Origin of the sequence: Paeniglutamicibacter gangotriensis Lz1y (genome assembly GCF_000348945.1) — a bacterium.
In the GTDB taxonomy this organism is placed as follows: Bacteria; Actinomycetota; Actinomycetes; order Actinomycetales; family Micrococcaceae; genus Paeniglutamicibacter; species Paeniglutamicibacter gangotriensis.
In genome coordinates, this window is the sequence record NZ_AOCK01000006.1 from 1 (window position 1) to 113,003 (window position 113,003).

Consider the following 113,003-nt stretch of genomic DNA (forward strand, 5'->3'; position numbering starts at 1 on the left):
CTGATGCTAATGAACCGCGACAGCTCTTTTCGCGGTGGGTGAAGCGCAGAGCCATCGAAGCAGCCGGCTGGTTGCTGATCGTCGCGGGTGGGGCCGCTCTTGTCCTTCCGGGCCCTGGCTTGTTGTGCTTGGTGGGCGGTCTCGCGCTCCTGTCACTGCGCTATGCGTGGGCCAAGCGTCTGCTCCGCCCGGTGAGAGCAAGGGCCTTTCTGCTGGCTTCCAAGGGTGTGCAGACGTGGCCACGGATTGTCTCCAGCATGCTGGGCGGGTTGGTCTTGGTAGGAATCGGAATTGTTTGGGGCGTGGGCAGCCCGGTGCCGAGATGGTGGCCGTTGGAAGCTCGCTGGTGGTTGCCTGGCGGGTGGGGAACCGGTATCACGCTCATCGCATCGGGCGGTTTCGCGTGGGGAATGATCGTCTACAGTTTTCGTCGATTCCGTGGACATCCCATAACAGCCCCAGACAACGCCTCCCTGGCGTCCGAAGACAGACCCCTCACCCCGGTTCCGTCTCGCTAAGCTTCGATCCACCGATAATTTTGAGCGGTGGATCGAGGCTTAGGGGTCGCCCCCGTATTGGGGACCTTGAGCTCCTCGCAGTAGTCGCGGGCGATCCTGGCGACGGCGGCGAGGTTAGCTCGAGGTATCGAGGGGAAGAGATGGTGCTCGACCTGGTAGTTCAGATCGCCATAAAGGGCGGTGAGCAATGCGTTGCCTCAGGGAGTGCGGGCCATGATGTTGCGGCTGGTCAATACCTGGCGTGAGAAGAAGTCGATGCGTGATTCCTTCGGGATCATCGGCATGCCCTTGTGGATGGGCGCGAAGGCGGCGCCCATGTATAGGCCGAAGACCGCCATTTGCACTCCCAGGAACGCCGCTGCCATGCCGGGGCGGCACCGCTCGCCCGTCGCCTCCCGAGGCGCTCGACTTTGTCTGCCCGGGTAGCGGGCCGAAGGTGGTGAAGTTAGGAGCCAGCGGGAAACTTCTGAACGCGAACCCAATTTGTCCCCTGGTGAACGGTGGAGCTCGGGAATGGCCAAACACTTGTACTACCGCAACGTATGCGTTTAGCTGGCTTCATGGGTGGTTGCCCACGGTATCCACTTGCCCGGGCGGCCTTGCTTCCACTCCCATCACCCCGGCGGTCAGTTGGTGACGCACGCCGCCGGGATGCTGCAGCCCGGGCTGTCCGCGATGAAGGAGATGATCATGGTTGATCGTATTGCCGAGATTTGGGGGAGCCGCACTCCCTACGCCAGAGAAGAGCGGTGGCCGGTCCGGGTGGACCAGGTCCTTGCCGAGGGCGTCCAGGAGTCTGAGGTCCAACGGTGGGTGCAGTCCGCGTGCGTGTTGTGCAGCAACGGCTGCGGCATTGACATCGCAGTGAAGGACGGCTCGATGGTCGGGGTCCGCGGCAGGTCGATGGACATCGTGAACCACGGCCGGCTGGGACCAAAGGGTCTGTTCGCAAGCTGGCAGGGCATGAACCACAAGGACCGTCTCACCAAACCCCTGATCCGCGAGAACGGGGTGCTGGTCGAGTCGGACTGGGACACCGCCATGGAGCGGATCGTCTCGCGCAGCCGCGCCCTACTCGACGAAAAGGGACCCCTGTCCCATGGCTTCTACACCAGTGGACAGCTGTTCCTTGAGGAATACTACGCCCAGGCAATCGTGGGCAAGGCCGGCATTGGAACACCCCATATGGACGGCAATACCCGGCTGTGCACGGCGACGTCGGCTGCGGCGATGAAGGAATCCTTCGGCTCAGACGGCCAACCCGGAAGCTACGTAGATATTGATGAGTGCGATGCCATGTTCCTGTTTGGGCACAATATGGCCGAAACCCAGACCGTGTTGTGGATGCGAGTCCTTGACCGGCTGGCCGGCCCGGACAAGCCCAGGATCGTGTGCGTGGACCCGCGCGATACCGAGGTCGCCCGCCACGCGGAGGTGCACCTGCCCCTTCGGCCCGGTACCAACCTGGCGCTGATGCATGGACTGGTACGCGAGTTGTTTGCCAACCGGTGGATTGATGAGGACTACATCGCCGCGCACACCATGAACGTCGAGGAATTGCGCGCCACCGTGGAACCCTGGACTCCCGAGGCGGTCGCTGAGACCTGCGGGGTCGCCGCGGAGGATGTGCGTCGTGCAGCTGAGATCTTCGGGACCTCGGACCGGGTGCTGTCCACTGTCCTGCAGGGCTTCTACCAGTCCTCCCAGGCCACTGCCGCATCCTGCGCGGTCAACAACATGCACCTGCTCCGTGGCATGATCGGCAAGCCCGGGTGCGGAATCCTGCAGATGAATGGCCAGCCCACCGCGCAGAACAACCGTGAATGCGGGGCCGACGGGGACTTGTCCGGATTCAGGAACTGGGAGAACCCCCAACATGTCCAGGAGCTCGCGGACCTTTGGAATGTTGATGCGGCCATCATCCCGCACTGGGCGCCACCCACCCACGCGATGCAGATCTTCCGCTATATCGAGCAGGGATCCATGGAGTTCCTGTGGGTCTCGGCCACGAACCCGGCGGTGTCCATGCCCGAACTGCCCCGCATCCGCGACATCCTCGCGAGTGAGAGCTTGTTCCTAGTGGTCCAGGACCTGTACCTGACCGAGACCGCGCAGTACGCCGACGTGGTCCTGCCAGCTGCGGGATGGGGGGAGAAAACCGGGACCTTCACCAACGTGAACCGCACCGTGCACCTCTCCGAGCAAGCGGTTGATCCCCCAGGGGAGGCCCGCAGCGACCTGGACACCTTCCTTGACTACTCCCGACGCATGGGGTTCACCCAGCTGGACGGAACACCCCTCTTGGACTGGAAGGGCCCGGAAGATGCATTCACTGCGTGGAAGGAATGCACGCGCGGGCGTCCCTGCGACTACACGGGCATCACCTATGAGAAGCTGCGCGGCGGCAGCGGTGTCCCCTGGCCATGCAACGAGGACCACCCCGACGGCACGGTGCGCCTGTACCGGGACGGTATCTTCCCCACCGATCCAGAGTATTGCGAAACCTACGGCCACGACCTGCTGACCGGCGGAACCGTCGGCCCGGAAACCTACAAGGCCATGGACCCGGGCGGACGGGCAATCTTCAAGACCGCCCCGTACCACCCGGCCCATGAAACCCCGGACGAGGACTACCCCTTTCGCTACACGACCGGACGAACCGTCTACCACTTCCACACGCGTACCAAAACCGGGCGGGCACCGCAGCTCAACGACGCCGCGCCCGCCGCTTGGGTGGAGATCTCCGTCAACGATGCCTCGGATCTTGGCCTCGGCGAAGGTGACATCGTGCGCGTCGAATCCCGCCGCGGCCACATCACCGCTGCGCTGCGGGTCGGTGACATCAGAGACGGCACCCTCTTCGCGCCTTTCCACTACGGCTACTGGGACCAAGGCGGCACCCCCGCCCAGGAGCACCGCGCGGCGAACGAACTGACCATCACCGAATGGGACCCGGTCTCCAAGCAACCCGTGCTGAAGAACGCCGCCGTCCGGATCGAGAAAATCGCCGACGGCACCGGCCCGTCCCTGGCACCGACAACCACGGCATCGCGCCCTGCGACACACAAGCCTGCCGACTCCACGAGCCAGACAGGGCGTGATTCCGGAGAATCCCGAGTGCTCCCGCCAGGTCCCGGACAGCAACCGGCACACGGTCATGGCCGTCGGTCCTCCCGCCGGATACTGCCAACGGCAGGGGGCAGTGCGGCCCAGGCCACGGAAACCATCGCCCCGGTTGAACCCCCCGCCGTCGCCACAAAGGAGGAACGGGCATGAAACTCCCCACCTATCTGGGCCTGCTGGAGAAATCCGAAAGCACACTCGCCGAGTCTTTCCGGCAGGTCGCCCGGGGGCATGGGCATGAACCCGATGTGCACTTCATCTGCCAAACCCTCGCGGCCCAGTGTGATGACCACCAACAGGCACTTAAACCTGTTCTCGACCGGTACGGGGAGGCCGAGGTCGACGATGAGCCGGCCCGACTCCACGCGGACGGGCTCAGCGAAACCAGGTCCGGGCCCCTGGGGCTGCTGCGCGACCTCCAGGACCTCTACCTTCTGGCGAGCCTGGTTGACATCACTTGGACCATGGTCAAGCAAGCGGGCCAAGGCCTGCGCGACAAGGAACTGCTGGATGTAGTGGCGGCCTGTGACGGGCAAACAACAAAGCAGCTGAAGTGGCTGAGCACCCGCATGAAGCAGGCAGCAACCCAGGCCCTCCTCATCGCCAAGTAACCCTCCCACGGCCCCGGGAACCCACTGTTCGAACTGTGCCGGAACAGTTGGCGCGGTGCACCCTGTTCATGGGGCGCCTGACGCCGCGAAAACCACGCCACTTACCGGTGCCATACGCATATGTCCATGACACGACTGTGCTGCATGCCGAACCAACATTTCGGTGGCAGGACTGTTGTGCTCCGGCGCAGGTGCAGGTGTAATGGGTAAGACGTCTAGTGAGGGGATACTTCGTGATGTCAGTGTCGAAACCGCATGTCCTGATACTTGGTGGCGGCTACGTGGGCCTGTATACGGCGTGGGGGTTGCGGAAACGCTCTCGATCGGTGCCGATGCGGATCACGCTGGTCGAACCGAACGCCTACATGACCTATCAGCCGCTGTTGCCGGAGGTGGCCGGCGGGGAAATCGATCCGCGCAACGTGACCGTGCAGTTGTCCCGCGCCCTGCGAGGAGTCCACGTGGTGCGCGGCCGGCTGCAGAACCTGGATTCCGCCGGTAAGAGCGCAACCATTGCCGAGGCCGACGGGGCCACCTCCACGCTCGAGTACGACCATGTGGTGTTCGCGGTGGGATCGATCACCCGGACCTTCCCTACCCCGGGGCTGGAGGAGAATGCCATCGGGTTCAAGACGGTCGAGGAGGCGCTCTTCCTGCGCGACCGGGTCCTGGAGAACATTGCCCGTGCCGCTGCAACCCAGGATCCTGCGGAAAGGGCCAAGGCACTGACCTTCGTGTTCATCGGGGGCGGTTACACCGGGGTTGAGGCAATTGCCGAACTCAGCGACCTGGCGAAGATCGCAATCCGGATGTATCCGCGATTGGACGCATCGGACTTGAACTGGGTGCTGGTGGAGGCGGCGGACAAGGTTGCCGTGGAGGTGGGCCCGGAGCTCTCGGCGTGGACGTTGCGCCATTTGCGCCGCAGGGGCATCGACGTGCGGCTGCAGACCACGCTGAAGTCGTGCATCGACGGAAACGTGGTGCTCAGCGACGGTGCGGAGTTCGCGGCGGATGCAATCGTCTGGACGGCCGGGATGAAACCGAACCCGGTCCTGGATGCCACCGACGTGCCACGCGGACCGAAGGGGCACGTGAACGCCGATGCCCGGCTCAGGGTCATCCGGGAGGACGGCAGCATCGTTGAAGGTGCGTGGGCCGCCGGCGACAACGCGCAGGTGCCCGACCTGACCGCGCAGAAGCAGCCGGCGTACTACCCGCCAAATGCACAGAACGCGGTACGCCAGGCAAAATTGCTCGCGGCAAATATCGCCGCGCAGCTAAACGGCCAAGAACCGGTCGAGTACCGCTACAAGTCGCTGGGCACCTTGGCCAACTACGGCATCGGCCAGGGAGCGGCAGTGGTGCGAGGAATCCCGCTTAAGGGGCTGCCCGCGTGGCTGGTCGCCCGCGCCTATCACGGGGCGGCGATGCCCACGCTGGCGCGCAAGTATCGCGTTTTCGCCGGTTGGGCAGTGAACCTGTTTGCCCCGCGTGATGTGACGTCGATGAGCGCGGCCCGGGAGCCGCGGCGCACGTTTGTTGCCGGGATCCACGCGCAGAAGAAGGCTGAGGAGCCGGAAAAGGGGAAGTGAACCGGGGCGGGAAGCAGCGGGGCATAAACCTCAGTGCTTCCCACCGGAGCCTGCCACGGCAATTTCCGGACAGGGCTTTGCCCAGACCCCGCTTATGCCGCGTTCCAACGTGCTGGTGAACGGCTTTTCCGATTCCGCAGATGCCATGGATCCCGAAGCAAATCGCGGTAATCGCCAGCGGCTTGGACCCCGGATGGAGCCGGTTCAACGCAGTGGCCATGCGGCAAGCACACCGGGAGACGGGAGCTATACCGAAGCTGAAGGCAAGAGGTAGCTTTTGCCGGGGTCATTTATTGGTATACGTACGGTGAGAGGACGGACGTCATGCCCCTGTTTAATCCTGGAAATCACACCATAAATCCTGAGAACGCGAAACTCTATGCGGCCGTCGAGATCGCGTATACCAGCGTCGATTTCGCTGCGGCTGGCCTGTTCATTGCGGGAAGTGTCCTGTTCTTCAATGAATCCACCATGAACGCTGGCACCTGGTGCTTTTTACTGGGGTCGATCTGCTTTGCGCTGAAGCCCACGTTGAGGCTGGGCCGGGAGCTGATGTACGCCAAGCGCGACAAAGTTGACTTGCTCGCCAAGCGTGCGGAGGGCAGCCGCTAAACCATAGGACAAAATTGATCCACGATGCGGGCATGGCGCGGGTTCCCGGTAGGAACTGAGCACGCCTCCGTCGCAGCCCGGCTGCTTTTCGATGGAGCTGTCACAGATGATCCGCCTGGAACGACGGGCGCCCTTGTTGCTCCACTCAGAAAAATCGGAGGCCTGTGCGCCCGTATGGTGTTTTGAAGCAGGCCAAAGAATTTCTGATCCACAAGTCGGTTTACCAGCTTAAGGAAGCCGATCCACACTCGTGGGCTATCCCGCGTCTGACAGGCAGGGCCAAGTCGGCTCTCGTGGAGATCCAGGCCGATGAGTACGGCGGCGGACGGGTCGGCCAGATGCATTCCGAGCTCTTTGCCTGCACTATGGACGGGCTCGGGCTGGACTCCTCATTCGGGGCCTATATCGATGCCGTCCCGGCCATCTCCCTGGCCCCAGTCAACGCGATGTCGTTCTTCGGACTGCATCGCCGCTTCCGGGGCGCGATCGTGGGACACCTCGCGATCTACGAGATGACCTCCTCGATCCCCAACGCGCGCCATGCCCGGGGTTTCCGTCGGCTGGGGTTCGATACCCCGGTGACCGGCTACTTCGACGAGCACGTCGAGGCCGATGCGGTGCATGAGCAGATCGCCGGCCGTGATCTCGCCAGCGGCCTGATCGAGCAAAATCCCGCAATCGCCGCGGACCTATTCTTCGGTGCAGCGGCCGTGTTTTTCCTGGACGCGCTCGTGGGTCGCTGGCAACTGGATGCCTGGGAGAGCGGCGTCTCGTCCCTGCGCCAGAGCGCGTCGGCGGCATGAACGAGGCGAGCCCAACGGAGATCACGGTGTGCCCGCGTGGCCCCCTCGTGGTCAGAGGAAACTTTTCGGGTTCTTGACGCGGAAGGAAACGCCGTTCCTCGCACACGGGAAACGGTCGCTCTGTGCTGCTGCGGGGGATCGGCGATCAAGCCGTGGTGCGACGGGACGCACAAGCTCAATTAGTTCGAGGAAAGCTAAACTTCTATGCATCCGGGCCGAGGGCCTCCATCTACTGCGCCATGCCGAGCTCAACTGCTGCATCGTCCAAGACGGCGCGCTTCATGCTGGTCGCTGTTGGACTGCCGCCGATGTGGAAGATGATGGTGCACGCACTGCGAACTCCGGAACTTTCGACCGAAAGGCCACGGCTGTGATGTTGACTCGTGCCCACTTCGAGCGCGTGGGCTTCGCGGCCCGGATACAGCGCGATTACGGCTCCCCGGTCCTGGTCCATTCGGCCGACGCGTACCGCCCACCCCTACAGGATCTCCACGAAAAGAGCAGATGGTCCTATCCGTCTAGGTACCCGCGCGCCGTTCCCATTTTGGTGCGCATGGCCCTCGCTGGTGCCCTGAACACCAAGGGAATCACGGAGTTCCTTGTTGGGGGCCGGGCCCGCGCAGGAACTACCGGGTCGTCCCGAGGCCATCCATGCTCCCGGACATACCGAGGGGCACTGCGCGTTGTAGTATCCTCGGTGCGACACCGCGATCTCGGGGGACGTGCTGGTGACATTTGACCCATATGCCGGAGTCCTCGGTCCTCAGGTTGTTTCGTCGGCGGCCACGGCCAACACTCACGAGACACTGGCATCCCTCACGGCCCTACATCGTTCTGCCGGGACATGGCGAACCCCATCGGAAGGCCATCAGCCACGCCGTTGAACAAGCCCTAGACCGGCCCGTCACCTGATCCCGCCGCCCGGCAGCCGGGCCCAGGTGGCTGGGAAGGCCCGATTCGATGTTCCGTCGTGTCTTCGCGCTGCTGCGCGCCGGGGCCAAAGCCGAGACGCTGCAAGCTGCGCACCGTCCCGGCAATCCGCCCGTGCCTGCGCTCTGTCCCGGTCACGCGAATCCGTGCCCGTGACCACCGCGGCGGGCGCCGATGGACCGCCAAATACCGATCCCAGCCAGGCCGATCCCCGCTGGTTTCCCATTCGCCCGACGCCGGGTCAATGGTCCAGTCCAGGGAAATTATCGGTGGTCGATGTCAAAAGGGTTGTGCCCGCCGTCTTCTCTTGGTTTGCTTCTTACACATGGCCGGTTCCCAAGCCACGCGGATCCCGGTCCCACGGTTCGAACGGGACTCGTACGTCCTGGCCCGCAGTGATTTGCGTGCCGGAGTCCGCTCCCCGGAATCGTCGAAGCAAGGAAGTTCACTGTCAGGCACCGATGTGAAGGGTGCGGTGCGACGCACACCGACGATCCCGCGGGAAATGCCGCGGGTTCCCCAATTCCAACGAATACAGCCCATCCCGGGCATGGAGCAACTGGAGGTCAAGCAATGAGTGAGAACGATTTCGACGCAGCCCACCCGCCCAAGATCGGGGACAGGGGAATCCGTGTACCGCCGGCAGCGGGAATTCAACCGGATGTGCGAACGCATCCGGGAACTCCGGTGTCTTCTGATCCGATCGAGCCGGACGGCCCCTTCGAGCCGGTCGATGATGCCTATGTCGGCGGCCCGGCCATCCCACCATCAGCAGGTGCGCCCCTTGGCACGGAAAATGCCGCCGAACCGGAATCGGACTCCGGCAAGGGCCAGGAGGCCAAAGAGGAAGCCCGCGAACTGATGCACGAGGGCAAGGACTCGGCGAAGCACCTCGGCGATGCGGCCAAGCAGGAGGCCTCAAACGTCCTCGACGAGGCCAAGGCCCAAAGCGCGAATCTTCTCGAAGAACTCGGGACCGATGTCCGGGCCCAAGCCGCAACGCAACAGGAAAAGATCGCGGTCAACCTGCAGCAGATCAGCGATGAACTCCGCGGCATGTTGGATGCCTCCGAGTCCTCGGGCAGCGCGTCGGCCCTGGTGGAGCAGGCGGCCCGTCACAGCGGCAATGCGGCCGAATGGCTAGGGGCACGGGAACCGGGCGATCTGCTTGATGCTGCCAAGGATTTCGCGCGCCGCCGCCCGGGCGCCTTCCTGGGCATCGCGCTGGGCGCGGGGTTGCTGGCCGGGCGGATCACCCGCAATGCCGGCGACGGTCCTGCACCCACGAAGGACACCTCGGCGCCCAAGCTCCCGGAAGGGGGCGAACCGCGCCCGGCCAGCCCGCTGCCGCCAACTATCAACCAGACCATGGGCTCCGGGGGTGCCGGGGGCACCGGGTCCGATCCGGGAGTCGGATACTACCCCTCGGCGGTGCCGGGGACCGAACAAGGTGACATCCGGCCATGAGCGAGAACCCGAACCCAACAGGTACACACCGCGTCGGGGTCCCGCCGCTTGATGAACACCAGGAGACCGCTTCCGGTTCCTCGCTGGGCGAGCTGTTCGGGGATCTGAGCCAAAACGTCTCGAATCTGGTGAGACAGGAAGCCGAACTCGCCAAGGCAGAACTACGTGAGACCGCCCGCTCGGCTGCCAAGGGTGCCGGACTCTACGGCGGAGCGGGCATCGCCGGGCATTTCGTGCTGCTCTTCCTCTCACTGGCGGCCATGTTCGGGCTGGCCCACTGGGTTGGGCTTGGCTGGTCCGCGCTCATCGTCGCCGGGGTCTGGGCGATCATCGCCGCAGTCATGGCCACGGTGGCCAAGAAGCAGTTCAACTCGGCCAAGGGTCTGCCCAAAACGAAAGAAACCATCAAAGACATCCCACCGACATTCAATCCCAAGGAGGAAACCCCATGAGCAGGAACCCGGAAGAGATCCGCGATGACATCGAACGCACGCGTGGAAACCTGGGAGCCGACGTTGACGCGATCGCGGACAAGGTCAGCCCCTCAAACATCGCCCACCGCCAGGGCGAGAAGATCAAGGGGACGGCGCGCCGGGCAAAGGACGCGGTCATGGGCAGCGTGGAGTCGGCCACCGACGAGGCCGGCGACAAAATCCATGACGCCCCGGACGCCGTAGTTTCAAAAACCCGGGGCAACCCGATGGCCGCGGGCCTGATCGCCTTCGGGGCCGGGCTGCTGCTTTCCTCCCTGGTCCCGGGCAGCGAGAAGGAACGCGAAATGGTCCACACGCTCAAGGACAAGGCCGAACCCCTCGGCAGCGAACTGGGCGACGCGGCCAAAGCCGTCGCTGAGGATCTGAAGGAACCCGCCACCGAGGCCGTCGAAGCGATCAAGGGCTCGGCCCAGGAATCGGCCGAAACCATCAAGTCCGAGGCGAGCGACGAAGCGGATCATCTGCGCGACCAGGGCCGCGATGCCGCGGCCAACGTGTCGGATTCCGGTGGCACGGATCCGCAGGGAGACGGGCCCGGCCCGGTGTACCGTCCCGAAGACCCCGCGGGCCGCTGACGGGAGTGCCGCGAGGCCGGGAGGCAACCTTCCGGCCCCGCGGCATCGCGCCGCCCACCCACCACAAGCATCGGAGAGTAACCATGACAACCTGCGACACCTGCGGAAACAGCTATGAGAACACCTTCACGATCACCCGCGAAGGGCAAACCAAGACCTTCGACAGCTTTGAGTGTGCCGTCCACCTGATGGCCCCCACCTGTTCGCACTGCGGCTGCAGGATCCTGGGCCATGGGGTGCAAAGCGGGACAACAATGTTCTGCTGTGCCCACTGCGCGCGCGAAGCCGGCCACGAACAGGCCTCGGACCGAGCCTGAAGCACCGCGCCGCGGTGCGCAGGCAACGCGGCTCCACATCCAACCCGAATACCCCACGGAGGCATCCATGAAAGCCTTGACTTGGCAGGGAAAACGCAAGATCGAATACACGCAGGTGCCCGACCCGCGCATTGAGGATCCCGGGGACCTGATCATCAAGGTGACCTCCACGGCCATCTGCGGATCCGACCTGCATCTCTATGAGTTGATGGGACCGTACATGCGCGCCGGGGACATCATCGGGCATGAAGCCATGGGCATCGTCGAGGAGATTGGATCTGCGGTGGCCCGCATCAAGGTGGGGGACCGCGTGGTCATCCCTTTCAACATTGCCTGCGGCAGCTGTTGGATGTGCAAGCGCGGGCTGCAGTCGCAATGCGAGAAGACCCAGGTCCGTTCCCGGGACATGGGCGCCGCGCTCTTTGGCTACTCGGAGCTCTACGGCAGCGTTCCCGGGGGACAAGCCGAATACCTGCGCGTTCCGCACGGGGACTATGGCGCCATCGTGGTGGGCGGGGAGCTTCCGGAGCACCGTTACTTGTTCCTCTCCGACATCCTGCCCACCGCCTGGCAGGGCGTCGCCTACGCCGATGTCCCCGACGGCGGAACGCTGGCGGTCTTCGGGCTGGGGCCGGTGGGCCAGCTGGCGGCTCGGATCGGCACGCACCTGGGCCACCGGGTGATCGGCGTGGACCCGGTGCCCGAGCGCCGTGCCATGGCGGCCCGCCACGGCATCGAGACCATGGATTTCGGCAAGCACACCGCGGCGAACCTGCGCGAAGCCACCGGCCGGGGACCCGATGCGGTGCTGGACGCGGTGGGCATGGAAGCACACGGCTCCCCGGGCGCCCACTTGATGCAGCAGGCCACGGGGCTGTTGACGGAGAAGGTGGCTCAGTTCGCCATGGAAAATGTCTCGGCGGACCGCACCGCGGTTTTGCATACGGCAGTGCATTCCGTGCGCCGCGGCGGAACCATCTCGCTCAGCGGGGTGTATTCCGGAGCGGCGACCCCGATGCCGATGCTGGAGATGTTTGACAAACAGATCCAACTGCGCCAGGGACAGTGCAACGTCCGGCACTGGACCGGCCAACTGCTGCCGCTGGCCGAGGACCCGGCCGATCCCTTGGGTCTTGATGACCTGGTGACCCATGCCGTACCACTGGAACGTGGACCGGAGCTCTATGAGACATTCCAGAAAAAGCAGGACGGCTGCATCAAGGTGGTCCTTCAGCCGTAGCCGCATGCGGCAGGAACAGAAAAGAACCGGGGCCCGGGAACAAACACAATCAGGGCCCCGGTCCGCGGGGTGACGCTGGAGCGCGAACGCTTTGCGGTGAACATACTTTTGGGCCTCCCTCGGATGTGGAAGGTCTTGTTGGTGTTGTTCGTGCAGCTGCAGTGGCCGCTGCGGCGTGCACCGACGTTGGAGCCAACGATCCCACTGGAGTCTCCGGGGCCGCTGGCCCGGAAAACGGACAGCCGGCTTCCCGGTCGCTCAGCGTGCGTCGCGCGAGGCAGCCGACGGTCTCGCGCTTGCGGATGCCATCCACGAGTCCATGGGAATCGACAAACAAAGACCGCCGGTCTCTCGGACCCGTGGGGCCACACTGTCACGTGACGAACCTGCCCGAGCTCTCGCGGGTCCAAGGCATGGACCCGCACACGTTCATCGTCCCGCCTCGATTACTCGGCGTCGGTCGGAGCAGCCAGGTGATCGATCTCGCCGGTCAGGGCATCAATCCGATCCAGCGCGGCATTAAGCGCACCGACCGTCGCCCACAAGGAGGGGTGCTGCTGCCTGGTCAGCTCCGGGGTGCCGCCGCCGGAGCTGAGTGCAGCCAAATCGAAACTGACGTTGGTGCGGGCGCCGGTCACCGTGGCCCTAAGGGAGCCGAAAGCCACCACGATATCGGCAACCAGTGCGCGATTGCCGTGAACCGCGAGCCAGGCCAGGGAATCGATGGCGTCAATGGCTCGCATGCCAAGCACGGCCGAAGCCTTGGCCGCTTCGATGGATGCCCGCGATATGGCCGATTCCCGGTCCGGCCCGGGTTCCAGGCGAAAAGCTGCACCAAACGCCCGGGATGCCGATGCGTCTTCGTCCGCCAAGCGAAGGGCATCGGTTCTCAAGACTTGGGCCTGATCCCGAATACGGGACAGCTGCGCACGCGTGTGCTCCTCGGGTTCGGTATAGCCGGCGACCATCGAAGTCAACGAGGCGGCGACGGCCAACATCAGACCCGCCCCGGCACCCCCGCCCGGTGAACCGGTTGACCGGGCCAGGGCCTTGGTCCACTGCTCAACCGTCGAGTTCTGCGTGGTGGCTTCCTCGGTATCGTCCATGACATCAAGTGTGCCGCATATCTTGTGTCTGCGTCCTGCAAAGGTCCGGGCCTGGGCTGCGCCCGGGCGGCGCCGACCGCTGCGCTTGGTACCAGAGGCAGTCCATTGGCCGCTTGCACAGAACGGACTCCCACGTCAGGAAAAGCTGTGTCCTGCGGGTCTTTCGGAACCGAACGCCCTGATCTAGTGTGACCATTATCCCATCATTCCGCAGATGGCTTACAGGCCGGGCAATTACCGGTAATATCTTCCGAGTGCATCTCGATCCTGATGCTGAACGACGTAACTTCATCCGAACGGAGAAAAGTCATGGGATTCATTGGTTGGATTGTACTAGGCCTCATTGCCGGCGCGATTGCGAAAGCGATCAAGCCAGGTGAGCAGGGCGGCGGCTGGATCGCCACCCTGCTGCTCGGCGTGGTTGGCGCAGTTATTGGCGGCTGGATTGGTTCCGCGTTGTTCGACGTGGATATCAGTTCCTTCTGGTCGCTGTCGACGTGGCTGCTGGCCATCGGCGGGTCGTTGATTGTCCTTGTAATTTGGGGATTGTTGACGCGCAAACGGGCATAGTAAATGTGTACAGAACAGGTCCCGCCCTTTCGAGGTCGGGGCCTGCTTCTTTTAGCCAAGGGAAAACCTTGCCGAACGACGAGATTGCGCGTTGACTTTGCGACCCGGCACCACCATTGATCCCCCCGGTTTTCTGGGACCTCTCAGGCTCCATGGTCGATGGCGAGGGTTACGCCCAACGCGGCACGCCTGCGGAATCGTTGCCACCGGACGCCATATCAAATAGCGTAGATATTCCCAGCGGTGGCTCGTACACGGAGAAAACGCTGGGATTGTTCCTGTTTCATCTAGCGAAGGAGGACCCCGATGGGTCTCGATGACAAGATCGGCAACAAAGCGCAGGAAGCCACCGGCAAGGTCAAGGAAGGCGTCGGAGACGCCACTGACAATGAAAAGTTGCAGGCAGAGGGAGCCGGCGACCAGGCCGCAGCCAAAGCCAAGCAGGCAGGCGAGCACCTCAAGGATGCTGCCAAGGATGTAACCGGTCGTTAGGGCCGCCGCAGCGGCGCTAACATGAATTGTTCCCCGTCCACGGGATCCCGGCCATCGGGATTTCGCGGGCGGGGAGCTTTTCCGTTCAGGGAGGATTGGCAGCGCCGTCAACTATGGGAACGGGTGTCCGACGGCATCTCCTGCTAGCCGTTAACACCTGAAAACCATGGATCGGGATACCTGTTTAGGACGAGCTGTTCAGAAGACATCCGGGGGGCAGTTCCGACGAGCATGGCCGCGGCCCAGGAGCTGGGCTGCAAGGGGACGTCGGTGCTCCTTGTAGATGCGAACAACTACCACCAGTTCCAACCGCTGCTCTACCAGGTGGCAGCATCGTAGATCGGGGTTTCGGCAGTGGCCAAGCCGTTGCGTTCGGTGTTCCGCCGCATCAGAAGTGTGCGCGTGCTTACCTCCGAAGTCACTGGCATCGATCCGGAAACACGCTGCGTCACCGCAGCTGACGGCCGCCAGTACCAAGGACGTATCCTGGTCATTGCCGCCGGTGCGGTCCCCAATCTCATTAATACCCCTGGAGCCGAGGCCCACTCCTACCCGATGTACTCCGTAACCGACGCGGTGCGGCTCAGTACGGCCCTGACCCAAAGGCTGGAAACGGCAGAGGGCGAATCCGCTGGCGGCACTGACGTAGTTGTTGTCGGTGGCGGTCCCATGGGGGTGGAGACCGCAGGCGCGCTTGCCGAGAATATCCGGTACATCGTGCCGAAGTATTTCTCACAGGCTCTTGCCGATGGTTGCCGCGTTCACCTCGTGGATATGGTTCCCACAGTGCTGAACGCCTTTTCCCCGAAATCCCAGGCTTACACCAAGGACCGGCTGGGAAAGCTCGGCGTGCAGCTGCACCTGGGCCAGAGCGTGAGCGAGGTCCGTGGCGATGGAGTGACGTTGGCCGACGGCCCCGTCATTCCCGCCCCGATCACCGTGTGGGCCGGAGGCCTGCAGGCTGGGAAGATCATCGCCGAATCCGGTTTGGCGCAGGGCAAGGGCGGACGCATTGACGTCACGGCGGAGCTGAGGGCACCGGGTGTCGAGGGGATCTACGTGTTGGGGGACTCGGCGAACATCCCGGGTTCCAATGGTGGGGTTCTTCCCCAGCTTGGCTCCGTGGCCCAGCAATCGGGCAAATGGGCAGCCCGCAATATCCACGCGGAGCTCAATGGCGGCACGCGGCAGCCTTTCGACTACAGCGACAAGGGCTACATGGCAATGGTTGGCCGCGGGGCCGCGGTGGATGAGCTCGGGCGCAAGCGTCTCCAACTGCAAGGCCCGCTGGCCTTCGTCTCGTGGCTGGGGGTCCACCTGGCATTGCTGCCCGGGTTCCGGCAGAAGATTCGTGCGCTGTCCTCGTGGGCGGCAGGCTACCTTACACACAGCCCGACGCAGGTGTTTGTGGGGAAACCCGACTAGGTCCGGTTGGCTCCCCATGGGGAGCCACTTGGCCGACGGAGGGAAAACGGCTGCGGGGCATGCTCAGCCGCGCAGGCAGCGGTGCCGAAAAGCATGGATGCCGTGCTTGCCCGGTGGTCGAGTTCACGTAATCACTGGTGCCGGGATGGACAGGAACACTTGGACACTTCCCGAGAACTTGCGTTGGTCTTTCCTGCACTTGGCCGATTTCCTCGCGGCATCGATTATCCGGTGCCGCGGGATCGGAGTCTCAGGCGGCAAGCACCGACTGGCCTCCGAGAATTTCGCGGGCGTCGTTAAGCAGCGACGGGTCGATGGCTTCCTTCAGCTTGGCTTCGGGGATCCCGTGGGCACGGGCGGTCTGGATGATGGCCTCCAGCGCGTCGATTCGTTCCTGCAGCAGAATACGGGCCGAGGCCATGTCCTCCGCGGCGGCGCGAACCAGTTCCAAGTCATGCACGTCGAATACCTTTCGTTGGCGTTGACATTCTCTAATTTGAATTGTAATTGCTTGAAATTTTTCGTACAAGAAAAACGACACCGTCTCGGCGAGCGATCCTCGAACCCGGGAACCGGCGTTCCGGCGGATCCAACGCAAACCGACGGCGCCGACGATGCATGGGTTCCTCCCGCTTTCCGTTGCATGTGGGCATTGCCCGCGATTCCGTGACCTTACGCTCTCCTCAAGAACCCTGTCTCCCGAACCACCTGCTGCTTCGGGAGCACCATCCTCTGTTTCGAGAGCGAGTCCGGGGACGTGCCCCTTATTTGGCATTCTTAGTTTCGTCACCATGGTCGGGATCAGTGGCTTCGGCCTCTAGCCGTAGTTCCCGGCCGTCCCGGACGTCCTTGTCCTCCTGCTTCTGCAGCTTGTCGCTGGCCTTGGTGTCGCGCGGGGGAAGCTGAAGGCTTTCCTCCGCCTCGATGCCGGCCTCCAATTCGCGGCCGCGTTCCGCCTCGCTGTCAAAGACGGCGCCGAAGAGCAGCGACAGGTTGGCAATCCAGATCCACAGCAACATCACGATGACCCCGCCGATGGCGCCATAGGTCTTGTTGTAGTTGCCGAAATTCGAGACGTAGAAGAAGAAGCCAAGGGTGGCGATCGCCAGCACGACCAGGGCAATGACGGACCCCGGGCTCAGCCAACGAAATTTGGGTTGCTTGACGTTCGGCGTGCCGTAGTACAACGCGGCGATCAGTGCGATCGCGAAAATCAGCAGGACCGGCCATTTGGCAATGTTCCAAACCAGGACCGCGGTTTCGCCCAGACCAACAACATCACCGAGGGTTCGGGCCAACGGCCCCGAAACGACCATCAGGATGGCCATGACGACGGCAATCAGAAGCAGGACCAGGGTCAGCAGCAGCATCAGCGGCTTCAACTTGTAGAAGGGGCGACCCTCGCGTACATCGTAGATCTGGTTGACCGCGCGGCCGAAGGCACCGACGTAGCCCGACGCACTCCAAAGGGCACCCAGGAGACCGGCGACAAGCGCGAATCCCGCTGACGGCGCACTGGCAAGTTGCTCGATGGGCTGACGCAATGTGTCCGCCACCTCGGGACTCGCGATGCCCTCGACGACCTGCACCATGGTTTGGGTCGTGGACTGGGCCTGCCCCACCACGCCAAGGAGCGACACCAGCGCCAAGAGGGCCGGAAACAGTGAAAGCATGGCGAAATAGGTCAGTGCGGCGGCCAAATCGGTGCACTTCTCGCGGGAAAATTCCTTGATGGAGCGTTTGAAGATGTACTTCCATGAGCTGCCATCCAAATGGGTGGGCCAGTCGGCTTTACGCTCGTCGTCGGGAGCCGGTGCATGTCTCGCCTTTGCGGCCGTCCCTGCGGCAGTTCCGTTTTTGCGGCTGGATTCGTTTCGACTCGACATACCAACACCTCGACTATCGGTTGCTCCATGAATGTTTTCCCGCTCGCCAAAAGTCAAACATGGCTCCGAACGAGGAGCAAGGACTTTGCCGCCTGGTCCCGGCAGTCGATGCACCGCACGTGATTGTGGCGCCCGGACGCTGATTTCTTGCGGCTCGGGCCAAATCCGGGGTTTGTTGCGAGTCATGGCGTGCGCACTGCTTTCAGCTGGCACGTGCCCGATTAGAAGCCCCTCCAGTGTTCAACCTGAGGGCCACTGAACTGCGACGCGGGGCGCCGACTGGTGCGGATCCCATAGAACTGCTCGCACTTGCCGCACCAGCATTCGACGTCCCATGCCTGTGTCAGCGAATCGGTCCCGACCACGGGGCGCACCTGTTCGAAAACCAGGTATTCCGCGGTACAGCATTGTTCGCAGCTCACCTCCGGCACGATCCCCGACGAAGACAGGGATGGTAGCGCAGGTGCTGCCGCGACGGGGGTTCTCGTCTGTGAAAATTTGATCCTTGGAGGTGTTCCTTGGGGTTTCATGAGCCCATTCCTCAGTATGCATCCTATGGGTTTCCCGGGTCTGGAGAAACGAGGGCCCGGATCAATGGTCAGGGCCGTTCACTACCTTGATTATGGACAGGTGAGTTTGCCTCGCACAAGCTTTTTGACATCAGGGGTCGCGCTTCGGTCCCGCTTCGGCCCCGCTGCGGCATCGGTGGGGCGGACCATGGACCCGGGAAACCGAACCGGCCAACGTGAAGAATGCCTCGTGGCCGCCAGCAGCGATCCATCACGTTAGGGAGCACAATATGGCAAGCAAGCAAACGTCGAACATTACGTTCACGGTGCCCGGGTGCTCGCCGTTCGATGGCCAAGAAGTTGCACTGATCCTGCAGTGTTGGCTCTATGCCCTGAACGACCTGCAACTCACCTTGAAGCATGCCCACTGGAACGTGGTGAATCGTGATTTCATTGGCGTCCATGAGATGCTCGATCCCCAGATCGAACTCGTACGGGCGATGATCGACGAGACGGCAGAACGAATAGCCACGATCGGCCTTTCGCCCAACGGACTGCCCGGGGCACTGGTGAAGGAACGGGAATGGGACGACTACTCCATTGAGCGGGCGGGCACCGCGCAGCACCTCGCCGCCCTGGGCCTCGTCTACGACGGGGTTGTCTCCAGTCACCGCGAGGCCATCACCGCGACGGAAAGGCTGGGCTCGGTCACCTAGGACATGCTGATCGGACAGTGCGCCACATTGGAGCTATTCCAGGGGTTCATGCGAGCGCATCTGGAAGACGGTCAAGGCACCTTGGACCACGCCAACGCCCACACCGAGACTGAAGCGGCCAAGAAGACCAACTGGTGCCGCAGCGCGTTGGGGTGCCAGTCGGTGTGCTTGGCATGACCGGTGCATAACCGGCACGCCAACACCGTTTGAACGCAGCTTCAGCCTTCCACGCCTCCGACCTGCGATCCGCGGGGACTCCCGGGGACACGGGCTTTCCCCCCTGTCATGGCTGGGGGGATCCAGTGGCGTGCGGTGGCATCATGTGCTTTCCTGTGAAGCGCCATCCAACAAAAGCGCGAGGACCGCACTATCGGGCTGGCGCTGCCCATCGGCAACCACGCCCCGCTCGAAAAGCTCGATCACCCTCGGGTTCACGTATGAGGCGCGGGCGATGGCGGGGGTGTTGTGGAGCCACTGGGCGGCTTCGCCGACGGCTGCCGTCACCGCTTCCGGCGACGTGGCGCCGGCTCGTAGGGAACGACCGAGCGAGAGTGCGGCCACCACGGTGCCCTGCCAAGTCCGAAAGTCCTTGGCCGTGAATCCCTGGCCGGCCACTGTGCCCAGGTAGGCGTTGACTTCGCTGTCGGTGACAGCATGCCACTGTTTGCGTCGCCCCGAGACGATCGCGTGGCAGATCGCCGGAGCGGAGCGCGGGGTGCGCGGCAACGCCGCGAAATAATCGGCCAACAGCCCGTCGATGAACTCCACGTCCCAGTGGCCGTCGGACTTGCCGCGAAACTGCAGATGGATCCGATCGGCTTCGAGCTCCAAGTGTCGCTTGCGCAGTGTGGTGGCACCGAAGGACCCGTTTTCCTGGGCGTAGGCCGCACCGCCGACACGCAACCCGGCCCTGTCCATCAGGCGCACCGCTGCCGCGAGCGCCCGAGTCCGGCCGTCGGCTTCCTGTTTGAGATCCCGTGTGATAATCCGGCGGACGGTGGGCAGGCGTTGGGCGAAGGCCAGGGAACGGATGAATTTTTCGTGCTCGCGGACCTCGCGCCACCGGGGGTGGTAGATGTATTGCAAGCGTCCGGCCGCATCGATCCCGGTGGCCTGGATGTGGGCATTGGGCGAGGAGGCAATCCACACCTGGTCCCAGGCCGGGGGGATGGCTAGCGAATTGATGCGGGCCAACAGCGGCTCGGAGACGATCTTCCGGCCATTGGCCGAGACATAGCTGAAACCTCGACCGGCAACCCGACGGCGAATGCCTCTGGTCCCGGCCTGAACCCGTTGCAGCCCATCGTCCATCTAAGCTTCCTTTCGGGTCTTGGCACCGGCTGCCTTGGTTGCCGCTTTCTTCTTGGTCGTCGTGGTCTTCTTGGTCGCGCGCTTCTTTTTGGCCGGGGCCTTTTTCCCGGCAGCGGGCTTGGCGGCGGCCGGTTTCTTCGTGCCCTTGGCGGCAATGCTGCGCTTGAGCGCCTCCATCAAATCGATCACGTCCCCGGAGTCCGCCGCATCGGTGTCCGCGTTCCCGTCCTTGCCGAAGGTGTCATCGGTGTCCAAGGCATCGCCTTGTTTGAGCTTTTCCTTGATCAGGGTGCGCAGCTGCACCTGGTATTCGTCCTCGAATTCCTCGGGGGTGAAATCGGTGGTGAATTGCTTAACCAGGGCCGCTGACATCTTCAACTCCTGCGGGCTGATCTTGCTGGTGGTCCGCGCTGCGGCAAAGTCGGCCTCCCGCACCTCGTCGGCCCACAGCATCCCCTGCAGGACCATCACGTCTCCGCGCACCCGCAGGATCCCCAACCGGGTCTTTTGCCGCAAGGCGAATTTCACCACCGCGGTCAATTCCGTTTCCTCGAGGGTCCGGCGCAGCAGGGCGTAGGCCTTGGGCGACTTCGAATCCGGGGCGAGGTAGTAGCTGCGCTCCAGCATGATCGGATCGATCTGGTTGTTGGGGACAAACTGGACGACGTCGATTTCACGGCTCTTCTCCGCCGGGAGCGCTTCCATTTCTTCGTCGCTGAGCACGACGGTGCGTTCCCCGTCGTCGAAGGCCTTGTCGATGCGTTCGTAGGGGATCTTCTTCCCGCATTTCTCGCACTTGCGCTGGTAACGGATCCGCCCGCCGTCCGCGTCGTGCACCTGATGCAGGTCCACATCGTGGTCCTCGGTGGCTCCGTAGGCCTTGACCGGGACATTGACCAGCCCGAACGCGATGGATCCGCTCCATATTGCTCTCATGGACCCAGTCAAGCACTCCGGACCCGGTGTTGGCCAGAAAATGCACGCCGGGCCGGGCACCGATTTGCTTGACGTCGCACGCGTCAATCGGCCGGCTTCAGGTCATCGGTGGCCGGGCCCTCGATGACGGTGCCGGCTGGTGTGAAACGCGATCCGTGCAGCGGACAGTCCCAGGACGCCTCCTCGTCGTTCCAGGTGAGGATGCCACCAAGGTGCGTGCATATCGCCGACACCCGGCAGGTGCGCCCGTCGAGGGTGGATACCGCCACCGGATGCAGGCCCTCGCGCACCACCTTGCCGCGGTTTTCGGCCGAGGTGCCGCCGATGCCACTGTCGGGCGTGGGGGGCTTTTCCTTGGCGGACCGGGCTTCGTCCTCCGGCTCGCCGTGCTGTTTTTCACTGGTGGTGAGTGCGTGCGCCCAGCCGTAGAGCAGGTCCTTGGCCACCGTGGCGTTGAGTTTTCCTGCTTCAGCCAGCGCGGTGGGCCCGGAGACACGGTGTCCGAGCACCTCGGCCCACGGCAACTGCCCTCCCAGGATCGTGGCGGAGAGCCGCAGCGCGGATGCCACGGCGTTGGTCATGCCCCATTTGTTGTATCCGGTGGCCACCAAGATCTTGCCGCCGGAGCGCGGCATCTTTCCGACAAACGGCACCGAGTTGATCGAACGGTAGTCCTGGGCCGACCAGGCATGGGTACGCTCACCGAGCGTGAAGTGCTCTCGGGCCCAGCGCTCGAGGTCGCGGGCGGCTTCCCTCGGCACCCCGGAACCCACCGGGTGGCTGTTGCCGCCCACTAGCAGCACCTCGCGTCCGCGGTGGATGGCGGTGCGCAGGGAACGGGAAGGGGAATCGACGGACAGGTACATGCCGTGCGGAAAGGGCTCCGCGCCGGGGGAAGAAGCATAGGCAGCGGCGTAGGACCGTGACGGTTCCAGCTTCGCAAAGTAGCCGCCGCGGTCCAGTACCGGCGTGCCGGTGGCCAGGATGAGGTGATCGGCGCCGAGTTGTCCCCGCGAGGTAGTGATCTGCAGTGGGGACGAGTTAGTTGAGTCCTTCAGGCGGGTGTCCTCGAAGATCCGCCCACCCCTGCTGCGCAGATCCGCGCACAGCTGCGTGATCACGGCGACGGGATCAAGCTGGATCTGGTCGGGCAGGGTGATGGCACCGGCGACGCTGAAGGGCAGCCCGGTCTGCGGCCCCTCGAGCACGCGCACCTGCAGGCCTGCCTCGTGGCTGATGGAGGCTTCCTGTTCGAGCGAATCCATATGCTTGGCCTCAACTGCGTAAGTGAAAGCATCGCGGGTCTGGTGGGGGACCGAGTGCTCGTCCAGGTATTGGCGCAGCCATGCCTGGCCTTCGCTGTTGCCCTCGACGTAGGCGTGCACGACCTCGGCGGAAAAATTCTTGTGGATCTGTTGCAAGGTGGTGCCTTGCAGGAGGCTGAGCTTGGCGGTGGAGTGCCCGCTGGTCCCGGCTCCCACGAACCGGGAATCGATGACTGCAACGCGCTGCCCTGCCCGGCTGAGCAGCAACGCGGTGACCAGTCCGGTGAGACCTGCGCCTGCCACGACGGTGTCGTAATGTCCGCCGGGTTCGAACGGATCTGTCGGTATTGCCGGTTTGGGATCAAGCCAGATTGATTCCACGGTTTTCTCCTCGGGTGTCTCTAGTGCGGTTCGACGTCATCGGCGGGCCTGGAACCGGCATCGAGGGCCGGATCCCCGGTCCGCTGTTCGGTCGGTTTCTTGTACTGGTTTGTTCCGGTGCGGGAACCGGATCCGAGCCGGGTCAGCAGGTACAGGATGATGCCGATGGCCAACAGGATCCCGCCGCGCAACCAGATTTCGGGTCCCTGCTGCGTCAGCAGCAACACGCAGGAAGCCAGCGCGGCGACGGGAAGGAACGTGGGAGCCCGGAAATGCTCCTGTTCAACATGGTCCTTGCGCAGGACCAGGACCGCGAGATTGGTGCTGATGAAGACGAAAAGTAACAGCAGGACAACTGTCTGGGCCAAGGTGGCCAGGCCTCCGGTGAGCGTCAGGCCCATGGCCACGACGGTGGTGGCGATGATGGCCACCCACGGCGTGCGGCGTCATTGCCTGACCAACCAGTCGTCCAGCGGGCGGGACCACCAAGCCTCGGGGCAGAGGGGATTGACCGAAAGCCCAGGGAGCTCAATGCCGCTTGCGGTATCCATGCTTCCACCGTCGCGGTCTTCTTCCCACCCCTCGGAATACCTGACATACAGGTCGGGGGATGCGCCGACCAGGGCTTCGAGTTCCTCCAGGGCCTGCAGCGTCGGTACGTCCATGGGCTCGTGTCTCACCTCGAAACTGGATGGATCGCAGTGCGCCTACGGCCTACCGGCATTACAGCAGCGGCAGGCTGCGGGCGTGCGCAACGGCAACGGCGATGTTGCCTTGGTGGGTATCGCCGTGGCCCGGAAGGATGGTGTGTGCGCCGGTGTCAGCCAGCAGCGACAACGACCGAAACGCCTCGGCGGTGTCGGCCGTAGCCGCCGCTGCCACGATCCGCGGACCCGTCTTTGCCGTATAGGGATCCAGTGTCACCAGCGCATCTCCGGCAATGACGGTTTTGCGTTCAGCGAAATGCAGGGCGCAGTGCCCCTTCGTGTGGCCCGGGACGTGGATGATCGTGGGCGAACCGGGCAGCGAAGGCGCCGGCCCGGACGCCAGGGACAGAAATCCGGTGACGCCCTTGACGTTCATGGCACCGGCAAATGCCATCCGCGCCAGGATCGGGATGGCCCGCGGGTACTTGAGGGGATAGACCCAGCGGGCCTTCTCATGCGCGTACCTGTAGGGATGTTCCGCGATGTGGGTGTCTTGCGGATGGATCCACAACGGGGTCCCGAATTCGCGTTGCATCCGGGCTGCCATCCCCAAGTGGTCGAAATGGGCGTGGGTCAGCACCAGCGCCTCGGCCCGTTCGAGTCCCAGCCCCAAACCCTGGAGGGCCTTGGTGAGCATGTCCCACATGGACGGCAGGCCGGCATCCACCACCATGAACCGGTCGCTGTCTTGGACGATGTAGCAATTAACGTTGGCGTGGCGCACCAGATGGATGCCCTCGGCCACGTGGTAGCGGATCATGTCTGCCTCCGTTCTTGGTTGTTGCCCCGTGGTCTCGGGAACAGAACCACGACCTGCCCGGGGGAGCACGGGTACCGCGGAGAAGTGTTGCTCCAGGCAAGCGGCGGCAGCTAGCGAAGTCTGGCGTCCGGGCCGCTGCGGTTTGGGCGGGTGAGCAGAAGCCCGAGCGCCACCATGCCGACACCCAAGACCAGGTGCAGCCAGTTATCGGCATTGTTGAGCGGGATGAAGTTCGCGGCGCTGTCATGGTCAATGAGCAGTCCATAGATCCACAGGGCCAAGTAGATGATGCCGCCTGCCACCAGGTAGATCCTTGCCAACCGGATGGCCCGGGCCATCGCCAGTCCGGCGATGCCGAACAGCACGTGGACGGCGTTGTGCAGGTAGGAGACCTGGAAGATGCCCAGCAGCAGCGCGCCCGAATGGTGCCCCGCGCCGGAGAGCTGGTCGTAGTTGGTGGTGACGCCGGGGATGAAGCCCAAGATCCCCACGAGCAGGAAGATCGCACCGACGACCATCGCCGCCTTCTCGATGGAGGTCCTGCGTTCAGTTTGTCCCGTGTTGTGTACTGCCATGAGGTGCTCCTTGCCGATTCGATTCTTCGCGAAACAATGCCGCCGGGGACGTTGCGCCCTGCGGACGTTCGGGTGCCCCGTCCGGATAACCGGGACCTTGCTCCGTATTAACCTCCGAGGACGGTGCGCTCGGTGCCCACTGCCGGGAGATCCGACTGTAGCAATGCCGGCGCCATGGCGGAAGGGATGTGCATGCCACGCCGCAGCGCGCGATGTCGCAGGCCGCGGGCAGGGAAATTTGCTGTGCAGAAGGTTGTCCGCCACGAGTCGTTGGGATAGGTTACCGAACACGGAGCATTTGACGCGCGGCCGGCTCAAGGCCGGCTTCCCACCCCTACCGGAGGTACCTGGTTCATGGACGCTCGGATCACGTTGAAGGTCGATGGCGCACCACGGACACTGACCGTTGACACCCGCACAACACTTTTGGATGCGCTGCGGGACGGACTGGACGTCACCTCGCCGAAAAAAGGCTGCGACCACGGCCAGTGCGGGTCCTGCACGGTGCTGCTCGAGGGCCGCCGCGTCACCTCTTGCCTGCTGCTCGCGGTGGCCGAGGACGGCTCGGAGATCACCACCGCCCAGGGCCTGGGCGGTGATGATGAGTTGCATCCGGTGCAGCAGGCCTTCCTGAAGCATGACGGATTCCAATGCGGATTCTGCACCCCCGGCCAAGTGTGTTCGGCCGTGGGGATGTTTCAAGAAGCCGTTCAGGGGCACCCGAGCCACGTCACCGTCGGTTCCGGTGAGGGCGTGGAGCTGAGCGACGAGGAGATCCGTGAGCGCATGAGCGGGAACCTCTGCAGGTGCGGTGCCTACGTGAACATCGTGGCGGCGATCCGGGAGGTGGCATCGAATACGGTGCCGGGAACCGGGGCGGAATCATGAAACCCTTCGAATACCTCCGGGCTCGGGATGCGGCCGGCGCGGTGGCCGCCGTTACCGGACACCCGGGTGCAAGCTTCCTGGGCGGGGGCACCAACCTCGTGGACCACATGAAGCTCGGAATCACAGCCCCCGACTTGCTCATCGACATCGCCAGGCTCCCGTTGGACGACATCGAGGAGTTGGCCGACGGGAGTGTGCGCATCGGCGCGACGGTACGCAACAGCGATCTGGCGGCGCATCGGCTGATTCGCGAACGCCACCGGGTGCTTTCCGAGGCGCTGCTGGCCGGCGCTTCCGGACAGCTGCGCAATATGGCCACGACCGGTGGCAACCTGCTCCAGCGCACCCGATGCACCTACTTCCAGGATCTTGGCACTCCGTGCAACAAGCGCGAGCCGGGCTCCGGCTGCTCCGCGCTCGAGGGAGTGAACCGAGACCACGCAGTGCTGGGGGCCTCCGCATCCTGCGTGGCGGTCCACCCCTCCGACATGGCCGTGGCCTTGGCGGCGCTTGATGCCCGAGTGGTGGTGCTGGGGCCAGACGGCGAACGCAGCATGCAGCTGACCGAATTCCATCGGCTGCCCGGGGACGCACCCGAACGAGACACGGTGCTTGAGCACGGCGAGCTCATCACGGCTCTCGAGCTCCCGGCGCGGCCCGGCGCCCTCTCGGCCTACCGGAAGGTGCGAGACCGTGCCTCCTATGCCTTTGCGTTGGTGTCGGTCGCCGCGGTCCTCGAGCTCGATCAGGACGGGACGATCCGCGAGGTGCGTCTGGCGTTGGGCGGAGTGGCCCACAAACCCTGGCGTGCCACTCTCGCCGAGTCTCTCCTGCGCGGGACCCAGCCCAGCGAGGAGAACTTCCGCGAGGCCGCGCAGGCGGAACTGCGCTCCGCCTCCGCTCTGCGGGATAACGCCTTCAAGATCCCGATGGCGCGCAACACCATGGTCGCGGTGCTTCGCGACCTGAGCGGAAGGTAAGGCAATGCGCGAGCTTCTTGAATCCAAGGCCATGGGCACCGATCTGCGGCGCCTAGACGGGGTGGAGAAGGTGCGCGGCACCGCGCCCTACGCCTATGACCAACCGGTGGATGACCCCGTCTACCTTTACCCGGTCCAGTCGAGCATCGCCAAGGGAAGTATCAGCCGGATCGACACCGCCGCGGCAGCGTCGATCGATGGCGTCATCGCCGTGCTCACCCACGAGAATGCGCCGCGGCTGGCCGTGGGCGAAGATGCGGAATACGCCGTGCTGCAGGGCCCCGAGGTCGGGTTCCGCGGTCAATTCGTGGGCGCTGTCATTGCCCGGACCCCTCAGGCAGCGCGCCATGCGGCATCCCTGGTCCTCGTTCACTACGAAGCCCAGGAACACGATGTTTTTCTCACCGCGCAGCATCCCGGGCTGTACGCACCGGCCCAAGCCAATGGCGGGATCGCGACGGACACCTCCGTGGGTGACGTTGAGGCCGCGCTGGCGGATGCGGCGGTGGTCATCGATCACAGCTACAGGACCCCGGCGGAACACAACAACCCCATGGAGCCGCACACCACCGTGGCGGTATGGTCCGGCGGGGAATTGACGCTGTACGACTCCACCCAAGGAGTCCACCCGGTGAGGCAGGCCATGGCACCGTTGTTCTCCCTGGAGCCCGGGCAGGTCCACGTCATCGCCCCGCATGTGGGCGGCGGCTTCGGTTCCAAGGGCCTGCCGCACGCCCATGTGGTGCTTGCGGCCCTGGCTGCCAAGTGCAGCAACGGCCGGCCGGTGAAGTTCGCCCTGACCCGCCAGCAGATGTTTGCCCTGGCCGGCTACCGCACGCCCACCATCCAACACGTGCGCCTGGGCGCGACCGTTGACGGCCGGCTGACGGCCATTTCCCAGGAGGCGGTGGCCCAGACTTCCCGGATCAAGGAGTTCGTCGAGCCGACGGCAGAGCCGGCACGGATGATGTATGCGGCAGGCAATCGGCGCACCACGCATCGGGTGGCCGCGTTGGATGTCCCCATCCCCTCATGGATGCGGGCCCCGGGGGGTGTGTCCCGGGATGTTCGGCCCGGAAGTCGCCATGGACGAGCTGGCCGAGGCCTGCGGGCTGGATCCGATCGAGCTGCGGATCCGCAACGAACCGGACACCGATCCCGATTCCGGCAAGCCGTTCTCCAGCCGCCACCTGCTCGAATGCCTCGCCGTCGGCGCCGAGCGCTTCGGTTGGGAGAAGCGTTCGGCGGCGCCGCGCAGCCGGCTCGAGGACCGGTGGCAGGTGGGGCTGGGCGTCGCCGCTGCTACGTATCCGTTCAACCGCATCGCCGAGAACGCCGCGCTGATCGAATTCAATGCCGATTCCACCCACACGGTGCAGATCGGCGCGGCTGACCTCGGCACCGGGACCTGGACCACGCTGACCCAGATCGCCGCCGATGCGCTGGGCTGCGAGGTTCAGGCGGTGCGGCTGGAGATCGGGGACACCTCCCTGCCGGTGGCTTCCGTGGCCGGCGGGTCCTCGGGCACCGCGAGCTGGGGCGCTGCCATCATCGCCGCTGCGGTCGCCTTCCGCGCCGAGCACGGCGATGATCCGGTGCCAGGGGCCCGGACCCGGGCGTCCGCCGCCGCGGACCCGGCCGCAGATCACTACGCGATGCATTCCTTCGGGGCTCAGTTCGCCGAGGTGCAGGTGCATGCCGACACCGGCGAGGTGCGGGTGCCGCGGATGCTGGGGGTGTTTTCCGCCGGCCGGATCATCAACCCCCGCACGGCGCGCTCCCAGTTCATCGGCGGCATGACCATGGGGATCGGCATGGCATTGCACGAGGAAAGCCTGATGGATGAAAGATTCGGCATTTTCACCAACCATGATCTCGCCGGCTACCACATCCCTACCCATGCGGATATCGGCGAGGTGGAGGCGACCTGGCTGGAAGAAACGGACCATCGGGCCGGTCCGCTCGGAGCCCGCGGCATCGGTGAGATCGGTATCACCGGCGCCGCGGCGGCGATCGCCAACGCGACCTACAATGCCACAGGCATCCGGGTCCGCGAGCTACCGCTGACCCCGGACAAGTTCATTTTCTGAGGCCGCCGCGGAGCAACGAGGGGCATCGTCAGTGCATCGACCGTTCCAGGCCCACCACCGTGGTGCCGTGGATGGGGCCGGCAGTCCGGCTCAGGGAGCCGGTGCCGGGGCGTGCGCGCCGTGCGGATATCATTTCCGCAACGATGGACACCGCTACCTCCTGCGGCCCCACGGCACCGAGGTCAAGCCCGATCGGGGAGTGCAGCCGTGCCAATTGCCCCTCATCGATGCCCAGTTCCCGCAGCGACTGGATCCGACGGTCGTGGCTGCGCCGCGACCCCATGGCCCCGATGTAGCCCTCGTGCACGTCAAGGGCAATCTGCAGCACGGGGATGTCGAACTTCTCGTCATGGGTCAGGACGCACAGGGCGCTGCGGGCATCGAGTTGGCCCGCGGCCGCGATCCGTGCGAGGTAGCGGTGGGGTTGCTCGATCACGAGCTCGTCGACCTGGGGAAAGGCCGCCCGGGTGGCGAAGACCGGCCGGGCATCGCAGAGTGTCACTCGGTAGCCCAGGAGCCGGGCGGCGCTGCCAAGTGCAGCGCTGAAGTCGTTTGCCCCGAACATCACCAGCCGCGGGGCAGTCAGCCGGGTTTCCACCAGCAACTGAATCGGACGATCCTCGCAGCCGGTCTTTCCGGGGGCCAGGCGCACCAGCCCCGTCCGCCCCGACCGGAGAAGTGCCGAGACCTGCGCCGCGGCACTGCGGGCCACTGACCGGTCGTCCACCATCGCCAGCAGTTCGTTTCGGAGGTCTTCCGGATCGAATCCCAGCGGATCGTCCACCGCCATGGCACTGACGGTGGTGTTGTCGATCCGGCGGATCAATGCCGCAGCGGGGGCGCGGGCGGCTGCGGTAAAAGAGGCGAAATCCAGCTTGCGCACGTTGTCGGAGGGATAAAACGGCTGGATGAGGACCTCGAGCGTCCCGCCGCATGGAAGCCCGGCGGCGAATGGATCGTCGGGCGAAAACCCGTATTCCTGGCGGCTGGGCAGGGCCGAGGCGATGGCCGCCAGGCAGGCTTCGAAGACTGCTCCTTCGATGCAGCCTCCGGACAGGCTTCCTCTCACTTCACCGGCGGCGGTGACCAGCATCGATGTGCCCACCTGCCGCGCGGTGGAACCTTGGGTGCCGATGATTGTGGCAACGGCGCAGGGTTGCGCGCCTGTCTTATCCGTCAGGCATGAGACAAGTGGTCCAAGAAGATCCAGCATTGGTGCCTCGTGTTCCATGGATGGTCGGTTGTCTTGGCGTGGGTGCCTTTGGTTTCTTGGCTTTTTCGCCGAGTCTTGAAGTATATTCCCTGTGCGCGGGCCGATCCCCTTCGCGACAGAGCAGCACCATGTTGCTGCCTATGGGCGCTTCTTAGCCGGCCGGATAGGGCCGGTCGCTGAGCAGGGCCGCCAGATGGGCGGTGTTCCGTGCGGCGATCCGCGTGGCATTTGCCGTCACTTCCGGGGTTTTGGCGAGGTCCTGGTAGTCGGTGGTGTGCATGGCTTCGCCAACCCAGTAGGTCGATCCCTGGGCAGGGATCGTGTATCCGACTTCCCCGAGACCTTGCGACAGCTCGGCAATGACGTGGTGCGCACCGTCCTCGTTTCCCACAACGGCGACCATGGCCACCTTGTCGAACAGGATCGGTCGGCCCTGGCTGTCGGTCTCGGACAATTCGGCATCGAGGCGTTCCAAGACGCGTTGGGCGAGGCTGGAGGGGTGTCCCACCCAAATCGGCGTGGCCAGGACCAGGATCTGCGCGGCCAGGAGTTTCTCCCGGATGGACGGCCACGCGTCCCCCTCGCCCATGTCCTTCTGGACGCCGGGCATGACATTGTGGTCAACGATGCGCAGCATTTCGCTTTGAACGTGGTGTCCGGCCAGTTCCTTGGCAACTTGCCGGGCCAGCAGGTCGCTGCTGGAGGACTTGGGGGAAGCGGAGAGCGTACATATGAGGATCACTGCGTTCAGCGATGTATCGGTCATGGTTGCATTCTGCCCGGGTTGCAGGCGGAGCACCAGAGTTTGCACGCCGAGGTGCCGGACGGCGACCGGTTCCCCTTCACCACTGCACTGCGCCGGCCCCCTGTTACTCCGGTCCCCGCGGCGGGGCCGCCTCGTGGCCTCGCCGTCCGTGGGTGCGCCGGTCTTCCTTCATGCGGGCCTCATACAGATGCCGGCGGCCGCCGACGAGTTGTTCGCGGATCGTTCTTTCACGGTCCCTGAATTCGGCGTAGTAGCCGTCGTCGTACTCCTCGATGACCTGGAAGGTCCAGCGACCCTCCAGCACGTTTCGCCCCACCAGCGCCGCGTCCAGTTCCTGGGCGATCCGGGTGTGGCCGGCAGCCTTGAAAAGCTCAACTGCATCACCCAAAGCCAGGTCCGCGCGCCCCGTCAAACGGTGGAATCGGTACAAATTCCCCCGGGCTTCCTCAATGACTTCGAGGACTTCGGATAATTTTCCCAAGGCATCAACGGTTTGCTCCGAGGTGCCCTGCGGCACCTCATGTTTCCGTTCTGGTTCTTCTTGTTCCAGGCTCATCTCGTACCCTCCGCCGGTGATGGATGGATTGGTTTCAGCCTATGGCCAGCCGGAAGGAAAGTCAGCCTGTCTCCCGGGATTTGGTTCGATGGTGGAGCTCAGCCTTCGCCGGTCCTTTGCACCGACAGTCGGTCGTTCGGTTCAAAGCGCAGGCTTCGATCACCGCATTATCCTGCCCGAAGGCGGACGCCGGTCAAGGATGACCAGCCGATTCCGAGACCGTGTACCTTCCAGACCACGCGGTGCCGCCGCGGACCCTTTCGCGAATGTGGCTGCAAGCGTCCCCATGCAGTTCCGCGATGTCCACGGCAAGGCCTCTTCGGCACCAACATGGTGCAGCAGGTTGTCCAGGTCCTCCACCGCGCCGGCTCCGACCGGGCGCATTCCGGCCACGGGGAGTCTCACGTGCGCGATTGCGGGCGGGGAAGCAAACAGGCGTGAACCAATGGAGGGTTTTGTTTCCAACGATCTGCAGCCTTGCTGCCAGCACATGTCGGGCCCGCTCAATAAATCCGGCGCCCGTGCGTAGCCCGCACCGGGTCACCGTCGGCAACGCGTGCCGCCGTGCACTGCCGGCTCAGCCGAGCGGGCGTGGGTGTTTGGCCCGCGCCGCGGTGTCGATGCGGACCTTGCGCAGCGGGTCGATCAGGTTCCAAGTGACCACCCCGGCGGTGATCACGATGACCGACACATTCAGGTGCAAGGCCGCATCCGCCCAGCCGTGCCCCACCAACTCGGTGACAAAACGGGGTTCCAGCAGCGTGTTGGTGGCCGCAAGCCAGATCAGTGGCACTGCAACGACCAGTTCCAGGACGGTGTTGACGGCGACGAAGCGCCACGACCAGCCGCCGGCCCGGTAGCGGAAGATCTCCAGCACCGCAGTGGCCAGCAACCCGGCCATCAGCAACGGGATCCACACGGGCCAAAGCTCCGCATTGAGCGTCGGAATGGGTTCTCCATTAGCATCACGGAAGGGCGAGCTGAAGTGCTGCCAGGGCAGGTAGATTATTCCGACCAGTGCCACGAGGACAGCTGCCAAGGTATCGCCCAGGCGAACCCCACCGGGAGGGGTATCAGGTAGTGTCGACGGGTCCCATTTGGCACGTATCTGTTTGGAATCTGGACTGCGCTCGATGATCGCAAAGATGAGGGTGGTCCAGAAGAAGATGTGCAGGGCCACACCCATCACCGCGATGATGCCGCCGCTGATGATTTCGCCCGCGTCGCCGCCGGAAAGGAAGCTGCCCAGCATCACCGCGACGCCGATGACCGGCAGCACCGTGGCGGCCAGGATCTTGAGCAGGCGGATGTAGGTAGGGAAGTGGTCGGGGCCGATGAGGTACAACGGCTTGTTGGAATAGTCCGCCGCCAGGCGCATGGGATCCCCGAGCTCCAGCAGGACCGCGCGCTCGGCATCCTCCGGGGTGCTCCCAGCCGCCAGGCGTGCCTCGGTCAGGTCCTCGATGGCGGCCGCGACTTCGGCCTCCACGTCCGAGCGTTGGGATTCGGGTACGGAGCGGGACACCGCCGTGATGTAACGGCTCGATAGCGTGCTCATGGCAATTCCTTGAGGTGAGGGTTTGATTCTTCAGAACGCAGGGCGTTCAGGGAGGTGGCCAAGTGGTTCCACTCGGCTTCAAGGGTGCCAAGCAGGTTCCGCCCGGCATCGCTGGTTTTATACATCTTGCGGGGGCGGGACTCGGTGGTGTCCCACTCGGCGGCCAACAGCCCTTGCTTTTCCAGGCGGCGCAGCAATGGGTAGAGCGTGTTGGCATCCACGCTCAGCCCTGATTTCTCCAGCACCGCCAAGAGACCGTAACCGTAGCCAGGTGTTTCGAGCGTCGCGAGCGCGGCCATCACCACGGTGCCGCGGCGCAGCTCCTGCTGGTGTCCGGCTAGGACTTCGTCATCGATCATGCTTCACACGATACTGTGTCACACACACTGTTGTCGAGAGCATTGTTGTGATCTTCACGGGCAATGCCGATCGGTGTGCTCAAGGGTGTTCGCCACTGTCGACCATGCTGCGGGGCCGCTGCCGGCGCAGTGCATCGCCGTTCGGGCCGGTGGCATAGGCTTATCGCAGGGATGGCATTGGTGGCAGAAAACGGCCAGTGCCGGATACCTTTTCATCATGGACCGACCAGGAGAGCATCAGTTGAGCGTCGCCGACGAATGGCTCGACAGTGTTGATCCGGAGACCATTCAACGCATGGTCGACGGTAAGCAGCTGCGCAACGGATTTGCTCGCTTCATGCTCAATTACTAGTTCGCGATGGACGAGATCATGACCAAGATCAACATCCTCAAAACCGAGTTCGAGCATCTGCATGACTACAGTCCGATAGAACATGTCAATGCTCGTCTCAAGTCCCCGGAAAGCCTGCTTGAAAAAGCCGCACGTCTTGACCTGCCGCTGAACTTCGAGTCGTTGGCCGAAAACGTGCTCGATGTTGCCGGTGTACGCATTGTCTGCAGTTTCATCTCAGACGCCTACTGGGTTGCCAAGATGATTACCTCGCAGCCGGATATCACGGTGGTGAGGATCAAGGACTACATCGCCAATCCCAAGCCGAACGGATACAAAAGTCTCCACGTCATCGTCAAGGTCCCGATCTTCCTCTCGGAATCAAGGGAGCACGTCCACGTGGAACTGCAGATCCGCACCGTGGCCATGGATTTCTGGGCGAGTCTCGAACACAAGATCTACTACAAGTATGACAAGGCCGTGCCCGCGGCCTTGCTCGCGGAGCTCACGGAGGCCGCCGGCGTTGCCGACCGCCTCGACTTGACCATGGAGCGCATTCACAATGAGGTGCACCCCGGAGCTTCCGGAAGTGCTCATAAGTAGGCTCGCGCGACGATTGGCTTCACTCGCTGGTGAGGAGGGCTCGATCCAACGCCCTCTGGGCGGCGCGATGGTCGATGGACTCGCCGTCGGTCAGAAAACACGAGTTGTTGACAGTTGAGCCCGCGCGGCACTTGCGGAAGCGGCCGGCGTTCTGGCCTCGAGGACGATTGCCGCCCCTCCGTTGCCGCTGCGTTGCTCCGGTGTGGTCTAGGGGATCCTCCGGGCGTCCATGCCGGCGCACTGCATTCGGGGTGTTCGGCCCCGGTGACCGAGGGAACACCTCGCATGGTTGTAGCTTCAAGTAAGGCATGAGATGCTTGAACCAAGAACAAAACTTCCCTCGACCATCACAGGAGCGGCCACCATGAGCACCACCACACAGGATCAACTCTCCGCAGACCTCGCCATGGGCACCGTCATGCTCAAGGTCGGGGACCTGGGCAAGATGAGCGACTACTACCAAAGGGCCCTGGGCCTCGAGGTGCTCTCCGAGGGGCCGACTGGCACCGGCCTGGGCCGCCGGGGCCTAGAACTCGTCCACCTCTCCGACGGTACGGGGCTGAGTCTTCCCGGACGTGGCGAGGCCGGACTCTTCCACACCGCGCTGCTCTTCGATACCCAGTCCGATCTGGCCGCCACGGTCCTCTCTGCCGCCCAGTACGACGGCGCACTGTTCACCGGCAGCTCGGACCACCTGGTCTCCGAGGCTTTCTACTTCAACGACCCAGAGGGCAACGGCATCGAGCTGTACTTCGACCGCCCGCGCGATACCTGGACCTGGAACGGGGACACCGTTGCCATGGACACCATCCACCTGGACCCCAACGACTACCTCAACACGCACGTCAACGAGGCCGCCGTCGCCGGACTGGCTCAGGCCAACGCCGCCATCGGCCACGTGCACCTGCAGGTCGGCGATGTAGACACCGCAGAAAAGTTCTACGTCGACACCCTCGGCTTTGCCAAAACCACCGGCTTCCATGGTCAAGCACTCTTCGTCTCGGCCGGCGGTTACCACCACCACATGGCCATGAACGTGTGGAACTCCCGCGGGGCCGGTCCCCGCAAGGACACTCTGGGACTGGGCGAGGTTGTGATCACCGTGCCGCATGCCGACGAGGTGGGCGCACTGGCCGACCGGCTCAAGGTTGCAGGGGTTGCGAACCACCACACCGGGGCCGAACTGCGCTTCGATGACCCGTGGGCCAACAAGATCCGCGTGTCTGTGGGCTAACACCGAGGGACCACCTTGCAGAGGAGCCGGAGACGACGCTTGTTGATGCGTCATCCCACCCCGACCCGACTGGGTATTCAGGGGCTGCGCGTGGAAAAGGACAGCCATGGAATTGCCAGCCAACGCCAACCCTGTCATCGGGTGGGCCCGGTACCGTCGAACGATGCAATTAAGCCTTCGCGAATTACGCCCCCAGCTGGTCACCGGACGGATCTTTCTGTTGGGCCCAGGGGTCTCCAGCATCGAAAAGACCGGGGCCAGCTACGGGGAGGATGCTCCGATCAAGTTTGTCCCTCAAGCCCGCATGGAGCCTTACGCCACCTACTGGGCCGGAAGCGGCAAGCACCTGGTGAGCATGGGCTCCTTTTCCTACACCCACTCCCGGCTGCCGCTTTCTACCCGGGTGGGGCGCTACACCTCCATCGCCAAGGGCGTGACTGTCATGGGTGCCAGGCACCCCCACGAGTGGGCCTCGACCAGCCCGGTCTTCTACAACAACAAACTCATGATGGATACCTTTCAGCGGGACCTGGGAGTGGAGACCGTCACCCGGCCCTTCAAGTCCGCACCGACCCCGGTGGTGATCGGCCACGACGTCTGGATCGGGGAAAACGTCACCCTGGGCCACGGGATCAGCGTCGGCGACGGGGCAGTTATCGCCTCCAATGCCGTCGTCACCCGTGATGTGCCGCCCTATGCCATGGTCGGAGGGGTGCCGGCCAAAGAGATCCGTCAGCGCTTTGACACGGACACCGTGGAGGCACTGCAGGCCAGCGCCTGGTGGAATTATGCGCCCGGCGCGTTGAGTGCCCTGGATGTCAGCAACCCGGCCGAGTTTGCCAGTGGCGTCAACCAGCTCATCGCGGACAGGGCCATCGAGCCCTACCAGCCCGAAGTACTCACCGGACATGATCTGGCGGCGGTCGGGGTCAGTGCGGGCACGGCCTGACAGATCGATCCCCTGGGCAGTGTCCTCGTTTACCGCCTCGGTGCGAACCCAGAACGAGAAAATAAGTCGCGTTCAGTGCCCGCGCGCTTCCCTGACGACTCAGTCAAACACTGGCGATGCGGCCGGAACCAGCACCTTCACGGCCGCCGGGGCGATGGTGATCCGTGCCGGCAGCGGACCGACCTTTTCCCCGTCGGCATAGATGTTCAGCGGCGTGCTGGCAGAGATCGTGACTTCGGTACCGCGGGTGAATGCAATGTTCTTCTGGCGCAGGTGAGTGCCCCGGTAGGAGCGCAGGAACGTCAGGGCAACACCCAGGATCGAGGCCTTGCCCAGCGAGACCACGTCCAGTAGTCCGTCATCGGCCTTCGCCCGCGGGCAGATATGTAGTCCGGTGCCGTATTGACCCACATTCCCCACGGCAACAAACCACCCGCGAAAACTCTTCCCCACCCCGTTCACGCTCACCGTGAAGCTGACGTTGCGCCACTGGAGGAAGGCCTTCAGTCCGCCGTAGAGGTACACAAAGGGACCCAGGTTCAGGCGCACGTTATTGGCGTACTCGTTCGACACTCCATCGAACCCCACATTGGCGACCCCGAAGTACGCACGCCCATTCACCACGCCCAGATCGGTCTCGCGAACCACCAACTGTGCCAGGTTGGCCACGCTTCTTGCCGGATCCAGGTCCAACCCGAGGCGGCGGATGGTGTCATTGCCCCGGCCTCCGGCCAACGGCAACAAGATGGCCCCCGAATCGGCGGCCCCGGCCGCTGCGGCACCCAGGAACCCGTCGCCGCCGAGCACCGCGATCAGCGAGCCCTCTGCAACTTCGCGTGCCCGTTCGGTGGCCTCGGCGAGGGACTCGGTGATCCTCACCACCGGGTTGAAGCCGGCTGCGTGCAGGGCGGCGGCGGTGTCTTCCCAGAGTTCGAGGCCGCGGCCGCGGCCCGAGGTGGGGTTCACCAGCAGGAGGGCGGACCCGCCCGTGGGGGCGTTCACGAACCGTACCTTTCGGTTGCAGAGCAATGGTCGAACATCCCAAGGATCTCCCCTGCCCGGTTCCTCGCTTTGGCCGCGTCCTCCGGCACCAGCCCGATGCGGGTCCTGCGCTCCAGGAGGTCCTCGAGGCTGGTTGCGCCCTCGGCGCGCAGGCCGAAGAGCAGTTCTGCGCCGGTGATCTGGGTCCCGGCATACAGTGGTGCACTTAGCAGCGGGTGTTCACCGGCCAACCGGTGTACGTCGGCGGCCTCGGTGCCGTATTTGGTCACCAGCCGGGCCGGGGCGTCAATTTTTTCCAGCACGGAGCGGGGAGCTGCACCCACCAGCGCGATCTTCGTCGTTCGGCTGCGTGCCGTGGCACCGATCCGTGCCGCCGCCGCATCCACCGCGTCTTGGGCCATGGCGCGGTAGGTGGTCAGTTTGCCGCCCACCACGGTGATGGGTTTACCTGGAACGTCATGGACCAGGTGGTGCCGGGAGATCTCGGCGCTGGGTGCAGCTGTCTTGGGGTGTTTGGTGCGTACCAGTGGACGCAGCCCGGCAAAGGTCCCCAGCACGTCTTCGCGTGTCAGCGGCACGGCCAGCACCTGGTTCAGGACCTCGAGCAGGAAGTCCACGTCGTGCTCTGGCACCGTGGGCCGATGCCCGTCGGCGTCGCGATCCTCCTCATCGGTGAGCCCGATGTACACCACCGAATCGGGCTGCGGCAGCACAAACACAAAGCGGCCAAAGTGTCCTGGTACCGCCACGGTGTGCGCGGCATGCGGATTGCCCAGCCGTTCGGCGCGCACCACCAGGTGCGTGCCGCGGCTCGGGACCAGATCCAGGTCCTCTTCGAAGTCCGCGGCCCAGACGCCGGTCGCATTCACCACCACACCGGCTCGAATTTCCAGGTCCGCGCCGGTACGCCGATCGGTGGCGTGCACCGAGGTATCGGTCAGTGAGGTGGCCTGCACATCGCGCAGTACATGGGCGCCGAGCCCCGCGGCGGTGCGCAGCACCGAAAGGACGAGCCGGGCGTCGTCAATGATCTGTCCGTCCCAGTACAGCACCCCGCCACGCAGTGTGGCGGTATCCAGGGCCGGGACCATGGCTGCCACGGCCTGACGGGACAGTAATTGAGGTCGGGGCAGGATGCTGCCGGATAAGCCCGTGGCGCAGCGCAACACATCGTAGATCAGCACCCCGGCCGCCGCCGCGATCGTCTGGGTGCGTTTGGCGGTGCTCGTGTCCGGGATGATGAAGCCCAGTGGGTGGATCAGATGTGGGGCGATCGTTTCCATGAGCCGGCGTCGCTCCACTGCCGATTCCCAGGCCAGCGCCACATCGGCCTTGGCCAGGTAGCGCAGGCCGCCGTGGACGAGTTTGGAACTGAAGCCACTGGTGCCCGAGCCGAAGTCGTCGGACTCGATCAGGGCCACCGAAAGTCCGCGACTGATCGCATCCAAGGCCACCCCGGCCCCGGTGATCCCGCCGCCGATCACCGCCACATCCACCTTTCGCGTGCGCAGTTGCTCCAACGATGCGTTCCGGGTGACGTCGTTGATCCAACTGCGGTGCGCGGTGTTCATGCTCCGGTTCCTTGCGGGGTGAGGTGGCGGGTGAGCATTTTTTCCAGCTCGTTCACGGTGGACTCGAAGCCGCCGGTCTTGCCCAGCAGCCTGGCCGAGAGCGCCACACCTTGCAGGGCCAACAATACGGTGGCGGCGGTGGCGCCGGTGGCCTCGACGCTGCCATCGGCCAGGCCCGCGGAGATCAACGAGTCCAGTTCATCCAGGAGCAGTTGTTGGCTGGCGCCGAATCTGTCGGTGATATACGGGATCAAGAATTCTGGGTCGCGTTCGGCAATGGAGGCTAAGAGTTCGGAGGTGGCAAAGACCCGCACGCTAGAGATGGCGAAGTGCACCAGTTGCTCACGGCCGGTTCCGGAGGGGGAAGCGACGCGCACCCCGGTGGCGGCGGTGCGAAATTCTCGGGTCAGGGTAGCCAATACCGCGTTTTCCACCGAGCCCATCCGACGGTAGAAGGTCATGCGTGAAAGCCCCGCGCGTTCGGCGATGTCATTGGCGGTGGTGCGGCGCACTCCGTGCATGATGACGGCGTCCCGGGTGGCCAGTAAGAGCTTCTCGTCTCCGGCGCCGCTGGTACGTTGTGACTTCATGTGTCACACTGTATCTCATGGTGACGCAGAACACAGTGGAGATTCCTCGCTCGGTTTGGTACGGCTGGGGGGACCCCGCCCATGCCACTTCCTTGTCCGCGAACGCCCTGACCTATCTGAGCGCAACCCTGAAACTCGCCTCCGTGAAACCTGTCCACCCGCCGGCGGACATCACCGAGGTCAGAATCGGGGAACCGGTCTTAAACGCCGAGGCGCTGGCGGAACTGCGCGCCGCCTGCGGGACTGAATATGTTTCCACCGAGCGGCTGGACCGCATCGAACACTCCGGCGGCAAAAGCACCGAGGATCTGCTGCGCATCCGGGCCGGAGACGCACTCGGGGCACCTGACGCGGTGATCTTCCCGGCCAGCTCAGAAGAAATCCGCGAGGTCCTGGCCGTGTGCGCGGCGCGCGGCATCGCTGTCACTGCCTTCGGCGGCGGCACCTCGGTGGTCGGGGGAGTCTCCCCGCTGCGCGGCACCTTCGACGCGGCCATCACCCTGGATATGCGCCGCATGAACAAAATGTTGCACCTGGATCCGCGCTCCCGCACCGCCACCTTCGAGGCTGGCCTGCGCGGACCGGGCATCGAAGCGGCCCTGGAGCCGCACGGATTTACCCTGGGCCACTTCCCACAAAGCCACCAAGAAGCCACCCTGGGTGGTTATGTCGCCACACGCTCCGCCGGGCAGGCCTCCACCGGATATGGCCGCTCGGACGACCTGGTGAAATCCGTCCACCTCGAAACCCCGGCCGGACCCTTGGTGGCGGGATCCACGGCACCGGGCACCGCCGCCGGACCCAAACTCCTTGATGTCATCGTCGGCTCCGAGGGAGCCTTCGGTGTGATCACCTCGGCCACGCTCAAGATCGTCCCGGTGCCCACGCACAAGTCCTACGGCTCCTGGTCCTTTGCCTCCTTCACCGCCGGTGCCGAAGCCATCCGCCGACTGCGCCACGAAGGACTATCCGGGGATCTGCCCCACGTCTGCCGACTCAGCGACAGTGACGAGACCGCCTCCACCTTCAAACTCGGTGGCCCCAAGACCGCCGCCCTGGGCAAGTACCTGTCAGTGCGCGGACAAGCAACCCCGGCGCTGGCCCTGTTTCTCTGGGAAGGCGCCACCAAGGAAACCGCGGCACGCAAACGCCGCAGCGCGCGCATTCTACGGGCAGCCGGCGGCATCCCCACCGGCCCGATTCCGGCCCGAGCCTGGGAACACGGACGCTTCTCCGGGCCTTACCTTCGCGATGAGCTGCTCACCCGCGGCGTCTACGTCGAGACTCTGGAAACCTCCGCCACCTGGACCTCACTGGATTCCACCTACCACGCGGTGCGCGAGGCGATCCTGAAATCCTTGGCCGAGCACGGCGGTACCGGGTACGTGCAAAGCCACATCTCGCACATCTACCCTGACGGGGCCTCGCTCTACTTCACCTACCTCGCCGGAGTGGAGTCCGACGGGCTCGCACAGCACGCGCGCGTCAAACAGGCAGCCTCGAAGGCGATCGTCGCCGCCGGGTCCACCATCACCCACCACCACTCCGTGGGCACCGACCACGCACCCTATCTGGGAGCCGAAATCGGTGCCCTGGGCCTCGATGTGCTTCGGGGCATCAAGAACACCCTCGACCCTGCCGGGATCATGAACCCGGGCAAACTCATCCCCGCCGCCATCAAGGAGCAGCCATGAACACCACCATCGACAAGCTCACCGGTTCCACCGTCCTGATCACCGGAGCCGCCATGGGCATGGGCAAGCTCTACGCGCAGCTCGCCGTCAAGGACGGCGCCACCCATGTAGTCCTCTGGGATATCAATGCGGAGCAGCTTCAGGAAACCGCCAACGAGCTGCGCGGATCGGGCAGTGAGATCCACACCCAGGTGGTGGATCTGTCCAGGCTCGAATCCATTGAGGAAGCGGCCGAGGTGCTGCGCGAAGGCATTGGGGCCCCGGATATCCTGATCAACAACGCCGGCATCGTGCGCGGGAAATACTTCTGGGAGCACGACCAGCGCTCCGACATCGCCGCAACGATGAACATCAACACCCTGGCGCTGATGCACATCACCCGCGAATTCTTGCCCTCAATGATCTCCCGTGGGCGCACCTCGCGGATCGTGAACGTCGCCTCGGCCGCCGGGCTGCTGGCCAACCCGAAGATGAGCGTCTACTCCTCCTCCAAGTGGGCGGTCATCGGCTGGTCCGACTCGCTGCGCCTGGAACTGGTCCAGGCCGGACATCAGCACATCAAGGTCACCACCTTCTGCCCTTCCTACATCAAGACCGGCATGTTTGAAGGTGCCCGCGGGCCGCTGCTGACCCCGCTGCTGGAACCTGTCCCGGTGACCGAACGGGTCTGGCGGGCCATGAAGGAAGGGACCCCGATGCTGATGATGCCCTGGACCGTGAAGCTGAGCAGCGCGTTGCGCGGAGTACTTCCGCTGGCCGCGTGGGATGTGGTCGCCGGGCGCGTGTTCGGCGTGTACAAATCCATGGAGCACTTCACCGGAAGGAAGTAGCCGAACACCCGGTATTTGCTGACTGGGCCCTTCATCGCACCAGCACACCGAGATGCCCACCCTGGTGGCCAGAGAATTCGCGCGCATGAGCAAGTGAGACAACACGAACTCTGGTGTGTGGGGGAGTGCCGGGGCCATAATTGGCTGTCAGGCTTTCCGTTGCCGGCGAGGGAAAAGAGATGGGCATCCGGTGTCTTCCATGGAATCCGACTCGCATCTCGCGGCGGCCCCGGGGAGCAATGCCGGGGAGCGTCGACCCGCCGACTGGTACGAGTTGTTCTTCGACTTGGTCTTCGTGGTGGCCATTGCCGTGTCGGCCCACGTGCTCGAGCATGATCCATCGCTAGGTACGGTCGCCGGATTCGTGCTGTTGTTCTTTCCGCTCTGGTGGGCCTGGGTCAACCTGATGATCACCAACAATCTCTATGGCCGGCGCTATGCCGCCATTGGGGTGTTGGTCGTTGTCGCCATGCCCGGCCCGGCGGCGATGGCCGTCGCGGTCGCGGGAGGAATCGCCGACAATGCGTGGCTCTACGTCCTGGGCGCCATCTGGATCCGCATCGTGTTGCTGGTGATGTGGATGACCGCTACCGCCCACGGCGCCATCCGGGTTCCGTTGTGGCGGTCCCTGGGCTACAACCTGGGCACCGCCGCCCTGTAGTTGGCCTCGCTTGCCGTGCCGGCACCCTACCGCTACTGGTTCTGGACGGTAGCAGTGCTGGCGGAGATGTTGCTTTTGGTGCTGCGTTCCGGATTCGCTTATGAGGTCTATGAGCAGGTGTCCATTCCTCATCTGCTCGAGCGGATCGGCCTCTTTGTTGTCATCGTGATCGGAGAAGCGGTGTATCTGGCAGTGACCGGGCTGATTCAACATCCGAATCCGGGAGGAGCCGCGGCGGGGTTGTCGGGCTTTGTGGTCTGCGCGTTCCTGGCTCGGGCCTTCTTTCGCTGGGGAGTGCCGACGGCTGCAGCAGGACTCGGTGACGCGCGCCGCTCGCAGTCCTACGGCGTCATGCGTGATGTGGTGATGTATTTCCCGTTCTTTGTTGTCACCGCGCTGACCTTTGTCGCTGCTGCCCTCGGTACCGCCGTGGCGGATGCGCAGGTGCCACTGGACGTGGCGGCCAGGGCCCTGCTTGCGGTGGGTATCGGTGGCTATTATCTGGCAAACGCACTGATTGCCCTGCGGCTTGGACGCCGCTGGCGGAGGGTATTGCTGGTGCTCGCGTTGGGAATTATGCTTCCGGGTGCGGCCTGTCTGCTCAGTGTCGGAATGCCGGCATGGTCCACCCTTGCCCTGGTGGCCGTGGCGCTGGCTGCCATCGACGGATCGAACGCGTGCTGAACCGCCGCTGGTACGCGAGTTGATTCCCGGACAGGTGCGAAGAACCACCCTTTCTCGTGGTCTTTCGGGGTGCTGCGTGCAAAGGGATTCGGGCCTCTGACCTCCGCTTCCGTAGACAGGCACGCTATCCAACTGAACTATGGGCGCACATGCAGTTATTGGACCAGCCTTAGGCCTGGACCTGATGTGAAAATACGGTGAGTCAGACAACTTCCAGTCCGCACCGTTGAGGTACCTCCTCTGGGCCCCAGCGATCAGAGGCTGTTACTGGCCTTTGTCCCGCCGTCCTTTGGAGGCCGTCGCACACGACTCGACCTTCCGGATGCCCATGCGGACAAATGGCACGTCAGCATCCATGGCAGAACCAGCCCATGGATGGATCTTAGGACCGATTCATCGCACCGGAATCGTAAGTCGAATCTTCTTTCGGGCAAGTCGGAACTAATCTCCAAACTGTCGGTGCGACGTTCTAGCATTGAGGTATGGCAAAGAAGTCATCTCGCAAGGCCGCTTCGACCGGGAAAACCCCGGCCGTTCCCGCCGGTGAGGCGACCTACGCGGAGCTTCTAGCCCGCGGCACAAACATTGACGCCTTAATCGTTGAACATGTTACGGCTCAGGGCCCCGCAGGGCTCCTGGGCTTGGCCGCCGCGGTGAACACCTTCGGCGTCCTAGCCGACACCCACGAAGCAATGGCCGTAGTCCGCGCCTGCGAAGCACTGAAATCTGTCGTCACCGCTATGCAGGCCCAACACGCGATCAGCTACCAAGATTCCCTGATCAGCTACCACCGGGAGCTGGGGGTGCGGGAGAAGAACCCCGGATGGGGCTCCAACGCTGATATTGCTTTGGCCATGCATGTCTCCCGGCACCGCGGAGCGCAAACAGCCAACGAATACCGAATTCTGGTCGAGGATCTTCCCCGGACCATTCAAGGCATGCGCAACGGAGAGGTGACGTGGGAACAGGTGAAGGTGATCATCTCCGGCATTCGCCACCTCAGTGTGGATAGCCGGAGGATGATCGATGAATTGCTCTGGGAAGAGACCCACAATTGCTTCACCGCCGGAACTGCGAAACTTCGTGAGATGGTCACCTACTGGGCGCTGATCTTGGAACCAGCCGTTGAAGAAGACCTCGAGGCGAAAGCCGAAAAGGACCGGCACCTGGATATCTACCAGATCGATAAGTATTCGGTGCGGATCTCCGGCACCGCCCCACTGGAGCAAGGCATCGCGCTCAGGCAGGTGCTCGCCCGCAAGGTCGAAGAAGCCCGGGAGAATCCCGATGATAAACGCAACGCCTCACAGATCGGTATCGACTCGGTGTATGAGGAGATGACTGGGCTGAAGGCCGGTGGCAGTATCCCGGTGCAATTGCTGGTGGTCATGGATCATGCGACGCTCGGCGGCGGGTCCGATAACCCGGTGCTGCTACCGGGTGCCGGATACGTTAGTGCGGCGAAGGGTCGCAGTCTTTTGGCAGGGGATCCCAAGGATCCGGTTCAGGCGTGGTGGAGGCGGCTCTTCGTGGCGCCGACTACCGGGGAATTGGTGGCTATGGATTCTAAATCCCGCCGTTTTGGTGGGAATCTGAAGCGTTTCATTTCTTTCCGCGACCAATATTGCCGCACCCCGTATTGCAATGGGGCGATCCGGGACATGGATCATGTGGTGCAGGTGCGAAAGAACGGGAAGACCACCGCAGCGAACGCAGCAGCCAGGTGCGGCCCATGTAATCAGAACAAGGAAGCACCCGGATGGGTAGAAACGCCGGTACCGGGGGATCGACATAGCTTCAAAATCATCACCCCGAGCGGACATACCCATATTGCGAAGGCACCACCCCTGCTGGGGATCAACACCCCGACGAAGTTGACGCCACCTGTTTCCCGGAGGCCGGGACCTCAACGAAAATAAACCCAGATCCTCCGAAACACCCCTGATATCACGCGAGCACTTTAGCTGAGGCACGCGGCACCACCACCTGCGATATCAGAATGACGAGGGGCTCGACCGTTCTCTTCCATCGTTGAGTCCCTCGGAAGCCCGCATGTACCTAAGCTTTGTGTGGAAAGATCAGGACATTCGCAACCGGTGCTGGGTGGACCATAACTCTGCGCCCGCGGCAGGACCTGCGGCCATTACCCGACGACGCGACTATGGTCTGCCTGGATACTGAACGCTATTTCACGGTTACCGTCGAGTGCGCAGGCGTCCGAAGCTATCTGCTCTCAGCCCTCGAGTGCGTAATCCACCTCGGAGCGCAACGGCCACCGGGTGACTGACTCGAACGGGTCGGTGTCGCGGGGGTGTGCCGCTTCCATCAATTCATGGGCAACATCCAGTACCAAGGCGCCTAGCTGGCCCTCATAGATCATCAGGCTGATGCGCAGCGGCGTGCCATCGGCACTAGTGAAGTCCGCATGCACCGGGAAAGTATAGTTTCGCGGAAGAGTGAGAGCGGCATCTTCCGGAACCACGAAGGACAGCTCGGAGGTGAATTCTCCGTCGTCGCCCCAATATTGTTCCTTGGCCTCAGTGAGTTGCTCGCGCAGGACGCTCGAACCGTATTCGTCGGTGGCCTCAAGCAGGCCAGCCACCAGGTCCCGGACCTCGCTAGTCAGCTCGCGCTCGGGGGCTTCGGCGAATGCGTCTCCGATGATATTGGTTCCGGTCCTGTTCTTGGAAGGCGATTCCATCAGTTCCATGGCGGCAAGCAGGACCCCGGAGCCAATGGCCATCAGCGGGCGGGGGTTCTTGATGCCGCGGCGCACTAGGGATTGATGGATCTTCGCATCGACAACAAAACCGAACTTGGTGCCGGCCATGCTCAATGCGGCCAGGCCGAGTGCCACCGAACCCCGAAATGCCTTTCCCGGGGCAAACCCGTCCCTCGGAGAAGTCGCGAACCAGCCCACAGCAGCGAGGCCCGCGCCGCTGCCAAGGTAGATTCCCGCCAGCGTTCTGGGACGCAGCTTGGCTGGGTCAACCAGCGTCAAGGCTCCGCCTGCCACACCCATCAGGAGCGAATTGCCAAGTCGTGAGCGGAATGTCGGTGAAGCCTTTTCTACGTAATCTGCCATTTGACCAGCGTACAAGCTAACTTCCGACGCAGCGGGTCGACGCACGGCCGTGCTCATAACCAGAGTGCCGTGCCCAAGCCCTTCCTCGCAGCGATCCGTGGGTGCTGCGTCACGGGGCGGCGGCCGAATTTCGCCACTGTGATGACAGCTTCTCTTTCGGTCTGGAAGATCCGTAAACCACCAGCTTGAACAAAAACGACAGTCGCCGACGACACGCCGGCAGCTGCCCGGTTCCACGGTGGTCACGAGATGCACCCCTCGTGTCCCGAGCTACCGGCGGATCGCTTCCTCATCCAAAGAAGACGATGATCAGCAGACCGGATTAGAAGGTCCACGACACATTTTTGAATTGGATGCCAGCTGGGCACAGCCTGAAGCTAAACTGAGCAGCTGATCACTCGTTAGCAAACTTCATGTAGGGGGAATCTCATTGTTCGGGGGAAATGAAGCGACCAGTAGGGCCGCGCAAAGAATGGGCAGAATCGTTGCCGGCGTAGTGGCATTCGGATTTGTTGTCACCGGATGCACGCAGGCGCCGCCACCGTCAACGGACCATGGCGATGGGGCCACCGTCGTCCGGGTCATCGACGGCGATACGATCGTGGCTGACCTCTCGGGGACCGAGACCACGGTGCGGCTGTTGAACATCGATACGCCGGAAACCAAGCACCCGGACAAGCCGGTTGAATGCCTGGGACTTGAGGCCACCGAGTACACCAAGACGCTGTTGGCGCCCGGTGACAAGATCGAGTTGGCCTACGATGTCAGTCGACTAGACCCCTACGGTAGAACACTTGCCGGTGTCTACAAGGAGGGGAGTCTGGTCAACGCGGACATCGCTGCTGCTGGTCTCGGTGTCGCGGTCCTCTTCCAGCCCAACGAACGCTTCTACGCCGAAGTTCTGGCCGCCGAGCAACAAGCGCAAGATGGCAGCAAGGGACTGTTCGGGGCAGATGTCGCGTGCACGATTCCGGCCATGGTTGAGGACGCGATTGCTGGGCTCGAGGAGCTTGAAGAATCCGTGCCGGCCAACGCCGATGCCGTTGGATCGGCGCTGGGCGTCGTTACGGCCGCGATTGTGGCAGGAAAGGCCAAGAGTGCAGCATTACAAGCGCTGGATTCCACTGGAGATGCGGTGCAGGGTGCAGTGTGGGCAGCACGAAAGTCCTCCTATGCCCCGTTGCTCGCCGCGGCCATGAAACGGGCCACCTCAATTGAAGAGGACCTCACGACCAAGCAAGCTGCACTGGCCCAGGCCAAGAAGGAAGCCGACGCTCGGAAACAGGCCGAGGCGAAGGCAGCTGCCGCAAAGCAAGCGAAGGCCGAGGCTGCCGCAAAGGCAAAGGCAAAGGCCAAGGCGGAACGCAAAGCTGTCGCTGCGCGTCAAGAGGCGGCGCGAAAGAAGGCAGCCGAAAAGAAGGCCGTCGAGAGCCGGAGACAGTCGACTCCGAAGCCGACATACCGGCCTCCGGTCCAGAAAGCCAAGCCTCGACCCCAACCAAAATCAAAGTCGAAACCAAGAAGCGGCAGTTCCAAGGACGGTTACACCGGTCCGCGCTGCTACGCGCCCGGTGGCAAGACCTATAAGCCGTGTGGATCAAAGAAGTAGAGACCGTCGGTGGGCGGGGCATCGCTTCCGGTGTCCCGGCACACGGGCGACTTGCGTTAAGGATTGTCGCGGTAGGTTCCCCTCCAGCCCTCGCCATGTCCTCGTCGGGTATTCCTTGCTAGACTCCGCGGCAAGTGGCGGCACGCCGGGTGCCGCCGGAGAAGGAGTTGTGACATGGACGAGCTGCAGCAACAGCTTCCTCCGGATCTTGCCGAACTTGCCGAGCAATTCGCATCCGCTGCCGCTCCATTCGAGTCGGAGCGCGACGAGGACACGGCAGCCGACGGACACGCGGCGATGCTCGAGATCGCGGGTTTCCTGGTGGGCGTTGTCGGACTCTTGGTGTCCCTGATCGGCGTCTACACCTCCGGCACCGAGGCCCGGCGCAAGCGTGTTCCGGACTTCGAGGAACTGCTCGATGCCTTGGTCGCCGGAACCATCACGGCCGAACAGGCAACAGCCGTCTTGGCCCGCTGGAAGCCCGAACTCACCCCGGTGGAAGTGGCCGAGCAACTCGAGAGCGGGAACATCGACCGCTACAAACGTGTCCTGAGTCTGCTGGGCTACCCGCCGGAAGTCGTCGATCAGATCCTGCAGTCGAGCTTCGGGAAGATCGCCGATTTGGCGAAGAACCCCTGAGACCGAGGTTGATTGGCACCATCGCTGCGTTCTTTAGTCGCCGCACGCTCTCGAGTCGGAGGGTGATCTCAAGCGCTCCTTGATGCTGACACGGATTTCCGTTGCAACGTCCGGGATGGTTCACGGCCAGGGTCTCCACGTGGTTGGCGCAACCCTCAGCAAGGGAAAATCCCTTGGCCCGGCGGGTAAGAGGTGCGAGGCAGATGGTGTGGTGGCGTCCATTTCGAACTATCGCCTCGACGCGTAAGTTAGTGGCTGGAAATGCCCCCACTACTGCTTGAGGACATGGAGCCATGAGTACATTTTCAGATCGGAACCGCACCGCACTGATCGTGATCGACGTCCAAAACGATGTTGTAGCCGAGGCCTACCGGCGCGAAGAAACCATCGAAAACATCAGCACTCTGGTGATACGTGCCCGCGCGGCCCGGACACCGGTCATCTGGGTGCAGCATTCCGATGAGGAGCTCGTCAAGGGCAGTCCCGGATGGGAGATCGTTCCGGAGCTGTCGCCGGCGGCGGACGAGCCGAGGATCGAGAAGATCTACGGGGATTCCTTTGAAGCTACCAATCTTGAGCAGACGCTTGCCTCCGCCGGCGTCGGCAAGCTGGTGGTCTCCGGTGCCGAATCGGATGCCTGCATCCGCTCGACCGTCCATGGGGGCTTCACCCGCGGCTACGACGTGACGCTGGTATCTGATGCGCATACCACCAGCGATATGACCGAATGGGGAGCTCCCGCACCCGAGGTCGCCATCTCCCACATCAACCTCTACTGGCAATTCCAAGGTGCGCCACAGCGCACGGCAGCCGTCGTGGCGACAGACTCCGTCGATTTCGGTTCCTGACCTCGGACCTCCCTAGCCCTGGCTGATCCGGGCTGCCCACACCGTGCGACTGCCGCGCATCGCTAGGTCGTTGCGCTTGAACACCGACTGGGGTCCGTCATCGTCCAACAGCATTTCCAGGTCCTGCAGGTCCGCGACGCTCAGCGAGTCTTGGAGCGCGGCGTGCATCCGGGATAGCCACCGGTGCGCGGCACGCGCCACCAGCTTCTGGTCATCATCGATGGCGTAGTCGAAGGTGCGTTGCTCGATCATGGCCATCCCCGCGTTGTGGATCGGACCGGCCCAGTCCGGGTGGGCGTTCCAGCTGGCGCTGTCCGCGGCCTCGTGGCATCGTTCCTCCAGGCCAGGGACGCCGAATCCCAGCTCCCGGGGCAAGTAGCGGGGGAATTTGTCCATCTCCACGACCACCAGCATCCCGTCGGCGGACAGCGTCGTGGCGATGTGCTCGAAGACCCGTGCCGGGTTGCCCATGTGGTGCATGGAGGATGCGGCCCAGACCAGGTCGACGTCCTTGGCTTCGGGCCACGCCTGGTCCAGGTCCACCTGGGCAGTGGAGATACGCGGGCTCAGCCCGTGTTCATCAGCCGTCGCAACTAGCCGCCCAAGCATGAACTCGGACTGGTCGACAGCCAGGACGCTTGCTTCCGGGAAGGTGCGGGCCAGACCGAGTGTGCCGGTGCCCGTTCCGGCGCCCAAGTCCATGATGCTGCGGGGGTTCTGGTGGTGCCCGGCGGTCCACTCAAAGATCTGCCGCAGGTGCTCTTTCAGGAGCAGGGCGTCGAGGTCGAGCATCTGGGCCATGCCCTGCTCATCGGAATGCTGGTGGTCGTTGTGGCTGCCGTGAGCGTGCGGGTGGTGGCCGGGTGAGTGTTCGTGGTGCGTCGTCATGATGCTAGCCTAACCATTGCATGCGCTGGTGGCATACACTCTTGCGTATGACGCAAGAAGATCTTTCCATGGACACCGTGATCCGCCAACGACTCAAGGGTCTGCGACTGGCCAAGGGCTGGTCACTGGATGCGCTGGCCGCCCGCTGCTTCATGAGCCCCTCGACACTGAGCCGCATCGAGACCGGGCATCGCCGCATCGCCCTGGATCAGCTGGTTCCCCTGGCCAAGGCCCTGGGCACCAGCCTGGACCAGCTGGTGGAGCCCACCAGTGATGAGGACGTGGTGATCCGCCCCGAGCCCGAACACCAGGTAGGGCTCAGCGTCTGGATGCTCTCTCGTGAGCATTCGTCCAATGGAACCACGGTGGCCAAGATGCGCATCACCCCCGAACGCACCATGGCTAATCTCGAGCTCAGCGTGCACCCGGGCCGCGAATGGTTCACGGTGCTCTCCGGAACCGTGTCCCTGGTGCTCGGCGAGCGCACCATCCTGGTGGGTGAAGGGCAGGCTGCCGAATTCTCTACGATGGTTCCGCATCGTATTGGCGCCCACGAGGGGCCGGTGGAGATCCTGACGATCATGGACCACGGCGGTGAACGTGCCCACCTGCACCCGGAGCACGCAGCGGACTAGGTTCGATCCTCGGTGCGCGACCGGCTTCCGGAAATCCGGTGCGCCGAGGCGGCGGCTTGCGTGAGCACCTCAAGGGCTTCGGCCAGCACCGGCTGGGAACCGCTGCCCCGGCGCACCACGGTGCGGATATGCCGCGAGGGGGCCGGATCCCCGCGCAGCGGCACCCGGGTGATCGGATACCCGGCCGGAATCCTGGCCAGTCGCGGGATCAGGCACACCCCGAAGCCTGCGGCCACCAGCGCCGCAGCGGTGTCCCATTCGACCGCCTCGTGGGCCACCATCGGGGTGAAGCCAGCCTCGGCACAGGAGTTGAACACCAGTTGGCGGTGTGGACGCCCGGGACGATCAACGATCCATGGTTGGTCCGCGGTTTCCGCCAGCCCCACCGCGGGCCGGGAAGCCAGCGGGTGGCCCCCCGGAACCAGCAGTTCCAACGGGTCATCGAGTAAGAAGTGTTGGTCGAAGCGGCTATCGGCCGTCGGCGGGGTGGCCTCGGTGGAGACGATCACCGCAAGGTCGGCATCGTCGGCCAGCAACAGGTCAAAGCATTCGGAGGGGTCTGCCTCGATGATCCGCACCTCCATCGCCGGGCGACTGGCCCGCAGCGCGGTGACCACCGCGGGCAGCAGGGCCGCGGCGCCGGTGGAAAATCCGCAGATCCGTAGCGAACCGGCGTAGCTGCCGGATTCGGCGGCCAGCAGCCCGCGGATATGTTCCCAGCTGGAGAACAGCGAATCGACGTGGCTGAGCAGGATGCGCGCGGCCGGGGTCAACCGGACCCCGCGGCCCTGCGGGACCAACAGCATCACATCGAGGTCCTCACCAAGGGTGCGCAACTGGTGGGAAACGGCGGAGGGTGTGTAGTGCAGGGCCTTAGCGGTGGCGGTGACAGTCCCGTGGGCAGCAAGCATGCGCAGCACGTGGAGCCTCGGATCGATCATGCAAGAAGATTACACGGTAGCTTGCGAATTCGTTTGCTGGTACTCATCAATGATGCGCGTCACACTTAAGCCAACGGGTCCGAGGGGATCGGGGTACCCGGAGAGCGGAAAGGGCGCCCACATATGAAACTTACGGACCCACTGCTCGAGCCGTTTACGCTGCGACACTTGACGCTGCGCAACCGGATCGTGAGCACCTCCCACGAGCCGGCCTACGCCGAAAACTCGATGCCCACCGACCGCTACCGGGCCTACCATCTGGAACGCGCCAAGGGAGGAGCGGCCCTACTGATGATCGGCGGATCGGCAGTGGTTTCCCCCGACAGCCCGCCGTCCTTCGGGAACCTGCAGCTGCACCGCGAGGAGATCTCCGGCTGGCTGGCCAAGCTCACCGCCGAGGTCCATGAGGCAGGGGCAGCGGTGATGTGCCAAATCACCCACCTGGGACGACGCACCAGCAACTACGCCGGAGAATGGCTCCCGGTCCCGTACCCCTCGGCCATGCGCGAGCCGGCACACCGGGCCTTCCCCAAGGTCGCCGAAGACTGGGATATGTACCGGATCGCCTCCGACTACGCCGCAGCTGCGGTACGCTGCCGGGATGCGGGCATGGACGGGATTGAAATCCAGTCCTACGGGCACTTCATGGACGCCTTCCTGTCCCCGGCCACCAACGACCGCACCGATGCGTGGGGCGGCAGCTTCGAAAAACGTCTGGCCTTCCCACTGCTGGTGATCAATTCGGTGCGCGAGGCCGTGGGCCCGGACTTCATCCTGGGCATCCGGATGTCCATGGACGAGGACAAGGCAGGCGGGCTGGCCGCACCCGAGGCAATGGCAGCACTGCACCGCTACATCGAGGCGGGCATCGACTTCCTCTCCGTGATCAAGGGATCCATCGAATCCGACGCCTCACTGGCCAAGGTCATCCCCTCCATGGGTTCACCTGCAGCCCCGTTCCTGGACTTCGCTGGCTCCATCAAGGCACAGATCGGAATCCCGGTAATGCATGCCTCGAAGATCGCCGACGTGGCCACGGCCCGGCATGCGGTCTCCCACTCTCTGCTGGACCTGGTGGGGATGACCCGGGCACAGATCGCCGACCCCTATCTGGTCGCCAAACTGGCCGCAGGCGCCGAGGAGAGGATCCGTCCCTGCGTGGGAGCCAACTACTGCCTGGATTCCATCTACGCCTCCGGGGATGCCAAATGCATCCACAACCCCTCCACCGGACGGGAACTGAGCCTGCCACAGCTGATCCCGCCCTCCACACAGCCGCCGAAGAAGGCTGTCATCATCGGGGCAGGGCCCGCCGGCCTGGAATGCGCCCGGGTGCTGGGCGAACGCGGGCACCAGGTGGTGCTCTTCGAAGCCGATGACGCCCCCGGCGGACAGGTGCGCATCGCCGCCACCATCCCGCGGAGACGGGACCTGCAAGGCATCATCGACTGGCGGGTCAGCGAGGCACGGCGGGCCGGGGTAGAGATCCGCTACGGGGTCTATGCCGAGGCCGAGACCGTGCTGGCCGAGAACCCCGACGTGGTCCTGGTGGCCACCGGGGGAATGCCCAACCACGACTTCCTACCCGAGGGCGGGGAACTGACCTCCGATGCCTGGGACGTGCTGGGGCACCTGACCCGGATCCCGGACAGCGTGCTGGTCTACGACGACAACGGCGCAGAACCGGGCATGGACGCGGCCGAGAAGCTTGCTGCCGCCGGAGCCCGGGTGGAAATCATCACCCCCGAGCGCATGCTCGCCCCGGATATTGGGGCCATGAATTCCCCCGCCTACCTACGAGCCTTCTCCGAGAACAACGTGGCCATCACTCTGGCGCACCGGCTGCGTTCGGTCGGCCAGGAACCCGATGGCACATTCACCGCCGTGCTCTACAGCGAATACTCCGGCCTTGAGTCCATTCGCACCGTGGACCTGGTCATCACCGAACACGGGACCTTGCCCAATGACGAGCTGTACTTCGACCTCCTGGGGGATTCGACCAATGCAGGGGAGATCGACTATCCGGCACTGCTGGCCGGGAAGGCGCAACCGCAGGGCAAGAATCCCAAGGGTAAGTTCGCGCTCTATCGGGTGGGAGATGCAGTGGCCAGCCGGAACATCCACGCCGCCATCTACGACGCCCTGCGATTATGCCTCCCCATCTGAGCACCACACCCCAGCGGAACACCACCTCACCCAGCCAGGAAAGGACACACCATGACCACAACACCGGTCCATCACCTACCACCGGCGTATGAGCCCACCGCCGAGATCACCGCGCTGATCGCCCGGCGGGTGCCAGGGTTGTGCCTCGAGGCCCCGTTCTACACCAGTGAGGACATGCTCGCGATCGACATCTCCGAGATCTTCGCCAAACACTGGATCTTCGTGGCCACCGACGCCGAAATCCCCGAACCCGGGGACTACCTCACTATCTCGGTGGGCCCGCACTCGGTGATCCTGCTGCGCGATGACGACGAGGAAATCTCCGCGCTGCACAACGTTTGCCGGCACCGCGGGGCCAGGATCCTGAATGACCCATCCGGATCGGTCGGCAACCTGGTCTGCGGCTACCACCACTGGACCTACGGCTCCGACGGGTCCCTGCTGCACGCCGACTCGCAACCGAAGGACTTCGACAAAACCCTCTTCGGGCTGCGGAAGGTCGCGGTGCAATCGGTGGCCGGGCTGATCTTCATCTGCCTCTCCAACGCTCCGCCGGAAGACTTCGCCTCCGTCGCGACGCGCATCGAACCCTACCTCGCACCGCACCAGCTGCGCCGCACCAAGGTCGCCGCCCAGGTGGACCTGGTGGAGGACGGCAACTGGAAGCTGGTGATGGAGAACAACCGGGAGTGCTACCACTGCGACGGACATCCCGAACTCTCCTGCTCACTGTTCCCCACCTACGGGTATGAACCCGACGGACTGCCGCCTCGGCTCCGCCCGGCCTACGACAGGTACCTGGCCGCGGAGGCCGACCTGATCCAACGCTGCATGGAGCATGACCTGCCCTACCAACAGATCCAAGAACTGCGCGGACGCGCCACCGGATTTAGGATCCAACGCGAACCCATGGACGGGGCCGGGGCATCCTTCAGCCCCGACGGAACCCCATTGAGCAGCAAGCTGCTCGGGGAGCTGACGGAGCCCACGCTGGGACGATTGTCCATGCACTGGCAACCCAACGCCTGGTTCCATGTGCTCTCCGATCACGCGGTGACCTTCTCGGTGCTTCCGCTGGCGCCCAACAAAACCCTGCTGCGCACCACCTGGCTGGTCCACGAGGATGCGGTAGAAGGCGAAGACTACGACCTCGAGGATCTGAAGCGGGTCTGGCAACGCACCAACGAGCAGGACCAGACCTTTGTGCGCCGCGCCCAGCTCGGTGTCACCAGTCCCGCCTATATCCCCGGCCCCTACGCACCGAACGAATACCAGGTGGAGGACTTCTGCTCCTGGTACATCGAACGCCTGCGGGTGGGTACCGGCATGGAAGGGGAATCATGACCCAGGAACTGCAGTATCTCAGCCTCGCCGCGGCGGCCCCGCAGCTAGCTTCCGCCCCGGCCGAACCCGCGCCCCGGGTGCTGCGGTGTACCGGCACCCGGGCGGAAACCGCGGCGGTGACAACGTTGATGTTCGAACCCGCCGACGGGCAGTTTTTTGACTGGCTGCCGGGACAGTATCTGACCCTGAGCCTGGACACCGCACACGGGCAGCTCAGCCGCTGCTACACCATCAGCTCCATTCCCGCCGAGGGGCTGGAAATCACCGTCAAGGCACTTTCCGGTGGGCCGGCCTCCAGCTGGCTGCACGATTCGTTGGTCCCGGGTACCGTGGTCGAGGCACACGGTCCCTTGGGTTCCTTCACCCCCGCCGCGCTCGCCGGAGCATTGCCCGGCCCACTACCGAGCTACCTTTTCCTGGCGGCAGGCTCGGGCATCACCCCGCTGAGGTCCATCACCCGGGCACTGCTGGAGTCCGGTGCCCCGATCGATGCGGTGCTGCTCTATAGCGCCCACGATCCAGGGGACGTGATCTTCCACCGCGAGTTGCGCGCCCTCGACGGCGCCGGCGGCCTCCGCGTGGAAACGATCCTGAGCACCGGTTCGGTGCCCACCACCGGGCTCCCGCGTGCACCGGGCCGGCTAGATGCGGCGATGTTGCAGGAGTTGGTGCCCGATGTGCAGCTGCGCGAAATCTTTGCCTGCGGTCCGCCGGAGTACCTCGAGGCGGTGCGCGGGATGCTTGACGCCGCCGGTGTGGACCCTTCGGCACTGCACGTGGAAAGCTTTGATATCGCCGACCATGCCCCGGCCAACACCGTGGCCCAGCCGCTTGAAGCGGCACGAGACAGACAGGTGTTCAGCGTCGAGTTTGTGCGCAGCGGTCGAACCATTGACTGCCCGGATGATACCTTCGTGCTTGATGCTGCCTTGGCCGCCGGGATCCCGGTGCCCTCGTCGTGCGCGCTGGGGATGTGCGGGACCTGTAAGTCGGGTCTGCTGCAGGGCACTGTGGAGATGAACCATGCCGGGGGGATCAGACCCAAGGAAATTGCCGCGGGCAAGATCCTGATCTGTTGCTCCACGCCAACCGGCGACCTGGTCATTGACGCCTAGGCGCCGTCCTGCAGAAAAACCTCGGGCCGCAGCTTCCCGCAAAAAGGGGAAGATGCGGCCCGATCACTAGCGTGCGCGATCTACGGGGGAGTTAGACAGGATTTACCGGCCAGACTCGGCCCGCGGTTCAGGTGTTACTTGGCTTCGTCCTCGGTGATACCGAAGAGCTCGGGGCTATCGGTCATGGTGCGACCAAGCTTCCACTGGTTCCTGAAGAGCCCCACGGGATTCCCGTTCGACCGGTAGACGACATCGATGGCTGCTGCCTTGGCGGTCTGTACCGGATCCGGGCCGTAGAGGTCCCGCGCCATTTCGTAGGGAAGTGCCTCTTCGACGACGGCCGGGGCGTTGAACTCGCGCTTCAGGCGATCCAGGGCCACGTCGAACTGCAAGACGCCGACGGCCGCGAAGATCGGCGTCTGGCTCGTCCCGAAGCCGCGGTAGAGAACCTGGATGGTGCCTTCTTCTTCGAGGTGGGAGATTCCCCGGGCGAAGGCCTTGGAACGGCTGGGATCCAGGCCGCGCACCATGCGAAAGTGCTCGGCGTTGAAGTGCGGCAAACGCGGAAAGGCAACAGCCTCACCGGCGTGTACCGTGTCGCCGATCCGCAATCCGCTGGCGTTGCTGAAGCCCACCACGTCTCCGGGCCAGGATTCATCCGCCGAATCGCGATCCCTGCCGCTCATGTGGTGGGTGTACTTGGAGGAAACGGGCTTACCCGAGGATTCGTTGCGTAGGGTCATTCCCCGTTGGAAGGTCCCGGAGCACACCCGGACAAAGGCAAGTTTGTCGTGGTGCGCCGGGTTCATCCCCGACTGCATCTTGAAGACGAATCCGGAGAAGTCCGAATCCAGTGGGCGCAAGGTGCCCCCCGTATCCGGGCGCGGACCTGGTGCGGGCGCCCGGTTCACCAGGAAATCCAAGAGCGGGGCAACCCCGAAGTTTGATGCCGCGGCAGCGAAAAGCACCGGCGTGGCCCGACCGGCCAAGAATTCTTCCGAATCGAAGTTGCCATTCAGAGAGACGGCAATGTCGCAGTCTTCGCGGGCGGCCTCCCACGCATCTCCGGCGTCCACGGCGGCCTCTTCGGGGCTCATGACATCTGCCTGTGCGAGACTGGCGCCGGCATTCGTGCGAGATAGGCGCGTGTAGTTTCCGCTCTCCGGGTCGTAGAGTCCACGGAAGTCGCCCGCGATGCCCACGGGCCAGTTCAGCGGCACCGGCAGCCGGCCGGTGGCTTCCTGGACCTCATCGAGCAGCTCCAGTGTTTCCTGGCCGGGACGGTCCCACTTATTGAACACGGTGACCACCGGTAACCCGAGTTCCTTGCAGACGGCAAAGAGCTTCAGGGTCTGGGTTTCCATGCCTCGTGAGGAATCGACCAGCATGATGGCGCAATCCACGGCGGTCAGCACCCGGTAGGTGTCCTCGGAGAAGTCGGCGTGCCCCGGGGTGTCAAGTAGGTTGAAAATGACATTTCCGTGTTCGAACCGCAAGGCCGTGGAGCTGATGGAGATCCCGCGTTCGCGTTCCATGGTGCCCCAGTCGGACATGCTCGCATGGCGCCCCTGCTTGCCGTGCGTCACCCCTGCCTCCGTGATGACCCGCGCATGCAATGCCAGAGCCTCGGTCAAGGTCGACTTGCCGGCATCGGGGTGCGCAATGATGGCAAAAGTCCTGCGTCTGCGGGCTTGGTGATGCACATCATTGTCATTGGTGGAAGGAGAGTCGTAATCAGTCAAAATGCCGGGAACCATGCCTACGAGAATACCCTCGTGTGAGGGTTCCACTAAGCCACGAGACCTCGCAGTGAACACCTCGGGCTCGAATCTGTCCAGTGAAAAGACCCGTCGGCGGCCAGGAACATCACCTTTGGGATTCGCGGTCGGCCGAGGACCCAGCTCCTTTCCGACCGATGGTTCCGGCGGAAGAGCAACTCCAACCCAACGGGCGGCAGCTGCACGGGCTGGACAGGGCAGCGAAGGCGCGCCGCTGTTGGGGTAGCAGGGGTTCAGGACGATCAACGCCTCGCAGTGTGGTCCCGCGAGGGTGCGGGTCCTATCCGCTACGGTATTCGCCTCTCTGACCGGGGTGTATCCCTGGGTGAAGGAGCCCATGGACAAATTTTCCTGGACCAGATCCATAGATCAGCTGTTGACGGCCATGGCATCGCATAGTGGTCCAGACGCAATCCAGCAGAAGACATGTGAAGAGACACAGGGTTTGGGTGGTCACAAGGATTTTTGGCCTGCGGCTGAAGTGCTTTTGCACGCCACTGCCGCGGTTCTTCCAGACCCCTTTAGGGTTGTCTTCAGGTGAACCCTAGTAGAGTAAAACCTGTCCCGGAGACTCCCAAGGAGAACATCATGTTGAACCCGCTCGACCTCGGCTCGACCTCATCCACGCAGGTAGGAAACCCCCTGGAGTTGGTACCGCCGAAGCCTGTTGCCGAAGTCACGGTTCATGCTCCGGAAAAGGTCGGCGGCATGATCCTGGTGGATGCAGACGCGCAGCGGAAGCACTCCGAGAACGCCAAAAGTTTTCTTGATGACTTGTTGGATACACCCCTTCAGAGCCCAGATTTTCAAACCAAGTTGGCGCAGTTGACGAAGCTGGGCGAGGGGACGATGCAGCAGGCCAGCGCCTCATCCAACCGCATGCTGAAGAGGCCCGCAGCAGCCCTCGCAGCCACTGGCGCGGACCCTGCATCGCGTACCGGCAACAGCTTGGAGGAACTTCGACAAATCGTCACCGAACTAGATCCCAAGCGTCACGATTTAACCGGTACGAAGCGTTTTCTGAAGTTCCTGCCCGGCGGCAGCGCCGTGCAGCGGTACTTCCTGAAGTACGAGTCGGCCCAGGAGCAGCTTGACGCCATCACCAAGGCGCTCAAGGGTGGGCAGGACGATCTTCGGCTGGACAACGCTGCCATTCAGACCGAACGAGATGCCCTCTGGGCTGCGATGGGGCAGCTGGCGAACTATGCCGTGCTCGCGAGTCATCTGGGTGACGGTTTGGAGAAGCGGATTGACGAGCTGCGCAACAGCGGCAGGGTGGATGAAGCCACGACTCTGGAAGCAGATGCCCTCTTCTACGTCCGACAGCGCCACCAGGACCTATTGACCCAGATGGCAGTGTCCATCCAGGGGTATTTGGCTCTTGATGTGGTCAAGAAGAACAACTCGGAGCTGATCAAGGGTGTGGATCGAGCGCTTGACACCACGCTATCGGCGCTGCGCGTAGCAGTGATCGTTGCGCAAGCCTTGGCTCAGCAAAAGATCGTTCTGGCGCAAATCGATGCCCTCAACTCGACGACGTCGGATTTGATCGTTTCGACCTCGGAGCTTCTGCGTTCCCAAGGGGCAAGCATTCATCAAACTGCTGCCCAAGCCTCGATCGATTCCACCAAGTTGCAGCAAGCCTTCGACAATGTATTCCAGGCCATGGATGAGATCGACAGGTTCAAGACGGAGGCAGCTCAGTCGATGAAACAGACGGTGCAGGTTCTTGAGGGTCAAGTAAGCCGCGCGCGACATCAGCTTGAGCGCAGCCACGCCTCTGACGAGGCCACTACTCACATACGAAAGGCGTAGAAATGTCACGCCTCACTGCAGGAAATATCTTCAGGGTAGTGCTTGCATTCGTTTTTTGGCTTTTCACCGCTTTCTACGTGCTTGTCATCGGGGTAGGTGCCAAGAAAAAGAAGGTGATTTTTGAGGGTTTGCTCTACGCCGCCGTTTTCATTGCTGCCCTTTCCATCTCTGGGGCCAGCGGTGCTTTTGCCGGTATCGGGGTTATGGGCTTGTCGGCCGTGCGTTCATACATGCTTCGCGATCTCTGGCTCCCCAGAAGGATTCGAAAATCACAGCGTCGCGAGACTTTCCAGGCCTACGCACCTACGCCTATTCCCTCCCAGCAGCCCCCGGCGGCCACTTCGGCGGCTGGGTTGTCAGACGATCTGGGGAACACTCTGATTTGGGTGAGCTCACAGGCCAAGGCGAACAAGCGCCGACTTCCGGCTGATACGTACATCACCATCCTGGAAACATGCCAGCTGTTGGACTCGGTCATTGACGCGGAAAACCGGCAACCGTCTGCCGATGCGCGCTTTGAGTATGAACTGGAAGCCGTCGTGAGAGAGTATCTGCCAGCGGTGCTTCAGGGATTCCTGGCCATACCGCCGAGCATGGTGGAAATCCGGCAACCCAACGGGAGAACCCCCAATGAGGAGTTGGCTGAGCAACTTCGCCTCCTCCTCGGACAGGCTGAAACGCTGCACTCCACCCGTCACAGCCAAACGTCTGCGGATCTCTCCACCACGGGCAACTTCCTCAGAGAGCGGTTCGGGCATCACCAGCCAGGCGGATTCGATTTCGGAATCAAGTAGGTAGATCGACGAAGAGTCACTGACCGTCAGGGGCCGGGTTGGGTCCCGGTGTCCCAGCGATGGCTGTGCCACGTGGTGCACGGGGGCAATGAAACCTCTGGGTGGCTCGCGCCGATACTTATCCCGGACCGAGACGTGCTCAACATGCTTCCGGTGCGGCGACCGCCGCAGCCTGATAGGCGGATTCGTCTGGTCTTGGGAAACCTACCAAGGTGTCATGGTTCAGGGGGCTGATGTGCCCGAACGGTGGAAGCTCGTCTTCCCCGCCCCTAGCTGGATTCAGACAGAAAGCTTCTTGGCCTGTCGGCGCCGGCGCATCACCAGATAGGTGGCCAGAGCCACGCACAACAGGTAGATCCCTGCAACCGCGGTCCAGCCTAGCTCGAAGCCACCGGCCGAACCGACCAGGGACCCCATCAGCAGCGGGCCGATGGTGAATCCGCCGAACTGCCCGGCCGTCACCATCCCGGTGGCCATACCTATGGAAGTGGATGGCACGCTGCGCACCACCGCGGCCATCAACACCACCGAGACCCCCAGTGCCGAGGCGCCATGGAAGGCCACCGCCAGCCAGAGCAGGGCAGCAGATTCTGTGGCGCCGGCGGCCAGGAACACTCCGGCACCGGCGAGCGCCATCAGCGCCAGCAGGAGCAGTAGCGGCGCCGCCGCCATACCCTTGGACATCATTCGCCCCCAGCCCACGCGTGCTGCCACGCCGATGGCACCGGCTACGGCTGCTGCCATCCCGCCAAGGAATACCGAGAAGTCCAGTTCACGTACTGCGAAGAGTGAGACGTAGACGTTGGTGGCTTGCACACCCATGCCGTTGATCAAGCCGAAGGCTGCCAACGCGTAGATCAAGAACTTCAGGTTCGTGGGTGGTTCCGTGGCCGACGCCCCGGCCCCGGCCGGGGTGGGGCCCACCGACGACGGAGCCTTGGACAACAGCGGAACGGCACTCAGCACCCGTAGCGACACAACGCCAAGCAGCACCGCGGCCACGGCCCCGACCCCGCTGGCCCCGTGCCATCCGATCCACGCGGCAAGGGCGGGGAAGCCCAAGGATGCCACCAGCTGGCTGACCTGCACCCCCGACTGCTTGATGCCGGTCCAGCCAATGCGCTGCTCCATCGGCACGCGTTCGGCCAGGATCCTGTTGGTCACCCCGTTCGGGAAGGACTGGGCCAGTCCTGCCACACCGGAGGCGACCAAGAGCAGCGGGTAGCCGCCGGGGATCGCGGCGAGCAGCAGGGCCACGGTGGCCAGCGAAAAGACGACTATCAGCAGTCGGCCATCGGGTTGCCGATCGGTGAAGCGACCGAATGCGGCGTTGCCGATGGTCCCGGCACCGAAACAGACGGTGGCCAGCAGCCCGAATTGGGCCTCGGAAATGCCGAGATCGGAAATGACCAGCTCACTGACGGCGCTGAGCCCATAGGTCAGTAGCGGACCGATGCTCACTGCCCCCAGCAAGATGGCCAGCAGGGAATATCCGGGGCGCCCGGCGCGTGCCGTCATCAAGGCGCTCCGCTCATCTCAAGTGCAAGTTTTCGGCGGGATCATCCCGACCAGATATCAGTGTTTCATACGGCCGCGGGGCCCACCAGCAGGCATGACCACCCTTGAATGAGATGTGGCGCGGTTCTGCGCCGGTGCCACCACCAAGGGGCGCGGGCAGTCTTGGCGAGCAAGCCGTTGAAGGAAGATCCGAAGGAAACTGACCCGGTGGTCAGCTCCCCGAAGAGGAGCGCGGTGGGGGTGCCGAGCCTGTTGGCCTCGATCCCGTTGGCGCTAAACGACATGGGTCCGGTGTGGGCAGCCAAGACGCTGCTGCGCATGAACCAGAAGGACGGCTTCGACTGCCCGAGCTGTGCCTGGCCGGACCCGCCGCACCGCGAGACGGCCGAATTTTGTGGGAACGGGGCCAAGGCCGTGTCCTGGGAGGCCGATCCGCTGACGGTGCCCCGCGAATTCTGGGCCGAGAACCCCGTTCCGGAGTTTTGCGCTCCCACGACCAATTCAATACCACCACCTATTCGCTCAACGACAGGTACCGCGGAGTGCACAAGGGCCGCAACGTGCTCTTTGTGAACGCCGCCGACCTCGCCGCACTGGGCCTGGCCGATGGTTCCTACGCGGATGTGCACTCCGTGGCCCCCGACCGGGTGGATCGGGTGCTACGTCGGCTGCGGATCATTTCCTACCCACGGCCGTAGGGTGCACGGCAAGCTATTTTCCCGAAGCAAGAGTGCTGGTTCCCTTGGATGCAACGACCGAAGGGTCCAACACCCCGGTGTCGAAATCCATCATCGTGGCCGTGTCCGTGTCCGTGGCCCTGGCCCTGGCACCAGCCTGAGGCAGGAGCTGGAGGCAGGGAGGGCAGCACAGCGCGAATAACTGCCTGTTGAATACTGCCATCTACGGGGTCATGATGAAACTTGGCTACAAACTTGCCACGGTTGCCGTCGGAGCCCTGCTCACGGCAACCACTCTCACCGCCTGCGGGTCCAGTGATCCGGAGACGACGAGCAGCGATGGATCGGCCGGCCCGGCCGTGGAGATCGGACTGTTGCTCCCCGAAACCAAGACCACCCGTTACGAGCCCTTCGACAGGCCTCTGTTCGAGGCCAAGATGAAGTCGCTGGGCAACTACGACGTCGCCTATTCCAACGCCGCGCAGGACGCCGCCAAGCAGCAGCAACATGCCGAGTCCGCACTCACCAACGGGGTCAAGGTCCTGGTCCTTGGCCCGGTCAACGCCCAATCTGCGTCCAGCATCGTGGCCGGCGCCACGGCGCCGGAGGTCCCGGTGATTTCCTATGACCGGCTGGTGGCCGGAACTCCGGATCTGGCCTACTACATCTCCTTCCACAACGAACAAGTCGGGGTGCTGCAGGCCAACGCCCTGATGGACAAGCTCACCAAGGACGGCACCAAGGATCCTTCGATCCTGATGGTCAACGGCTCGTCCGCCGACGGCAATGCGGTGCTCTTCACGAAGGGCGCCCACTCGGTGTTCGACAAGTCGGAGGTGAAGATCCTGGCCAAATACGACACCCCGGACTGGTCGCCAGATAAGGCGCAGGAATGGGTTGCCGGGCAAGTCACCCAGCACACAGGCCGATCGACGCGGTCTACGCAGCCAATGACGGCACCGCCGGCGGTGCAGTGGCAGCACTAAAGGCAGCCAACGTCGAACCGTGGCCGGTCATCATCGGGCAGGATGCAGAACTCACCGGCATCCAGCGGATCGTGTCCGGGGACCAATTCATGACCATCTACAAGGCCATCAAGACCGAGGCCGAACTGGCAGCAAAGTTCGCCGACCAGCTGGCCAGGGGAGAGAGTCCCACCGACTCCACCGACGTGGATGGGGTCCCGACCAAGCTGTTGACCCCGGTGGTCGTCACCAGGGAGAACATTATGGACACCGTGGTGAAGGACGGTTTCTACACGGTGGAGCAGATCTGTACCGCCGAATACGCCGACGCGTGCGCGGCGGCCGATATCAAGTAGCACCCACGGCCCTTGGCTCCGAGTGCAATTGCTCGCTGCGCTACATGATCACCGGTTCGGTGCTGCTGCTCGCGGTCATCATCGATTCCATGTCGCGTCGCTCGCGCCGGGCCGCGGGATGGGCCTGAGAGTGACAGGTCGGGTGCCGGATGCAGCGGTGCTGCTACTGCTCAGGTACGTCGCTGAAGCCGGGCCGCCAGGTCTTTGATGCGTGCGTGGATGTCGTCGCGCACCAATTCCATGCGCTGCCGGCCCTCGATGCCGCGTAGGGAGGGTTCATCGGTTTCCCAGGTTTCCACCCGGACTCCGTCGATCGCCGGCACCTTGGCCTCGGCGCCCAGAACCACCACAAGTCCGGCGGCCAGCATACTCTGCCGGGTCAGCATTTTGGGCTTCTGAGCGGTGATGTCAACGCCCAGGTCCAGCAGCACCTCGGCCGAGAGTGCATTGATGGCCGTGCCCGGCGTGGTCCCGGCCGAGGTGACGGTGACCCGATTGCCGGTTTCGTGTTTCATCAGACCGGCGGCCATCTGTGACTTCCCGCCGTTCTTGACGCAGACAAAAAGCACTGCTGGCCGGGTGTCGGCCGGCTGGTTCGCATCCACGCTCACACCTTTGGGGCCAGGGTTGCGGCCAGCGCGCCCAAGGCTCCGGGAACCAGCGAGTAATACGCCCAGACACCGCGTTTTTCGCGGTGCAGCAGGCCCGCCTCCACCATGATCTTCAGGTGGTGGGAGACCGTGGGCTGGCCCAGGTTCAGCGGTTCGGACAGGTCGCAGACGCAGGTCTCGGCCTCCGGGGAGGAAGATACGATCGAGAGGATGCGCAGCCGGTTCGGGTCGGCCAGCGCCTTGAATCGCAGGGCGAGGGCCTCGGCCTCACCGGCCAACAAGGACTCTTGTCCGTGGGCGGGGACGCAGCACGGAGCTTCCGATCCCTGGTCGGAAACCGCGGGGGTTTCCTGACGGGTGGGGGTGGCGACCGGTGTGGGCATGTGCCGTGCCTCGCTTTCTTGGGGCTCCCGGAGGGGAGATTGACAATCGTCGATATAGGCAAGGATACTCGATACATCGACACCCGTCGATGCCTAGCCTCCTGGAGTGAACTCGCCGTGACATCTCATGCCCCGCCCGCCGATACCCGGCAGCTGACCGCCAAGCTCTCCACGCTGGACCGCTACCTGGCGATCTGGATCCTGGCGGCCATGGCCCTGGGACTGGCCCTGGGCAGGCTCATTCCCGGACTGGGCGCGGCACTGGACTCCATCCAGATCGCCGGAATCTCGCTACCCATCGCGATGGGCCTGCTGGTGATGATGTACCCGGTACTGGCCAAGGTCCGCTACAACGAGACCGGCAAGGTGCTCAGCGACAAGAAACTCATGATCACCTCGCTGGTGATCAACTGGGTCCTGGCCCCGGCCTTCATGTTCGTTCTGGCCTGGATCTTCCTGGCCGACCTACCCGAATACCGCACCGGACTGATCATCGTCGGGCTCGCCCGCTGTATCGCGATGGTCTTCATCTGGAACGATCTGGCCTGCGGCGACCGCGAAGCAACGGCCGTGCTGGTCGCCATCAACTCCGTCTTCCAGGTCTTCGCCTTCGGCGCCCTGGGCTGGTTCTACCTGCAGGCCCTGCCGTCCTGGCTCGGACTGCCCACCACGAGTGCCGAATTCTCGATTCTCACCATCACGCTCTCCGTCCTGGTGTTCCTGGGTATCCCGCTGATCGCCGGGTACCTCACCCGCACCCTGGGGGAAAAGACCAGGGGACGCGACTGGTACGAGGATAAGTTCCTGCCCAAGATCGGTCCGTGGGCCCTCTACGGGCTGCTGTTCACCATTGTGCTGCTCTTCGCCCTGCAGGGCGATAACATCATTGCCAAGCCGCTGGATGTGGTGAGCATTGCGTTACCGCTGCTGGTCTACTTCCTGGTGACCTTCGGCGCCTCGATGCTCATCGGACGCGCCCTGCGCATGGGCTATGCCCGCACGACCTCCCTGGCCTTCACCGCGGCCAGCAACAACTTCGAGCTGGCCATCGCCGTGGCCATCGCCACCTTCGGGGTCACCAGCGGCCAGGCCCTGGCCGGAGTCGTCGGACCGCTCATCGAGGTCCCGCTGCTCGTGGCCCTGGTCTATGTCGCCCTGTGGTCCCGCAAGTTCTTTCCTTCTATCAACTCCGCAAAGGCCTCCGCATGAGCAGTACATCGAAGCCCTCCGTCCTGTTCGTCTGCGTGCACAACGCCGGACGCTCGCAAATGGCCGCAGCCTTCCTGAGCAACCTGTCCGCCGGGCAGATCGAAGTCCGCTCCGCCGGCTCACAGCCGGCCGACGCCGTGAACCCGGCCGCAGTTGCCGCCATGAACGAGGTAGGCATCGACATGGCGGGTGAAGCCCCCAAGATCCTCACCACCGAAGCGGTGAAGGAATCCGACGTGGTCATCACCATGGGCTGCGGGGACACCTGCCCGATCTTCCCGGGCAAACGCTACGAGGACTGGGTGCTCGAAGACCCCGCCGGACAAGGTATCGAGGCTGTCCGTCCGATCCGCGACGAGATCCGCACCCGCATCGAGGCCCTGATCTCCGAACTGCTGCCCGCAACCACGTAACGCACGCCCCGTCGGATCTCAGGAGCTCAAGAGCATGAACCAGCAGTACCCCGTGATCATCATCGGCGCCGGCCCCATCGGTCTGGCCGCCGCGGCACACCTGATCGAACGTCACCAGGACGTTCGTGTCCTCGAAGCCGGGCCCAGCGCAGGGGCGGCCATCCAAAACTGGGGGCACATCAAGCTCTTCTCCACCTGGAAATACAACATTGACGCCGCCTCCCGCCGGCTGCTGGAAACCCCGACAGGCACCTATCCCGGCGATTGGGTGGCACCTCGGGAAACCCGCCTGCCCACCGGCGCCGAGATGGTCACCAACTACCTTGAACCGCTGGCAGCCCACCCGGCGCTGGCCCCGAACATCAGCTACGGGCACCGCGTCACGCAGATCACCCGCATCCAGGCAGAGGGCAAGAGCGTGGACAAGACCCGCACCCAGGGCCGTGAGGATTCCCTCTTCCTGGTGCGCACACAAACCGCAGCCGGAACCGAGGACCTGCTGGCCCGGGCCGTCATCGACGCCTCCGGAACCTGGGACACCCCCAACCCGGTGGGTCGCTCCGGCATCGAAGCCATCGGCGAAACCGAGGCCCGCGCCTCCGGATTCATCACCTGCCCGTTGCCCGATCCACTGGGAACGGACCGGGAAGCCTTTGCGCGCAAAACGATCCTGGTCCTGGGTGCCGGGCACTCCGCTTCCAACACGCTGATCAGCCTGGGCCGGTTGCGCCAACAACACCCGGACACCACCATCCTCTGGGGTCTGCGCGGGGAAGCGAACCCGGTGAAGCTCTACGGCGGGGGAGCGGCGGATCAGCTGCCGGCCCGAGGCCAACTGGGCACCTCGCTGCGTCGTTTCGTCGAAAACTCCGACATCACCATCGTGGAAAACCTCTCGATCAGCGCCCTGGACATCGGCGAGAAGTTGACGCTGGACTTGGCCGGGGGCCGCAACCTCGTGGTTGACCTCCTGGTTCCTGCCACCGGATTCCGCCCGGACCTGGCCATGCTCTCCGAGCTGCGCCTGGATCTGGATACGATCGTGGAGGCACCCAGCGCGCTGGGCCCGCTGATCGATCCGGAATTCCACAGCTGCGGCACCGTCACCGCCCACGGCGAGTCCGTGCTGGCGCACCCGGAAGCCGACTTCTACATCGTGGGGATGAAGAGCTACGGCCGCGCGCCGACCTTCCTCATGGCCACCGGCTACGAGCAGGTCCGCTCCATCGCCGCGTCCCTGGCCGGGGACCGCGCCGCCGCAGAGAATCTTGAACTTCAACTTCCCGAAACCGGGGTGTGCTCCACCGACCTGGGTGGTTCCTGCGATGCCCCGGCCACCGGGGAACCAGCTGCCGCCTGTGGCACGGAGGAACCCGCAGCCGATTCCTGCTGCGGCACTCCCGTGCCGGTGTCCATCGGATTCGGCACCGGAACGCTGCACGGGTTCACCGAACTGGCCCAGGTCCCGGGCCGGTAACACCCTCCGATGCGGTGCCCGGGCCGGGGTCGCGCTATGGTCGGTAAGGTAAAAAATTCGTAGCTGCGCTCGTGCTGGCACCGGCATGCACGCAGTACACCCAGGAGGAACGCCCCGTGTCAGTTCAGGCGAAGCAGCATCTTCAGCACCGTTTGGCGGCACCGAGAACTGTGCGCCGGTCCGTGGCCATGGCGCTCGGTGCGGGCCTGTTGCTCACCGGGTGCGGGGCCGACTACCCGCTGGGCGAGGCCCAGCGGCAGGCGGCCGAGAACAACACCTCGAAGCTTTCGGGCACCGTCACCGGCGGAGGCTCCAGCGCACAGAACTCCGCGATGAACGCCTGGATCGGCGGATTTGCCACCATGAACCCCAAGGTGCAGGTGCAATACGCCTCGGTTGGTTCCGGGGCCGGGCGTGCCGGTCTGCTGGCCGGTGCCACCACCTTCGCCGGCTCCGATGCTTACCTCAAGGAATCCGAGGTCGCCGATTCGCAGGAAACTTGCGGACCGGCCGGGGCCATCAACATCCCCACCTATATCTCCCCGATTTCCGTCGCGTTCAACCTGCCGGGCATCAAGGAGCTGACCTTTGACGCTCAGACCCTCGCGCAGATCTTCAGCGGCACCATCACCTCCTGGCAAGACCCAGCCATCAAGGCACTGAACCCGGATACCAACATCCCCGATGTCCCGATGACCGCCGTGGCCCGCTCGGATGACTCGGGCACCACGGAGAACTTCACCGACTACCTGCACGCAGCGGCGCCCCAAGACTGGAAGCACGATCCTTCCGGGTCCTGGCCCGGCGGGCTGGGCAGCGAACAGGCTCAGGGCAACTCCGGGGTGGTGACCACCGTGGCCCGCACCCCCGGGGCACTGACCTACGCCGATGACTCACTGGTTGATGAATCGCTGGGCAAGGCCAAGCTGCGCGTGGGCGAAACGGACGTGGCGGTCAGCGGTGAATCGGCGGCCCTCGCCGTGACAGCCTCGCAGCGGGCCCCGGGCCGCGGAGGGCACGATATTGCCTTGGATCTGGACCGCAAGACCACCAAGGCGGGGGCCTACCCGCTGGTGCTGGTCTCTTACTTCATCGTCTGCAGCAGCTACTCCGATCCGAACACCGTGGAACTGATCAAGGCCTTCGGGAACTACATCGTCAGCGACGAGGGCCAACAGGTAGCAGCGGACTCGGCCAAGAGCGCTCCGATGCCCACCGAGCTTGCCGTCGAGGCTGCCGCGGCCATCGAATCGATCACCTTGCGGCACTAGCCCGGCGGTACGGCGCGCGAAAAACGGGAGCGGTGCACCTGGTTTCTAGGTGGACCGCTCCCGTTCCCTAGGCGGAGGTGGCGTCCCTAGGCACTGGTGGCGTCCTGCACCTCGCCGACCAATTCCTCGATGATGTCCTCCAGAAAGAGCACCCCGGTGGTGGAACCCTGCGCATCAAGCACGCGGGCGACGTGGGATCCGCTGCGGCGCATCGCCGCCAGCGCGTCTTCCAGTTCGCTGGAACCCGACACCGAGGCCAGGGGTCGGATCCGCTTGGGCGGGACGGGTGCGGCAAAGGCCTGTGCGGTGGTGAGGTCCATGACGTCCTTCAGATGCAGGTAGCCGGTGGGCTCGCCCGCCTCGTTGATCAGGATGTAGCGGGAAAAGCCGTGCGTGGCCACCGCGCCCTGGATGTCGGCCGGGGTGGAACCCTGGGGCAGCAGCACCATCTGTGAGATCGGCACCTCAACGGCGGCGACCTTCTTGGTGGTGAACTCGAAGGCCTTGCTCAGCGTCCCGCTGGCATCCGAGAGCATGCCGTCGCGGGTCGACTGGTCCACAATGCTTGCCACCTCGTCGAGGGTATAGGCGCTGGTGGCGCCGTCCTTGGGTTCAACCCGGAACAGACGCAGGATGGAGTTAGCGATGCCATTCAGGGTCCAGATCACCGGCTTCACGATGCGGGCCACCATGACCAGCGGCGGGGCCAGGATCAGGGCGGCACGCGTGGGCACCGAGAAGGAGATGTTCTTGGGGACCATTTCGCCGATCACCACGTGCAGGAAGGTGACCAGCAGCAGCGCCGTGATGAAGGCGATGATTCCGATGGCCTCGGCCGAGAGCGTGGTGAGGCCCAGCGGGATCTCCAACAAGTGGTGGATCGCCGGCTCGGAGACGTTCAGGATCACCAGCGAGCACACGGTGATGCCAAGCTGGCTCGTGGCCAGCATCAAGGTGGCATGCTCCATGGCCCACAGCGTGGTCTTGGCTGCCTTGGAGCCTGCCTCGGCCTTCGGCTCGATCTGCGAGCGGCGGGCGGAGATCACGGCGAACTCGGCGCCGACGAAGAAGGCGTTGATGGCCAGCAGCACCACGAGCCAAATGATTCCGGGTAGGTACTCGTTCATCGACTCTGCTCCTGGTTCGGGTTCTGGAAGGTGCGCTCATCGGCGTCCGGCACGGGGTCGGCGGGGGTGAACTTCAGGCGCTCGATGTGCGTGCCCAGGACGCGTTCGACGCGCAGCAACCCCTCGGGCAGGGACACCTCGTCGCCGAGTTCCGGGATGCGGTCCAAGCGGTCGGTGACGAAGCCCGCCAGGGTGTCGTAGTCCTCGCCGTCCGGGACCTTGATCCCGGTGCGGTCCAGCAGCTCGTCGGGGCGCAGGGACGCATCAAAGGTCACCGAGCGTCCGGTCTTTACCACGCCGATGCGGACCTTGTCGTGTTCGTCCTCGAGCTCACCGACGATCTCCTCCACGAGGTCCTCGAGGGTGACGATGCCTGCTGTCCCGCCGTGCTCGTCGGAGACGATGGCGACTTGCAGGCCCTGCTGACGCAGAAGCCCCAGCAGCGATTCGACACCCATGGATTCGGGAATCCGCAACGGCTCATGCATCAAATCCTCGGCACGTACCGTTGCCCGCTGCTCCATGGGCAAGGCAAAGGCCTGTTTGACATGCAGCACGCCCAGGATGTCGTCGCGGTCCCGGCCGGTGACGGGGAAACGCGAGAAGCCGGTCCGGATGGCCAGCGTAATGATGTCCTCGGCACTGTCCTGCGCCTCCACGGCCATCATGCGCACGCGGGGAGTCATCACATCAACGGCACTGTGCTCGGAGAAGCGCAGCGTGCGATGCAGCAGCGTCGCGTGGTCTTGGTCAAGCACGCCTTCCATCGCGGAGCGGCGGACCAGAGAGCTGAGCTCCTCGGCGCTCCGGGCTCCGGAGAGTTCTTCCTTCGGTTCGATGCCGAAGGAGCGGATGATGGCGTTGGCGGTGTTGTTGAACAGCAGGATCACTGGCTTGAAGACGGAGGTGAACAATGCCTGAAAGGGCACCACCACCTTGGCGGTGGCCAGCGGCAGCGCCAGGGCGAAGTTCTTGGGCACCAGTTCGCCAATGATCATCGAGAAGACGGTGGCGATGAAGATGCCCACCACCGCGCCGATGCCCGGGACAATCGATTCCGGCACGCCGGAATCCAACAGCGGACCACGCAGCAGCGAGCTGATGGCCGGTTCGAAGGTGTAGCCGGTCAGCAGGGTGGTGAGGGTGATTCCCAGCTGGGCGCTGGAGAGGTGGGTCGAGGTGATTTTCAGGGCCTTGATGGTGGTTCCAAGGCGCTTTTCGCCGCGCGCTGCACGGGATTCAAGTTCGTGCCGGTCAAGGTTGACCAAGGCGAATTCGGAGGCAACAAATAATCCTGTGCCAACGGTGAGGACAAGACCGATGCCGATCATGATCAATTCATACATTCGGGCGCCCCTCTCCGATGGGTGTCGGAATCATTCCGGCAGATAGGGAGAGGGGCGTGGGCATGTGAGAAGGGGGGTCATCCATAATGCTTACGATTCTAGCTGGCCTGTTGCTTCCCGATGGTGCGCGTGGTGGCCCCCGTCAGCGCGTTTCCGGCCCCTAAGGTCCCCTGCGAGCCCATGACTCTAAGGAAAGCGCACGCAACCATGCCGGTGGCCACACGCACGTCGTTCACAGTGAATTCCCAGTCTGGGTCGAAGCCCCGCAGTAACCTGGCGGCCCGGTGCGGGCGCGACACGGCAACACCATGGCAGCAAGGGGGGCTCGGGTCCTAAGCTCATGACCATGGGCATTGATCTGGAGCACCTGTACCGCGACCTGCACGCCAACCCCGAGCTCTCCTTCCAGGAGCACCGCACCGCTGACATCGTCGCCGGGCACCTGATCGAACTGGGCCTCGATGTTCACCGGGGAATTGGTGGAACGGGCGTAGTCGGGGTGTTGGCCAACGGGACAGGACCCACCGTGCTGCTCCGGGCGGACATGGACGGGCTCCCGGTGCTCGAAGCCACTGGCTTGGACTACGCCAGTACCGTGATCGGCACCGACTCCGAAGGCCATCCCGTCCTGGTCATGCATGCCTGCGGACACGACGTGCACGTCAGCTGCCTGATCGGCGCGGTGGAAAAGTTCGCTGCCGAACCCGGATCATGGTCAGGGACCCTGGTCGCGCTCTTCCAGCCGGCGGAGGAGCACGGTGGCGGTGCCCAAGCCATGGTTGATGACGGGCTCTATGCCCGGGTGCCGACACCGGATGTCGTCTTAGGGCAGCACGTGGCTCCGTTCCCGGCCGGCTGGCTCGGGTTGCGCGCCGGTGTTGCCATGGCCGCTGCCGATTCGCTGAACGTCACCCTATACGGCTCCGGGGGACATGGCTCGCGCCCGGAAACGACCGTGGACCCGGTACTGCTGGCCGCTGCCACCACCATGCGCCTGCAGGGCGTGATCTCGCGGGAGCTGGCCGCCGCCGATCAAGCGGTGCTGACCGTGGGACAAATCCATGCCGGCACCAAGAACAACATCATCGCTTCCCAGGCAACCCTGGGACTGAGCATCAGGACCTTCCATGAATCGGTGCGCGCCAAGGTACTCAGTTCCATCGAACGCGTGGTGCATGGGGAGGCCATGGCTTCGGGCTCACCCATGGATCCGGTGATCACCTTCGACGAACATTTCCCGCTGACCATTAACGACCCCACGGCCACGGCACGGGTCTCTTCGGCGCTGGCCGGACACTTCGGCACCGATCGCATCATTGACCCAGGCGCGGTTGCGGGCAGCGAGGACGTGGGCGTCCTAGCCACGGCGGCCGGTGTTCCGCTGGTGTATTGGTTCTTGGGAGGGGCGGATCCCGCGTTATTCAAGGACTTTGCCGCCACGGGCAGGATGCCGGAGAACATTCCCTCGAACCATTCGCCGCATTTCGCCCCGTGGATCCAACCGACCCTGGGTGTGGGCGTCGATGCCCTGGTGGTTGCTGCCCGTGCGTGGCTGGCCTCATAGCTTCAAGTTCCGGCGGACGGGTCGTCCGTGGAGCCGTCCGCGGATTGCAGCCAAACGTGCAGGAATACAGCGTATGGTGATGCGGTAGGGGTACTTTCCCCTACATTGTGGGAATGCGGCGCATTCCCGGCTAGGACGGCACCATATGTCGAAGTCACCGCGCAAGGCAGAAGACAAGAAACCTTCGAAGTCGATCAAGGAAAAGCGTGCCGAGAAGCGCTCGAAGAGCGCAGGGGAGACCATCATTGACCCTGTGCGTAAGGCTTCGAAGTAAACGCTATGCGCCATGGCTGAGCCAATCGGCCACAGGAATTGCTTATGAAAATGCCTGTTCGTTGAAGGAATCTCCTTCCGCGAACAGGCATTTTTTTATCTTCTCGGCACGGTTGCCGCTATCTGACGCCGGCTCCGCGGTAGACCCGGACCCACGTGTCCGGGGTGACGCCCAGGGCGCGGCGCTGTCCGGCGACCTCAACAGTCAAGGTCACCCGCCACTCCGGGCTGGGCTGAAAGGCCTTGAGCAGAGGGCCATGCAGCGTTTGGGTTCCATCGTTGACCTCGATCACACGGCTGAGGTGCTCGGGTCCTAGGTCCTCGGCGCGCACCATGGATTCACGGCGTGGGCCGGCCGGTCCCCGTGGGGCCCGCACGATCGCGCGGGCCTCGCGCATGGCTTCCGAGCGACGGGCGATACGGGCTTCGCGTTGCGCGGTGGTGCCGCTCAACGACAACGGGCCGGGGGAGAAGCTGGGGATCGCGGTGATGCGGGTGATGGCCTGCGGGTACTTCTTGGTGACCTTGCCCCAGAAGTCCTCCGGTCCCTTGCCCATCAGGATGACGGCACGCAGGTTGGGGACCAGGCGCAACAGCCGGCTCATTGGTTCAAGACCCGCCGTGGTCTCGGCGCCGGTCAGGCGTCCAGACGCGTCCGCGGCACGTTCCCAGGGGTATGCATGCGCCAGCACGACTTCCTTGGTGTCGATTCCCGACTCTTCCAGCAACGTGGCCAAGGCCTCGGCAGCAGCATCGTCGTCCTCGGTGGAGAGGACGAACTCGCCATCTGCGGAGTCCTGGGCCGGGGAGGGCAGCAAGCACAAGATGGTGGCATCGGTGCCGCCGTTCAGGGGCGCGAAGTAGGGAACCGAGCCGGCGTTCTGCGGCCGGGCGTCGCGCAGGTCGTTCACCAGGGAATTGAGCGGTGCAACGTGTTCGGCCCACAACCCCGATTCCTGCGAGTTCCTGAAGTCGGAGTCATTCATCTTGCGGGGCATTAAGTTCTCTCATGAATCTTTCGAATGGTGTCGAGCCATAATCATGGCACGGTCGGGCGCCTAATCGATAGCCCCAAGGCCTTGGGGTAGCAGGTATCACGGGATTGGGGCCAACGAGCGCCGGAATCGTGGCTTGTGGGCGGTTCCCGGCACGAACGAGCCGATGCACGGGTCAGGGTTGGGAACTGGCTTCCTTCAGGCGTGCAGCGATATCCGCCCAGATACGCTTTTGCTCCTGGCGGTCAACGGCCCGCTTGGCTCCCAGCGGGTGCAGCGAGCGGATGATGTGCACCTTCGGGTGCGCTGCCAGCAGTTGGGGCAGTACCGCAGCTGCTGCATCCTGGGCCTTGCGGCCCAGCAGCAACAGCATCCGCAGATCCGTCATCAGCCCCATGACCTCCAACAGAGCCAGGCCGCCCTCGAGTGATTGCTCGGGTGTCATATCCCGCTTGGGATCAACGCGGGGCCACGGGTAGCCGTTCCAGTAGCAAAAGTTGACCGGATCGATGTTGAACTCGGTCATCAGGTGACGTTGGCGGTCCGCAGCCCGGTCGGGATTCCGAATGCACATGAACGTGGTTTCCTCGCCAGGTTCACCGGCGTCATTGAGGACCACGAGCGCCGGGGCATTGATTCCGCCGTGCCAGGGGGCTGCCAGCGGCATGCCGACCCCGCCCTTGGCGGCGCCCAATCGTTCGATGAGGCTGTTCAGTGGGGCCACATGGGGATCGAACCGGTCGGCGAGCTGCTCCTGCCAAAACGGGTCGTCTGGTTGGGCGCGCTTCCAATGATCCGCCAGTGCCACAGCAACCCCTTTGTCTTTGTACCGAATTCCAGGCTTCGTCAACCCGGTGCCGGGTTCGAATCTACCAAGGTGCGCCGGGCGGAACTTCTCTGACACCCGGCGGACCTTGGACAGTGGGACGGTGGATAGCTGCCAGGGTGCGTCGGTGCTAGATCGCCGACCAGCCGCCGTCCGATGGCAGAATGACGCCGTTGAGGTTGGTGCCGTCGTCGCTGAGCAAAAAGGTAATCGAAGCGGCCAGCTCGTTCGCTGCCACGGGAGTGGGAATGATCGTGCCCATGATGGGGCCCAGGACCTGCTGCGCGTGCACCGAATCCATCGGTGCCTCGATGTTGGTGATGGTGGCACCTGGGGCGACGGCATTGAAGCGCAGTCCCGACTTGCCGTACATCACTGCAGAGTTCTTGGTGATGCCGACAACTGCGTGCTTGGAAGCGGTGTAGGCAACGCCCGCGGCAGATCCGCGGATCCCTGCTTCCGAGGTGATGTTCACGACCGAACCGGAGCCGGCTTCGAGCATCACCGGAACCACCGCGCGACTCAGACGCAGGATCGAGTTGACGTTGATATTGAAGACGCGTTCCCAGGTCGAGTCTTCGACCTCGTGGATGGGTTCAAACTTATCCATGATCCCTGCGACGTTGGCCAAGCCGTGAATGGTGCCACCTGCCGCAGCGACGACCTGGGCCACGACGTCTTCGTTGGTGATATCGCCCGCCACGGGAACGAGATCCAGGTCCGGGTGCTCGGCCACCAGGGAATCGAGGCGTTCGACGCTGATGTCTGCGGCAATGACTTTGCCGCCTTCCTTGGCAATACGCAGCGCCGTAGCCTGCCCAATGCCCGATCCGGCGCCCGTGACGATGACGGTCTTGGAGGCAAAGCGGCCGACGGTGAGCTGTTCCTGCCAGCTGTTTTCGGTGTTCATGGAGTTCTCCCTTGTGTCGAAAGCATGTGGTGACACCATCTTATGACACTCTGTGTCATAAAGGAATGGGCCATACTAGGTGCATGTCTCAGAGCCCCCACCAGACTCCTCAGCGCCCCTCGGGACGGCCGGTATCGATAGATCCTGAGGTCGTGGCCCGACGCGCCCTGGAACTCTTTGCCGCCCGCGGCTACGACGCTGTATCCATGGGGGAGATCGCTGTGGAAACGGGCATCGCCCGCAAGAGCCTGTATCGCTATTTTGAAAGCAAGCCCGCACTGGTGTGGGGAGGGCTGCTGGAGGCCGTTGATGTCTCCGGTTCGATGCTGCAAACCGCTGCACTCGACAACTCCGCGATCCTTGAGGGGCTGATGGCTGCCTCGGCTGCGGTGGTGGCCTCACTGCCGGATCTGGAGGTGACCCGCGGCAGATTGCGGCTTATTGCCAACCACCCGGAGCTGATGGCCCACGCACTGAGCATGCTCGAAAGCCAGCGCCGCCGGGTGCATGAGTATTTTCTAGCCAGTGGAATGGAAGCCGAACGGGCCCATTACCTGTCGATCGCGCACGCTTCGGTGAGCTTTGCCGCGTGGCTGCGCTGGTCGCGTGGCGATCAGCCCAGTCCACTGCCGTTCTTGCGCGGTGCGTTGGAAGTGTTGCGGTTTTAGGATCAGGTGCGCTCCCGCGAGGGCATCGTGTCTTGTCCGGGGTGAACGTCAGGTATCCGGTTGGCGAGGCGTCCTTGGACTGTTGATACGGACTCTCGCCTATTGGTGAGCGGGAGGGGCGGCGCGAAGAGCAGTAATGCGGTGTTCAGGCGCGTTGAGGATTGGGCTGCGGAGGGTCTTTCGCGTGGGATCGGACACGGATCAGGCCAAAAGATCCGATCTGTTCGTGCGAGGGGAAAGTATCTGGCACAATAGACAGGTACTCGATTTGAAGTGGCCCCTCTCTCCGCCTTAAGTCCTGTCCTTTTGAAGATCTGCGGTACGGCCCGCCCCACGGGTGCAGAAACAGAACTTCGCACATGTTGAGAAAACAGGAGTGACCACTACCGTGGCCGTTAAAATTCGTCTGAAGCGTTTCGGTAAGATCCGCGCCCCGTACTACCGTATCGTCGTCATGGATGGTCGCGCCAAGCGCGATGGCCGTGCGATTGAAGAAATCGGCAAGTACCACCCCACCGAAGAGCCTTCGTTCATCGAGGTCAAGTCCGAGCGTGCGCAGTACTGGCTCTCCGTCGGCGCACAGCCGACCGAGCAGGTTGCCGCTCTCTTGAAGATCACCGGTGACTGGCAGAAGTTCAAGGGCATCGAAGGCCAGGAAGGCACCTTGCGCGTCAAGGAAGCCAAGCCTGCGTTCGTTGTTCCAGAGAAGGGCTCGGTCATTTTGCCCGAGGCCATCACCAAGAAGGCTGAAAAGCCTGCCGAGGCAGAAGTTGAAGCCGAAGCAACCGAGGCTGAGTAACCAGTGCTCGTTGAGGGACTGGATCACCTGGTTCGTGGCATCGTAGACACCCCCGAAGACGTACAGGTTGCGTTGAAGGGAAACCGTCGCGGTGACACCCTTGAGGTGCGCGTGCACCCCGAGGATCTCGGCCGGGTCATTGGCCGCCAGGGCCGCACCGCCAAGGCGTTGCGTACCGTGGTTGCCGCTCTGGCGGAGGAACCGATCCGCGTTGACGTAGTCGACACGGACCGACGCCGGTAGCCAGCCTCACCACACAATTTTGTGTCACTTTGGTCCCGCGATCCATGATGGATTGCGGGACCAAAGTCGTTAACGGCCAAAGTGCGACGCAACCCTCGCCATATCGGGCGCGGGCAAGGTCCGCACCCCACGTAAGATTGCTAAGAGACTCATGCTCAAAGTGGTAGTCCTTTCCCCACGCGAGCACATCCTGTAACGCCGGTTTGCCCGGCAACCACCGATTTTGTATTCAAGGAGAAAACGCATGCGCCTCCAGGTCGCCCGCATTGGCAAACCCCACGGTATCCGCGGCGAGGTGACCGTCCAGGTGCTCACCGACGCGCCAGAAGACAGGTTTGCCCCCGGAGAGGTCTTCGAGGTCGAGGACGCCACCCTCAAGACGCTCACCGTCGAGGGTGCGCGCTGGAACAAGGAAATTCTGTTGCTGGCCTTCGCAGAGATCCTTGATCGCAATGGCGCCGAAACCATGCGCGGGGCCAAACTGTTCATCGACACCGACGAGGTAGAAGACGACAGTGAGGGCTGGTACGAGCACGAACTCGTAGACCTCGAGGCTCGGGTGGCGGACAAGGTCGTCGGTAAGATCACCGCACTGCGCACCGGCAACGTCCAAGACCTGTTGGTCGTTGAATCCATCGAAGGGGACGAGGTCTATGTCCCGTTCGTGGAAAGCATCGTCCCGGAGGTCAACATCGAGGGCGGCTACATTCTGATGACACCTCCTGAAGGCCTCTTTGAAGTCAACCGCGAGGATGGCGCAGAGGACAACGCAGCGGACAAGGACGCCTAAGGGCCATGCGCATTGATGTTGTCTCCATCTTTCCGGAGTACCTCGCCGCCCTTGACCTGTCGCTGATCGGAAAGGCACGTCGGGATAACCTGCTGGACTTGAACGTCCACGACCTGCGCGACTACACCCATGACCGCCACCGCAAGGTGGATGACACTCCCTATGGCGGCGGCGCCGGCATGGTGATGAAGCCCGAGCCATGGGGCGCGGCCCTGAACCGGATCGCCGCCGAATCCCCGGCCGCAGGCCCCCTGGGAGAGAAGCCGATTTTGATCGTCCCCGCGCCGGCCGGTGCGGTCTTTGACCAGGCCATGGCCTACGAGCTTGCCGAGGCGCAGCACCTGACCTTCGCGTGCGGCCGGTACGAGGGTATAGACGAACGCGTGCTGGAGCACGCGGCCGAATCCTTTGACGTCCGCCCGGTATCGATCGGCGACTACGTGCTTAACGGAGGAGAGGTCGCGGTGCTGGCCATGGTCGAGGCTATCGGCCGGCTGATCCCCGGGGTTATTGGCAACCCCGAGTCCCTCGTTGAGGAGTCCCACTCGGATGGGTTGCTTGAATACCCGGTGTACACCAAGCCCGGTTCCTGGCAGGGGCGAGAGGTTCCCGAGGTTTTGCTCTCGGGCAACCACGCGAAGATCGCCCGATTCCGCCGCAATAAGCAACTTGAACGCACCGCGGCCAGGCGCCCCGACTTGATCGTTGAACTGGATGCCTCCACGCTGAATCGGCACGACCGAGACACGTTGTGGCACAACGGTTTTGCCCTTGTCGAGGGGCGCATCGTGCCCAAGGACCAAATCGCGCCGGAGTAGATCCGACGGAGCAACTGTCGAGGCTTCTCGGTCTTCTCACAGATGTGGGGAAGACCGAGAAGCCTTTCCTTTATATGGCCCGCGCCCGGGATGGGGTCCGGCCCGGCCGGCGGCACTACGCCCTGGCGGGCATCCCGGGCTCGGGCAGGTAGACCTTGCCTCCGGAGGCCAGGAACTCCTGGCTCTTATCGCGCATCCCGCTCACCATGTCCGCGATGGCCGCCTGCGAGTCGGCCGAGCCGTATTCGTCGCGGATGTCCTGGCTGATGCGCATGGAGCAGAACTTCGGTCCGCACATGGAACAGAAATGCGCGGTCTTTGCCGGCTCGGCAGGCAACGTCTCGTCGTGGAAGGACTCGGCGGTGACCGGGTCCAGCGACAGGGCGAACTGGTCGCGCCAGCGGAACTCGAATCTAGCCTTGGACAGCGCGTCGTCGCGCTCGGAAGCACCCGGGTGGCCCTTGGCCAGGTCGGCTGCGTGGGCGGCGATCTTGTAGGTGATCACTCCGGTCTTCACGTCGTCCTTGTTCGGCAGGCCCAGGTGTTCCTTGGGGGTGACGTAGCAGAGCATCGCGGTGCCGTAGCGGGCGATCTCGGTGGCGCCGATGGCGCTGGTGATGTGGTCGTAGCCCGGGGCGATGTCGGTGACCAGCGGGCCGAGCGTGTAGAAGGGTGCGCCATTGCACAGTTCCTGCTGGCGCTCCACGTTCTCGCGCACCAGGTGGAAGGGGATGTGCCCGGGTCCCTCGACCATGACCTGCACGTCGTATTCCCAGGCCCGCGCGGTCAGTTCGGCCAGGGTGTTTAGCTCGGCGAACTGGGCGGCGTCGTTGGCGTCGGCAATGGAACCCGGGCGCAGCCCGTCGCCCAGGGAGAACGCCACGTCGTATTGCGCGAAGATCTCGCACAGCTCGTCGAAGTGCGTGTACAGGAAGTTCTCCTGGTGGTGGGCCAGGCACCAGCCGGCCATGATGGCCCCGCCGCGCGAGACGATCCCGGTCACGCGGTTGGCAGACAGCGGCACGTAGCGCAGCAGCACCCCGGCGTGGATTGTCATATAGTCCACGCCTTGCTCGCACTGTTCGATCACTGTGTCGCGGAAGATTTCCCAGGTCAGCGCGTTGGCCTCGCCGTTGACTTTTTCCAGTGCCTGGTAGATCGGCACGGTGCCGATGGGGACCGGGGCGTTGCGGATCAGCCATTCGCGGGTGGTATGGATGTCATCGCCGGTGGACAAGTCCATCACGGTGTCGGCGCCCCACTGGGTGGCCCACTGCAGCTTGTCGACTTCCTCGGCGATGGAGCTGGTGACCGCCGAGTTGCCGATGTTGGCGTTGATCTTCACCAGGAAGGCCTTGCCGATGATCATCGGCTCGGACTCCGGGTGGTTGATGTTGTTCGGAATGATCGCCCGGCCCGCGGCGACCTCGCTGCGTACCAATTCCACATCGCAGTTCTCGCGCAGCGCCACGAAGCGCATCTCGGGGGTGGTGATTCCGGCCCGGGCGTAGTGCATCTGGGTCACTCGCTTCCCTGCCTCGGCGCGCCGGGGAACCGGCCGGCTGCCCTTCCATTCGGCGGACGCCTGGCCGCGGCGGACCGCGGACTTCCCGTCGTCGAGCAGGTTCCTCTCGCGCCCGGCATAGGTCTGCGTGTCCGCGCGTTCCTCGATCCATGTGCTGCGGAACGCCGGCAGGCCAACGACAGGGTCGCTGCCTGGGCCGGCGGTGCGGTAGACCTGCAGCGGGGCGTTGTCCTTTCCTCCGGGGGATGGCTCCAGCGCGATCTGTGTGACCGGGACCCGGATCCCGGTTCGGTTGTCCTCGATGTAGGCCAGCGAGTGAGATTTCAGGAACTGGGTCTCGGCGGTTTCCGCAGCGTTTGGGACAGGGTTGTGCATTGAAATGGTGTTGCTCAAGGAGTACTCACTTCCTTCGCCGGCATTACCCGGACAGGTTCAACGGTCTCTCGCTGCGTCAGCTCGATCTCAGCCCCTGCAAGGGCCCCCGTGTGGTCGTTAGCGAAACTATCACATGATCCGGTCTCTTGCGGATTGTGACCTTGGGCACCGGCGAGAAGTGCCCGTCGGAGCGGCCCTGCTCCCATGCGATGCCTTCGTGATGAGCACTTGACGTCGAATCCGGCCTTGTTGCCGGTGGTTTCCGGCCCTGTGGGGGTGCCGGGGCTCCGTCTGCGGCGGGATTGCGCCCGGGCCCGGTGCGGTGGTGCGGGGCGGAGGCCGGCAAGCACGGGGGTGGAACCTGTCCGTTCGGGACCGTCGACGGATGCCGAACGTCGCACCATGCCCCGGAGTGTGGCAAAATGGACTCTTGGGTCTACTGGGTTCTGCTCCTGCCGCAGGGGGAACGAACCAACAGTTGGACCAGCCGCCGATCCGCTAACGGGTCGCGGTACCAAGCTTCGGACCATCTCATATTTTTCTCGGCGCACTTGTGCGTCAGGAAAACAATGTGGGTCCGTGTCTAAGATAGGTGACCTGCGGCGTCTATCTAGGAGATGCATTCATGCATATTCTCGACTCAGTCGATGCAGCCTCGCTGCGCAACGATGTTCCCGACTTCCGTGCTGGCGATACCGTCAAGGTCCACGTCAACATCATCGAAGGCAAGAACACCCGTGTCCAGGTATTCCAGGGCTTCGTCCTTGGCCGCCAGGGCCGCGGCGTGGGTGAAACCTTCACCGTTCGCAAGGTCTCCTTCGGCGTCGGCGTGGAGCGTACCTTCCCGGTTCACTCCCCAGTGCTCGACAAGATCGAAGTTGTCTCGCGTGGTGACGTTCGCCGTGCGAAGCTGTTCTACATGCGAGATCGCCACGGCAAGGCCGCGAAGATCCGCGAAAAGCGCGACTTCAAGACTGCCAAGTAGCAAGAAAAGCGAGTTCCCCCGATTCCTGTCGGCCCCCGGGTCGTACGGGGTGGGGGATCCATCGTGGCTCAACCTACTGAATCGGATAACATGTCCGCTTCGACGAAGCGCCGGACCCGTTCGCGGGCCTGGCGCTTTGTCGTTGGTGCTCTTGTGGCGGCGGCGGTGATCACCCTCATCCTCCGTGCCACCGTTATTGACCTCTTCTACATTGGGTCCAGCTCCATGGAGCCCACGTTGAATCCTGGCGAAGGATTACTGGTGAACCGCTTGGCCTATAAGGGGACAGAAATCCAGCGAGGAGACATCGTGGTTTTCGACGGCCGCGGTTCATTCCTTCCCTACCAACGAGCCAACCCCTTGGACTCGATGGCGCGGGCGCTGCGTATAAGCGGAAACGACTCTATATACGTCAAACGCGTCATCGGCGTCGGCGGGGACAGCATCACCTGCTGCGGACCCGAGGGCAAACTCAGCGTCAACGGCAAGCCGTTGGAGGAAGACTATGTCTTCGCCGGCAACAATCCCAGCGATCTTGAATTCACCGTCGAAGTTCCGGCGGATCGGTTATGGGTGATGGGGGACCATCGCTCCATATCGGAAGACTCTCGTTCGCTCCTGGGGGCCCCGGGCGGCGGGATGATCGCACGGGACCGGGTCATCGGGGAGGTCACTGACGTGATCTGGCCCCTGGAATCCAGACGCTCCGCGACAGACGCATCTGACACGCATTGATCATGAGCCCGCCACATACCAGTGGCGGGCTTTTTCATGCCCTCGCAGGAACGCCCAAGAACAGCTCTGAAAGCGCATTGGAGAGCAATTAGGCGCGACGCGGCTCCTCGCTCAGGAGCGGGGCTAGGCTCCATGCGTTTGGAAAAGCCGCCTCCAGCACCATTCGCCAAGCTCACGACCACGTGCCTAATGCTGGAACCGACCATACCTCGGCGCCACAATCGTCATTTGAGAGCGCGGTCGGAAGCCTCAGCTTGCGGGCAGGCACGTGCCACCAGGGATTTGACGAGCCGCGCCTGATACGTACTGCACGCAGGTGCCGGAACTGCGGACCACCGGCGCTGAAAGAGGTGCTCTCGGGAGACCGTGCAATATTTGTCCTGTCCGTCGCCCGAGGTCCTTTTGATAGCGCGGTCAGCTGCTGGGAGGGCGAGTGACTGTTGGCAAGGTGCTGAAGTGGGGGATGGTCCCAGGAACTTTGCTAGTACCGCCGGATGATGGGCCCACCGGGAAGCTCTATCCGGTCTGTGGCGGGACGGCGGCACGTCGCCACAAAATATTGCGTTAGGCACCTGCTACCGATTGCTCCGTCCCAACAGTGGCTTCTGATAATCGACGTCTTGGTATTGACTGATGAGGCTCGTGCCTGCCACGCGTTGGATTGTCGCCTCGGACGAGTGACGCTGTGGACCCGAGTTTTATTTGAGGTTCAAGCAACGCAACTTGTTGTCTGAATACAGTCTGACGCGCATCGCGGCGACCCATAGCGGGGCGCAACAAAACGCCACCGCATACAAACCTTCACGAAGCCTGTGAATTCAGAATAAATTACGTGGGCAGACCTGAAAATTTTGGTTCGGGCGTGTCGCTTCGCGTGAGCAGAATCTCCGCCTCGCCTAACCTCTACATCATGCCGATGCGGTCGCTTATGGTTGACGCGTCAATTTATCCAAAAGGTGGACATGGGCAGGCGCGGGGTTTGTGTACCCATATCTACACAGGTTAGGGTTTCATTTTGGTAACACTCATTGCTCGCGGTAGGCCCAATCGGATGTCCCCAAGACAGACGCGGCGCACACAAAAGCGAGGTACCACACCTTGAATTGGGAGAATCCTATATGCACGATTCATCACGTGCTCTACTAAAGCGGAGCGGAATCGCCGCTGCTGCCACGGCGTTGGTGATCGGGAGCAGCTTCGCGGCTCCCGCGATCGCCACGACCACGGCAAGCCCTGCCCCCGCTGGCACCGAGACTTCGGCGGCTCCGACCACCGGAGCGTCAAAGGACGACAGCAAGGCTGATCTTCCGGCTGGCTTGGAAGACGCTGTAAAGCGCGATCTGGGTATCAGCATCGAAGAGTTCTACAAAAACGGCGAGCTTAGCTCCGTTGTTGAATCACTCTCCACTGAACTAAAGCAGGCCAAGCTTGACGCCGACTTTGTAATTGCTGATAGCAAGATCAAGGTCGAAGTTGCAGCGCCCGCCCTGAAGGCCGTCACCAAGAAGCTTGACGCGCTGACGAAGGACACCAAGGTTGAGCTCGAGATCGTAGCCGCTGAGGCCGCGACATCAACCGAGAAGGTCAAGGCTGAGGATTCCTCAGCCGCCCCTGCTAAGGATGCAAGCGGGGAAGCTAAGGCATCCGCTTCGCCCAAGAGCAAGGACCTGCAGAAGGCCAAAACTCCGAATACTGAAGCCGAGGTCGTCGACACGACGAAGACCAAGGCTAACCCGACCAACGTAGATGCCCTCTTGGATGCCTACGTTGAATCGGTGGATCCCGAGGCTGTTTCGCAGCTGCAGGCAGTCATGAAGGACAGCAGCGGCTCCTTCATCATCCGCACTGGCGGTGTTGCCAAGACTGAGAGCAAGACCAGGAAGAGCTCCCCCTCTGCGGGGGCCACGGATCTACGCTTCGGGGGCAAAATGAGCCCCACTGAATTCGTTGACCAGTTCACCAAGGTCTCCCTCGAAGTTGCTGAAGGTCCGGCCAAGAAGGCCGACGCCAACGACGTGCTCGGTGGCATGGGCTACGGTGCTCAGACCTCGCCCACTAACTACGCGGTTTGCTCAATCGGCTTCAGCGGATTCAACGCCGCCGGTGACGATGCAGCGATTTCTGCCGGCCACTGTTCGCAGGACGGTGACCTCACTGACGTGAAGATCCTCGAGCACAGTGTTCCGGGCAAATTCACCGGTCCGGGTCAAGACTTGGGGACTTTCGGGTTCTCCCAGTTCGGCGGACCCAACAATTCCTCCGTCACTGGACTGGACACGGCCAAGACCGAAGATGACCTAGGAAATGTAGGCACCGACATCTCCGTCATCGACAAGATTAACAAGGATCTCGACCTTAAGGCCCTTGTCTCGGACTGGAAGGCTGCAGATATTCGTGACTCCAGCGTCAAGGTCACTGGCGTTGCACCAGCCGTCGAAGGAACAAAAATCTGCAAGTCGGGCCGCACCACCGGCTGGACCTGTGGAACCGTTGACGAAGTAGGCATCTTCCTGGTCGGTGGCTACAACGGGGCTGATGATGGCCGCGCCGTTCGCGGCTTCGGCATGCCGAACCCGGGATACTCAAAGGCCAACGAAGGCGACTCCGGTGGATCGGTTATTTCCGGTGGCACCGCAGTGGGCGTCACCAGCGCCATCGCCCCTGACGATGGTGGCCGCGCGTACTTCACGGACATCAAGGACGGCCTGAAGCACACCGATGGTTACTCCATCGCAGTGTTCCTGAACGCTCCAGCTGTGGTAACTCCTGCCGAGGGCTCGGATATTGCTGTGGGTCAGACCCTCAACGGAACCGTTTCCGGTGCTCCGAGCGGTTCGACTGTCAAGATCAAGTCTGCCGGCCAGAAGAACATCTCCGCTAAGGTCGCCAACGGAAAGTTCAGCTTCAAGGCACCTGCCGACTTCGGCAAGTACGACTTCACCCTGCAGACGGTCAATGGATTCAACGAATCCACGATCACCAAGGGCTCGTTCAACATCGTCATCGGCGCCCCGGCGATCACCACCCCGAAAACCGGCGCCACGCTCAACGCACCGGTGTCCACCATCTCGGGTACCGGCGTTGCCGGAGCAGTTGTGACCCTTACCGGCGATGCCAGCGGCACCGCTACCGTTGCAGCCGATGGCAAGTGGAGCGTAAAGCTCGACACCGCGCTGTCGTACGGCGAGTACTCAGTCTCCGCCACCCAGGCGAAGGACGGACAGACCTCGAAGGCTGCCAAGAGCTCCTTCAAGATCCAGCTTGCCGCCCCGGCCATCACCACCCCGGCCAACGGTAAGACCTTCACCGGAGTGCAGTCCGAGATCGCCGGTACCGGCGTGGCCGGCGCAACCGTGAAGCTCTCCGGCGCTGTCACCGAAACCGTCAAGGTTGGCGCAGACGGCAAGTGGAGCGTCATCCTGGACGAAGCTCTCTCCTACGGTTCGCACAGCATCACCGCCGTGCAGACCTCGGGCGAGACCACCTCGACCTCGGTGAAGACCGCGTTCAAGGTTATCCCTGCCGCACCGTCGATCGACTCGCCGGAAGACGGCCAGGAGTTCGCGTTCGATAAGGCTCCGAAGACCATCAGTGGCTTCGGCATCAATGGTGCCACCGTCAAGGTGACCATCGGTGATACCGAATTGACTGCAACTGTGGCCGATGGCGCCTGGACCGTTATGGCTCCGAAGGATCTGGAAACCGGCGACCACAAGGTCACCGCCGTGCAGGTCATTGACGAGGTATCCTCGGCACCGGTCTCCATCGACTTCACCATCGCGGCGGAGCCGAAGCCGGAACCGACCGAGAAGCCAACGGCCTCGCCGAAGCCTTCCCAGGCACCGAGCGACTCGCCTGAGCCTTCCAAGGCCCCGGTAGAGCCGCAGGGTAACAACAACAACGACGATGACGATGATGCACCGTTGGCCAACACCGGCCCGAACGCAGCATTGCCGTTCATCGCTACCGGCGGCGTGCTGCTGGTCGCAGGTGGAGCATTCCTGCTCTTCCGGCGCAAGAACATCAAGGGGCACCACGGTGCCTAACCACGTAGTCCTCGGGTAGCCGAGACTCGTGAATGAGCGGGGGGGCCTTCCGTGGAATTGCTTGCAATTCCACGGAAGGCCCCCCGCTTTTCCCAGACAGCACGCAGCAAACAACCTGCCTGGGCCCCTAGACTCAGCCCAGAGAAGAAGGTGGTCAACCCATGAAGAACCCCACAAAGAGCTTGGCAATGGGTAGCGCGGCGTTCGCCGTGGTGCTCCTGCTGTCGGCTTGCGGCACCGAGACCGGTGCCCCGACAGCCACGGATCCGACTCCCAGCACAACCATCAGCGCCGAACCCAACCAGAGCCAGGACCCGGACATGCTCCAACTTAATGAATCCCTCAAAGAAACTCTGGGGGAGAAGTACTCCGAGGCGTGGATCGCCGACAACCGCCTGCACGTCGCAGTGACGGACAAGGCCGCCGAAGAGGTCGTCAACGACGCCGGCGCCATAGGGCACCTAGCCAAGTACTCCGCCCAGGAGCTCGAGGATGCCATCGGCAAGGTCATGGCCTGGCAGCGTGAGCAGGGCGGCGACGTCGCGACCGCCATCCACCGCTACGTTCCCTCGGGCCGCGACGGAACCATCACCCTGGCGGTGGACACCGCCCAGCTCGAGACCATCAAGTCAGGACTGGCGAAAGCCGACGTGACCGGCGGCATCCCGCTGCGCTTCGAGAAATCGGCAGGACCCGCCTCACCGGCAAACAGCTAACCCGCTCAACGTGTGTGGCGCGTCTTTCGACAAGTCAGAGCGCGCCACACACGTGGTGCACGCACCGTGCGACGTAGGCTAATAGTCGAGGGTTCGGCATTTAGTCGCCGCTGCGACGCAATAACGGCCCTCAACTCTAGCTACCAAAGAACCTTGAAAGGGCCTGCACCCACGTGAGCCACGCCAGCGACCCAGCAGCAACACCCAAGCAACCCGGCAGGAAAAGAAACCCCGTATGGGCAGCTATCCGCGAAGTGCTCATCATCGTCGTGGTGGCCCTGATTATCTCGCTGGTCGTGAAAACCTTCTTTTTCCGGGCCTTTTACATCCCCTCGGGTTCCATGGAAGAAACCCTGCAGGTCAACGACCGCATCTTCGCCAACCTCATGGTCCCGGGCCCCTTCGATCTGGATCGCGGCGACGTCGTGGTCTTCCGCGACGAGGAGGCCTGGCTGCCACCCGTGGCCGCCCCGGATTCCAACCCCGTCTCGGAGTTCTTCACCTTCGTCGGGCTGGTCCCCGATCCCTCCAACCAGCACCTGATCAAGCGCATCATCGGCATGCCCGGAGACACCGTGACCTGCTGCTCGCCCGATGGGAACCTGACGGTCAACGGAGTGGACATCCAGGAGCCCTACATCTACCCGGGTGATAACCCTTCCGACATTGAATTCACCAAGACCGTCCCGGAGGGCAAGATCTGGGTCATGGGCGACCACCGCGCGGCATCGGCCGACTCACGCTACCACGAGGACTTACAGGGCGGCTTCGTGGACTTCTCAGCCGTCGAGGGGCGCGCCGCGGTGATCTCCTGGCCGCTGGACCGCCTCGGGTCGATCTCCGGGCACCACGAAGTCTTCGACGACGTCCCCGAACCGGCAGGGGCGTCCAGCAAGTAATGGCAGCACTTCCACCAACTCTGCTCCACGAAAAGGCCCTCGCCGCATACGGAGGACACCGCTTCATTGGTGCAGCCGATGAGGTAGGACGAGGGCCGCTGGCCGGCCCGGTATCGGTGGGCTACGTCGTGATCGACCCGAGCGCCGTAGAGGAACTGCCGCGGGTGCGCGATTCCAAACTGCTCAGTGACACGATCCGCCACGAACTGGTGCCGCTCATCAAATCCTGGGCGACTGCCTGGGGTGTGGGGCACGCCAGCGCCGCGGAAATCGACGCACTGGGCCTGGTTCCGGCCCTGCGTCTGGCCGGGCTGCGCGCCACCAGCGCCGCACACCGGACCCAGATGGCCGACGCGGTGCTGCTCGATGGCAACCTCGACTGGCTCTCGTCCACCGTCCAACCCACGCTGCTTGAATCTGCGATGCCGGGATTCGGGGACCCGCAGGACATCGACGGGTTGCAGATCCCGGTGCAGACCCTGATCAAGGGCGACCTGCTCGCGGTGTCCATCGCGGCGGCCTCGATCCTAGCCAAGGTCGAACGCGACGACCTCATGGATGGGTATGATCGCCAATACCCGGCGTACGGTTGGATGAAGAACAAAGGCTATGGCACCGCCGCACACCGCGCAGGCATCATCGAGCATGGGGCGAGCGAGTACCACCGCAAGACCTGGCAGCTGATACCCAAGGCACCAGGGACCACCCGCAAGGCAAAGGGCGAAGGGAAAACACCATGAGCGCCGAAGACTTGGAAAATTACGAAGCGGAACTCGAACTGCAGCTCTACCGCGAGTACAAAGACGTGGCGAACCTCTTTAATTACGTGGTGGAAACCGAGCGACGATTTTACCTCGCCAACAACGTCGACCTCAAAACCCGCTCGGCCGATGGTGAGGTCTTCTTCGACCTCACGCTCACCGATGCTTGGGTCTGGGACGTCTACCGCACCGGACGCTTCGTTCAATCGGTACGCATCGTCACCTTCAAGGACGTCAACATCGAGGAACTGAACCGCACCGAAGAGCTGACCATCCCCAAGGAGGGGCTGAACTAGCGCCCCCGACTGATCGCTGATCGCAACTTGCTGCCCCGCACGCCCTTCGGTGTGCGGGGCAGCGTCATGCATGGTGGTATCCGGGCATCATTCCTACGGCAGGCTGCGCAGCGATATGCCCGCTCCTTGCCGGGCCGGGTTCGCCCAGACCTGCTGCTGGTCTGATATTCCGCTGTCGTCCGGGTGGAGCGGTCGGCAAAATTGTCACCTTCTGCTGGGAAAAAGTGCAACGCCCCTGACACTCCTATGGTGATACGACATCTAAGCTCGTATCATTGAATTATGACGAGCATGGCATTTGAATCGCAAGTAGACCGGGCTTTGCGCCGTCGCGGCACCCCCATCAGCACTCAGGAATTTCTTGCGGTCCTTGAGGAGGTCTCGAGCATTGCGGTTGAACCACTCACCGCAGGCGAGCAGGACTTCTTGCTGCGAAATACTGATCTGACGGAGGCTGATCTCCCCCCAAGAAGCCTGGTTGCAACCAACCTCAAGGTTCTTGCAGGTCAGGCCAGTTCACGAGCGCGACTTAGGGAAAATTCTCTCAGCACGGCTGAAGTTGCCTCGCTGATTGGTCGAGATCCAGCAAACGTGCGCCGTTCTCGGCTTGAGGGTGCCCTGTATTCGCTAGGCGACGGGGTCCCTGGCCAGAGCCTGAGGTTCCCTTCCTGGCAGTTCGTAGGTGGCGCGCCGTTGCCAGGGCTTCGGATGGTGATCCCTGCTTTTCCTACTCACTTTCACCCTTTGTCCATCGAGCGCTTCATGACCACTGCGAATGATGATTTAGACGGCATGACACCGGTGGAATGGCTTGCCATGGATGGTGCACCAGATGCCGTGGCAAAGCTTGCCGATGAACTGGGTTACGAGTGAGCCCGAATCACCCCAAGAATCCACTGAAACCAAAAGTACCGCTTCACGTAGAACCGAAGCACCTCATCACCTATGGCCAGGCGCTTTGGCGGATTCACACCACTGTCGGAGCGCACCCCACGGCCTGGGATGAGCTAAGGACCTACGGACCGATTTCCCGCTTCCGTTGGGATCCTCAACCTGCGCCCACGCAACTACACCTTGAGGCCGCCGTTTCTTATGCGGCCACGGGATTTGTCACGGCCTTCGCGGAGGTCTTTCAGCATGACCAAGCCATCACTCTTTCGGCTAGCCGCGCATTATCGGGCTGGTATCCCCGCCGGGCACTGACCTTGCTTGATCTGGTTAGTAGCGACTGGGCTGTGCATTACGGAGCATCAGCTTCGCTGCCTCAGGCGACAAGGAATATTTGTTGTAACTGGTCTAACAGCATCTGGGAGGAACTTAGTCGGGGATCAGATACCTTACTCGACGGTCTCTACGTGCCATCCACTACAGTCGGCGATCCCATGGTTGTGCTGTTCCCGCGAGCCAGGGACGCGTTCCCCGCGACCCCCGATTTTTCGCGGTCGCTCAACCACGCCGCGGTAGCGGCCATGGCGATATCCGCTGCAGCTCGGCTTCGATGGGCAATCCGCTAGAGAAGCACCCCGGACTTCCTGCGACTTGCTGAAAAGGTTCGGACCAACACAAGGCCGGGCAGGATCTACGCCGACATCGCCGTGGACGACGTCGTGACAGGGGAACCGCGGCGTGGGCGATCGGGGCCATCGATACGTCCTGCGCTGAATGGACGAGCCTCATGCAGTAGGCTGCGGGGCCGGCGAACGTCACTCTGAACCCGCACACTTGCTCGGCGGCCACGATCGACGGTTTTGATCAGGTACAGAAGAAAGTCGTCGAGGAGGCTGGACTCGTTGACGAGTCGTCGAACAAGAGCTTCATCACCCTGAGGGCGACAGCTACACATTGGAGGAATCCTGCCGGCGTCAGGCTGGCGGTGCGGCGCTGAAGCCACCCTGCAGCTCGGTCCCAGTGCTCGATGCGGAGGCAGCCGCGGACGGGCCGTCCTCGAGCGCCCGAACCGTGGTGGTTGAACGCATGGACATCAAGCCCGGGCTGTACCGTTCCACCCTGGCGAACCTGGACAAATCGGAACGCTTCAACCTCTCCAAGCCCTTGGCGGACCAGAATTACAACCGCAAGCTCGTTACCGACAGGGACGGCAAACGATCTTGGGCCTACGTGGGTGCCTCCAAGATCAGTAACTACCTGGTCAAAAACGGAATCCGCGTCATCTGCGGCGACTAAGCATGAGACCGCAGACACGGACCCTTACCTGTTGGGCCGTGGACTGGGGATTACAACAACGACTACCGGGTGCTCGGGTGCAGCGGATCCCTTCCCTCCGCCGGTCTCCACCGCCAAACAAACGGTGCAAAGCCAGGCATCCGACACGGGCCCGGCCCCGGAAGTCGTACCCGCCGACGCGAGCACCGGGACCACGGTGAAGACCGATGCGCACAAAAACGTGCAGAAAAAGGTCGGGGAGAAGGCTGGCCTGATCGATGAGAAGACCAAAGAGAACTACTTCACCATCGAAGTCACCAACGCCACCTTGGCCTCCGAATGCACCCCTCGGGTCGGCTCGGCACCACTAGCTCCCACGCGCAGCATCTTTCTCATCCTCGACATCAACGCCACCCTGGCCGCCGATGTCGCCGACAAGGTCGGCGGGGACCCGGAAGAGTCGTACATGCCGCTGGTCGCCGAAACCTTCTCCGTGGCCACCGAGCAGGGGACACCTGACCGCAATGTCACCTCGGAAACCGCGTGGGGCTGCTTCGACGATTCGGTGCTCCTGCCACCGGTGGTGAACCCGGGTCAGACCGTGACGGGCAAGCTGGTCCTCGCTGTGGAAGTCACCCAGGGTCGCGTCGCCTACGACCCCCAGGAGAACGGCGGCTGGTCCTGGCCTTACGGGGACTAGGACCAGCCTGCGGCGTGGGAGTGGCGCCCTGTCACGCTTATCCACATGCCTGCCGGATGCCGGCCCCGCGAGGCCCGCTGACCCTGCATTCTTGGAAGTAGCACCCGCGTGTCATGCCGATCGGCGTGGCACGCGGGTGCGGTCGACCAAGGAGTGTGTGCATGAACCACAACCAAGAACTCGGTGCCGCCGGCGAGGAGCTGGCAGCAAACTACCTGCTCGACGCCGGCTATGCGGTGCTGGAACGCAATTGGCGATGCAACCTCGGGGAGCTGGACATTGTGGCCGAAACCAACGGGCAGATCATCGGCGTGGAGGTCAAGACTCGCAGCTCCCTGGGCTTCGGACACCCGGCCGAGGCGGTGAACCCCGCCAAGCTGCGCAGGCTCTCGCTGCTGGTTCGGCGCTGGTGCGTGACGCACCGACGCAATCCACACACCGTGCGCGTGGATGTGCTGGCCATCCTGATGCCCCCGGGGCGCGAACCACGCATCGAACACCTCATCGGAGTCGAATCATGAGCCTGGCCCGGACCCTGGGGATCGGCCTGACGGGACTTGCCGGACAGCTGATCGAGATCGAGGCCGACGTGGGCAACGGCATCCCCGCGTTCATCCTGCTGGGCTTGCCCGACGCGGCGCTAAACGAATCACGCGAACGCATCCGCTCGGCGGCCCGGAATTCCGGCATCCCACTGCCCAACCGCCGGCTGACCCTGAACCTGAGCCCGGCCACCCTGCACAAGCGCGGATCCGGGTTCGACCTCGCCCTCGTCGTGGCGGCGCTGGCCGCAGACAGGTCCATCAGCCCGCCCGCCCATGTCGTCTATCTGGCCGAGCTGGGCCTGGATGGATCACTGCGCCCGGTTCCCGGGGTTCTTCCGGCAGTACTGGCGGCGGTCAGGGCCGGGGTCCGGGACGTGGTGGTGGCCGAGGCCAATCGTGCGGAGGCCGAACTCGTGGCAGGGGCCAGGGTCAGGGCCTACGCGCATTTATCGCAGGTCCTGGGTGATTGCGGTGCCGACCCATTAGTGCTGCGCTACAGAGCGCGGCACGACTCTCCGGCGCGCCGGGACCCCGCTGGGCCCGGAGGGCAGACACCGGGATCCCTGGACCTCACAGACATCGTGGGGCAGGCTCAGGGGCGCTACGCCCTAGAGGTAGCAGCCGCTGGTGGGCACCACCTCCTGTTCAGCGGTCCTCCAGGGGCGGGTAAGACGATGCTGGCCCAGCGACTGCCTGGATTGCTGCCAGATCTGGATGATGCCCAAGCAATTGAAACCACCGCCGTGCACTCGCTGGCCGGCGGCGGGAACCCGATCTCTGCGCTGGTGCGCCGACCGCCTTTTGAAGCCCCGCACCACTCGGCCTCCATGGTCGCGCTGATCGGTGGAGGCAGCGGCATCCCGCGCCCCGGTGCCGCCTCCAGGGCACACCGGGGCGTGCTGTTTCTGGATGAGGCGCCAGAGTTCTCCGCCTCGGCGCTGGACGCGTTGCGCCAGCCACTGGAGTCCGGAGTGCTGACGCTGCACCGGGCGGCGGGCACCGCCAGCTACCCGGCCCGCTTTCAACTGTTGCTGGCCGCCAACCCGTGTCCGTGCGGGCGCAACCTGGGCAAGGGCACCGAATGCACCTGCACGCCCATGGCACGCCGGCGCTACCTCGCCCGGCTCTCGGGCCCGCTGCTGGACCGGATCGACATGCAACTTTTTGTCCCACAGCTTTCCTCCCGGGAACTTGCCAGCCGCGGCAGCGGAGAGTCCTCGGCGGTGGTTGCCGCCAGGGTGGCCGAGGCCCGCGTGCAGGCCCGTGACAGGCTCAAGCGCTGGGGGATTTGCACCAACTCAGAGGTTCCTGGATCGTTGTTGCGCAACGATCTGCGTTTGGTCTCAGCCACCTTGGCCGGGCTCAACAGGGCAGGGGAAGCGTTGCGGCTCAGCGCCCGCGGCCATGACCGGGTGCTACGCATTGCGTGGACGATCGCGGACTTGAACTCCCATGCATGTCCCACCGCCGAGGATGTGGATGTGGCGATCCAGCTGCGCCAACACGGCAAAGGGGACGTTGGCTAGATTTTGATGTTCACTTTCGTATATCTGGGGGAGCGGCGATCCGAAGTGTTCAGAGATACTCACGTGTCCCTGCTGCGGGTCAAGGGTGGCGGGACCACTGTGAGGTACCGCAGGTAGGCTGCTACTGGAAAGCGTCCGACCCTTGCCTCTTGGCTTGCCAGACACCCGCGGTCCACGATGCACATCATGCCGCCGTCGTCTTCAATAATCAACTTGTCGAGTTACCCAAACTGCGGATCCTCTTGGCCGAGCTCCCCGAAACAGAAGGAACAGGAATTTGTCCTGCGCATTGACCGGTAGGTCCGCTATCGCTCGGCAACCGGCACCAGCCCGGGATGCATTCACCATCGGATGATGCCTGCGTCATAGTCGCACGGGTGTGGCAAGTCTGCAGATCAGCCCACCTGCAGTACGAAGGAGAGCATGATATTTCCGGCGACGAGCAGCGCCAAAACGATCAGGCCCACCACAGGAACCGGTCGAAGACGCAGTGGCTCGTAGGCAATGGCGGCCACTTGGCGGTGGAAGATGTTGGCCATCGGGGCGAAGACGAGGATCACAGCCCCAGCAGCCATGACGGCAATCTGTTCCCCAGGTGAAATGTCCATGGGCGTGATGGCTAGGTAAAGGAAACTCAACAGGACCGAAGCGATCATGCCGTACAACCACACGAACAACGACATGGTATTCCGGTCCGCCTGAGAAGCTCCCGCGTGTCGTGCAAGATGCGGAGCGAAAGCACGCGCATTGGCAAACATAAACCTGACCCGGCGCTCGCCGGATGAGGGCTGCGCGCCGGGTCCTACCGGGCGATCGCGAGCCGTGCAGGGGAGAAGACCTTGACCAGTACGGCCAACAGGCCGTCGAGGACCAAGGCCAGTCCGGTGACCAAAACCGCGCCGACCAGCACCTGCCCGTAGTCGTAGACGGCCAGTCCGTCGAAGATGTAGCGACCCAGCCCGCCCAGGTTTACGTAGGCGGCGATGGTGGCGGTGGCGATCACCTGCAAGATGGCCCCGCGCAGTCCGCCCAGTATCAGTGGGAGCGCCAACGGCAATTCGACCTGCAGGATGATGCGTGAGTCTTTCATGCCGATGGCCCGGGCGGCGTCCACCACCTCGGGGTCAACATTGGCTACCCCCGCATAGACCCCGGCCAGGATCGGCGGGATGGCGATCAACACCAACGCCGCCAAGGGCGGCAACAGGCCGATGCCCATCAGGAGCACCAGCAGCGTCATGATGCCCAGCGAGGGCAGCGCGCGCAGCACGTTAGAGGCGGAGACCAAAAAGACCTTGCCCACCCCGGTGTGTCCGATGAAGACACCCAGCGGGAAGGCGATGATGAGCGCTGCGACCACTGCCAGGAATGAGTACCAGAGATGTTCGCCCAACCGTGCCGGGATCCCGGTATCGCCTGCCCAATTCGCGGCATCGGCGAAGTAGGAGAGCATGTCGTTGATCATGAGCCCACCGCCCCGGGTGCCTGCATGGCAGCGGAGGCACCGTTGCCCGAGCCGTTACGCATGGCGCGCGCCCCCGATTCCGAGCCGTTGCGCTGGCGCAGCCACGGGGTCAACAGGTGGGCTGAAACGGCGATGACCCGGTCGAAGACCAGGGCAAGGATGAGGATCATGATGATGCCCGCGAGAATCTGATCCGGGTAGTTGCGTTGGTATCCGGAGGTGAAGAGCTGACCCAGGCCGCCCACGCCGATCACCGCGCCGACCGACACCAACGACACGTTCGTCACCACCGCGACCCGAGTGCCGGCGGCCAGCGGGGCCAGAGCCAGCGGCAGGTCCACGAACAGGCGGCGGCGTGCCGGTGAATAGCCCAGAGCCTCGGCCGCGTTGAGCACTTCGGGGGCCACCGCGTCCAAGGCGTCAAAGACCGTGCGCACCAGCAGCGAGGCCGAGTACAGGGCCAGAGCGATCACCACATTGAGCGGGTCAAGGACCTGGGTGCCGATCAACGAGGGGATCACCACGAACAAAGCGAGTGAGGGGATGGTAAAGACCGCGCTGGCCACCGCGGTGATGATGGCCCGAGCCCGTGGGCGGTTGCCGAAGACCAGGCCCAACCCCAACGCCACCACGAGACCGGCGAGGGTGGGAACCAACGAAAGGTACAAGTGGTCGAGTGTCAGCGACCAGGTTTGTGCGGGGTTTTCCAGTAGCCACTTCATGCGCGGCTCCGCACGCCGTGGCGCAGGTACGGCGCCAGATCCTCCAGGCCCACGTAGGAGCGCGGGACATCGTTCTCGTCCATCAGCAGCACCAGCGAGCACGGCGAGGCTAGTACTGCGTCCAGGGCCGAGCGCACCGAGTCGCCGCGGTGCAACACCGCAGCTCCGGTTTCCTCGCCGTCGGGTCCGCGCCACGTCGCCGTGCGCAACGCCATGTCGAGCTCCAACAGCCAGCCCGGTGCGCCGACGCCCAGCGGGATCAAACCGTCTGAGCCCGGAGAGCCAAGCGACGTGGCGTCCACGTCTTTCAGTGTGGCGAAGGACAAAGTGCGAAATCCGCGGTCCTTGGCCACCAGGGAGTTGACGAAGGAGTTGGCAGGCCGGGTGAGGATCTGCAGCGGGGTGTCATATTGCTGCAGCTGCCCGCCCGGGGCCATCACCGCGATCTTGTCGCCCAAACCCAACGCCTCATCGATATCGTGCGTGACCATCACGATGGTCTTCTTGATCTCCGCCTGCAGGTGGCGAACCTCGGCCTGGAGTTCCTCGCGCACGATCGGATCCACCGCGGAGAATGGCTCGTCCATGAGCAGGATCGGCGGGTCGGCGGCCAAAGCACGGGCCACTCCGACGCGCTGCTGCTGCCCACCGGAAAGCTGGGCCGGATAACGGTTTGCCAGCGCGGCATCCAGCCCCACCCGCTCGAGCGCCTCATGAGCCTTGGCCCGGGCCTGGGACTTGCTCAGTCCCAGCAGGCGCTGGACCGTGGCGACATTGTCCAGCACCGTGCGGTGCGGAAAGAGACCGGCATTCTGCAGCACGTAGCCGATCCCCAGACGCAGGGTGACGGCACGGATCTCGGCGATGTCCTGCCCGTCGATCAGCACCCGTCCCGCGGTGGGTGCCACCATGCGATTGATCATCCGCATCGAGGTGGTCTTGCCGCAACCGCTGGGACCCACCAACACGGTGAAGGACCCGGTAGGGATTTCTAGGTCAAGGTCGGTCACCGCCTTGGTTCCGTCAGGAAAGGTTTTAGACACTGATTCAAAGGTGATCATTGTGGTTCCTGGGGATCCTGTTCATCACGGGCTGGGCAAAAGTTGTGGCAGAAAATGCCGGTTGCGCACCGGCGGGCAAGCCCGCCACCCCAGAATCGAACATGCGTTCTAATATGATTGATTCGGGGGCGGAATCCCGGGCTACTTGCCCAGCAAGTCTTGGTCGGTCAGCCACGTGATGGCTGCCTGCTTTGGCTCGATCTTCGCCTCACCGGAGACTTGCTCGTTGAGCTTGATCAATTCTTCGGTGCTCAACTTCGCGGAAATCGCATCAATGACTTGCTGGGCTCCCTCGTCAACTTTGTCTTTCGCGGCCACGGGAACGACCTGCTGCGCCGGAAAGTTGTTCTTCGGATCCTCGAGCACCACTAGGTCATTGGCCGGAATCGCTGTACTGGTGGTGAAGATGTTCGCGGCGGTGACCTTGCCATCGACCAGCGCCTTCACCGTAGCGGGGCCGCCGCCGTCGGAAATCGGTTCAAACTTGGAAGGCACAAACCCGTAGTTCTTCTCTAGCCCCGGCAGTCCCACGGGCCGGTCCTTGAATTCCGGAGGACCTGCCATGGTCACTTCCGCGTTGTGGGCGGCCAGATCCTCGATGGTCTTCAAGTTCCATTTCTCGGCGGTGGCACGGGTGACAACCACCGCATCCTTGTCCTCTGCCGCGGCCGGGGTGAACATGCTCAGGCCCTTGTCTTCCAAGGCCTTGGGTAAGGCACTGAGAATCGACTCGGGGCTCGAGACGTCCGCCGCGGGATCGATGAATAGCAGTAGGTTGCCGGTGTAGTCGGGGATCAAATCGATCGAACCGTCGGCCAACGCCGGAATGTAGGCCTCGCGGGAACCGATGTTGAACTTCGTCTCCACGGAGTACCCCTTGGCCTTCAATGCCTCGGCATACAGGTTGCCGATGATCTCCGACTCCGGGAAGTTCGCCGAGGACACCATCAGCGTGGTCGATCCGGCCTCGTCTGTGGGGGAAGGCGCCGCGGTGGGGTCTGAACACCCGGAGAGGATCAGCGAGCCTGTAACTACGGAGAATGCTGCAATCAAGGGAAGCTTCAGGAGTCTCATTTACGTGCCTAGTTTCATGTCGGTTGCTGATACCGGCGAAGTTGCCACAAAATCATGTGGCCGTCGGTACTGAAGTTTCCTCCCATCGTTCCCCATAGTCACTTCGACAAGCAACATATATGCCGAACCGTGTATCGGCGTGTCGTACGGCCAACGGGCGCTCCCAAATCCCAGAGACAAGACCGAAGCACTTGCCCGCACAACGGCCTCCCGCCGCTGCCCACCGGCACCGTCCACAACCCGCAGCCCGCACCGACAGCGGGCCGCGGAGAGGCAACACCCTAGGGGAGAGGGGCATGCCCCCCACCATTCCCACTTGCCCTAGCTCCACGGCGCCAATCAAACAGATATGCCAGGCGCAACCAAGGGGGCCGCGAACACCAAGGAAAGGACCCAGACAGCCATGGGTACCTACTCGCCCGAAGCAACTGCACGAGCCGGATTGACGCACATCATCGAACCTAACGACCAAACCGGTGCCGCCCTGGTTCAGATCGCCGGAGCGGTCGAGGCCTACCGGCTCATCCGCGAACACCGCGGAGCAGCCCCTGCCAGTGAACAACAACAGGTAGCAGAGCTCCTCGATGCCCACGGGGCCTCCCGCGCCACCCTGCGCCTGGACGCGGGGCTGGAACGTTGGCGTCCCCGCGCCGCTCTCGCCGACCCCGAGTCAGATCTCAAACTCATGGCCAACCTCGGGGGAGGGATCATCCTGCCCACGGACCCCGAATGGCCAGCAGGCTTCGAAGCCCTCGAGCTGGCATCCCCGTTGGCCCTATGGTTCCGCGGCACCGCGGAGCGCTCCATCCTCCACGAGCCGGCAAACCTTGTCGCCATCGTCGGGTCACGGGACGCCACCGAATACGGGCGCACCATCACCGCCGAACTCGTCCACGACCTGCGCGCCCGGGGAGTCACCATCGTCTCCGGAGGCGCCTACGGCATCGATGCCCAGGCGCACCAAGCAGCGCTCGCCGACGAGCCGACCTCGGCCGCGACAGAGGGCAGCACCCCGCCAGCACCAACCATTGCCGTCATGGCAGGGGGGCTGAACCGTTACTACCCGGTCGGAAACGACGAGCTGCTCAAATCGGTACAGCGCCATGGCCTGCTCATTGCCGAGGTGGCACCCGGGGCCACACCCAGCCGTTGGCGCTTTTTGCAACGCAATAGGTTGATCGCAGCCATCTGCGCCGCAACCATTGTCACCGAAGCCCGCTGGCGCTCGGGGGCACTGAGCACCGCACACCACGCGGCAGAAATGGGCCGCGAGGTCGGGGCCGTCCCCGGTTCGGTCTTCTCTGCCAACTCAGCAGGCTGCCACCGCCTCATCCGCGAAGGTGCGGCAACGCTGATCACCGACGGTGCCGAAGCCATCGAACTGTTCGGCCTCGGAAGCCAGCGGCCAATCCCGGACGCAGGTCAACCGAGCCCCGGGAGCGGTAAGGATCCAGCGCAGGGGCGTGACTACGACGGGCTGGCCATCCCCGACCTCTTGCTGCTCGACGCACTGCCGGTACGCACCGCGCGTACCGTTGACCAACTGGCCATCGTCGCCGGACTGGGCATCGGTTCCATTCTCGGCGGACTCTCCCGCCTCGCTTCCCAAGGCCTGGCCGAACGCACCCCCAACGGCTGGATACGCCGCTTCCCCCAGGGGCGCGAACCCCAACGCGGGGCACCTCACCACGGGTAGGGGGTAACGGAAGCACACCGACCGGCGTGGCAGCATTGCCCGCATGCTCCGCGCGGGAGACAGTAGAGACGTGCCAGATCCAATCCAAGAAAACCCCGACGCAGCATACATCCCGGCCGAACTCAGCCACGCCCGGGACGGCTTCCTGCGCCACATGGCTCTGGAACGCGAACGCAGCGAACACACCTTGCGCGCCTACGCAGGGGACATCGCCAACCTCTACGTCTACGCGATCCCACACGGCGCCACCAACCTCGCGGGGCTCGACCTCAGCCTGTTACGCGGCTGGCTCATGACCCTCCAAGAATCCGGACTCGCCAGAGCCACGCTCGCCAGACGCTCCGCCACCATCCGCAGCTTCCTCGCCTGGGCAGTCCGCGAAGAACTCATCAGCACCAACCCGGCAATCCGCCTCCAATCACCCAAGCGCGAACAACGCCTCCCGCACATCCTGCAAAACAACCAAATCGAACGCATCTTCCAGCCCGCGACCCGCCTACCCGAAACCGCAGATGTCAAGATCAAGGAGCCAACGAAGGAACAGCTCGCGCTCGCCGACCGCAACAAGCTCATCCTCGAGTTGCTCTATGCCACTGCCATTCGTGTGGGGGAGCTGGTTTCGCTGGATATCGGTGACATCGACTTGGACCGGCGGACCTTGCGGGTCATCGGCAAGGGCAACAATGAACGCACGGTCCCGTTCGGACAGCCCGCGCTGAATGCAATCGATGATTGGCTGCGCCGCTCCCGCCCGGTGCTGCGCACCAATGAATCCGGCCATGCGCTACTGCTGGGCCGCAGGGGCAAGCGGCTCGATGCCAGGGCGGCCCGCCAGGTGGTCTCGGACGCCCTGGCGGCGCTGGGGGACACTGCAGCGCGCGGGCCCCACGCGTTGCGCCACAGCGCCGCCACACATCTGCTGGATCGCGGGGCAGACCTGCGTGCCGTGCAAGAGATCCTCGGCCACTCTTCGCTGGCCACCACGCAGCTGTACACCCACGTGTCGGTGGAACGGCTCAAGGATAGCTACCAAAAAGCCCATCCTCGGGCGTAAATATGTATAAACCTAGGTCACTGCAGAAAGTTGTGGTCAAGGACAGCTGGCCGAACGCCGTATAATCGTGCACAATACTAGAGAGGACTTGCTGGACTTCGAATACGGATTGTTGGCGTTGGGGAAGACGTTCCAACAGCACATCGGAGGAAAGCATGTCTAAAGCACTGACCAGGGGCGTACTTTTCGTACACTCAGCCCCTTCAGCGCTGTGCCCGCACATCGAATGGGCGATCGGCTCCGTTGTCGACCGGCGGACGGATCTGCACTGGACCGAGCAGAGCGCTTCTCCCGGCATGTCACGGGCGGAAGTCAACTGGACCGGAAAGCCGGGCACAGGCGCTCTTTTAGCGTCCGCACTTCGCGGTTGGGCGCACCTTCGCTACGAGGTCACCGAGGACGCAAGCCCCGGCGTCGATTCGAGCCGCTGGTCCCATACCCCCGAATTGGGGATTTTCCATGCCACCACCGATGCCGCCGGAAACATCATGGTTTCCGAAGAGCGCATCCGCTGGGCCTACGAAAAGGGTGCTGGCGATCCCGCGATCGTTTACCAAGAACTTTCCATCGCTCTCGGTGAAGCCTGGGACGAGGAGCTCGAACCCTTCCGTTACGCCGCAGAAGGCGCCCCCGTGCGCTGGCTCCATCAAGTGATCTAGGGTCCACGGCCGAACCGGTTCCAGACCCCAAAACAGCAAGATTGGTTGTGCAGTCACCGTCGATGAGTCGACGGTGACTGCACAACCAGTCTTTTTTGCTTCCAGCGGATATCTCTACCAGATATCCTCGGAGCCACGCCCAGTACATGTGTGTATGGGCGTAGAGCCGGATGGTTTGAGAGCTCTCCTCGGGGAGCTTTCATCGTATTAACGCAAATGGCCCGGGATTTCAGTGAAGCCCCGGGCCATTGGCGAAGCGGATACGGATCCGCTCGGTGTCTAGACGCTGCGGATCGCAACCACGGCGTTGTGTCCACCGAAGCCGAACGAGTTGTTCAGCGCGACGATGGACCCTTCGGGCAGCTCTCGAGGGGTGCCGACAACAACATCCAACGGGATCTCCGGATCCTGGTTCTCCAGGTTGATGGTGACCGGTGCCTTGCGGTGGTAGACGGCGAGCACAGCCAGGACCGATTCAACGGCGCCGGAGGCACCGAGCAAGTGGCCCATCTGCGACTTGGTGGCCGAGACGCAGACCTTGTCCAGGTGGGTTCCCAGGGCGGCACGCAGTGCGGTGTACTCGGGCTTGTCGCCCACCGGAGTCGAGGTGGCGTGCGCGTTGACGTGCACGACGTCCTCGGGCTGGATCAGGCCGTCAAACATGGCCGCCTTCAGGGCGCGGGTGGCGCCCAGACCCTCCGGGTCCGGTGCGGTGATGTGGTAGGCGTCGGCGGTTACCGAGGTGCCTGCAAGTTCCGCGTAGATCGTTGCTCCGCGGGCAATGGCGTGCTCTTCGGCTTCGAGGACCAAAGCCCCTGCACCTTCACCCATGACAAATCCGTCACGATCGCGATCGTAGGGACGTGATGCGTGCTCCGGGTCGTCATTGCGCTTGGACAGCGCCTTCATGGCGGCGAAGGAAGCCATCGGCATCGGGTGGATGGCTGCCTCGGCACCGCCGCAGACCACGACGTCGGCCTTGCCCGAACGGATCAGCTCGAGGCCGATATGCATGGCCTCGGTACCCGAGGCACAGGCCGAGACGGGGGTGTGTGCGCCGGCGCGGGCGCCGAGGTCCAAGGAAACCGCAGCAGCAGGGCCGTTGGGCATCAGCATCGGCACGGTCATCGGCAGCACGCGGCGCGGGCCCTTTTCCTTCAAAGTGTCCCAAGCATCCAGCAGTGTCCAGACACCGCCGATGCCGGTGGCGAAGGCAACGGCCAGGCGGTCGTGGTCGACTTCCTCGATGCCCGAATCCTTCCAGGCTTCGCGCGCGGCAACCACGGCGAACTGGGTGGACGGGTCCATGCGCTTCATTTCGATGCGGGAGAGCACCTCGGAAGCGGGGGTGGAGGCCTTGGCGGCAAACTTCACCGGCAGGTTGTAGGTTTCAACCCATTCATCGGGCAGCGTGTGCGCGCCGGAAACACCCTTGAGGGCGTTGGCCCACAGAGTCGGGACGTCCCCGCCGATGGGGGTGGTGGCGCCAAGGCCGGTGATAACAACTTTGCGAGCCATGTTGAAACTCTCTACTGGTTGGGGGGCGAAACGGCTAGCGAAGCTAGCGCGCGATCCAAGCATCGGGTCGCGGTGTGAGTGCGGTTTTCCGGATTGGATCGAAAATCTGGGGATCGGTTACGAAACCGGTAAAGCGGAATTGGCTGGCGGTTGCCGGCGTGCCATCAAGGATGATGGACGAATCGATGTCCCCGCCGTGGACTGGCCAGTCTCCGAACGAAGAACGGACAGTCCACGGCAGTGGCATCAATGGACTGCTTAGGCCTGAGCGCCAGCGATGAAGTTCACTGCATCGGCAACGGTCTTGAGGTTCTTGACCTCTTCGTCCGGGATCTTCACGTCGAACTTCTCTTCGGCGTTGACGACGATGGTCATCATCGAGATGGAGTCGATGTCGAGGTCCTCGGTGAAGGACTTGTCCATTTCAACTGCCTCGGTCTCGAGGCCGGTCTCTTCATTGACGATCTCGGCCAAGCCGGCCAGAATCTCTTCGTTGCTAGCCATGATGGCTCCTTTTCTGTGTTTGCCGGTAACAAGCCCGACGACTATGCAGACCACAGGTGTGGGGTCCGAATGATGGGTTGTATCCCTGGGTGTTAACCCTAGGGCAGGACAACGACCTGTGCGCCAAAGACAAGCCCGGCGCCAAACCCAATTTGCAAAGCAAGACCGCCGGAAAGCTCCGGGTTCTCCTTGAGCATGTTATCCATGGCCATGGGGATCGACGCAGCCGAGGTGTTGCCCGAGGTGGCGATGTCGCGCGCGACAATCACCTTTTCCGGAACCTTCAGCTGCTTGACCATCTCGTCGATGATGCGCATGTTGGCCTGGTGCGGAATGAAGGCAACTAGGTCCTCGGCGGTGATTCCGGCCTTTTCAAGGGCAAGCTTAGCCATTTTGGCCATTTCCCACACAGCCCAGCGGAAGACCGTCTGTCCATCCTGGCGCAGGGTCGGCCACAGCTGTGCCTCGGTGCCTGCCACCAAGGCGGTACCGTCCGGGGAAGACTCGGCCTGCAGAACAGCGTCGCGCAGATCGAGCTGCGAGTGGGTCATGCCAATGGCGTTCCACCGTGAGCCGTCCGAACCCCAGACCGAGGGGGAGATGCCGGGGATATCCGAGGGGCCGACGATCACTGCGCCAGCGCCGTCACCCAGCAGGAAGGAAATGGTGCGTTCGTGGTTGTCGATGACGTCCGAGAGCTTCTCTGCGCCGACGACCAGCACGTACTCGGCCATGCCGGAACGCACCAGGGCGTCGGCCTGGGCCACTCCGTAGCAGTATCCGGCGCAGGCTGCGGAGATGTCGAAGGCAGGTGCCGGGGTTGCCCCGATGCGGTCGGCCAGCGCAGATGCCGCGGACGGGGTGGCGTAAGGGAAGGTCACGGTCGCGACTATGACGGCGCCGATCTGGCTGGCTTCGATCCCGGCGGAGGCCAGTGCCGAACGTGCGGCACCTTCGGCCATGTCCAACAGCGAGGTATCTGCATCGGCGCGGGCACGGGTCACGATGCCGGTGCGCTGCTGGATCCACTCGTCGGAGGAATCGATCCACTGGCAGACATCGTCGTTGGTCACGATGACATCGGGGCGGAAAGACCCAACGCCGTGGATCCGGCTGAATTCACGGCTGGCCGTCTGGTTCATCACTGCAGTCATGTTTACTGTCTTCCTAGGCTTGGGTGTGTTCGAGGACGAAAGCACGGGCCGCCTCGAGATCATCGGGGGACTTCAGGGCCAGCGTCGGGATCCCCTTCAGGCCACGGCGGGCCAAACCGACCAGGGTTCCTGCCGGGGGAAGCTCAATGATGCCGGTGACCCCGCGTGCGGCCAGTTCTTCCATGCACTTGTCCCAGCGGACCGGGCGGGAGACCTGGGCGACCAGTGAGGCGAGGTTTGACGGACCATCGACAACCGCTTGTCCGTCAAAGTTCGACAGCAGCGTGGTGGTCGGGTCATTGGCCTGCAGCGACGAGGACAGTTCCTCGAGCACGTCCACGGCTGGGGCCATGTGCTGGGTGTGGAACGCACCTGCGACCTTTAGGGGAATCACCCGGGCCTTGGCCGGGGGATTGGCTGCGAAGGCCTCGATCTGTTCCAGGGTTCCGGCTGCGACGATCTGGCCGCCGCCGTTGGCGTTGGCCGGGCTCAGTCCAGCGGCGGAGATGGCCGCGTTGACTTCCTCGGGGTCCCCGCCCAACACCGCGGCCATGCCGGTGGGAGTGACGGCCGCAGCCAGGGCCATGGCGTTGGCGCGTTCGCGGACGAAGACCATGGAGTCCTGTTCGCTCAGTGCACCGGCCAGGGCGGTCGCGGTGATCTCGCCGACGGAGTGGCCTGCCAGCACGGTGTTGCCCGGCAGGGTGTCGCCGAACAAGGCGCGGGCAGCGATGAGACCGGCCGCCACGATCAAGGGCTGGGCGACGGCCGTGTCCTTGATGGTCTCTTCGTCCGAGACCGTCCCGTGGGCGGTCAGGTCACGCTCCGTGATGGCCGAAAGTTCGGTGAGATGTTCGGAAACACCCGGAACCTTGAGCCACGGAGAAAGGAATCCGGGGGTCTGGGAGCCCTGTCCAGGGCACACGATTGCTAGCACTACTCCAGCTTTCCAAAGAAGTCCGTCTCAACGGCTGTTTTCGCACACCGACTTGTCGGCATGCTTTTGTATGAATCCTACAAGGAAGACGGGCCCTTGCGCGGCACCGACTGCCGTGTTTCGGGCGCCTTTTCCGATGTTTCGGTATCCAGTCGACCAACCACGAGCGCGGTTTGCAAGACAAACGCTTCCCGCGGAACCAGCGGATCCCAGCCGGTGACGTCGCACACGCGTTTAAGTCTATAACGTACGGTGTTGGCGTGAACGAAGAGCTCGCGGGCCGTCCCTTCCAGGGAATGGCCCAAGGAGAGGTAGCTCGAGAGCGTTTCGATCAGCCCGTTTCCGGCCTTGATCAGGGGATTGTAGATTCCCTGAACCAAGGCATCGCGAGCCTCGGCATCATTGTTCATGACCCGCTCGGGCCACAGGTCATCGGCGTCCACGGGGCGCGGGGCCGAGGGCCACGCCTTGGCGGCGGCAATCGCGGCAAAGGCTGCCTTGGCGCTGTCCGATGCTTCCTTCAAGGTGGGGGCCAACGGGCTGTAGACCACCGGGCCGTCACCAAAGAATGAGGCCAACCGATCCATGCCGGCCCGGTCGGATTCGACCCCGCCGAGCATCAAGATGGCACGTTCACCATGGACACCGACCAGGGAATCGCGGGCGTAGCGGGCCGCGGCGCGGCGCAGTTCGCTCACGAAACCGACCTGTGAGGAGGTCGGGGTGGCACCAATCATCACCAGGATGTTCTCGTGGGACTTCCACCCCACGGCGGCAATCCGCGAGCGGAGCGAGTCCTGGGATTCGCCGCGCATCACCGCATCAACTACCAATGCTTCAAGCCTGGAATCCCAGGCTCCGCGGGTTTCGGCGGCCCGTGCGTACACATCGGCCGCGGCGAAAGCGACCTCCCGTGAATACCGGAGGACTGCTTCGCGCAGTTGGGTGTGTTCGGATTCCGGGGCGATGTCAGGGACCTGGGACTCGACGACTTCCACGATGGTGCGAATCAGTTGCAGCGCCTTTTGGAGGCTGATGGAGCGGGTCAGTTCCGTGGGAGCCGCACCAAAGACGTCGTTGAGCACCCATTGCGGGGACGTGGTGGGCCGTTCATACCAGGAGACGAAGGACGCGATGCCCTTTTGGGCTACCAGTCCCAGCGCCGCACGTTCCTCGGGGCGCAGGCCGCGGTACCAAGGCAACGACTGGTCCAAGTGCTTCAGTGCGACGGTGGAGAGCACGCCCAGGTGCTGTTTGAGTCGTTTGAGGGTCTCCGGACTGGCCTTGGCTTGCCGGAACGGCCGGATCCTCTGTGTCGGATTCGACGTTTGCTCTTCACTCATAGAAAGAGCATACGCATCATCAGTCCGACGAACTATTTTGTATGATTCGCACAACGAAAAATGATGATCTTCGACCGCCGGACAGCTGTGGTCGATGATGCAAGGACGGGTACGACGGTTTTATCCAAGGGGCCAGCGCCTGAGTGGTTCCGTGTTGGGTGTCAACGGTGGTGTCGGTGCCCGCCAGGACGGAGAAGCGAGGCCTAAATGCGTCGATCAAATACCCTCGCGGTGTCCCCGGACGGGCTCCGATGCTCGTCTCCGGGAGCAATAGGCCGGGAACATGACGCCAAGAGCTGGGACAATGGATGGTGTCAGGCTCGCGGGCCCAGGCACCATCCCCCGAGGGGCGGCGCGCAGGTTCGCGCTCCCACCGCCATGGAGGAACCCCCGTTTTCGGGTCCATGGATCGAGCGGGACGACTGTCGGGCAGTGGCGGGCTCGTGCGAGCTCGCTCGCTGACGTCGGGCATGGCCTCTCTTCCACGCGAAGGCAACAACAAATGAATTTCATCGAAGGTCAGACCATCGTCCACCCGCACCACGGGCCCGCCAGGGTCCAATCCATCACCACCCGAACCATCCGGAAGGTCGAGTCCCGCTACCTGATCCTGGAAATCAAGGAGACGAACCTCATCGTGGGGGTGCCCATGGATCAAGCCCAATCCGTTGGTCTGCGTGCGGTCTTCAACCAGGCGGAAGTCGAGCGGCTGTTTGAAGTGTTCCGGGCACCATCCGACCCGGAGGAGGAGCAGTGGGCTCGGCGGACCAAGGACGCGCAGGAGAACCTGCGGACAGGGGACATCTATGCCGCAGCGGCGGTGGTCCGAAACCTGATTCGTCGCCGGAGCCGGAGCCACCTGTCTCCGATGGAGAAATCGATGTTGAAGGAAGCACAAAAGCCGCTGGTCACGGAGATTGGCCTGTCGCTCGGAATTTCGGCGGATCAGGCCGAGACCCTGCTTGAAACGCAGGTCGGCCTCGGCGAGGATCAGCACGAAGACATACCGGAGGTCGATGAGTCCCCGCTGCAGCAGACGGCACCCAGGTGAGTGCCCCAGCCAGGGCCTAATCGCCGGCCGGCACCTGATCGTGAGCCCAAACAGCGGTGGCGCGTATCCCCGTCAAAAGGGGATACGCGCCACCGCTGTTACTCAGGGCTACAAACCGCTACGCGTCTGCTCCTGCGATAGCCGTGGCCTCGGCTGTCACGTCATCGAGCTTGTACTTGGCAAAGGCGGCGGCTGGCGCCGAGGCGTCAACCTCTCCGCGCTTGGCCAGCATCTGCAGCGTGCGAACAACCACCGAGTGCGCGTCGATCTTGAAGAAGCGACGTGCGGCTTCGCGGGTATCGGAGAAACCGAACCCGTCGGCGCCGAGGGTAGCGAACTCGTTGGGCACGAACTGACGGATCTGATCCGGAACGGCCTTCATGTAGTCCGAGACCGCAACAATCGGGCCGGTGGCTCCGGCCAGCTGCTGTGCCACGAACGGGATGCGCGGCTCGGCGGTCGGATCCAGGAACGACTGCTCCTCGCACGCCAGACCATCACGGCGCAACTCGTTCCACGAGGTGACTGACCAGACATCTGCCGACACGCCCCAGTCCTCGGCGAGCATGCGCTGAGCCTCTATGGTCCACGGCACCGCCACGCCGGAAGCGAGCAGCTGGGCACGCGGACCGTCGATGGTGGCCGGGGAGACCTGGTAGATGCCACCCAGGATGCCGGGGACATCGAGGTCTTCTGGCTCCTTGGGCTGCTGGTACGGCTCGTTGTAGATCGTGATGTAGTACATCACGTTCGGGTCCTCGTGCTTGCCGCCGTACATGCGTTCCAGGCCGGCCTTCACGATGTGGCCGATCTCGTACCCGTAAGCCGGGTCGTAGGTGATGACCGCGGGGTTGGTGGAGGCAAGGATCGGGGAGTGGCCGTCAGCGTGCTGCAGGCCCTCTCCGGTCAGCGTGGTGCGCCCGGCAGTGGCACCCATGATGAACCCGCGGGTCATCTGGTCTCCGGCCGCCCAGAACGCGTCGCCGGTGCGCTGGAAACCGAACATCGAGTAGAACACGTAGATCGGGATCAACGGCTCGTCGTGCGTGGAATACGAGGTGCCCGCCGCGGTGAATGCCGCGACGGCGCCGGCCTCATTGATGCCCGGGTGGATCAACTGTCCGGCCGGGGATTCCTTGTAGGCGAGAACCAATTCGCGGTCAACCGAGAGGTAGTTCTGGCCGGCCGGGTTGTAGATCTTCGCGGTCGGGAAGAAGGCATCCATGCCGAAGGTGCGTGATTCATCGGGCACGATCGGAACAACACGCTTGCCGAATTCCTTATCGCGCATCAGATCCTTGAGCAGACGCACGAAGGCCATGGTGGTGGCCGCCTGCTGCTTGCCCGATCCGCGCGAAGCGGTTTCGTAGGCCTTGTCCTCGGGGAGGTGAATCTCCTTGGACTTGTTGCGGCGCGAAGGAACAGATCCGCCCAGCTCGTTGCGACGTTCCATCATGTACTTGTACTCGGCCGAGTCCTGCTCCGGACGGTAGTACGGGGGCATGTACGGGTCGGCTTCGAGCTGCTCGTCGGTGATCGGGATGCGCAAGTGGTCGCGGAAGGCCTTGAGGTCCTCCAGCGTCATCTTCTTCATCTGGTGCGTAGCATTACGCGCCTCGAAGTGGGGGCCCAGGCCGTAGCCCTTGACCGTCTTGGTCAAGATGACCGTGGGCTTGCCCTTGAACTCCGTGGCTGCCTTGTAGGCCGCGTAAACCTTGTGGTAATCGTGGCCGCCACGCTTCAGGTTCCAGATCTGCTCGTCGGTCAGATCCGCAACCATTTCCTTGGTCTGCGGGGACTTGCCGAAGAAGTGCTCGCGGACGAAGGCGCCGTTTTCAGCCTTGTAGGTCTGGTAGTCGCCATCCGGGGTCTGGTTCATGATGTCAACCAGCGAGTTGTCTTCGTCCTTGTCGAGTAGGGCATCCCACTCGCGGCCCCAAACAACCTTGATGACGTTCCAGCCCGCGCCGCGGAAGAATGCCTCGAGTTCCTGCATGATCTTGCCGTTGCCGCGGACCGGTCCATCGAGGCGCTGCAGGTTGCAGTTGACCACGAAGGTGAGGTTGTCCAGCTTCTCATTGGCTGCCAGCTGGAGCAGGCCGCGTGACTCGGGCTCGTCCATTTCGCCGTCGCCCAGGAAAGCCCACACCTGCTGGTCGCTGGTGTCCTTGATGCCGCGGTTCTGCAGGTAGCGGTTCGACTGCGCCTGGTAGATGGCGTTCATCGGACCGATGCCCATGGAAACCGTGGGGAATTCCCAGAAGTCCGGCAACGAGTGCGGGTGCGGGTACGACGGCAGGGCATGACCCTCGCGGGACTTCTCCTGGCGGAACCCATCGAGGTCTTCTTCGCTCAGGCGTCCTTCGAGGAATGCGCGGGCGTACATACCCGGGGAGGCGTGGCCCTGGAAGAAGACCTGGTCACCACCTCCGGAATGCTCCTTGCCGCGGAAGAAGTGGTTGAAGCCCACTTCATACAGGGTTGCGGCACCGGCGTAGGTGGAGATATGTCCACCGACCCCAACACCCGGGCGCTGGCCGCGGTGCACCATGACAGCAGCGTTCCAGCGCATGAAAGCTCGGTAGCGTCGTTCAATCTGCTCGTCACCCGGGAACTCAGGTTCCTGGTCCACCGGAATAGTATTCACATAGTCCGTGGTGGTAACCATGGGGACGCCCACACTCTTAGCGCCTGCGCGCTGTAGCAGTGAACGAACAATGTACTGGGCACGCTCGGTGCCCTGTGTTTCGACCAGATCATCGAAGGACTCGATCCATTCAGCGGTCTCCTCCGGATCCCTGTCGGGCAACTGACTCGTCAGGCCACTACGGATGTGAGAAATATGTTCCTCTACAGCCACGTCCATCTTCTCCTCGTTATGGGGTACAGCGGGGACTGTGCGTTGGGCGCAAATTAGCGCACACAACCCACAGTGGCGTTGCTAGCGCCAAAGGTGTGGCCCGTTCCCCAAGGGTGGTTGGGCGCGGACCGCCGGTTACACTCTAATGCGCATGAGTACCCAAAACGTATCCGGGCCCAACACATGCGACCTTTCGAAGTTACATGGCGAATGTGCTCATAGCCGAATGCGGGTCTATGTTGTCACTATTTCGG

106 protein-coding genes, 6 pseudogenes and 1 riboswitch are annotated in these 113,003 nt (G+C 63.5%); of the genes and pseudogenes, 68 read left to right on the forward strand and 44 right to left on the reverse strand.

The features are described 5' to 3' along the window. The first annotated feature begins 38 nt into the window (after positions 1-38). Positions 39-518 carry a PGPGW domain-containing protein gene (locus tag ADIAG_RS10690; RefSeq protein ID WP_043474695.1) on the forward strand — a complete coding sequence of 160 codons (480 nt, stop codon included), beginning with the start codon at positions 39-41 and terminating at the stop codon, positions 516-518. 53 nt (positions 519-571) lie between these two features. Here ADIAG_RS10690 and ADIAG_RS20895 read toward each other — a convergent pair. Further along, a pseudogene (locus ADIAG_RS20895) lies at positions 572-886 on the reverse strand (fatty acid desaturase); the annotation flags it as partial. 322 nt (positions 887-1,208) lie between these two features. Here ADIAG_RS20895 and ADIAG_RS10700 point away from each other — a divergent pair. The 10 genes and pseudogenes from ADIAG_RS10700 (at position 1,209) to ADIAG_RS10755 (ending at position 12,285) form a co-directional block, all read left to right on the forward strand. Then, positions 1,209-3,794 (forward strand): molybdopterin oxidoreductase family protein, encoded by a 2,586-nt coding sequence (locus ADIAG_RS10700; protein WP_007271374.1) that lies wholly within the window; start codon positions 1,209-1,211, stop codon positions 3,792-3,794. Continuing rightward, entirely contained in the window at positions 3,791-4,252 is a 462-nt protein-coding gene (locus ADIAG_RS10705; protein WP_007271375.1) for a hypothetical protein, read from the forward strand. Before ADIAG_RS10700 ends, ADIAG_RS10705 begins: the two co-directional genes overlap by 4 nt. A 236-nt stretch (positions 4,253-4,488) precedes the next feature. Beyond that, positions 4,489-5,847 (forward strand): NAD(P)/FAD-dependent oxidoreductase, encoded by a 1,359-nt coding sequence (locus tag ADIAG_RS10710; protein ID WP_007271376.1) that lies wholly within the window; start codon positions 4,489-4,491, stop codon positions 5,845-5,847. A 324-nt stretch (positions 5,848-6,171) separates the two neighbouring features. After that, positions 6,172-6,459 (forward strand): YrhK family protein, encoded by a 288-nt coding sequence (locus ADIAG_RS10715; RefSeq protein ID WP_007271377.1) that lies wholly within the window; start codon positions 6,172-6,174, stop codon positions 6,457-6,459. Positions 6,460-6,644: 185 nt separating this feature from the next. After that, a pseudogene (locus tag ADIAG_RS10720) lies at positions 6,645-7,262 on the forward strand (iron-containing redox enzyme family protein); the annotation flags it as partial. A 36-nt stretch (positions 7,263-7,298) separates the two neighbouring features. Beyond that, positions 7,299-7,445: a CDGSH iron-sulfur domain-containing protein gene (locus ADIAG_RS20900; RefSeq protein WP_321162817.1), complete on the forward strand. Its 147-nt coding sequence runs from the start codon at positions 7,299-7,301 to the stop codon at positions 7,443-7,445. Positions 7,446-8,765: 1,320 nt separating this feature from the next. Next, positions 8,766-9,659, forward strand: coding sequence for a hypothetical protein (locus ADIAG_RS20225; RefSeq protein ID WP_007271381.1), 894 nt, complete (start codon positions 8,766-8,768; stop codon positions 9,657-9,659). After that, positions 9,656-10,111: a phage holin family protein gene (locus tag ADIAG_RS10740; protein ID WP_007271382.1), complete on the forward strand. Its 456-nt coding sequence runs from the start codon at positions 9,656-9,658 to the stop codon at positions 10,109-10,111. Before ADIAG_RS20225 ends, ADIAG_RS10740 begins: the two co-directional genes overlap by 4 nt. Next, entirely contained in the window at positions 10,108-10,728 is a 621-nt protein-coding gene (locus ADIAG_RS10745; RefSeq protein WP_007271383.1) for a DUF3618 domain-containing protein, read from the forward strand. The genes ADIAG_RS10740 and ADIAG_RS10745 overlap by 4 nt, the downstream gene beginning before the upstream one ends. Positions 10,729-11,112: 384 nt before the next feature. Further along, on the forward strand, positions 11,113-12,285 hold the full coding sequence (locus ADIAG_RS10755; RefSeq protein ID WP_007271385.1) for a zinc-dependent alcohol dehydrogenase: 1,173 nt from the start codon (positions 11,113-11,115) through the stop codon (positions 12,283-12,285). Positions 12,286-12,731: 446 nt separating this feature from the next. Here ADIAG_RS10755 and ADIAG_RS10760 read toward each other — a convergent pair whose 3' ends face one another. Further along, entirely contained in the window at positions 12,732-13,391 is a 660-nt protein-coding gene (locus ADIAG_RS10760; protein ID WP_007271387.1) for a cyclodeaminase/cyclohydrolase family protein, read from the reverse strand. Positions 13,392-13,700: 309 nt separating this feature from the next. Between ADIAG_RS10760 and ADIAG_RS10765 the strand changes: the two genes are divergently transcribed. From ADIAG_RS10765 to ADIAG_RS10775, 3 genes and pseudogenes are all read left to right on the forward strand, one after another. Continuing rightward, positions 13,701-13,961, forward strand: coding sequence for a GlsB/YeaQ/YmgE family stress response membrane protein (locus ADIAG_RS10765; protein WP_007271388.1), 261 nt, complete (start codon positions 13,701-13,703; stop codon positions 13,959-13,961). A 306-nt stretch (positions 13,962-14,267) separates the two neighbouring features. Next, positions 14,268-14,453 carry a CsbD family protein gene (locus ADIAG_RS10770; protein WP_007271389.1) on the forward strand — a complete coding sequence of 62 codons (186 nt, stop codon included), beginning with the start codon at positions 14,268-14,270 and terminating at the stop codon, positions 14,451-14,453. Between the two features lie 231 nt (positions 14,454-14,684). After that, positions 14,685-15,878 (forward strand): annotated as a pseudogene (locus tag ADIAG_RS10775) (NAD(P)/FAD-dependent oxidoreductase). Positions 15,879-16,128: 250 nt separating this feature from the next. Here the strand turns inward: ADIAG_RS10775 and ADIAG_RS10780 are convergent. Further along, positions 16,129-16,338 carry a hypothetical protein gene (locus ADIAG_RS10780; protein WP_007271391.1) on the reverse strand — a complete coding sequence of 70 codons (210 nt, stop codon included), beginning with the start codon at positions 16,336-16,338 and terminating at the stop codon, positions 16,129-16,131. 304 nt (positions 16,339-16,642) lie between these two features. Continuing rightward, positions 16,643-17,950 (reverse strand): YihY/virulence factor BrkB family protein, encoded by a 1,308-nt coding sequence (locus tag ADIAG_RS10785; protein ID WP_321162818.1) that lies wholly within the window; start codon positions 17,948-17,950, stop codon positions 16,643-16,645. A 613-nt stretch (positions 17,951-18,563) separates the two neighbouring features. On the opposite strand from ADIAG_RS10785, the pseudogene ADIAG_RS10790 reads away from it, so the two are divergent. After that, positions 18,564-19,166: pseudogene (locus ADIAG_RS10790) on the forward strand (Dps family protein). Positions 19,167-19,307: 141 nt separating this feature from the next. Here the strand turns inward: ADIAG_RS10790 and ADIAG_RS10795 are convergent. The 7 genes from ADIAG_RS10795 to ADIAG_RS10825 form a co-directional block, all read right to left on the reverse strand. Further along, on the reverse strand, positions 19,308-20,300 hold the full coding sequence (locus ADIAG_RS10795; RefSeq protein ID WP_007271395.1) for a DNA topoisomerase IB: 993 nt from the start codon (positions 20,298-20,300) through the stop codon (positions 19,308-19,310). Next, positions 20,301-21,236, reverse strand: coding sequence for a non-homologous end joining protein Ku (ku, locus tag ADIAG_RS10800; protein ID WP_007271396.1), 936 nt, complete (start codon positions 21,234-21,236; stop codon positions 20,301-20,303). An 83-nt stretch (positions 21,237-21,319) separates the two neighbouring features. After that, positions 21,320-22,882 (reverse strand): FAD-dependent oxidoreductase, encoded by a 1,563-nt coding sequence (locus ADIAG_RS10805; protein WP_007271397.1) that lies wholly within the window; start codon positions 22,880-22,882, stop codon positions 21,320-21,322. A gap of 20 nt (positions 22,883-22,902) precedes the next feature. Beyond that, the gene (locus ADIAG_RS10810; RefSeq protein WP_007271398.1) at positions 22,903-23,313 is read right to left on the reverse strand and encodes an APC family permease; all 411 of its coding nucleotides are present in this window, start codon (positions 23,311-23,313) and stop codon (positions 22,903-22,905) included. Between the two features lie 15 nt (positions 23,314-23,328). After that, positions 23,329-23,547 (reverse strand): DUF6098 family protein, encoded by a 219-nt coding sequence (locus ADIAG_RS21865; protein WP_007271399.1) that lies wholly within the window; start codon positions 23,545-23,547, stop codon positions 23,329-23,331. Positions 23,548-23,605: 58 nt separating this feature from the next. Beyond that, a complete protein-coding gene (locus tag ADIAG_RS10820) occupies positions 23,606-24,349 on the reverse strand; it encodes an MBL fold metallo-hydrolase (protein ID WP_007271400.1) in 744 nt (247 codons plus the stop codon). Between the two features lie 110 nt (positions 24,350-24,459). Next, complete coding sequence (locus tag ADIAG_RS10825) at positions 24,460-24,924, reverse strand: DUF4383 domain-containing protein (RefSeq protein WP_007271401.1); 465 nt, start codon at positions 24,922-24,924, stop codon at positions 24,460-24,462. Between the two features lie 354 nt (positions 24,925-25,278). Between ADIAG_RS10825 and ADIAG_RS10830 the strand changes: the two genes are divergently transcribed. The 5 genes and pseudogenes from ADIAG_RS10830 to ADIAG_RS22510 all read left to right on the forward strand — a co-directional run bounded on the left by ADIAG_RS10830 (position 25,279) and on the right by ADIAG_RS22510 (position 28,882). Then, positions 25,279-25,812: a 2Fe-2S iron-sulfur cluster-binding protein gene (locus ADIAG_RS10830; RefSeq protein WP_007271402.1), complete on the forward strand. Its 534-nt coding sequence runs from the start codon at positions 25,279-25,281 to the stop codon at positions 25,810-25,812. Next, positions 25,809-26,792, forward strand: a complete 984-nt coding sequence (locus ADIAG_RS10835) for an FAD binding domain-containing protein (RefSeq protein ID WP_007271403.1) — start codon at positions 25,809-25,811, stop codon at positions 26,790-26,792. The genes ADIAG_RS10830 and ADIAG_RS10835 overlap by 4 nt, the downstream gene beginning before the upstream one ends. Positions 26,793-26,823: 31 nt before the next feature. Then, the gene (locus ADIAG_RS22385; RefSeq protein ID WP_321162820.1) at positions 26,824-28,185 is read left to right on the forward strand and encodes a xanthine dehydrogenase family protein molybdopterin-binding subunit; all 1,362 of its coding nucleotides are present in this window, start codon (positions 26,824-26,826) and stop codon (positions 28,183-28,185) included. Further along, positions 28,067-28,309, forward strand: a pseudogene (locus ADIAG_RS22505) (molybdopterin cofactor-binding domain-containing protein); the annotation flags it as partial. The gene ADIAG_RS22385 and the pseudogene ADIAG_RS22505, both read left to right, overlap by 119 nt. Before the next feature lie 138 nt (positions 28,310-28,447). Beyond that, on the forward strand, positions 28,448-28,882 hold the full coding sequence (locus ADIAG_RS22510; RefSeq protein ID WP_235045898.1) for a molybdopterin cofactor-binding domain-containing protein: 435 nt from the start codon (positions 28,448-28,450) through the stop codon (positions 28,880-28,882). Positions 28,883-28,910: 28 nt separating this feature from the next. On the opposite strand, the gene ADIAG_RS10845 is transcribed toward ADIAG_RS22510, so the two are convergent. The 5 genes from ADIAG_RS10845 to ADIAG_RS10865 form a co-directional block, all read right to left on the reverse strand. After that, positions 28,911-30,113 (reverse strand): XdhC family protein, encoded by a 1,203-nt coding sequence (locus ADIAG_RS10845; RefSeq protein ID WP_407636053.1) that lies wholly within the window; start codon positions 30,111-30,113, stop codon positions 28,911-28,913. A gap of 133 nt (positions 30,114-30,246) precedes the next feature. Beyond that, positions 30,247-30,861 carry a flavodoxin family protein gene (locus ADIAG_RS10850; protein WP_007271407.1) on the reverse strand — a complete coding sequence of 205 codons (615 nt, stop codon included), beginning with the start codon at positions 30,859-30,861 and terminating at the stop codon, positions 30,247-30,249. A 103-nt stretch (positions 30,862-30,964) separates the two neighbouring features. Then, entirely contained in the window at positions 30,965-31,417 is a 453-nt protein-coding gene (locus tag ADIAG_RS10855; protein ID WP_007271408.1) for a hypothetical protein, read from the reverse strand. 577 nt (positions 31,418-31,994) lie between these two features. Further along, positions 31,995-32,975 carry a permease prefix domain 1-containing protein gene (locus ADIAG_RS10860; protein WP_007271409.1) on the reverse strand — a complete coding sequence of 327 codons (981 nt, stop codon included), beginning with the start codon at positions 32,973-32,975 and terminating at the stop codon, positions 31,995-31,997. After that, positions 32,972-33,334, reverse strand: coding sequence for a PadR family transcriptional regulator (locus ADIAG_RS10865; protein ID WP_007271410.1), 363 nt, complete (start codon positions 33,332-33,334; stop codon positions 32,972-32,974). Before ADIAG_RS10865 ends, ADIAG_RS10860 begins: the two co-directional genes overlap by 4 nt. Positions 33,335-33,419: 85 nt before the next feature. On the opposite strand from ADIAG_RS10865, the gene ADIAG_RS22140 reads away from it, so the two are divergent. The 4 genes from ADIAG_RS22140 (at position 33,420) to ADIAG_RS22515 (ending at position 36,451) form a co-directional block, all read left to right on the forward strand. Beyond that, positions 33,420-33,686 (forward strand): hypothetical protein, encoded by a 267-nt coding sequence (locus ADIAG_RS22140; protein ID WP_235045891.1) that lies wholly within the window; start codon positions 33,420-33,422, stop codon positions 33,684-33,686. A gap of 18 nt (positions 33,687-33,704) precedes the next feature. Next, the gene (locus ADIAG_RS10870; protein ID WP_007271412.1) at positions 33,705-34,268 is read left to right on the forward strand and encodes a GTP pyrophosphokinase; all 564 of its coding nucleotides are present in this window, start codon (positions 33,705-33,707) and stop codon (positions 34,266-34,268) included. A gap of 364 nt (positions 34,269-34,632) precedes the next feature. Further along, a complete protein-coding gene (locus ADIAG_RS10875; protein ID WP_007271413.1) occupies positions 34,633-35,502 on the forward strand; it encodes a VOC family protein in 870 nt (289 codons plus the stop codon). A gap of 106 nt (positions 35,503-35,608) precedes the next feature. Beyond that, positions 35,609-36,451, forward strand: coding sequence for a CatB-related O-acetyltransferase (locus ADIAG_RS22515; RefSeq protein ID WP_007271414.1), 843 nt, complete (start codon positions 35,609-35,611; stop codon positions 36,449-36,451). A 99-nt stretch (positions 36,452-36,550) separates the two neighbouring features. Here the strand turns inward: ADIAG_RS22515 and ADIAG_RS10885 are convergent, their stop codons facing one another. The 3 genes from ADIAG_RS10885 to ADIAG_RS10895 are packed head-to-tail and all read right to left on the reverse strand — an operon-like array spanning position 36,551 to position 39,614. Next, on the reverse strand, positions 36,551-37,453 hold the full coding sequence (locus tag ADIAG_RS10885) for a diacylglycerol/lipid kinase family protein (RefSeq protein WP_007271415.1): 903 nt from the start codon (positions 37,451-37,453) through the stop codon (positions 36,551-36,553). Further along, complete coding sequence (locus ADIAG_RS10890) at positions 37,450-39,024, reverse strand: glycerol-3-phosphate dehydrogenase/oxidase (RefSeq protein ID WP_007271416.1); 1,575 nt, start codon at positions 39,022-39,024, stop codon at positions 37,450-37,452. Before ADIAG_RS10890 ends, ADIAG_RS10885 begins: the two co-directional genes overlap by 4 nt. Continuing rightward, a complete protein-coding gene (locus tag ADIAG_RS10895) occupies positions 39,021-39,614 on the reverse strand; it encodes a TetR/AcrR family transcriptional regulator (protein ID WP_007271417.1) in 594 nt (197 codons plus the stop codon). The genes ADIAG_RS10890 and ADIAG_RS10895 overlap by 4 nt, the downstream gene beginning before the upstream one ends. Positions 39,615-39,706: 92 nt before the next feature. On the opposite strand from ADIAG_RS10895, the gene ADIAG_RS10900 reads away from it, so the two are divergent. The 4 genes and pseudogenes from ADIAG_RS10900 to ADIAG_RS20230 all read left to right on the forward strand — a co-directional run bounded on the left by ADIAG_RS10900 (position 39,707) and on the right by ADIAG_RS20230 (position 45,402). After that, on the forward strand, positions 39,707-41,308 hold the full coding sequence (locus tag ADIAG_RS10900) for an FAD-binding oxidoreductase (protein ID WP_235045892.1): 1,602 nt from the start codon (positions 39,707-39,709) through the stop codon (positions 41,306-41,308). Further along, the gene (locus tag ADIAG_RS10905) at positions 41,305-42,138 is read left to right on the forward strand and encodes an SDR family oxidoreductase (protein WP_007271419.1); all 834 of its coding nucleotides are present in this window, start codon (positions 41,305-41,307) and stop codon (positions 42,136-42,138) included. Before ADIAG_RS10900 ends, ADIAG_RS10905 begins: the two co-directional genes overlap by 4 nt. A 199-nt stretch (positions 42,139-42,337) precedes the next feature. Continuing rightward, a pseudogene (locus tag ADIAG_RS22150) lies at positions 42,338-43,483 on the forward strand (low temperature requirement protein A). A 482-nt stretch (positions 43,484-43,965) separates the two neighbouring features. Then, positions 43,966-45,402, forward strand: a complete 1,437-nt coding sequence (locus ADIAG_RS20230; RefSeq protein ID WP_007271422.1) for an HNH endonuclease — start codon at positions 43,966-43,968, stop codon at positions 45,400-45,402. Positions 45,403-45,716: 314 nt separating this feature from the next. Here the strand turns inward: ADIAG_RS20230 and ADIAG_RS10925 are convergent, their stop codons facing one another. Then, entirely contained in the window at positions 45,717-46,568 is an 852-nt protein-coding gene (locus tag ADIAG_RS10925; RefSeq protein WP_043474628.1) for a hypothetical protein, read from the reverse strand. Positions 46,569-47,064: 496 nt separating this feature from the next. Between ADIAG_RS10925 and ADIAG_RS20235 the strand changes: the two genes are divergently transcribed. The 3 genes from ADIAG_RS20235 (at position 47,065) to ADIAG_RS10945 (ending at position 49,664) form a co-directional block, all read left to right on the forward strand. After that, positions 47,065-48,177: a thermonuclease family protein gene (locus ADIAG_RS20235; RefSeq protein WP_161623957.1), complete on the forward strand. Its 1,113-nt coding sequence runs from the start codon at positions 47,065-47,067 to the stop codon at positions 48,175-48,177. A gap of 174 nt (positions 48,178-48,351) precedes the next feature. Beyond that, positions 48,352-48,816 (forward strand): hypothetical protein, encoded by a 465-nt coding sequence (locus tag ADIAG_RS10940; protein WP_007271425.1) that lies wholly within the window; start codon positions 48,352-48,354, stop codon positions 48,814-48,816. A 293-nt stretch (positions 48,817-49,109) separates the two neighbouring features. Beyond that, positions 49,110-49,664, forward strand: a complete 555-nt coding sequence (locus tag ADIAG_RS10945; protein ID WP_007271426.1) for a cysteine hydrolase family protein — start codon at positions 49,110-49,112, stop codon at positions 49,662-49,664. A 12-nt stretch (positions 49,665-49,676) separates the two neighbouring features. Here the strand turns inward: ADIAG_RS10945 and ADIAG_RS10950 are convergent, their stop codons facing one another. Beyond that, positions 49,677-50,552, reverse strand: a complete 876-nt coding sequence (locus ADIAG_RS10950; protein ID WP_007271427.1) for a class I SAM-dependent methyltransferase — start codon at positions 50,550-50,552, stop codon at positions 49,677-49,679. A 68-nt stretch (positions 50,553-50,620) separates the two neighbouring features. Between ADIAG_RS10950 and ADIAG_RS10955 the strand changes: the two genes are divergently transcribed. After that, positions 50,621-51,187, forward strand: a complete 567-nt coding sequence (locus ADIAG_RS10955) for a helix-turn-helix domain-containing protein (protein ID WP_007271428.1) — start codon at positions 50,621-50,623, stop codon at positions 51,185-51,187. Here ADIAG_RS10955 and ADIAG_RS10960 read toward each other — a convergent pair. Beyond that, positions 51,184-52,128 carry a LysR family transcriptional regulator gene (locus ADIAG_RS10960; RefSeq protein ID WP_043474634.1) on the reverse strand — a complete coding sequence of 315 codons (945 nt, stop codon included), beginning with the start codon at positions 52,126-52,128 and terminating at the stop codon, positions 51,184-51,186. The genes ADIAG_RS10955 and ADIAG_RS10960 overlap by 4 nt on opposite strands. 123 nt (positions 52,129-52,251) lie before the next feature. Between ADIAG_RS10960 and ADIAG_RS10965 the strand changes: the two genes are divergently transcribed. Genes ADIAG_RS10965 through ADIAG_RS10975 form a run of 3 tightly spaced genes read left to right on the forward strand, consistent with a single transcriptional unit; the run spans position 52,252 to position 56,753 of the window. Further along, positions 52,252-54,294, forward strand: a complete 2,043-nt coding sequence (locus ADIAG_RS10965) for an NADH:flavin oxidoreductase (RefSeq protein WP_007271430.1) — start codon at positions 52,252-52,254, stop codon at positions 54,292-54,294. Between the two features lie 51 nt (positions 54,295-54,345). Then, positions 54,346-55,638, forward strand: a complete 1,293-nt coding sequence (locus ADIAG_RS10970; RefSeq protein WP_007271431.1) for an aromatic ring-hydroxylating oxygenase subunit alpha — start codon at positions 54,346-54,348, stop codon at positions 55,636-55,638. After that, on the forward strand, positions 55,635-56,753 hold the full coding sequence (locus ADIAG_RS10975; RefSeq protein WP_007271432.1) for a flavin reductase family protein: 1,119 nt from the start codon (positions 55,635-55,637) through the stop codon (positions 56,751-56,753). The genes ADIAG_RS10970 and ADIAG_RS10975 overlap by 4 nt, the downstream gene beginning before the upstream one ends. 134 nt (positions 56,754-56,887) lie before the next feature. Here ADIAG_RS10975 and ADIAG_RS10980 read toward each other — a convergent pair whose 3' ends face one another. Next, entirely contained in the window at positions 56,888-58,510 is a 1,623-nt protein-coding gene (locus ADIAG_RS10980) for a peptide chain release factor 3 (RefSeq protein ID WP_043474637.1), read from the reverse strand. Positions 58,511-59,119: 609 nt separating this feature from the next. Here ADIAG_RS10980 and ADIAG_RS10990 point away from each other — a divergent pair. Together ADIAG_RS10990 and ADIAG_RS10995 are read left to right on the forward strand one after the other, a co-directional pair. Then, complete coding sequence (locus ADIAG_RS10990; protein WP_007271434.1) at positions 59,120-60,346, forward strand: toxic anion resistance protein; 1,227 nt, start codon at positions 59,120-59,122, stop codon at positions 60,344-60,346. Positions 60,347-60,348: 2 nt separating this feature from the next. Beyond that, positions 60,349-61,140 carry a hypothetical protein gene (locus ADIAG_RS10995; protein ID WP_007271435.1) on the forward strand — a complete coding sequence of 264 codons (792 nt, stop codon included), beginning with the start codon at positions 60,349-60,351 and terminating at the stop codon, positions 61,138-61,140. 279 nt (positions 61,141-61,419) lie between these two features. Here ADIAG_RS10995 and ADIAG_RS11000 read toward each other — a convergent pair whose 3' ends face one another. Both ADIAG_RS11000 and ADIAG_RS22155 read right to left on the reverse strand, forming a co-directional pair. After that, positions 61,420-62,658, reverse strand: coding sequence for an MFS transporter (locus ADIAG_RS11000; protein WP_007271436.1), 1,239 nt, complete (start codon positions 62,656-62,658; stop codon positions 61,420-61,422). Between the two features lie 65 nt (positions 62,659-62,723). After that, on the reverse strand, positions 62,724-63,152 hold the full coding sequence (locus tag ADIAG_RS22155) for a hypothetical protein (protein WP_043474645.1): 429 nt from the start codon (positions 63,150-63,152) through the stop codon (positions 62,724-62,726). Here ADIAG_RS22155 and ADIAG_RS22660 point away from each other — a divergent pair. From ADIAG_RS22660 to ADIAG_RS22395, 3 genes are all read left to right on the forward strand, one after another. Then, a complete protein-coding gene (locus ADIAG_RS22660; protein WP_407636054.1) occupies positions 63,141-63,356 on the forward strand; it encodes a molybdopterin dinucleotide binding domain-containing protein in 216 nt (71 codons plus the stop codon). The two genes, ADIAG_RS22155 and ADIAG_RS22660, sit on opposite strands and share 12 nt — an antisense overlap. Before the next feature lie 188 nt (positions 63,357-63,544). Then, positions 63,545-64,321: a substrate-binding domain-containing protein gene (locus ADIAG_RS11010; protein WP_268744243.1), complete on the forward strand. Its 777-nt coding sequence runs from the start codon at positions 63,545-63,547 to the stop codon at positions 64,319-64,321. Next, on the forward strand, positions 64,309-64,656 hold the full coding sequence (locus tag ADIAG_RS22395; protein WP_007271440.1) for a substrate-binding domain-containing protein: 348 nt from the start codon (positions 64,309-64,311) through the stop codon (positions 64,654-64,656). The genes ADIAG_RS11010 and ADIAG_RS22395 overlap by 13 nt, the downstream gene beginning before the upstream one ends. Positions 64,657-64,826: 170 nt before the next feature. Here ADIAG_RS22395 and ADIAG_RS11015 read toward each other — a convergent pair whose 3' ends face one another. Together ADIAG_RS11015 and ADIAG_RS11020 are read right to left on the reverse strand one after the other, a co-directional pair. Next, positions 64,827-65,267: an arsenate-mycothiol transferase ArsC gene (locus ADIAG_RS11015; RefSeq protein WP_007271441.1), complete on the reverse strand. Its 441-nt coding sequence runs from the start codon at positions 65,265-65,267 to the stop codon at positions 64,827-64,829. Next, entirely contained in the window at positions 65,264-65,650 is a 387-nt protein-coding gene (locus ADIAG_RS11020) for an ArsR/SmtB family transcription factor (protein WP_007271442.1), read from the reverse strand. Before ADIAG_RS11020 ends, ADIAG_RS11015 begins: the two co-directional genes overlap by 4 nt. 117 nt (positions 65,651-65,767) lie before the next feature. On the opposite strand from ADIAG_RS11020, the gene arsB reads away from it, so the two are divergent. The 4 genes from arsB to pstS all read left to right on the forward strand — a co-directional run bounded on the left by arsB (position 65,768) and on the right by pstS (position 70,020). Continuing rightward, on the forward strand, positions 65,768-66,859 hold the full coding sequence (gene arsB / locus ADIAG_RS11025; RefSeq protein WP_007271443.1) for an ACR3 family arsenite efflux transporter: 1,092 nt from the start codon (positions 65,768-65,770) through the stop codon (positions 66,857-66,859). Continuing rightward, entirely contained in the window at positions 66,856-67,272 is a 417-nt protein-coding gene (locus ADIAG_RS11030) for an arsenate reductase ArsC (RefSeq protein ID WP_007271444.1), read from the forward strand. Before arsB ends, ADIAG_RS11030 begins: the two co-directional genes overlap by 4 nt. Positions 67,273-67,306: 34 nt before the next feature. Continuing rightward, complete coding sequence (locus ADIAG_RS11035; protein ID WP_007271445.1) at positions 67,307-68,749, forward strand: FAD-dependent oxidoreductase; 1,443 nt, start codon at positions 67,307-67,309, stop codon at positions 68,747-68,749. Positions 68,750-68,865: 116 nt separating this feature from the next. Then, positions 68,866-70,020, forward strand: coding sequence for a phosphate ABC transporter substrate-binding protein PstS (gene pstS, locus ADIAG_RS11040; protein WP_007271446.1), 1,155 nt, complete (start codon positions 68,866-68,868; stop codon positions 70,018-70,020). An 86-nt stretch (positions 70,021-70,106) separates the two neighbouring features. On the opposite strand, the gene ADIAG_RS11045 is transcribed toward pstS, so the two are convergent. Both ADIAG_RS11045 and ADIAG_RS11050 read right to left on the reverse strand, forming a co-directional pair. Next, entirely contained in the window at positions 70,107-71,147 is a 1,041-nt protein-coding gene (locus ADIAG_RS11045) for a hemolysin family protein (protein ID WP_007271447.1), read from the reverse strand. Then, entirely contained in the window at positions 71,144-72,493 is a 1,350-nt protein-coding gene (locus tag ADIAG_RS11050; RefSeq protein WP_007271448.1) for a hemolysin family protein, read from the reverse strand. Before ADIAG_RS11050 ends, ADIAG_RS11045 begins: the two co-directional genes overlap by 4 nt. Positions 72,494-72,839: 346 nt before the next feature. Between ADIAG_RS11050 and ADIAG_RS11060 the strand changes: the two genes are divergently transcribed. Together ADIAG_RS11060 and ADIAG_RS22400 are read left to right on the forward strand one after the other, a co-directional pair. After that, positions 72,840-74,057, forward strand: a complete 1,218-nt coding sequence (locus tag ADIAG_RS11060) for an amidohydrolase (RefSeq protein ID WP_043474729.1) — start codon at positions 72,840-72,842, stop codon at positions 74,055-74,057. 145 nt (positions 74,058-74,202) lie between these two features. Further along, complete coding sequence (locus tag ADIAG_RS22400; protein ID WP_007271450.1) at positions 74,203-74,331, forward strand: hypothetical protein; 129 nt, start codon at positions 74,203-74,205, stop codon at positions 74,329-74,331. Positions 74,332-74,449: 118 nt separating this feature from the next. On the opposite strand, the gene ADIAG_RS20240 is transcribed toward ADIAG_RS22400, so the two are convergent. The 3 genes from ADIAG_RS20240 to ADIAG_RS11075 all read right to left on the reverse strand — a co-directional run bounded on the left by ADIAG_RS20240 (position 74,450) and on the right by ADIAG_RS11075 (position 77,061). Next, a complete protein-coding gene (locus tag ADIAG_RS20240; protein ID WP_007271451.1) occupies positions 74,450-75,328 on the reverse strand; it encodes a uracil-DNA glycosylase family protein in 879 nt (292 codons plus the stop codon). Between the two features lie 172 nt (positions 75,329-75,500). Further along, positions 75,501-76,133: a uracil-DNA glycosylase family protein gene (locus ADIAG_RS11070; protein ID WP_007271452.1), complete on the reverse strand. Its 633-nt coding sequence runs from the start codon at positions 76,131-76,133 to the stop codon at positions 75,501-75,503. 148 nt (positions 76,134-76,281) lie between these two features. Continuing rightward, positions 76,282-77,061: an SDR family NAD(P)-dependent oxidoreductase gene (locus ADIAG_RS11075; RefSeq protein WP_007271453.1), complete on the reverse strand. Its 780-nt coding sequence runs from the start codon at positions 77,059-77,061 to the stop codon at positions 76,282-76,284. An 83-nt stretch (positions 77,062-77,144) separates the two neighbouring features. Between ADIAG_RS11075 and ADIAG_RS11080 the strand changes: the two genes are divergently transcribed. From ADIAG_RS11080 to trmD, 5 genes are all read left to right on the forward strand, one after another. After that, the gene (locus ADIAG_RS11080) at positions 77,145-77,729 is read left to right on the forward strand and encodes a TetR family transcriptional regulator (protein ID WP_007271454.1); all 585 of its coding nucleotides are present in this window, start codon (positions 77,145-77,147) and stop codon (positions 77,727-77,729) included. A gap of 388 nt (positions 77,730-78,117) precedes the next feature. Further along, positions 78,118-78,528, forward strand: coding sequence for a 30S ribosomal protein S16 (rpsP, locus tag ADIAG_RS11085; protein ID WP_007271455.1), 411 nt, complete (start codon positions 78,118-78,120; stop codon positions 78,526-78,528). 3 nt (positions 78,529-78,531) lie between these two features. Continuing rightward, on the forward strand, positions 78,532-78,771 hold the full coding sequence (locus tag ADIAG_RS11090) for an RNA-binding protein (protein WP_007271456.1): 240 nt from the start codon (positions 78,532-78,534) through the stop codon (positions 78,769-78,771). Positions 78,772-79,015: 244 nt separating this feature from the next. Continuing rightward, the gene (gene rimM / locus ADIAG_RS11095; RefSeq protein ID WP_007271457.1) at positions 79,016-79,561 is read left to right on the forward strand and encodes a ribosome maturation factor RimM; all 546 of its coding nucleotides are present in this window, start codon (positions 79,016-79,018) and stop codon (positions 79,559-79,561) included. A gap of 5 nt (positions 79,562-79,566) precedes the next feature. Further along, entirely contained in the window at positions 79,567-80,379 is an 813-nt protein-coding gene (gene trmD / locus ADIAG_RS11100; RefSeq protein WP_007271458.1) for a tRNA (guanosine(37)-N1)-methyltransferase TrmD, read from the forward strand. Positions 80,380-80,494: 115 nt separating this feature from the next. Here the strand turns inward: trmD and thiC are convergent, their stop codons facing one another. Beyond that, a complete protein-coding gene (gene thiC / locus ADIAG_RS11105) occupies positions 80,495-82,279 on the reverse strand; it encodes a phosphomethylpyrimidine synthase ThiC (RefSeq protein ID WP_051059908.1) in 1,785 nt (594 codons plus the stop codon). 12 nt (positions 82,280-82,291) lie between these two features. Beyond that, positions 82,292-82,399: riboswitch (TPP riboswitch) on the reverse strand. A 505-nt stretch (positions 82,400-82,904) separates the two neighbouring features. Between thiC and rplS the strand changes: the two genes are divergently transcribed. From rplS to ADIAG_RS11165, 13 genes are all read left to right on the forward strand, one after another. After that, positions 82,905-83,264 carry a 50S ribosomal protein L19 gene (gene rplS / locus ADIAG_RS11110; protein ID WP_007271461.1) on the forward strand — a complete coding sequence of 120 codons (360 nt, stop codon included), beginning with the start codon at positions 82,905-82,907 and terminating at the stop codon, positions 83,262-83,264. A gap of 63 nt (positions 83,265-83,327) precedes the next feature. Then, positions 83,328-83,999: a signal peptidase I gene (gene lepB / locus ADIAG_RS11115; RefSeq protein ID WP_235045893.1), complete on the forward strand. Its 672-nt coding sequence runs from the start codon at positions 83,328-83,330 to the stop codon at positions 83,997-83,999. 1,118 nt (positions 84,000-85,117) lie between these two features. Continuing rightward, a complete protein-coding gene (locus ADIAG_RS11120) occupies positions 85,118-88,045 on the forward strand; it encodes an Ig-like domain-containing protein (protein WP_007271463.1) in 2,928 nt (975 codons plus the stop codon). 161 nt (positions 88,046-88,206) lie between these two features. Further along, a complete protein-coding gene (locus ADIAG_RS11125; protein WP_007271464.1) occupies positions 88,207-88,761 on the forward strand; it encodes a hypothetical protein in 555 nt (184 codons plus the stop codon). Between the two features lie 173 nt (positions 88,762-88,934). After that, positions 88,935-89,660: a signal peptidase I gene (lepB, locus tag ADIAG_RS11130; protein ID WP_007271465.1), complete on the forward strand. Its 726-nt coding sequence runs from the start codon at positions 88,935-88,937 to the stop codon at positions 89,658-89,660. Continuing rightward, positions 89,660-90,400, forward strand: coding sequence for a ribonuclease HII (locus tag ADIAG_RS11135; RefSeq protein ID WP_007271466.1), 741 nt, complete (start codon positions 89,660-89,662; stop codon positions 90,398-90,400). Before lepB (ADIAG_RS11130) ends, ADIAG_RS11135 begins: the two co-directional genes overlap by 1 nt. Next, a complete protein-coding gene (locus ADIAG_RS11140) occupies positions 90,397-90,717 on the forward strand; it encodes a DUF2469 domain-containing protein (protein WP_007271467.1) in 321 nt (106 codons plus the stop codon). Before ADIAG_RS11135 ends, ADIAG_RS11140 begins: the two co-directional genes overlap by 4 nt. A 291-nt stretch (positions 90,718-91,008) precedes the next feature. Continuing rightward, complete coding sequence (locus tag ADIAG_RS20245) at positions 91,009-91,590, forward strand: hypothetical protein (protein WP_152426136.1); 582 nt, start codon at positions 91,009-91,011, stop codon at positions 91,588-91,590. Then, positions 91,587-92,231 carry an RES family NAD+ phosphorylase gene (locus ADIAG_RS22665; protein ID WP_007271469.1) on the forward strand — a complete coding sequence of 215 codons (645 nt, stop codon included), beginning with the start codon at positions 91,587-91,589 and terminating at the stop codon, positions 92,229-92,231. Before ADIAG_RS20245 ends, ADIAG_RS22665 begins: the two co-directional genes overlap by 4 nt. A 460-nt stretch (positions 92,232-92,691) precedes the next feature. Further along, positions 92,692-92,901, forward strand: coding sequence for a hypothetical protein (locus tag ADIAG_RS11150; RefSeq protein ID WP_149620125.1), 210 nt, complete (start codon positions 92,692-92,694; stop codon positions 92,899-92,901). Positions 92,902-93,025: 124 nt separating this feature from the next. After that, a complete protein-coding gene (locus ADIAG_RS11155; RefSeq protein ID WP_152426137.1) occupies positions 93,026-93,580 on the forward strand; it encodes a hypothetical protein in 555 nt (184 codons plus the stop codon). 161 nt (positions 93,581-93,741) lie between these two features. After that, positions 93,742-94,101: a YraN family protein gene (locus ADIAG_RS11160; RefSeq protein WP_007271472.1), complete on the forward strand. Its 360-nt coding sequence runs from the start codon at positions 93,742-93,744 to the stop codon at positions 94,099-94,101. Next, entirely contained in the window at positions 94,098-95,651 is a 1,554-nt protein-coding gene (locus ADIAG_RS11165; protein WP_007271473.1) for a YifB family Mg chelatase-like AAA ATPase, read from the forward strand. Before ADIAG_RS11160 ends, ADIAG_RS11165 begins: the two co-directional genes overlap by 4 nt. A gap of 395 nt (positions 95,652-96,046) precedes the next feature. Here the strand turns inward: ADIAG_RS11165 and ADIAG_RS11170 are convergent, their stop codons facing one another. From ADIAG_RS11170 to ADIAG_RS11190, 5 genes are all read right to left on the reverse strand, one after another. After that, complete coding sequence (locus ADIAG_RS11170; protein ID WP_007271474.1) at positions 96,047-96,334, reverse strand: hypothetical protein; 288 nt, start codon at positions 96,332-96,334, stop codon at positions 96,047-96,049. 119 nt (positions 96,335-96,453) lie between these two features. Further along, on the reverse strand, positions 96,454-97,116 hold the full coding sequence (locus tag ADIAG_RS11175) for an ABC transporter permease (protein ID WP_007271475.1): 663 nt from the start codon (positions 97,114-97,116) through the stop codon (positions 96,454-96,456). Next, positions 97,113-97,838, reverse strand: coding sequence for an ABC transporter permease (locus ADIAG_RS11180; RefSeq protein WP_007271476.1), 726 nt, complete (start codon positions 97,836-97,838; stop codon positions 97,113-97,115). Before ADIAG_RS11180 ends, ADIAG_RS11175 begins: the two co-directional genes overlap by 4 nt. Then, on the reverse strand, positions 97,835-98,899 hold the full coding sequence (locus ADIAG_RS11185) for an ABC transporter ATP-binding protein (protein WP_007271477.1): 1,065 nt from the start codon (positions 98,897-98,899) through the stop codon (positions 97,835-97,837). The genes ADIAG_RS11180 and ADIAG_RS11185 overlap by 4 nt, the downstream gene beginning before the upstream one ends. Positions 98,900-99,040: 141 nt before the next feature. Further along, positions 99,041-99,973: an ABC transporter substrate-binding protein gene (locus tag ADIAG_RS11190; RefSeq protein ID WP_007271478.1), complete on the reverse strand. Its 933-nt coding sequence runs from the start codon at positions 99,971-99,973 to the stop codon at positions 99,041-99,043. A 403-nt stretch (positions 99,974-100,376) separates the two neighbouring features. Between ADIAG_RS11190 and dprA the strand changes: the two genes are divergently transcribed. From dprA to ADIAG_RS11205, 3 genes are all read left to right on the forward strand, one after another. After that, a complete protein-coding gene (gene dprA / locus ADIAG_RS11195) occupies positions 100,377-101,669 on the forward strand; it encodes a DNA-processing protein DprA (protein WP_007271479.1) in 1,293 nt (430 codons plus the stop codon). A gap of 70 nt (positions 101,670-101,739) precedes the next feature. Beyond that, a complete protein-coding gene (locus tag ADIAG_RS11200) occupies positions 101,740-102,723 on the forward strand; it encodes a tyrosine recombinase XerC (protein ID WP_007271480.1) in 984 nt (327 codons plus the stop codon). Between the two features lie 155 nt (positions 102,724-102,878). After that, the gene (locus ADIAG_RS11205) at positions 102,879-103,382 is read left to right on the forward strand and encodes a DUF3145 domain-containing protein (RefSeq protein ID WP_007271481.1); all 504 of its coding nucleotides are present in this window, start codon (positions 102,879-102,881) and stop codon (positions 103,380-103,382) included. Positions 103,383-103,661: 279 nt separating this feature from the next. Here the strand turns inward: ADIAG_RS11205 and fabF are convergent, their stop codons facing one another. The 5 genes from fabF to ADIAG_RS11230 all read right to left on the reverse strand — a co-directional run bounded on the left by fabF (position 103,662) and on the right by ADIAG_RS11230 (position 108,838). Next, positions 103,662-104,900: a beta-ketoacyl-ACP synthase II gene (gene fabF, locus ADIAG_RS11210; protein ID WP_007271482.1), complete on the reverse strand. Its 1,239-nt coding sequence runs from the start codon at positions 104,898-104,900 to the stop codon at positions 103,662-103,664. Positions 104,901-105,158: 258 nt separating this feature from the next. Continuing rightward, entirely contained in the window at positions 105,159-105,404 is a 246-nt protein-coding gene (locus ADIAG_RS11215; RefSeq protein ID WP_007271483.1) for an acyl carrier protein, read from the reverse strand. A 98-nt stretch (positions 105,405-105,502) separates the two neighbouring features. Beyond that, positions 105,503-106,558 carry a beta-ketoacyl-ACP synthase III gene (locus ADIAG_RS11220; protein WP_007271484.1) on the reverse strand — a complete coding sequence of 352 codons (1,056 nt, stop codon included), beginning with the start codon at positions 106,556-106,558 and terminating at the stop codon, positions 105,503-105,505. A 13-nt stretch (positions 106,559-106,571) separates the two neighbouring features. After that, positions 106,572-107,495, reverse strand: coding sequence for an ACP S-malonyltransferase (locus tag ADIAG_RS11225; protein ID WP_007271485.1), 924 nt, complete (start codon positions 107,493-107,495; stop codon positions 106,572-106,574). 77 nt (positions 107,496-107,572) lie between these two features. Then, positions 107,573-108,838: a PucR family transcriptional regulator gene (locus tag ADIAG_RS11230; protein ID WP_007271486.1), complete on the reverse strand. Its 1,266-nt coding sequence runs from the start codon at positions 108,836-108,838 to the stop codon at positions 107,573-107,575. Between the two features lie 502 nt (positions 108,839-109,340). Here ADIAG_RS11230 and ADIAG_RS11235 point away from each other — a divergent pair. Next, on the forward strand, positions 109,341-109,889 hold the full coding sequence (locus ADIAG_RS11235) for a CarD family transcriptional regulator (protein WP_007271487.1): 549 nt from the start codon (positions 109,341-109,343) through the stop codon (positions 109,887-109,889). Positions 109,890-110,007: 118 nt separating this feature from the next. Here the strand turns inward: ADIAG_RS11235 and aceE are convergent, their stop codons facing one another. Continuing rightward, on the reverse strand, positions 110,008-112,755 hold the full coding sequence (aceE, locus tag ADIAG_RS11240) for a pyruvate dehydrogenase (acetyl-transferring), homodimeric type (protein WP_085940369.1): 2,748 nt from the start codon (positions 112,753-112,755) through the stop codon (positions 110,008-110,010). Positions 112,756-113,003: the final 248 nt, after the last annotated feature.

What these genes read in the sequence shown, in the direction of transcription:
- ADIAG_RS10700 (WP_007271374.1), top strand. Translation starts at nt 1,209, where the DNA reads ATGGTTGATCGTATTGCCGAGATTTGGGGGAGCCGCACTCCCTACGCC.
- ADIAG_RS10705 (WP_007271375.1), top strand. Translation starts at nt 3,791, where the DNA reads ATGAAACTCCCCACCTATCTGGGCCTGCTGGAGAAATCCGAAAGCACA.
- ADIAG_RS10710 (WP_007271376.1), top strand. Translation starts at nt 4,489, where the DNA reads ATGTCAGTGTCGAAACCGCATGTCCTGATACTTGGTGGCGGCTACGTG.
- ADIAG_RS10715 (WP_007271377.1), top strand. Translation starts at nt 6,172, where the DNA reads ATGCCCCTGTTTAATCCTGGAAATCACACCATAAATCCTGAGAACGCG.
- ADIAG_RS20225 (WP_007271381.1), top strand. Translation starts at nt 8,766, where the DNA reads ATGAGTGAGAACGATTTCGACGCAGCCCACCCGCCCAAGATCGGGGAC.
- ADIAG_RS10740 (WP_007271382.1), top strand. Translation starts at nt 9,656, where the DNA reads ATGAGCGAGAACCCGAACCCAACAGGTACACACCGCGTCGGGGTCCCG.
- ADIAG_RS10745 (WP_007271383.1), top strand. Translation starts at nt 10,108, where the DNA reads ATGAGCAGGAACCCGGAAGAGATCCGCGATGACATCGAACGCACGCGT.
- ADIAG_RS10755 (WP_007271385.1), top strand. Translation starts at nt 11,113, where the DNA reads ATGAAAGCCTTGACTTGGCAGGGAAAACGCAAGATCGAATACACGCAG.
- ADIAG_RS10760 (WP_007271387.1), bottom strand. Translation starts at nt 13,391, where the DNA reads ATGGACGATACCGAGGAAGCCACCACGCAGAACTCGACGGTTGAGCAG.
- ADIAG_RS10765 (WP_007271388.1), top strand. Translation starts at nt 13,701, where the DNA reads ATGGGATTCATTGGTTGGATTGTACTAGGCCTCATTGCCGGCGCGATT.
- ADIAG_RS10770 (WP_007271389.1), top strand. Translation starts at nt 14,268, where the DNA reads ATGGGTCTCGATGACAAGATCGGCAACAAAGCGCAGGAAGCCACCGGC.
- ADIAG_RS10785 (WP_321162818.1), bottom strand. Translation starts at nt 17,950, where the DNA reads ATGACTCGCAACAAACCCCGGATTTGGCCCGAGCCGCAAGAAATCAGC.
- ADIAG_RS10795 (WP_007271395.1), bottom strand. Translation starts at nt 20,300, where the DNA reads ATGGACGATGGGCTGCAACGGGTTCAGGCCGGGACCAGAGGCATTCGC.
- ku (WP_007271396.1), bottom strand. Translation starts at nt 21,236, where the DNA reads ATGAGAGCAATATGGAGCGGATCCATCGCGTTCGGGCTGGTCAATGTC.
- ADIAG_RS21865 (WP_007271399.1), bottom strand. Translation starts at nt 23,547, where the DNA reads ATGGACGTACCGACGCTGCAGGCCCTGGAGGAACTCGAAGCCCTGGTC.
- ADIAG_RS10820 (WP_007271400.1), bottom strand. Translation starts at nt 24,349, where the DNA reads ATGATCCGCTACCACGTGGCCGAGGGCATCCATCTGGTGCGCCACGCC.
- ADIAG_RS10825 (WP_007271401.1), bottom strand. Translation starts at nt 24,924, where the DNA reads ATGGCAGTACACAACACGGGACAAACTGAACGCAGGACCTCCATCGAG.
- ADIAG_RS10830 (WP_007271402.1), top strand. Translation starts at nt 25,279, where the DNA reads ATGGACGCTCGGATCACGTTGAAGGTCGATGGCGCACCACGGACACTG.
- ADIAG_RS10835 (WP_007271403.1), top strand. Translation starts at nt 25,809, where the DNA reads ATGAAACCCTTCGAATACCTCCGGGCTCGGGATGCGGCCGGCGCGGTG.
- ADIAG_RS22385 (WP_321162820.1), top strand. Translation starts at nt 26,824, where the DNA reads ATGGGCACCGATCTGCGGCGCCTAGACGGGGTGGAGAAGGTGCGCGGC.
- ADIAG_RS22510 (WP_235045898.1), top strand. Translation starts at nt 28,448, where the DNA reads ATGCATTCCTTCGGGGCTCAGTTCGCCGAGGTGCAGGTGCATGCCGAC.
- ADIAG_RS10845 (WP_407636053.1), bottom strand. Translation starts at nt 30,113, where the DNA reads ATGGAACACGAGGCACCAATGCTGGATCTTCTTGGACCACTTGTCTCA.
- ADIAG_RS10850 (WP_007271407.1), bottom strand. Translation starts at nt 30,861, where the DNA reads ATGACCGATACATCGCTGAACGCAGTGATCCTCATATGTACGCTCTCC.
- ADIAG_RS10855 (WP_007271408.1), bottom strand. Translation starts at nt 31,417, where the DNA reads ATGAGCCTGGAACAAGAAGAACCAGAACGGAAACATGAGGTGCCGCAG.
- ADIAG_RS10860 (WP_007271409.1), bottom strand. Translation starts at nt 32,975, where the DNA reads ATGAGCACGCTATCGAGCCGTTACATCACGGCGGTGTCCCGCTCCGTA.
- ADIAG_RS10865 (WP_007271410.1), bottom strand. Translation starts at nt 33,334, where the DNA reads ATGATCGATGACGAAGTCCTAGCCGGACACCAGCAGGAGCTGCGCCGC.
- ADIAG_RS10870 (WP_007271412.1), top strand. Translation starts at nt 33,705, where the DNA reads ATGACCAAGATCAACATCCTCAAAACCGAGTTCGAGCATCTGCATGAC.
- ADIAG_RS10875 (WP_007271413.1), top strand. Translation starts at nt 34,633, where the DNA reads ATGAGCACCACCACACAGGATCAACTCTCCGCAGACCTCGCCATGGGC.
- ADIAG_RS22515 (WP_007271414.1), top strand. Translation starts at nt 35,609, where the DNA reads ATGGAATTGCCAGCCAACGCCAACCCTGTCATCGGGTGGGCCCGGTAC.
- ADIAG_RS10890 (WP_007271416.1), bottom strand. Translation starts at nt 39,024, where the DNA reads ATGAACACCGCGCACCGCAGTTGGATCAACGACGTCACCCGGAACGCA.
- ADIAG_RS10895 (WP_007271417.1), bottom strand. Translation starts at nt 39,614, where the DNA reads ATGAAGTCACAACGTACCAGCGGCGCCGGAGACGAGAAGCTCTTACTG.
- ADIAG_RS10905 (WP_007271419.1), top strand. Translation starts at nt 41,305, where the DNA reads ATGAACACCACCATCGACAAGCTCACCGGTTCCACCGTCCTGATCACC.
- ADIAG_RS20230 (WP_007271422.1), top strand. Translation starts at nt 43,966, where the DNA reads ATGGCAAAGAAGTCATCTCGCAAGGCCGCTTCGACCGGGAAAACCCCG.
- ADIAG_RS10925 (WP_043474628.1), bottom strand. Translation starts at nt 46,568, where the DNA reads ATGGCAGATTACGTAGAAAAGGCTTCACCGACATTCCGCTCACGACTT.
- ADIAG_RS10940 (WP_007271425.1), top strand. Translation starts at nt 48,352, where the DNA reads ATGGACGAGCTGCAGCAACAGCTTCCTCCGGATCTTGCCGAACTTGCC.
- ADIAG_RS10945 (WP_007271426.1), top strand. Translation starts at nt 49,110, where the DNA reads ATGAGTACATTTTCAGATCGGAACCGCACCGCACTGATCGTGATCGAC.
- ADIAG_RS10950 (WP_007271427.1), bottom strand. Translation starts at nt 50,552, where the DNA reads ATGACGACGCACCACGAACACTCACCCGGCCACCACCCGCACGCTCAC.
- ADIAG_RS10955 (WP_007271428.1), top strand. Translation starts at nt 50,621, where the DNA reads ATGGACACCGTGATCCGCCAACGACTCAAGGGTCTGCGACTGGCCAAG.
- ADIAG_RS10960 (WP_043474634.1), bottom strand. Translation starts at nt 52,128, where the DNA reads ATGATCGATCCGAGGCTCCACGTGCTGCGCATGCTTGCTGCCCACGGG.
- ADIAG_RS10965 (WP_007271430.1), top strand. Translation starts at nt 52,252, where the DNA reads ATGAAACTTACGGACCCACTGCTCGAGCCGTTTACGCTGCGACACTTG.
- ADIAG_RS10970 (WP_007271431.1), top strand. Translation starts at nt 54,346, where the DNA reads ATGACCACAACACCGGTCCATCACCTACCACCGGCGTATGAGCCCACC.
- ADIAG_RS10975 (WP_007271432.1), top strand. Translation starts at nt 55,635, where the DNA reads ATGACCCAGGAACTGCAGTATCTCAGCCTCGCCGCGGCGGCCCCGCAG.
- ADIAG_RS10980 (WP_043474637.1), bottom strand. Translation starts at nt 58,510, where the DNA reads ATGGTTCCCGGCATTTTGACTGATTACGACTCTCCTTCCACCAATGAC.
- ADIAG_RS10990 (WP_007271434.1), top strand. Translation starts at nt 59,120, where the DNA reads ATGTTGAACCCGCTCGACCTCGGCTCGACCTCATCCACGCAGGTAGGA.
- ADIAG_RS10995 (WP_007271435.1), top strand. Translation starts at nt 60,349, where the DNA reads ATGTCACGCCTCACTGCAGGAAATATCTTCAGGGTAGTGCTTGCATTC.
- ADIAG_RS11000 (WP_007271436.1), bottom strand. Translation starts at nt 62,658, where the DNA reads ATGACGGCACGCGCCGGGCGCCCCGGATATTCCCTGCTGGCCATCTTG.
- ADIAG_RS11020 (WP_007271442.1), bottom strand. Translation starts at nt 65,650, where the DNA reads ATGCCCACACCGGTCGCCACCCCCACCCGTCAGGAAACCCCCGCGGTT.
- ADIAG_RS11030 (WP_007271444.1), top strand. Translation starts at nt 66,856, where the DNA reads ATGAGCAGTACATCGAAGCCCTCCGTCCTGTTCGTCTGCGTGCACAAC.
- ADIAG_RS11035 (WP_007271445.1), top strand. Translation starts at nt 67,307, where the DNA reads ATGAACCAGCAGTACCCCGTGATCATCATCGGCGCCGGCCCCATCGGT.
- ADIAG_RS11045 (WP_007271447.1), bottom strand. Translation starts at nt 71,147, where the DNA reads ATGAACGAGTACCTACCCGGAATCATTTGGCTCGTGGTGCTGCTGGCC.
- ADIAG_RS11050 (WP_007271448.1), bottom strand. Translation starts at nt 72,493, where the DNA reads ATGTATGAATTGATCATGATCGGCATCGGTCTTGTCCTCACCGTTGGC.
- ADIAG_RS11060 (WP_043474729.1), top strand. Translation starts at nt 72,840, where the DNA reads ATGGGCATTGATCTGGAGCACCTGTACCGCGACCTGCACGCCAACCCC.
- ADIAG_RS22400 (WP_007271450.1), top strand. Translation starts at nt 74,203, where the DNA reads ATGTCGAAGTCACCGCGCAAGGCAGAAGACAAGAAACCTTCGAAGTCG.
- ADIAG_RS20240 (WP_007271451.1), bottom strand. Translation starts at nt 75,328, where the DNA reads ATGCCCCGCAAGATGAATGACTCCGACTTCAGGAACTCGCAGGAATCG.
- ADIAG_RS11075 (WP_007271453.1), bottom strand. Translation starts at nt 77,061, where the DNA reads ATGAACACCGAAAACAGCTGGCAGGAACAGCTCACCGTCGGCCGCTTT.
- ADIAG_RS11080 (WP_007271454.1), top strand. Translation starts at nt 77,145, where the DNA reads ATGTCTCAGAGCCCCCACCAGACTCCTCAGCGCCCCTCGGGACGGCCG.
- rimM (WP_007271457.1), top strand. Translation starts at nt 79,016, where the DNA reads ATGCGCCTCCAGGTCGCCCGCATTGGCAAACCCCACGGTATCCGCGGC.
- trmD (WP_007271458.1), top strand. Translation starts at nt 79,567, where the DNA reads ATGCGCATTGATGTTGTCTCCATCTTTCCGGAGTACCTCGCCGCCCTT.
- thiC (WP_051059908.1), bottom strand. Translation starts at nt 82,279, where the DNA reads ATGCACAACCCTGTCCCAAACGCTGCGGAAACCGCCGAGACCCAGTTC.
- rplS (WP_007271461.1), top strand. Translation starts at nt 82,905, where the DNA reads ATGCATATTCTCGACTCAGTCGATGCAGCCTCGCTGCGCAACGATGTT.
- ADIAG_RS11120 (WP_007271463.1), top strand. Translation starts at nt 85,118, where the DNA reads ATGCACGATTCATCACGTGCTCTACTAAAGCGGAGCGGAATCGCCGCT.
- ADIAG_RS11125 (WP_007271464.1), top strand. Translation starts at nt 88,207, where the DNA reads ATGAAGAACCCCACAAAGAGCTTGGCAATGGGTAGCGCGGCGTTCGCC.
- ADIAG_RS11135 (WP_007271466.1), top strand. Translation starts at nt 89,660, where the DNA reads ATGGCAGCACTTCCACCAACTCTGCTCCACGAAAAGGCCCTCGCCGCA.
- ADIAG_RS11140 (WP_007271467.1), top strand. Translation starts at nt 90,397, where the DNA reads ATGAGCGCCGAAGACTTGGAAAATTACGAAGCGGAACTCGAACTGCAG.
- ADIAG_RS20245 (WP_152426136.1), top strand. Translation starts at nt 91,009, where the DNA reads ATGGCATTTGAATCGCAAGTAGACCGGGCTTTGCGCCGTCGCGGCACC.
- ADIAG_RS11150 (WP_149620125.1), top strand. Translation starts at nt 92,692, where the DNA reads ATGGACATCAAGCCCGGGCTGTACCGTTCCACCCTGGCGAACCTGGAC.
- ADIAG_RS11160 (WP_007271472.1), top strand. Translation starts at nt 93,742, where the DNA reads ATGAACCACAACCAAGAACTCGGTGCCGCCGGCGAGGAGCTGGCAGCA.
- ADIAG_RS11165 (WP_007271473.1), top strand. Translation starts at nt 94,098, where the DNA reads ATGAGCCTGGCCCGGACCCTGGGGATCGGCCTGACGGGACTTGCCGGA.
- ADIAG_RS11170 (WP_007271474.1), bottom strand. Translation starts at nt 96,334, where the DNA reads ATGTCGTTGTTCGTGTGGTTGTACGGCATGATCGCTTCGGTCCTGTTG.
- ADIAG_RS11175 (WP_007271475.1), bottom strand. Translation starts at nt 97,116, where the DNA reads ATGATCAACGACATGCTCTCCTACTTCGCCGATGCCGCGAATTGGGCA.
- ADIAG_RS11180 (WP_007271476.1), bottom strand. Translation starts at nt 97,838, where the DNA reads ATGAAGTGGCTACTGGAAAACCCCGCACAAACCTGGTCGCTGACACTC.
- ADIAG_RS11185 (WP_007271477.1), bottom strand. Translation starts at nt 98,899, where the DNA reads ATGATCACCTTTGAATCAGTGTCTAAAACCTTTCCTGACGGAACCAAG.
- ADIAG_RS11190 (WP_007271478.1), bottom strand. Translation starts at nt 99,973, where the DNA reads ATGAGACTCCTGAAGCTTCCCTTGATTGCAGCATTCTCCGTAGTTACA.
- dprA (WP_007271479.1), top strand. Translation starts at nt 100,377, where the DNA reads ATGGGTACCTACTCGCCCGAAGCAACTGCACGAGCCGGATTGACGCAC.
- ADIAG_RS11205 (WP_007271481.1), top strand. Translation starts at nt 102,879, where the DNA reads ATGTCTAAAGCACTGACCAGGGGCGTACTTTTCGTACACTCAGCCCCT.
- fabF (WP_007271482.1), bottom strand. Translation starts at nt 104,900, where the DNA reads ATGGCTCGCAAAGTTGTTATCACCGGCCTTGGCGCCACCACCCCCATC.
- ADIAG_RS11215 (WP_007271483.1), bottom strand. Translation starts at nt 105,404, where the DNA reads ATGGCTAGCAACGAAGAGATTCTGGCCGGCTTGGCCGAGATCGTCAAT.
- ADIAG_RS11220 (WP_007271484.1), bottom strand. Translation starts at nt 106,558, where the DNA reads ATGACTGCAGTGATGAACCAGACGGCCAGCCGTGAATTCAGCCGGATC.
- ADIAG_RS11230 (WP_007271486.1), bottom strand. Translation starts at nt 108,838, where the DNA reads ATGAGTGAAGAGCAAACGTCGAATCCGACACAGAGGATCCGGCCGTTC.
- ADIAG_RS11235 (WP_007271487.1), top strand. Translation starts at nt 109,341, where the DNA reads ATGAATTTCATCGAAGGTCAGACCATCGTCCACCCGCACCACGGGCCC.
- aceE (WP_085940369.1), bottom strand. Translation starts at nt 112,755, where the DNA reads ATGGACGTGGCTGTAGAGGAACATATTTCTCACATCCGTAGTGGCCTG.